We start from the raw sequence: 115,343 nt of genomic DNA on the forward strand, positions 1-115,343 counted from the left end.
TCGGCGTCCGTGTAGTGGTACATGCCCTTCTTGAACTCGCCGGTCTTGGCCAGTTCGGCGTTGGTCGCCTCACGCTGGGCGACGCTCAGGTAGCCCTGACCGCTCGCGCCGCCGCACTGGAGGACCATGGTCCGCAGGCCCTCGGCCCGCTCCTGAGGGCCGTAGTGGACGCTCTCGGGGAAGTACCCCACCCATCCCTGCTTGAGCACGTCGGTCTCGGTGTAGGGCAGCTCGCCCTGTATGACGTAGCGGATCTGGTCGAAGTTGTGCCGGTGGCGAGGGGTCCGCCAGCCACCACCGCCCGTGAGGCCCATGTTGAGGTCGTAGTTGTTGGGCGTGCCGTCCTCACCGAACAGCAGGTGCTTCTGGTCCAGCTTCCCCTCACGCATGCTTCCGACCTGCTCGACGTCGGTGTCGGATGCCCTGCCTACACGCATCGCTGCTCCTTCACGGAATCGCTGTCACCCCATGGCACAAACCAATGGGTTCAATTGACGATATCCCACATTGCGGGATACTGTCCAACAGTCAGTAGGGGATGCCCTCTGGTGCCCCGCAGATGACGCTCGTCTGGCGGGGTGACCAGGCGAGGCGCGAGTGCACGCGGCTGAGGCATCACCGCTGCACGCCCACCACGAAACGCGACGCCGGGAGGGCCGACCATGACGACGACACCCTTGACCCACGCCCCAAATGACTCCGGAGTGCCGGCGTCTGCGCGGGACTTCAGCGTCGAGGGCCGGGTGGTCATCGTCACCGGCGCCGCCCAGGGCATCGGCCGCGAACTGGCGCGCCAGTTCGCGGCGGCCGGAGCCCTCGCCGTGGTGGCCGACCTCGACCTCGGCAAGGCGGAGGCCGTCGTCAAGGAGATTCATGACGTCGGCGGCGTCGGGCTGGCCGTCAGAGTGGATGTGGCCGACGAGTCGTCCGTCACGGCGATGGTCGACACCGTCATCGAACGGTGGGGCCGCGTGGACGTGCTGATCAACAACGCGTCGATCTTCGCCACCATCGAGAAGGGGCCGTTCGACGAGATCCCCCTGGAGCAGTGGGAACAGGTACTGAGGGTCAACGTCACCGGGAGCTACCTGTGCGTTCGGGCGGTAGCCGCCCATATGCGCGCGGCGGGCTTCGGCCGCGTCATCAACATCTCTTCCGATGCGGTGACCCGTGGCACCGTCAACTACCTGCACTACGTCACCTCGAAGTCGGCACTGATCGGCATGACCAACTCTCTGGCGCGCGAGCTGGGCGGCTATGGGATCACCGTCAACTGCGTGCGACCGGGCAGCGTCGCCACGGAGGTCGACCGTGCCGTCAATCCCACCGTCGAGGTGCGGGAGCGCGCGGCCTCACTGCAATGCATCCCGCGGGGGATGGTCCCCACCGACCTCGTCGGAATCATGTTCTTCCTGGCCACCCCGGCGTCCGCGTTCGTCACCGGCCAGACGATCGCCTGCGACGGCGGTTACACCCACAGCAGCTGACCCGTCGGACAAACCACGCGGTCCGAGGAGGACTTCACTCATGAGGCAGTACCCGCACCTCTATATCGACGGTCAGTGGACTGAACCGACCGATGCCCGCGAACTGGAACTCATCGATCCCACCCGCGAGGAGGCCTTCGCCCGCGTGGCTCTGGGGAGCGCCGCCGACGCGGACCGCGCGGTCGCCGCGGCCCAGAGGGCGTTCGAAAGCTTCTCCACCACCTCGGTGGACGAGCGGATCGCTTTGATCGACCGCATCATCGACGCCTACGAGTCGCGCATCGACGACTTCTCCGAGTTGATCGCGCGCGAGGTCGGCATTCCCGTCGCCAACCGTGCTCAGGTCACGGGCCCGGCTCAGCACATGAGGGTGGCCCGCGACCTCCTACGCGAGTACCCCTTCGAGTCGCGTGTGGGCGGCGCCATCGTCCGACGCGAGCCGATCGGCGTGTGCGCGCTGGTCTCACCGTGGAACTGGCCGGTCCAGACCGGCGTGATCAAGCTGATCTACGCGCTGGCCGCCGGATGCACGACGGTCGTCAAGCCCAGTGTCAACTCCGCCGCGAGCGGCGTCCTCCTGGCCCAGGTGCTGCACGAGGCCGAGGTGCCGCCTGGCGTGTTCAACCTGGTCAACGGCGCCGGCCGGGACGTGGGCGACAGGCTGTCCCGCCACCCGGGCGTGGACATGATCTCCTTCACCGGATCCACCGGCGCCGGCCGGCAGGTGGGAGCCGCCGCCGCGGAGACCGTGAAGCGGGTCTGCCTCGAACTGGGCGGGAAGTCGGCGAACATCGTGCTGCCCGACGCCGACCTCGAAAAGGCCGCGCGCTGGAACATCCAGCGCTGCTTCTTCAACGCCGGTCAGTCCTGCCACGCCCCCAGCCGCATGCTGGTGCACGAGAGCCAGGTGGAGCAGGTGGTGCCCTTCCTGGTCGACGAGGCACGCCGCTTCCGCCTGGGTGATCCGCTGGAGAGCTCGACGACCATGGGCCCGGTCGTCAGCGCCGCCCAGTTCAAGTCGATCAGGGATCTCATCCAGGGCGCCGTCGATGCGGGCGCCCGTCTCGTCACCGGTGGTGTCGAGCGCCCTGAAGGTCTCGGGCAAGGCTATTTCGTGCAGCCCACGGTGTTCACCGGAGTCACACCCGACATGACGATCGCCCGGGAGGAGGTCTTCGGCCCCGTCCTGACCGTCCTGTCCTACCGGGACGAGGACGAGGCCCTGCGCATCGCCAACGACTCGATCTACGGGCTCGGAGGCTATGTCTTCGGCGGCGACCGGACCAACGCCCGCCGCGTGGTGAACGGCCTGCGGGCCGGCCGTGTCAGCTACAACGGCGCGGCCACGGACTCGTACACGCCCATGGGCGGATACAAGCAGTCCGGCATCGGCCGCTCGATGGGCAGGTTCGGGTTCGAGGAATACCTCGAGGTCAAGTCCGTGTACGGGTTCGAGGACGAGGCGCAGGCACTGCCGCCTCTCTTCGGCTGAGACACCCCGAACCAGGCAGGAGCCTTCCGAACATGACCAGCGAATCCATCCCTCTGCTGCGCAATCCCGCCAAGGAGAAGATGTCCAGAGGCGAGACGGTGTACTCGATGACCGTCCGGCTGGTGCGGACCGTCGACATCGCCGCCATCGCCCACACGGCAGGTTTCGACTCCGTCTACATCGACATGGAGCACAGCCCGTTTCCCCTGGACGCCGCGGCTCAGATCTGCATGGCCTGCAATCACCTGGGCGTCACCCCCCTCGTCCGGGTCCCCGGTCTGGACCCGCACTACATCGCCAGGGTCATGGACTCCGGCGCCATGGGGATCATCGTGCCCGGCGTGCAGTCCGCCGACGAGGCGCGCACCGCCGTCCGTGCCGTCAAGCACGCCCCCGTGGGCGAGCGTTCCCTGGCGGGTTCACCGCCCCAGCTGCACTTCCGGTCCTTCCCCGCCGACCAGACCATTCGAGCACTCGATGAGGCCTCCATGGTGGTGGCACAGATCGAGACCCGGTCCGGTCTGGACGCGGTGGAGGAGATCGCCGCGGTGGATGGCGTCGACGTGCTCCTCGTGGGCGCGAACGACCTCACCCTCGAGCTGGGCATCGCGGGGCAGATGGACCACCCCGAGCTGCACAAGGCATACCTGCGCGTCATCGAAGCCTGCCGCGTGAACGGAAAGACCGCGGGCGTCGGCGGACTGGGAGGGCGCCCGGACCTGATCCGTCAGTACTTGGCCCTCGGCGCCGGCTACGTCTCCACCGGCAACGACATCTCCTTCCTCAGCGCCGCCGCAGCCCAGAAGCGTCAGCAGTTCGACTGATCGACAGATCGCGGAACAGGAAGCACACATGAAAATCTGCGTATACGGCGCAGGGGCCGTCGGCGGCCACATCGCCGGACGCCTTGCCGCGGGCCGGACCCAGGTCTCACTGATCGCTCGCGGTGAGCAGCTGGCCGCGATCCAGCAGCACGGGCTGCGCGTGGAAACCCGTGACGGCGAGCTGATCTCCCGCCCGGTGGCCACCGACCGGCCCGGCGATCTGGAGCCGCAGGACATCGTCATCGTCGCGGTCAAGGCCCCGGCCCTGCCGGCCATCGCCGAGCACATAGGGTCTCTGCTCCATCCGGACAGCTTGGTGCTCTTCGTCAACAACGGCATTCCCTGGTGGTACTTCCACTCGCATGGTGGTCCCTTGGACGGAACGCACCTTCGACGGCTCGATCCCGAGCGGGCGCTGTGGGACGGCATCGGGCCCGGCCGCGCCGTGGGCGCAGTGGCCTACACCGCCTGCACCGTGGTCGAGCCCGGGGTCATCCGCGCGGCGAACCCGCGCAACCGCCTCATCGTCGGACGCCCCGACGGCCGGTCCGACAAGAGGCTCGACGCGCTGGCGTCCCTCCTGAACCCCACCGGTCTGGAAGCCACCGTCACACCGAGGATCCGCGACGCTGTCTGGGCGAAACTGCTGATGAACCTCATCGGAGGCTCGCTGGCCGTGCTCACCGCATCGGCCATGAAGGACGTCCTCGACAAGCCCGCCGTCGCCGGTGTCGCCAAGGCGATGGCGGCCGAAGGCATAGCCATCGCCCGTGCCCTGGGCTGCGATCCGGGCGACCCCGAGGAGGGCCTGAGCAAGCTGGGGACCTCCGGTCATCTCCAGAGCATCGCGCAGGACCTGCGGGCCGGCCGGCCCATGGAGATCGACGCCATGTTCCGTGTTCCCCTCGACCTGGCCGACATGGTGCAGATCCCGACCCCCAACCTTGAGCTGGTGATCGAACTGGCCATCCAGCGAGCCCGTGCGGCGGGGCAGTACCACGACACCAGTCGATGACATCGCTTCCCACCCGAAAGGAGCACGTCGCGTGCTGCGACCGTTTCCGCGACTGGTGATCGTCACCATCGTGGCGCAGACGGTTGTCTCCGGGTCACGTCCGCTGTTGTCCTGCAAGGCACTGGCGTTCGATGCGTCATGGCTGGTGGTATGTCTGAGCCTGCTCGCACCCCAGTGCCTCACGAGCCTGGTGGCGGGCAGTGCCCTGCTCGGTCTGGGCCACTTGTGCTCGATGCTCGGCATCCAGACGCTCATCGCGCGGACCGAGGACGGCGCACAACGCGATCGCCGGTTTTCGGTCTTCACGATCGTCAACTCGACCGGCCAGATGCTCGCGCCGGCCGCGGTCAGCCTGTCGGCCGGCCAACGTCGGGTCCGCGGACGCCGCCGCGGGCTCGTTCTCCGGGAGCCGGGCGTTCGCCGCGGCCTCCGTTGCCGCCGCCGTGGGCCGGGCGGCCTCTGTCGGCCTCGACCGTTCCCCACGGAGCCGGGGCGGCAGGGCGGGCCAAGCGGTACGACTCCCGCGAGGCGGCTTTCGTACGGAGCTGAAGGTGCGGCGCAGCGCGCGGCTGTCGGTGCGGACCGTAGGCCTGCTCCTGGCCGTGCAGAGAGCCGCATCCCTGATGGCGCGTGTCGGGATGCTCCGGCTGATCCGTCTGCTGACCCGGCGCCGTTTGCTCTTCCTCAGCATGCTGGTCGCCGCGGGCGGCCTCGCCGCGTTGCCGTTGGCCGACCGGCTGCTGGGGCTCTGTCTGCTGATGGTCGTCATCGGCTTCCGTCTTGGCCTCGGCCAGCCGATCACTCTCGGCTGGGTGGCCGAACACGTGCCGGACGGTGATCAGGGCACCGCGATGAGCATGCGGCTGGGCGGCAATCTGCTGGGCCAGACCATCGTGCCGGTGACGGTCGGTGCGGTGCGGGGGCGGCCGGCTCGCGGCGGCCTTCCTCTCGCCCGCTGCGTTCTTGGTGACAGCGGGCTTCGTCGTCTTCCGCTCGCGACTGCGGGAGTGAGGGCAGGCAGGTCCGCACGGCGTTCCGGAGTGATGACAGGGTGGACACCCAAGTCGTTGACTTAATCTCACAATGCAGGATACCTTCAAAATCAGCTGCGAAAGCCGTGCCCCGTCGCTACTGAACCGCCCCGCGCCGCAACAGCGTGTGACGGCGGAGTCGCAGGTTCAGCTTGATCGAGACGGTCTCATTCCCCCGCGAGTAAGAGCGGTTCACCAACACGCCCTCGTGTTCGCGCCGTTGAGCGCCGAGCACCGAGCCAAAGGTTGTAAGACGCATGATCGGACAACGTCGATCGAACCCATGCGGAACTCGTCATCCCGGTCTGGCCCGCGCCAGTTCCTGCCTTGTCCCGGGCTTGGCTCGGCAGGGAGGCGTCGGCCGATGAACACTCACGTCAATGCGGGCCGACGGCTCGACAATCTGTCGGTCGGCAGGTTCCACCGACGCCTGGCGGTGCTCGTCGGCGTCGGCATGTTCTGCGACTCGTTCGACAACACGCTGTCGGCCGGGGTACTGGCGTCGGTCCTGGACACCGGCTTCTCGACGCTGAAGCTGAACTCGCTCTTCCTGTCGGTCACGTTCGCCGGCCTCGCGATCGGAGCGTCCTTCGCGGGCTGGCTCAGCGACCGGTTCGGACGAGCCTTCGCCTTCCAGTTCAGCCTGGCGCTGTTCGGGATCCTCGCTCTGTGCGCGGCGATGGCGCCGTCGATGGAGGTGCTCATCGCCCTGCGAGGCGCGATGAGCATCGGCATGGGCGCCGAGTACGTCATCTGTTACGGCATGATCACCGAGTTCATTCCGCCAGGCCGCCGCGGTCGATACCTGGGTTTGCTCGGGATCTTCGGCGGGATCGGTGTCTCGCTGTCCTCGATCCTCGGCTGGGTCGTCATACCCGTCTGGTCCTGGCGCGGGATGTTCGTCATCGGCGGCGTGGGCGCGCTGATCGCCTGGTGGCTGCGTCGGGGCATGCCGGAGTCGCCGCAGTGGCTGGAGTCGCGCGGCCGGTACGAGGAGGCCGAGGCCGTCATCCGGAGGATCGAGCGGGAGTCCGGTGTCGCGAGCGGGGAGATCAACTCGACGCCGGTCGCGTACGAGAAGGACGAGGAGGCCGAGTGGGTGCCGATCACGGTGCTGTTCTCGCGGCCTGTCATCCGGCGGACGATGATGGCCCTGATCCTGACCGTCACCTGTCTGTTCGGTTCCTACGTCGTCACCGGCTGGATCCCCACGTTCTTCGTGGAGCAGGGGATGACGGTGTCGAAGTCCCTGGGATTCAACGCGGCCATCATGTCCGGCTATGTCGCGGGACCGCTGCTGTGTCTGTTCATCGTCGACCGCCTCGGACGGCGCCGCAGCATCATGATGTTCGGGACCCTCGCCGCGGTCTTCGCCGGCATCTATCCGTTCATGACCGTGTCCGCGCTGGTCATCGCCGTCGGATTCATCCTGGTCGCCACGGTCGCGTCCTTCCTGACTCTGGGCCTGGGCACGACCCCGGAGTTCTTCCCCACGGCCTTCCGCTTCCGCGGGGGCGGTTTCTCCCAGACTGTCGGTCGCGTCGGCCTGATCGCCTCCCCCTTCGTCGTCCTGTGGCTGTTCTCCCGCTTCGGTGTCCTCGGGGTCATCCTGGCCGTCTCGGGCATGTACGTCGTCGTGACCCTGCTCAACGCCGTCGCCGGTGTCGACACCTCCCGCGAGGCCCTGGAGCAGATCGCCCCGGAGAGCCATCTCGACGATGTGCCGGAGGAACCGGGCACTCCGCACGACCCGAAGTCGCTCTCGGAATCATCCGTCGCGGCCCGGTCGCCCAGCTCGAACGGGTGAACCCATCGCCGACAGCGGGCTGCGGCCGGTTGCCGGCCATCACGCGAACGGCGTCATCGACGCAATCCACCTCCTGACCATCGAGGATGGTAGACATGAAGGCTGTTCTCTTCCTGGGCGAAGGAAAGCTCGATCTCCGCGAGATTCCCGTCCCGGCGCCTGGGCCGGACGAAGTCGTCATCCGCATGAAGGCCTCCGGTATGTGTGGGAGCGACCTCCATCACCTCCACGGCCCGATGCGCACCGGATCCGAGCTGGTGATCGAAGGCCATGAGCCGTGCGGAGTGGTCGAGCTCGTGGGCGACGCCGTGCGGCCCAGCGAGGCCAAGGCCGGAGACCGGGTGATGGTCCACCACTATGACGGGTGCCGCACCTGTCGATACTGCCGTTCCGGCTGGACGCAGTACTGCCCGAACGCGCGCACGGTGTACGGCGGGCTGGACGGCGACGGGGGACACGCGGACTTCATGAAGGTTCCCGCGCACACACTCATCGCCCTGCCCGACTCCCTGTCGTTCAAGACCGGCGCGGCCATCTCGTGCGGCACCGGGACGGCCTTCGCGGCGATCAAGAGGGTCGGCCTGTCCGCCGACGAGACCGTCGCGGTCTTCGGCCAGGGGCCCGTGGGACTGAGCTGCACCATGCTGGCCAAGGCCTTCGGGGCGCGGGTCATCGCCGTCGACGTCGAGCCCTCCCGGCTGGCGATGGCCGAACAGTTCGGCGCCGACCACGTCGTCGACGCACGGGAGCAGGACCCTGTGGCCGCTGTCCGGGAACTGACGCGCGACGGCGAAGGCGCGGACAAGTCCCTCGAATGCAGCGCCAACGCCACTGTGCGCCGTCAAGCGGTCCAGGCGCTGCGACGCTGGGGAACCGCCTGCATGGTCGGGGTCTTCGGCACCATCGAGCTGGACAGCGAGGAACTCATCCAGCTGCAGAAGACCGTCGTGGGCTCGCTCACCTTCAGCAAGAACCTCCAGGAGGAGTGCGCCCTGTTCGTCGCCGAGCGCGGTCTGGACGTGGAGTCGCTGTTCACCGACGAGTTCCGGCTGGACGAGGCGGAAAAGGCCTACGAGCTGTTCGACCGACGCCAGATCGGCAAGGGCGTCTTCATCTTCGACTGACGCGGTATCGCGGCTCAGGTGAGAGGTAAGGAAAGTGACCACATCCCAGCAGAACCTCGCTCCGGGTGAGCAGGCCCAGGCCTTCTTGTCCCGCGAGGTGCACCATCACTTCATCGACGGCGAGAGCGTCCCGGCTGCGTCCGAGCAGATCCTGACCACGCTGAATCCGTCGACCGGAGCGGTCCTGGCGCGGATCGCCGCCGGCGACGAGGCCGACATCGATCGCGCGGTCGTCGCCGCGCGCAAGGCGTTCCAAGGCCAGTGGAGCACCTGGACCCCCTATGGGCGCCAAGCGCTGCTGACGCGCGTCGCGCAGGTCCTCGACGAGAGGTTCGAGGAACTGATCCAGATCGAGGCCATGGACATGGGCGCCCCGGTCTCGAGGCTGCGCAACAGCAAGCCCGCCTTGATGAAGATGCTGTCGTTCTTCGCCTCGCAGGCGGCGAACATCTCGGGTGAGACGCTGATGAACGGCATCCCCGGCAAGGTCAGCACGATGACGTTGAAGGCCCCGGTCGGGATCGTCGGCGGAATCATTCCCTGGAACGGTCCGCTCAACGGCCAGTTCTGGATCATCGGCGCGGTTCTGGCCAGCGGGTGCACCGCCGTGCTGAAGCCGTCCGAGGACGCCTCCTTGTCCGTGCTGCGGGTGGCCGAGATCCTCTACGAAGCCGGAGTGCCGGCGGGGGTCGTCAATGTCGTCACAGGCCTGGGCAAGGAAGCCGGTCATGCGCTGGCGGCCCACCCCGACGTCGACCGCATCGCCTTCACCGGATCGACGCAGACCGGACGCAGCATCATCGAGGCGTCCACCGTGAACATCAAGAAGCTGCAGCTGGAACTGGGCGGCAAGTCGGCGGACATCGTGTGCGCGGACGCAGACCTGGACAAGGCGGTGCCGGGTGCCGCGATGGGGGTTTTCGCCAACTCCGGGCAGATCTGTTTCGCCGGCACCCGGGTCCTCGTCCAGCGGGCCGTCGTCGACGAGTTCACTGAGCGGCTGCTGACGTTCATGGACACCCTAAGGGTCGGGCACAGCCTGGATGCCGCAGCCACGTTGGGCCCGGTCATCTCCCAGCCCCAGTTGGACAAGGTGCTGTCCTACATCGACGTCGGACGCGGCGAAGGGGCCGAACTGCTCCGCGGCGGCGGGCGGCTCGGGGGGGAGTTCGAGAACGGGTACTTCATGCAGCCGAGCGTCTTCGCCGGCGTGACCAACGAGATGCGCATCGCCCGCGAGGAGATCTTCGGCCCGGTCCTGTCGATCCTGCCGTTCGACGACGTGGACGAGGCCGTCGCCATCGCCAATGACAGCGAATTCGGCCTCGGGGGAGCGGTCTGGTCCCAGAGCCTGTCCACCGCCCTTCGGGTGGCCCATGGCGTTCATACCGGCACGATGTGGGTGAACTGCTACGGCTACATCGATCCGATGGTCGGGTTCGGCGGAACGAAGATGAGCGGCTACGGCTCCAAGGGAAGCGCCGCTCACATGGACAACTACCTGTACACCAAGAGCGTTTACATCGAGCTCTGAGGGCCGGATGCCCTCCGGGGTCGTGCATCAGCCATGTCCTGCCGGCTCCATCGATCTGCCGGTGTCTGAGATCTCGCGGTAGCCGCGGGTGTGGTCGTGAGTCAACGGCCCAATGGCTCGAAGGAGGGTGATGGCGCAATGGATGCAGGGGTGATCGCCGAAGTCTCCGGGTGCGATCGGGGCAGACCCGCCGCCTCGAGTCCCATCGGCTGACCGACCTGCAATACCGCTTTCCCCGGTCGGCGAGGGCTACGCGCTGACGTGCATCGCCACCGTCTTGTCCTCGCTGGTCAAGTCACCCCGCTCCTCAACGTCCCCTCGGCGACACGGCAGACCCTCCACGGCGCCATCCTGTTGGCCGCCGTGGTCACCTATGCGACCGTCCAGCACGACGCGCTCACACCGCGGACTCGGCTGAAGTCACGAGCCGCTACGACCGGCTCTTCATCAACCGTGATTCCTTCCCTGTCATGATCGTTCCGACATCGAGGCGCCATATGCCCCTTCCCCCCGCCGATCTGGTCCATCACCTCGCCGATGCCATCGTCGGCACGCGGTACGCACAACTCCCGGCCGACGCCGTGGAAGCAGCGAAAAAGAGCATCCTGGACACGCTGGGAGTGATTCTGGCGGCCGGCGGCACAGAGCCCGCCGTGCAAGGCGTCGTCGACCTGGTGCGGGAGAGCGGAGGCCGGCCCGAGGCTTCCGTACTGGCCTTCGGCGGCAAGGCCCCGGCGATCATGGCGGCCTTCGCGAACGGAGCCATGGCGCACTGCCTGGACTACGACGATCAAACGCCCTGGGGACAACACGCGTCCAGTTCCGTCATCCCGGCGGCGTTCGCTGTCGCGGAGCGGAAAGGTGGGGTCTCGGGCAGGGAAATGATCGTGGCGGTCGCCGCGGGACAGGACATCTTCGCTCGCCTGCGGTGCAACGTCGGCTGGCGCAAGGACTGGAACCTGTCGTCCGTGATGGGCGTGTTCGCCGCCACCGCGGCGGCGGGCCGGGTTCTCGGCCTTACGCGCGAACAGATGACCAACGCATTCGGAATTGCCAGTATGCAGTCCTGCGGAGTCATGGAAATGGTGTGCGGGACCGGCAGCGATCTGCGCGGAATGTACGCGGGATTTTCCGCGAAGGGTGCGGTCACGGCGGCTCTGCTGGCCGAAAAGGGAACAACGGGAGTCGAGTCCCTCTTCGAGGGCGAGTATGGATTCTTCGCAACGTATTTCGGCGGCAGGTACGACCGGGACAGGATTCTGGAAGACCTTGGCGTCGACTACCAGGGCGGCGGGACCCTTTACAAGCTGTGGCCGTCGGTCGGTACCGCGCACAGCCACATTCACGCGACCGTCGAACTGATAACGCGTCATGACCTGAGCGTGGACGACATCGACGAGATCAGGGTCTACGTCGGCGATTACCACGACCTGATGTGCAGGCCCCTGGAGGTCCGGCGCGCGCCCACGACACTCGTGGACGCGAGGTTCAGTCTCCCCTTCCTGGTGGCCGTCGCGGCCGTCCGTCGCGGAATGGGCGTCTCGGACTTCACCGCGCAGGCACTGAAGGACCCTCGGGTACTGGCTGCCGCGCGGAAGGTGGTGCCCGTACAAGACCAAGCCCTGGACTGGAAGTTGGAACTCCCGCCGGGACGGGTCGAGATCATCATGCGCGACGGTCGCAGGTTCGACAGGGTAGGCACCAACGTGCCGGGCAGCTCGGAGACACCTATGACATGGGACGACATCGCCCGGAAATTCGGTGACTGTGCGTCCGCCGCCACGATGCCCCCGTCGTTGGACCAAGTCAGAAGGGTGCAGCAGATGACCCGGGACCTCGAGTCGCTGAACGACGCCACCGAACTGCTGCGCGTGCTTGCGTGAGCGATCAGTCCGCACCGGGATCAGGGTCATCTCCTGCTCGCGCGGCCGCCCCCAGATCGACGCTGACGATGCGATCATCCTCCGAACGCGGTTCGGCATGTCCGTCGGTGTTGTTGGTGACGAACCAGAGGTCACCGTCCGGGGCGAGAGCAACGGCGCGGATACGCCCGTACTCACCCTTGCAGTGATCGGTCGAGGCCGAGAGGTCCGAGACCGGTACGGCGCGCAGAACCTGGCCGCGGAGGCTGGCGATGAACAGCGTTCGGGACGAACCGGGCCGAGCGGATGAACACGGTGATCCGCAAAGCCGATGTGCTGTCCGACCCGGCGCTTCTCGCAGGAACCGGTCGAACAGACCTGTTCGTGTTGGTACGCAGGCAATCTCAGTGACCTTCGTGACGTACGGCGATCCATGCAGCCCGACCGGTCGCCGGGGTGACGGTGACCCTGCTGCCACGGAGACGGGTCGGATTGCGTTTGACGGCAGTTGGAGACGGCGAGCTGGGTAGGGAGGCCGAGGCCGCGCCCTGTTGTCCCACCCCGTGGAGTGATCCTCCATCGTCCAGTCGCGCCGGTCAGCTTGCCCGGGTGCTGTGCGTCGACCAGGGTGCGGTCCTCGGTGAGGTTCGGGTCGTAGGTCTCGGCGCCCTTGGCCACGGTCAGGAACTGCTTTACGTGGCCGCGCTCGGAGCCCCTGACGGGGCTGGAGAGCGGGCTGATATTCAGCAAGGGAGAAAACCCTCCCCCTCACAGAACGGATATCCGGTGCGAGGCTGAGCGCATCCGCACCGCTCGCGGGTCCTCGCACTCCGCTCCGGAAGAGAACGCCACCACATGCCACCTTTGCCCCGCGACCGATCCAGCAAGCTTCCTTTTGTCGTCCTGGTGTTGGCCGCCGGAACCTTTCTGATGGGCACCACAGAATTCGTCATCGCGGGCCTGCTGCCAGAGATCTCGGAAGACCTGAACGTCAGCGTCTCCCAAGCGGGTCTGCTGATCACGGCGTTCGCGGCGGGCATGATCGTCGGGGCGCCGGCGATGGCGATCGCGACGCTGCGCCTGCCGCGGCGGTCCACGCTGGTTCTCGCGCTCGTCGTCTTCGCCCTCGGCCATGTGGTCGCCGCGCTCAGTTCGTCGTTCGCGGCCGTGCTCGCGGCCCGAGTGGTGACCGCGCTGGCCACAGGTGCCTTCTGGTGTGTCGGGGCCGTGGTGGCGACGACCGCGGCAGGGCCGGCGGCGACCTCGCGGGCCCTGGGCCTGCTGCTCGGGGGCATGAACCTGGCCAATGTCGCCGGCGTACCGCTTGGCTCGTGGCTGGGCCAGGTGTCGGACTGGCGAGGGCCGTTCTGGGTGCTGGCTGCCCTGTCGGCCGGTGCCGCGGCGGTCATCGGCCGCTTCGTTCCTGACGAGGAGCGGCGCGAGACGCGCTCCGTGCGGGCTGAGTTCACCGCGCTGCGCCAGGGGCGGGTCTGGCTGGCGCTGAGCGCCATCGCCCTGCTCCTGGGGGGTGTCCTGGCTACCTACACCTACATCTCGCCCCTGCTCACCGAGCGCGCCGGGCTCCCCGCCTGGGCGGTGCCCCTGGTGCTGACCGGTTACGGTCTGGGCGCCCTGCTGGGCACCACGGTCGGCGGGCGAATGGGTGACCGTCGGCCGCTCGCCACCCTCGTCACGACCGCCGCCGCCAGCACGCTGGTCCTGTTCTTGCTGGTGTTTCTCTCCACGAGCCCGGTGGCTAGCGTGGTGCTGGTGACGGTCATGGGGGTGACCGGTTTCGCCGCGACGCCGGTGCTCGGCGCGCTGGTCATGCGCTTCGCCGGTTCCGCGCCCACGCTGGCCTCCGCCCTGAGCAGTTCGGCGTCCAACGTGGGTATCGCCATCGGCTCCGGAGTGGCGGGCATCGCCCTGGGCTCATCACTGCGGCAGGCAGGGCCGCCACTGGTCGGCACGGTGGCTGCCGCGCTCACCCTCGTACCGTTGACGGCACTCGTTCTTATGCGCGCCACGCGTTCCGGCGCAACGCCAGCCAGGTCGGGAGCAGTCGCAGACCAGTCGGTAGATGCCCGTCATAGGGACAGGGCCTGAAGGCATCGGAGGGGGCTCTCTCCTCAGCTTTCCCGCGTCCGGACAGATGCACCGTCTGGTGCCGAGGACGGCAGCCATGGCACAGCCTGCCTCTGGGCACCGGTACGGTCCACCGGCCGCCTCATGGTGGCGGCCCGTCGCGGTCAGCGAAGGGGGGAGGAGGCCGGCAGGTTCTGGTCGGCGGCCCAGGAGGCGAGGATGCGGAGCCGGTCGTGGGTGGGGGAGCCGGGTGCGGCGGTCCAGACGGTGAGGTGCTGGTCGGGGTCGGTGTTGGCGGTGAGGGTGTCCCAGTCGAGGACGAGTTCGCCGACGACGGGATGGTTGAGGGTCTTCGTGCCGACGGTGCGGGCGGCGACATGGTGGTCGCCCCACCACCGGGCGAACTGCTTTTCCCGCAGGGATAGTTCACCGACCAGCTCGATCAGACGGGGGTCCTCGGGGTACTTCGCGGCCTCCATCCGCAGCTGGGCCACGGCGATCTGCGCGGAGGTCTCCCAGTCGGCGTACAGGTTGCGCATCGCGGGAGTGGTGAAGATGATCCGCGGATAGTTGCGGTGCTTTTCCGGGACGCGGGAGAAGTCGGTGACCAGCGCGGCGGCCAGCGCGTTCCAGGCCAGGATGTCGCCGCGCCGGCCCTGCACGATGGCCGGGGTGGCGGTGAGGTCGTCCAGGACACGCTGGAGCTGCGGCTGGACCTTCTGCCGGCCTCGGCGCCGGGCGCGGGTGGTGGTTTTACCCGCGAGCTGGAACAGGTAGCCGCGCTCGTCGTCATCCAGATGGAGTACCCGGGCCAGGACGTCCAGCACGGGCGCCGATGCCTGCATGCGGCCCTGTTCGAGTCTGGTGTAGTAGTCGGTGCTGATGCTGGCGAGCTGGGCGACCTCCTCGCGGCGCAGCCCGGCAACCCGGCGGGGCTTGCCAGTATCAGGCAGTCCGACCGTGCGCGGGCTCAGCTCGGAGCGGCGCTTCTTGAGGAATTCTCCCAGCTCATTGAGGGGGACGTTGGCGGTCATGCTTCCCAGCATGACACCGATTCCACCCGGGGAAGGGGGGAGAAATTCCTCCCAGGATGTTTCCGTCCCAGGATAGATTTCTCCACTTTTCGCGCCTGCCCTCGCGTGTGAGGCTCGTTATCGAGCAGCCGATCCCGATCCCGACCCCGGCTGCGTGCTCACCGATCCCCGCACCGAAGGAAGCCCCCCATGCGCGGAGCAGTCATCTACGCCCCCGGCGACGTGCGCTTCGAGAACCTCGACGACCCGAAGATCCTCAATCCGACCGACGCGGTGATTCGCACGGTCGCCACCTGTGTGTGCGGCTCGGACCTGTGGCCCTACCGCGGCGCGGAACCCATCGGCGACCCGCACCCGATGGGGCACGAGTACGTCGGCATCGTCGAGGAGGTCGGCAGCGAGGTCGCCAACGTCAAGCCCGGCCAGTTCGTGGTCGGCTCCTTTGCCACCTCGGACAACACCTGCGTGAACTGCCGTAACGGCTGGCAGTCGTCCTGTCTGCACCGTGAGTTCATGAGCACCTGCCAGGCCGACTACGTGCGCATCCCCAACGCCCACGGCACCCTCGTCGCCACCGACGAGCACCCGGACGCCGAGTTCGTGCCGAGCCTGCTCGCCGTGTCCGACGTGCTGGGCACCGGCTGGTACGCCGCCCTCGCCGCCGAGGTGAAGCCCGGCTCGACGGCCGTGGTCGTCGGTGACGGAGCGGTCGGCCTGTGCGGCGTCATCGCCGCCAAGGAACTCGGCGCCGAGCGGATCATCGCCATGAGCCGGCACGAGTCCCGGCAGAAGCTCGCCCTGGAGTTCGGTGCCACCGACATCGTCAGCGAACGCGGCGACGAAGGCATCGCCCGCGTCAAGGACCTCACCGGCGGCATCGGCGCGGACTCCGTGCTGGAGTGCGTCGGCACCGCCGAGTCGATGCGGCAGGCCCTGCACTCCGCCCGGCCCGGCGGCAACGTCGGCTTCGTCGGCGTCCCGCACGACGTGTCGGTTGACGGCGAGGAGCTGTTCTTCTCCCACGTCGGCCTGCGCGGCGGCCCCGCCCCGGTCCGCCGTTACCTGCCCGACCTGATCGACCGCGTCCTGTCCGGCCGGATCAACCCGGGCAAGGTCTTCGACCTCACCCTGCCCCTGGACCAGGTCGCCGAGGGCTACAACGCCATGGACGAGCGCCGCGCCATCAAGGCCCTCCTCAAGCCCTGACCTCCGGCCCGGTGACCGGCTGCCTCTGTCAAGCGCCACAGAAATGAGACACGGAAATGCCTGTAGCAGACAACTACATCTTCGACCTGGACGAGAACGTCACCCGCAAGCCGGTGTCGTACGAGAACAGGTACGGCATCAGCATCTCCGCGGACCTCTACCAGCCGAAGGGCTTCGACGCCTCCCAGGAACACCCCGCGATCATCGTCGGCGCACCGTACGGCGGAGTGAAGGAGCAGGGCCCGGGCATCTACGCCCAGAACCTGGCCCGGCGCGGCTTCGTGGCCCTCGCCTTCGACCCCTCCTACAACGGCTACAGCGGCGGCGACCCGCGACACGTCTCCTCCGCCGACGTCTTCACCGAGGACTTCCATGCGGCCGTCGACTACCTGGGCACCCGTGACTTCGTGAACCGGGACCGCATCGGCGTCGTCGGCATGTGCGGCAGCGGCGGCTTCGCGCTCAGCGCGGCCCAGGTCGACCGGCGTATCAAGGCGGTCGCCACGGTCGTCATGTACGACATCGCCCGGATCGCCTCGGAGGGCTGGCAGGGCTCTCTCACCGCGGAGGAGCGAGGCGCCATGCTCGACGCGATCGCCGAGCAGCGGTACGCGGACTTCGAGGCCCACGCCCCTGCCTTGACCCCGCGGGGCGCGCCCATCGGGTTCGACGAGAACACCAACCCGGTCGGCCGGGAGTTCGGTGAGTTCTACTCCACTCCTCGGGGCTACCACCCGAACTCCATCACCCAGTTCACGCTGACGAGCGGCATGTCGCTGATGAACTTTCCGCTGCTGTCGAAGATCGAGTGGATCTCGCCGCGACCCATCCTGTTCGTCGTCGGCGAGAACGCCCACTCGCGGTACTTCAGCGAGGACGCCTACGAACTCGCGGCCGAGCCCAAGGAGTTCTACGCCGTCCCGAACGCCGGCCACGTCGATCTGTACGACAGGACGGACCTGATCCCGTTCGACAAGCTGGAGGAGTTCTTCAGCAAGAACCTCGCCTGATCGCACGCCGCCCTCGCGTACGGCCGCACCGGACGGCGCCGGGCACACATTGTCCCTGCCTCGGCCCCCTCCCGCCCAGCATCCAGACCGTCGGGCCCGCATCACGGTAGCGCGAATGCGGGCGGGAGCCACCGCCTCACACAAGGAACGACGAACCCCATGACGACCTTCGCTCTCATCGGCGCCGGCCCGGGACTCGGGCTGGCCACCGCCCGCCGCTTCGGCAGCGCCGGCCACGCCGTCGCCCTCATCGCCCGCAACGCCGAGCGACTGGAGGAGATGACCGCCGAGCTGGCCCGTGACGGTGTTCAGGCGCGCGGTTTCACCGCCGACGTCCTCGACATCGAGTCACTGGACGCGGCCCTGTACGCGGCCGCCAAGGACCTTGGCCCTATCGAGATCCTCCAGTACAGCCCGGTGCCGCGCGCCGACTTCATGAAGCCGGTCCTCGACACCGGCGCCGACGACCTCGACGCGCCGCTCGCCTTCTCCGTCAAGGGCCCCGTCGCCGCCGTGAACGCCGTTCTGCCCGGCATGCGCGAACTCGGCCGCGGCACGCTGCTGTTCGTCAACGGCTCCAGCGCCGTACGCCCCAACCCGAAGGTCGCCGGCACCTCGATCGCCTTCGCCGCCGAGAGCGCCTACGCCCGCATGCTCCACGACACGCTGGCCGCGGAGAACATCCACGCCGCCCAGCTGATCATCCCCGGAGCCATCCGGCCCGACGCCGAGCACAGCAGCCCCGACGCCCTGGCACAGCGGCTGTACGACATCCACCAGCAGCGGGACGGCTTCCGCCACTACGCCGAGCCCCTGCCCGACTAGCCACAGGACGACCTCGTGAACCCGGCACCCCTTCGCGCTCTCGCGCGCGTGGTCCCGGCCGCCGCTCTGCTGCTGGTCGCGACCGCCTGCACCAACGATTCCTCCTCCTCCTCTTCCTCCTCTTCTCCTTCCGAGCCCGCGTCGCCGCAGGCTTCGACAGCCCCGGCCGCTACCACACCGACCGGCAGGAGCACCGCCATGAACATCCGGCTCACGCTCAACGGCCACCACATCGCCGCCACCCTGAACGACAGCCCCACCGCCCGCGACTTCGCCGCCCAGCTCCCGCTCACCCTGTCGCTGCGCGACCTCAACCAGGCCGAGAAGATCGCGGATCTGCCGCGCAAGCTGTCCACCTCCGGCGCCCCGGAAGGCGCCGACCCCGAGGTCGGTGACCTGGCGTACTACGCGCCCTGGAACCAGCTCGCCACCTACTACCGCGACGCCCCCTACGCGGCCGGCCTGGTCCCCCTCGGGCACATGGCCGACGGCGGTACCGAGCAGCTCGCCACAGCCGACGAGATCACCATCGAAGCCGCGCCCTAACTCACCCCACCTCTCGCCCGTCACGGAGAGCAGCCGAAAGATGGGGGGAGGAGATCTTCCCCTTTTCGCCCGTTCCGTTCCATGGAACCGTCGAAGACCTGGCTGCGCCGTCCGGCCACCGCAGTGACGACTTCAGCCGCCACCGATCCGCCGAATTCCACGCAAGGAGAGACCACACGTATGCCTTCCGCGTCCGGGACCACCCCCGGCAAGCTTCCCTTCGTCGTCTGGGTGCTCGCCGCCGGCACGTTCCTGATGGGAACCACCGAGTTCGTCGTCGCCGGCCTGCTGCCGGAGCTGGCCGGCGACCTCGGAGTCAGCGTCTCCCACGCCGGCCTGCTGATCACCGCCTTCGCCATCGGCATGATCATTGGCGCGCCCACCATGGCCATGGCGACCCTGCGGCTGCCTCAGCGCCAGACGCTGGTCCTGGCCCTGTCCGTGTTCTGCCTCGGACATCTGGTCGCCGCCCTCAGCTCGTCCTTCACGATCGTCCTCCTCGCCCGCGTCGTTACCGCCCTGGCCACCGGAGCGTTCTGGTCTGTGGGCTTCGTCGTCGCCACCACCGCTGCGGGACCGCGCAACGCCACCCGGGCCACGGGCGTCATGATCGGCGGCCTGACCCTGGCCAACGTCGTGGGCGTGCCGATCGGCTCCTTCGCCGGCCAGTTCACCGGCTGGCGCGGACCTTTTTGGGCCCTGGCCGTCCTGTCCGGGCTCGCCGCCGTGTTCATCGGGCGCTTCATCCCGGCCCAGGGGCAGCGCGCCGAGGTGTCCCTGCGGGCCGAGGTCCGGGCCCTGCGGCAGGGCCGGCTGTGGCTGGCGCTCGGCGCCGCCATGCTGATCATGGGCGGCGTGCTGGCGACGTACACCTATGTCACCCCGCTGCTGACCGACCGCGCGGGTATCCCGGCAGGCGCCGTACCACTCGTCCTGATCGCCTTCGGTATCGGCGCGCTGGGCGGCACCACCACAGGCGGCCGCCTGGGCGACCGACGTCCGATGGTCACCACCATCACAGCCGCCGCGGCCACCGCTCTGGTCCTCCTCCTGATGATCCCGCTGTCCGGCAATCCGGTGACGGCCATCCTCCTGGTCTTCCTCATGGGCCTGACCGGCTTCACGGTCAACCCGGTCGTCACCTCCCTCGCCATGCGCTTCGCAGGCGACGCCCCCACCCTCACCTCGGCGCTGACCACCTCCGCCTTCAACACCGGCGTCGCCGCCGGTTCACTGATCGCCGGTACGGCCCTGGACTCCGCCCTCGGCCTGACCGGCCCGCCCCTGGTCGGCACCGTCATCGCCACCCTCACACTGCTGCCCCTGATTGCCCTCGCCGTCCACGGCACTTCCCACAAGGGCCGGATCGTGGCCCGGAGCAGCGCTCCCACGCACACGCGACACGACGAGCCCGCGCAGGTGTCGTCGCGGCGCTGACTCAAGAGCCGATCCGTGTCCTGCCGATACGAACCCGACGACGTACCAGCAAGTGAGAGGAATCCGCACATGACTGTGAACAACCCGGACTTCACCGGCAAGGTGGCCTTCGTGACCGGAGCCGGCTCCGGCATCGGCCGCACCACCGCCGTCGCCTTCGCCCGCGCGGGCGCCCGCGTCGCACTCGCCGACCGGTCCGAGGACGGCCTGCGGGAGACCGCACGGCTCATCGAGAAAGCGGGCGGCCAGGCTCTGGCCCTCACCTGTGACGTCACCAGCGAAGACGACGTGAAGTCCGCACTGGACGACACCATTCAGGCGTTTGGACGACTGGACGCCGCCTTCAACAACGCCGGCGTCGAGCAGCCGGTCAAGCCGGCCGTGGACATCGCGAAGGACGAGTGGGACCGCGTCATCGGCGTCAGCCTGACCGGGATGTTCCTCTGTATGAAGCACCAGATCCCCCTGCTGCTCCAGCAGGGAGGCGGCGCGATCGTCAACGCCTCGTCGGGCGCCGGCGTCAAGGGCTTCAAGGGACAGGCGGCCTACGCCGCGGCCAAGCACGGCGTCATCGGCCTGACCCGTTCGACCGCCCTCGACTATGCGGCGTCCAACGTCCGCGTCAACGCTGTCTGCCCCGGCATCATCGACACCGAGATGATCCAGCGCTTCGCCGAAAGCACACCCGGAGGGCGCGACGCCCTGATTGCGGACGAGCCAATCGGACGGCTGGGCACGCCGGAAGAGATCGCAGCCGCCGTGCTCTGGCTCTGCTCGGACGCTGCCTCCTTCGCTACCGGCCACGCCCTGGTCGTCGACGGCGGCCAGACCGTCTGACGGCGGTTCATGGCGGGGCGTCGTGCCGCCGCAGTCCATCCGGGCAGTCCCGACGCCACTCGGGCCACCACACCTCTGCGCTTGAACGGAGACCACGACGTGAATCCCACCTACGACTTCACGGGCCAGGTCGCCCTCGTCACCGGGGCAGGCGCCGGCATGGGCCTGGCGACCGCCCGCGCGTTCGCCGCGTCCGGAGCCGCCGTCGCCCTCACCGACATCGACGAAGCGGCCCTGAACGCGGCCGCGAAGGAACTCACCGACGCCGGCCACCAAGTTCTCGCCCTCCCCTGCGACGTCAGCGACGAGGACCAGGTCGCCGCAGCGGTCGACCGCACCGTCGAGACCTTCGGCCGCCTCGACATGGCCTACAACAACGCCGGCATCCAGATCCCGCCCAGCGACGCCGCCGACGAACCCGCCGAGCGCTTCGACCGCGTCAACGGAATCAACCTCCGTGGCATCTGGGCCTGCATGAAGCACGAACTTCGGCACATGCGCGCCCAAGGCAGCGGAGCCATCGTCAACTGCTCCTCCCTCGGCGGCTTGGTCGGCCTCCCCGGCCGAGCCTCGTACCACGCCTCCAAGCACGGCGTGATCGGTCTGACGAGCAGCGCGGCACTCGAATACGCCCCGCGCGGCATCCGCATCAACGCCATCTGCCCCGGCACCATCGACACCCCCATGGTCAGCGACATGATCGCCAAGGGAGAACTCGACCGCGCCGAGGCCGAGGCCAACCAGCCGATCAACCGGCTCGGCACCGCCGAGGAAATCGCACAGGCCGTCCTGTGGCTGTGCAGCCCCGGGGCGGGCTTCGTCGTCGGCGTCGCCCTCCCCGTGGACGGCGGCTACGTCGCCCGCTAGAGCCGTGGAACCGGCGCGCAACCCACGCACCGACAACACCGGAGAGACACCATGGAATTCATCAAGCAGCAGCCCAGCAGCAAGGCGCCGGCGGACTGGTTCACCGGCGACGTGTGGTGGGACGTCATCGTGGCCGGTCAGGAGCCGTCCCGGATGCGCGCCAACCTGGTCCGCTTCTCGCCGGGCGCCCGCACCAACTGGCACTCCCACGCCGTGGGCCAGACACTCCACGTAGTCTCCGGCATCGCCCTGATCGGCACCCGGGACGGCACCGTCTTCGAGGCCCACCCCGGCGAGACCGTCGCCTGCCCGCCGAACGAGGAACACTGGCACGGCGCCGTCCCCGACCGGTTCATGGAGCACGTCGCCCTGTGGGAGGGCACGGGCGACGGCACCCCCGAGACCGCTTGGGCCGAGCCGGTCACCGACCAGCAGTACAACGGCCCCCGCACCCGCGACCAGTAACCCCGGCCCATCGAGCACGCAATCCCGGCTCACCCAGGACGGCAAGGCAACCGTGGCACAGGTCCTGGTGGCGCGGAGCGCTTCCTGGGCTTCACGTTGAGCGTTCTCGACGGTGACTGTGTGGCCTACGGGGAGGTGGACGGCGCGCGGACGTGCCGGGTGGGGCCGACCAGGCCAAGGCCCTGCTGCCGGTCGGCCGCACCGCCCGCGCCGACCTCGGCGGGGGAGGGGACGGGTGCCCAGAGCACCTGTCTGTCGTCCACGTCCATGCGTCCCGGCCACGCCTGTTGGTCTTCGCCGCCGTCGGCTTCGCCGCCGCCCTCAGCCAAGCCGGCAGCTTCCTGGGCCACCACGCCCCCCTCTGCGGCGCCCCGGCCCTCTCTTCGCCACCCCTGCGTGCTTCCCGCACGCGGAAGAAGTGGCGGTCGACTGGCCCCACCACTGTCTGGAGCGTACGAGCGTGGACGAGCGCGCCGTCGTCTGTGTCCTCACGCACGACGCCAAGTTCGGCATCAACCTGCCGCGCCTGGCACTCGACCTGCCCGTCGGCTATGTGAGGACCAGCGCCCGCTCACGCCACCAGTTCGGCGGCGGTGGGCGGGTCCGACCCCTCGCGCGTGCAGGTGAGAACGGCCACCCGGGAGGCCGCCGCCAGTGCCTCGCCGAGGACCGCGGGCAGCCGGTCGGTGTCGGTCGTCGCGCGAAGGGCCGCGCGTCCGTCGCGGCCTCGGCTCCGGGTCCGCCGCCCAGCGGTCCGGCGTGCAGCAGCCGGCTCATCAGCCCGGCCATGAACGCGTCATCCGCCCCCACGGGGTCCATGACTTGGACGGGCACCGGCGCGATGTCCTGGCAGCCGCGCCGCCACCACACCCGGGCTCCGTCTGCTCCCAGAGTGAGGACGACGAACGCTGGGCCGCTTGCCGCCCAGCGAGCCGCCGTATCGTCGGGGCTCGCGCCTGGGTACAGCCAGGCCAGGTCTTCTTCGCTCGCCTTCACCACGTTGCTGGGGCGACGAGTTGTTCCACCCGTTCACGCTCTTGCTCCGCTGGTCGGAGCAGTGCGCGCCTCAGGTCGGGGTCGTAGGAGATGGTGGCCGAGGGCACACGCCGTCGCCCATTACCACCCTCTTTCCGCGGTCCTGACCTCGATTCCGGGGGTCGCGGTCAGGACCGCCGCCACTGTGCTGGTCACCGTCGGCGACGGCACCAGCTTCCCCACCGCCGCCCACCTCGCCTCCTACGTCGGCCTCGCCCCCACGACGAAGTCGTCGGGCACCTCGATCCACGGCGAACACGCGCCACGAGGCGGCAACCGGCAGCTCAAACGCGCGATGTTCCTCTCCGCGTTCGCGGCCCTGCACGATCCCGCCTCCCGCACCTACTACGACAAATGCCGGGCCCGAGGGAAAACCCACACACAGGCACTTCTGCGCCTGGCCCGACAACGGATCAACGTGCTGTTCGCGATGCTCCGAGACGGCACCTTCTACGAACCCGAACCCCCGAAACAAGCCCCGCATGACCAGCTCGGGCTTGACGAGGGACATAGGTGCGCCGTGAAGCGCGAGTTGTTCGAGTGGCGGTGAAAGGACGCCACCGCCGTCCTGTCGCAGCAGGGCGGTTGAAGCTGAGGGCAGCCCGACCCGGGAGGTGCCGGGGAGGGTGGCAAGCGGCCCTGACAAAGCCGGGACGTACCAGCACTGCCAGATGGTGCGGGTCCGGCAAGCGAGACGGAAAGGAGCTCGACGACGACGTTCTCAACTACTGCTCAAGTAATCGTCAATCCGATTCGACCCCGATTCGACCCAGCCCCCGGTAAGTGGCATGAGCAAGGCCTCTGACCTGCGTAAATGAGAGCCGTAGAGAGAAATGGCTACAACCGCCAGTAGTCCGCAGCCGGTCGGACATCGAACAGCCCGACGAAGGCCGCCCGTGCCACCCGCGTCACCTCAGCCTTCAGCCAGCCCTCACCGCAAGGCACGACGGCACCGGTCACCACAGCGCAAGCTCATAGCCTCAGCATCCTTGGACCCACAGTGTCACGCGAACGCGATGTGGGTCTTCTCGGCCGATCTGGATGGGGTATTGGACGACTTCGATCCAGCCGTATGGTCACTGCCTCAGACGCCATCCGCTTATCGATCACGGGGCTGGCCTGGTCGAACAGGGTTCCTGATCGGGTGATCGCGTGAGGGCCGGTGCATGGCAGCAGGGCCTCTTGGTAGTTCGGGGGTGCGATCCCAACCGAGTACCAGGAGGCCCTGTTGCCGCAGTCTTTCGCGTCCGCGTGCGTGGAGTCCAACTCGCTGCCACCGTCGTGTGACTGCCTCGCGCACAGGTTCGGCAACGCGGCGGACGGGCCGGACCGCACCCCGAGTTATGGCTCCGACATGACGGAGGCGGAGTGGCGGGTGGTGCGGCCGTTGCTGCCTGTTCCGGCCTGGCTGGAGGGGCGGGGCGGGCGGCCGGAGGGCTATTGCCACCGCGTGATGCTCGACGCGGTGCGCTATGTCGTGGACAACGGCGTGAAGTGGGCCAACCTGCCGGCGGACTTCCCGCCGTATCGCCGCGTGCATGCCTTCGCCCGCCGCTGGCAGGTCACGGGGCTGCTCGCCGAGCTCCACGACCGGCTGCGCGACCAGGTCCGTCAGAAAGAGGGCCGCCTGCCGGACCCGACGGCCGCGATCGTGGACTCCCAGTCGGTGCGGGCAGCGGTGAACATCCCGCGCTCGACCTCCGGCTGGGACGGCGGCAAGAAGGTGGGCGGCCGCAAACGGCACCTGGTGGTGGACTGCCTCGGCCTGGTCCTGGCCGTCGCGGTGAGTGCGGCAAGCGTTCAGGACCGCGACGCCGCCGTCCCGCTGTTTCAGCGGCTGCGACGGCAGTACTTCTCCATCCGGCTGGTATGGGCGGACGGCGGCTATGCCGGCCGGCTCGTCGACTGGGCCCGAGAGAAGCCCCGGCTCACCCTTCAGATCGTCAAACGCACCGATGACACAGCGGGGTTCGTGGTGCTGCCGCGCAGGTGGGTGGTGGAAAGGACGCTCAGCTGGCTGATGCGCTCGCGTCGCCTGGTGCGCGACTACGAGACGCTGCCGGCCATGCACGAAGCCATGGTGCTGTGGTCGATGACCATGCTCATGAGCGGTCGCCTGGCCGGACGCCGCCCGGCAGGCTTCAGACGGCCGGCACCGCGAGAGCGGTGAACACTCCCGGCTGCACCTGGAGTGCCCACCCCCGCTCCACCAGGCGTTTCGCCTTCGACCGCAGTCCCTCGACATTCGCCGGCACCGCATCCAGCCCCAGGGCTGTGGCCAGTTGCTGGCAGCGCATGCCCTGCCGGCCCGCTTCAGACTCCAGCACCGACAGGATCCGCTGGTAGTCCGGCGCGAGGGCTGTCGCTGCCATGCCCGTCTCCCGCCGGGGCACCGTCGAACCCGCCACCGCGCTTCCCGTCGGCTCCGTGACCACCGAAGGCGGCCCGGCCAGTACCTCGGTCACTGTCACCCGAGCGTCCACCAGCCGCTGAAGCCCGCGTTCCGCGTCACCGAGCGCGGCCTGCACCCGCTCGGCCTCCTCCCGCAACCGTGCGATCTCCTCCCGGACCCTCTTCTCCCTGGCCTCCAGCAGACCGAGCACCGACACCACCAGCCACCTCCACGAGCAAGACGAGCGGACGAACCACGCCCATCTCTCCCGCCACGAAAAGGAGTTCATGCCCACCCACCCCGAACTAAACGATCACGTTCGGAAAGCGGATGACGTCTTAGGTATGGCGGCCGGACCGCAGGCGATGGCCGCCGGCCAGCCTGTCGTTCCGGTCGCGAAGACAGCCGATGCGGCCACTCGGGCCATCGCCAGGGCCGACCCGCAAGCCGCGGCAGCGGCGGCCACCGTGTGCGGGACCGGGTACAGCCTGTTCCATGCTGTACCGCTTCCGGAGGGGACGGACCCCAACCAGCGGTTCGCCACGTTGTTCTCCTACGAGAACAACGGCAAGGGCTGCGTCATTCTCGACAACAACGTCGGGGTGTCGCGTTACATGTACGTGCACGTGTGCAAGGTGGACAACACCGGCTGCTCCACGGACTCGGGGAACTTCAGCGAATACGCCGGCCCGCTCTTCGTAGCCAGCGCTGTCTGCGCACCCGTGACTGCGAAGATGGGCGCGACTTCGAGCAGCTTGTACATCAACTACACGACCGAGTACATGTTCTCCTGTGACTGAGAACCTGCCCGGCAGAACCCGGGCCTCCGCGCGCTTCCTGTTAGTGGCGATAGCCGCATTGCCGCTTGCTCTGACCGCCTGCGGCAACCAGGGAAGCCACCAGGCCGACACGTCGTCCACACCGCACTCCTCGGCCACTGCCGCGGCCGCGGCCAAGCCGTCAGGCACGGCTGGCGCCCCCAACAAGGCAGCGCAGAACGCGGCCGCCCAACGCGCGGCCGCCGCCGCCAGTGGAGATCCCGTCCAGCCGACGAACACCGCTGTCCCTGATCCCAAGGACTACGGATTCGGGAAGGCCGCGGCCACGGCAGCGCACGGTGAGGTCGTCGCGTACATGCCTCGCCTGGTGTCGGGACGGGTCGTGGTACCGCTGACCTTCCACAACAGCAGTGACAAACGCGTGGCTTACACCGTCACCGTGACGGTCGTGGGTGGCAAGCAGAAGTCCCCGTTCTCGGTCGTCGAGAAGGCCGGCAATGTCTGGCCGGGCACCACGTGGCCGACCCAGGCAGACATCACGGTCTCCGGCGCCACGGCGGGGACGAGCGGCGCGAAGATCAGCTTGAAAGTCGTCCAGTACGACCCGTTCGCCGGCACCCATTGACCTGTCACTCTCACCTCTCAGCGTCACCCACGCCTCGCACGTCGTGCGTAGGAACCGGCTCAACTCTTAGGTTCCCGTCCGCCCTTCAGGCCGTTTCCGGCCGGGGCGGGCGGCCCCACTGGTGCCCGGTCGGAGGCCCCTGAGGTCATCGTCTGTGCGGCCCTCGGCACCACCACCGGCAAGCCCGCCAATTGCGACATCGATGTCAGTGATGGTGTGGACTGGGTCGCCTCAAACAAGTTCCGCATCGAAGGCGTGCCGGCCTACGGCGTGAAGAGCCAGGCCGGCACCGTAGACGGACCGCACCTCGGATCCATTCCGCAGCAACCGAAGATCTGCATCGATGCGCTGGAAACGTACTGAAGGTGCGGGCGAGAGCTTCGTCGGTCCGGATCGACACCGTGGCAGTGGACGCACGGTGCTGTGACTACTGACCCATTCCGCAGAAGCCGACAACTGCCTTGGCGGGCTGGCCACTTACTGGAAGGACAACCAGCACATCATGCGCTATCCAACACGGGCAAGAAGGAGGAGACAGTCATCTGCACTGGTTATCACCGCAGCAACCGCGTTGATCGCTTCCACCTTCACCACGAGCACCGCACAAGCAGCGATACCGAACCCGCCGAAGAAGTCGGCGCAGAAGCAGGCCGTCACATCGGAGGAGAAGTCCGCGTCGGCGGTCCCGCTGAAGGATCGTGACACCGTTCTCGGTAAACGCTGGAAGACCTCTGCCGACCGGGCCGTGACGGCGGCAGCCGACAGCGACGGACTGCACCTCCTGGTCGCGGACAGCAAAGACGGCTACGCCTGGAGGACGGCTGCCGTCCTGAGTGAGCCTCAGCTTCCGGCCGACACCTGGATCGGCAACAGCTGTGTCATGGACGACCATCACGCGGCCGTCGTCTACGCTCCACGCACTTTCACCAACAAGCCCGACCTCAGGGCCCTTGAGAAGTTTTGAGGTGGGCGGTTCGCCTGCCGAGCACCGGATGTGACGTCTTGTCAGATCCTGTCGGCAGCGACCCTGGACGCAGAACAGGCATGGATGCTGGTGATCATGTGGGTGTCGAGTCCGTATGACCACCGAGCGAGTCCATGCCTGCGCACCCATCTTCCCGCATGCCGTCATGTCTCCAGCAACTGGGGGACGCCTCCGGGCCTGCCCCGCTGAAAACGGTCGCTGACCTGCGGAATTATCTGGCCACGGTGCCTGACCCACGGGCCCGTCGAGGTATCCGTCACCCATGGACGGCCCTGCTCACCGCTGCGGCCGCCGCCGTTCTGGCCGGCGCTGCCTCGATCACAGCGATCGGCGAGTGGGTCGCCGACGCCCCGCAGCGCGTCCTGGCCCTGCTCGGATTCCGGCCCGATCCGCTGACCGGCCTGATCCGCCCGCCCCATGCCACGACCATCCGCCTCGTCCTGGCCGCCGCGGACGGTGACGCACTGGACCGCGCCATCGGACACTTCCTCCAGGAACGCAAGGCACCAGCCTCGGGACGGAAGATCATCGCCGTCGACGGCAAGACTCTCCGCGGTTCCCGCACCGTGAAACGGCCGGCCGTCGCCCTGATCGCAGCGATGACGCACAGCGGCCAGGTCCTCGCCCAACGACAGATCGACGGGAAGAGCAACGAGATCCCGGCCTTCGCTCCACTCCTGGACAGCATCGATCTGACCGGCGCCGTCATCACCGCCGACGCCCTGCACACCCAGCACGACCACGCCACCTACCTGCACAAACGCGGAGCCCACTACCTCGCCGTGGTGAAAAGGAACCACCCCGCTCTCCACGAGAGCGTCCGGTGCCTGCCCTGGCGCGACGTCCGCCTGGACCACTACGAACGCGGACGGGCCCACCACCGCGACGAGATCCGCCGTCTGAAGACCGCCACGTTCGCCCACCTCGACTACCCCCACGCCCGCCAAGCCCTCCAAGTCGTGCGCCGGAGACGCGATCTGGGCACAGGCAAGCTGACGATCGAACGGATCTACCTGGTCACGAGCCTGCCACCCGGCGCGGCCACGGGCAGCGAACTCGCCACCTGGATCCGTGGCCACTGGCGCATCGAGAACCAGCTCCACCACGTCCGCGACCGCACCTTCCACGAGGACGCCTCCAAGACCCGCACCCGCCGCCTGCCCCGCGTCATGGCCGGCCTGCGCAACCTCGCCATCGGTATCCACCGCCAGGACGGACACACCAACATCGCAGCCGCCCTCCGCCACACCGCCCGTGACCACCAACGGCCCCTCACCGCCCTCGGGCTGGCATGACGAACCCGGACACAAGACCACTTCTCAAAGACCCTGAGCCCGACCTGATGATGGGCGGCGCGTTCACCGCGATCGTGAACCTGGACGACGGAAGCGTCACCAAGCTCCCGTTCACCGCGTCCCTGGCCTACTTCGACCCTACGTGCAGCCCGGCCACGCGCACCGCTGTCTTCACCGCGCTGCGTGACACCAAGACGCGCCTGATCACGGTGGACGGCAAGGGCACCACGGTCGCCGACACCACCGCCGAGGGTGAGATCACCTCGGCCGTCTCCACCAAGGACGGTGTGATCGGTGCCGCCGGAAACCGGCTTGTCCACGTCGACCACAAGGGCAGGACAACCAAGCTCGCCTCCACGAAGCACGCCCCGTACGGCATCCGCGTGACCGACGACGGAACAGTCGGCTACATCGACCGCACCGGCAACACAGAAGCCAACGTGCAGACCTACGCACATGGCAGGAAAGCCACCGTCGCGAGCGGCAAGCTCACCGAGATGAACCTGCGCCAGGGCACCGACGGCACCGTCTACCTCACTGGAAAGGCCAGCCGCAGCAAGGGCTTTGCGGCCAGCGGCATCAAGGCGTTGGCCGTCTCCCCCGACGCGGACCTGTCCACGCGTGGCCGCCTGGCGATCGACCCGGTCGTCTCGCCGGCGGTGCAGTCGGGCATCGCCACCATCAAGGATGCCGGTCGCGGTTTCACCAGTACCGCTACCAAGGAGCCGGCGGCGGAGACGACCGCTGGCCGCACCAGCCATGCCCTGACCATCACCGGGTCGGTACCGGGCACGGGCAAGCACACAAGCCAGAAGGCCGCCGAGCCCGGCACCACCGCGGGCGGCAAGCCGTCGCCGGCGCTGACCGGTTCCTCGAAGCCGCAGATATCGACGATGAGGACGGCGACCACGGCAGACGCGGACCCCAGGGCCAACGACCCCGTGGACACGGACCGTTGGTGTTCCGTGCCCCGCAACGACGTCGCCACCCAGGCTCTTCAGCCGACGCCGAACCAGGTGGAATGGGCGGTGGACATGGCCGTCCAGGGCAAGCTGCGCTCCAACTACCTCACGCAGGGCGGCTGGCGATCCCAGACCGGGATCTCCACCATCGACCCACAGGGCATGTTCCCCAAACCCCCTCTGAACGGTGGTGGAAGCATTCCCGCACAGGTTCAACTGGGCATCCTCGCCCAGGAATCCAATCTGTGGCAGGCCGAATCCGGCTCCATCCCCGGCCAGATGGGCAACCCGCTCGCGGCCGTCGACGGCTTCTACGGACACCAGACCGGGGGCACCCTCAACGACTTCTGGACCATCCGCTGGGACAAGTCCGACTGCGGCTACGGCGTCGGGCAGGTCACCGACGGCATGCGCCTGGCCGGACACGAGAAGGAGGGCGAAACCTCCCGCGACGTCCCCATACAGCGTGCGATCGCCCTCGACTACACCACCAACATCGCCGCCTCGCTCTACATCCTCGCCGACAAGTGGAACGAGGTGCACTCGTCTGGCCAGACGATCGCCGTGAACAACGACGACGCGGCCAAGCCGGAGAACTGGTTCACCGCCGTGTGGAACTACAACCTCGGCTTCAACAAGAAGGCGGATGCGGGCACCAACGGCAACTGGGGGCTCGGCTGGTTCAACAACCCCGCCAACCCCGTCTACCCCGCGTCCCGGCTGGCGTTCATGAACACCGACCTCGACCCACAGGCCAACAAGGACGCCGCTCATCCCCAGAACTGGCCGTACGAGGAGAAAGTGATGGGCTGGGCCGCCTGGTCCCAGGACACAGGCCACTCCTACGCCACCTCCGGCCGGCAGGACTGGCCGGGCGAGTCCGGCTTCTCCTCCGCCGGCTTCTACCCCGCCTCCTGGAACGGCACCGCCGGGAGCGTCATCGACCCGGCCAGCGGAAAGTACCGCCGGGCGCATGTCTCGCCGCCGCTCGACGCATTCTGCAACACCAAGAACAACTGCGACACCGCCAACCCGCCCGACTGCCCCACAGCCGGCTGCTACACCCAGTACTGGTGGCACGAATCGAACACCACCTGGAAGTCCGACTGCTCCGCCAGCTGCGGCATCGAGCACATCAAGTACGTGACGGCGATCAATGAGCCCGGCCGCGGCTACCGCCTGCAGTACGGCACCCCTGTCTGCTCCGGCGCACCCTCGGGCGCGAAGGTCGTCGAGTCCGTCCCCGCAGGCACCAACACCTGGAGCGACTGCGGCACAACTACGACAGACGGCTCGTTCCAGTTCACCTTCTACCCCGACCCGAACGCGACCGGGCCAGGGCTCGGGCAGTACGACGCGAAGGCCGACCTGCACCAGATCGGCGGCGGCTACAACGGCCACTTCTGGTTCACCCACGCACGCGACACCGACCACCTCGGCGGCGACGGCGGACGCATGACCATCCTCGGCGACTGGAAGCTGAACGCCGCCATCTCCGGCAGCCAAGCCAAGGTCTACGTGCACATCCCGGACACCGGCGCGCAGGTCTCCAACACCACCTACAAGGTCATCACACCCTTCGGCGCGGTCACCAAGACCATCAACCAGAACACACAGAACAACAGCTGGGTCTCACTCGGCGCCTACAACTTCGAGAACCAGGCACCGGAAGTACAGCTCACCAACACCACTTCCGACGGCGCCGCCGACAAGGACGTGGCCTACGACGCCGTCGCGTTCGTGCCCGGCGACTACTCCGGCATCCCCTCTGACCTGACCTTCGGCGACCCGGACGTCAACGCTCCGGATCCCACGCCAGTCGAGACACCGGAAACCATCGCGGGTTCGTTCTTCCCCGGGGGCATCTCGCTGAGCGGCAGAGCAAAGGCGTCGTCCGTGTCCATTACGACCTCTCCGAGAAGCAGGACAAAGGCGCTGTCGTCCGTGTCCGCCGGCGAAACCGCGGCGTGCTCGGTCGTAGAGAAATCAATGACGTACATCCGCACCGACGCGTGCATTCACGACGATCTGAATGTCATACACTATGACGATGACGATCCGGATGGTCTGGCAATTTTCGACTACAGGAACGCGATCGACACTGACGTAGACAGCGATACGTTTACGCAGAGAACAACGATTCAGCTGGACTCCATGAGTGGTGTGATGACCGAGGTAAACCTCGACCTCGGTTTCCAATGTCGGGGATATTGCTCCGTCATCAGTTCAACGTGGAGCGGATCTAGCATATGGACATTCGGGGATGCTCACACCGCGACCATAACCACAAAAATAAAATGGACTCCATCGGGAGATCAAAGTAACTCTATCCTCCCCTACTGGACCTTCGACGGTGTCGCAAACGGTACTCCCGCCGACAACCCCACTACCGTCGAGAAGGATGCCCTCAATGTCCGATGCGACGTCGAGGTAAAGAACACTCCTGGATGTGTGTTCAGCTGGTACAAGCCGACGTACACACTCAACGAGAAAAAGTTTCCGGCAGCTGCGGCACACGCATGGCTAGTACAGCATATGCTGCCAGGACACTACGGGCTGAAAGGCCAAGGAGAACCACTGAACTTTCTCTCCGAGGACGTGCTCGCTCCGGGAAAGAATTATTCGATCATCGACTACAATCGTGACGTAGTCATTTGTCCGCAGGCGTGGCTGCGGAACCCGGACACCACATTGTCGCCGGAACTTTCATCCAGCGGTGACGACAAACCGAGCTGTGACGAATTTCCGTTCGCGGCTAGCTGGCAGTCCGCCGGAACTCCGAAGTCGTGGGGAGGGAAGAACCTCAACCCCGTCTCCTCGGGTGACGAGTGCCTAGCCACCTATGCCAAGAGAGACAGTAGCGGCGTATGGCACATGCTGCCCGACCTGCGTTCCCCTCTCCCCACCTGGAATGAGTCCTGCGGCCGATCCAGTATATCCAACAACCAGAATACCCAGTCCATGGCTGCCTTCCCCGGCTTCAGGAAGAAAAACAGAGTTATCGAAGGGGACGAGTACTGGCTGGAAGCCCGTAAACCCTAAAGTTCGAACTATTGACCGGAACGGCTGGGGGTACATGTTCTCCTCCCAGCCGTTCCGGCCTTTAAATCCATGTAATTCGTCCGTCGGCAGCAGTGGCAGCCGCACCGGACAAAGAAAACGCTGAACCTGCCCCATGGCTAATAGCACTGGACAATGCATCCAGAACATGCGCCAGTGAGGGCGCATAAGGGCGCGGATATGAGCCTTCGGCGAAGGAGAGAATGGGAAAACCCTCGCCTTCACTTTTCATTTCAAGGAGGAATCCATAGGGGGCATCCGGCATCTCGATGACCGGAATCCAGGAAGGCTTCCAGTAGTGTTCATCGCCGATATCGGCAGCAATGTGCAGATAATCGGCGCGATGTGCGGCCATCTCCTGGGAGCTGAGAAACGCCTTCCCGAATGGAAAAATATTCGAATCCGGATGATTCACCACCCTGAAGCCGCCTGGAATAGACTCTCTCCGGTTCTTTGCTGTACTCCCGTTGTTCATGCGAAGCCACGTTTCCAGCACGTCAGGAATATCGTCGTCAAAGACGGCTCGCAGCTGAGCTATGTCTTCATCGCCAGCCGGAGGGTTAAGTGCCTCTGCACTCAAAGGCGCATTTTCCTCCATCCAACCCACTATGCTCCACCACGCTTGCCTCACGCGTTCCGCATCGCTTCCAGACGTCCCGTTCACGCCAGCCTCCAGTCCTGAAAAGTGCATGAAGAGAGCGAGCCAGCCACGCCACATGACCGGCCCAGCATTGACCGAACCAGGGTACCGGGTTGGGTAATTCGCTGGAGGGGCAGGGCTCGATCAAGTTTCGTAGGCGTCCGAATTGTTGGTGATGCCCAGGATAGGGAATTCACAGTGGTGCTCGTCGCGGGACGCGAGGAGCTATGCCACCCGCCTGGGGAACTTCATCAAGTGCATGACCACGTTGGCGCCGGGCAGCGGGAGCAGCATGTCGATCGTGTCCACCGGCCGCAGGACTCGGATGTTCCCGACCGCGCACCAGCCGTCCTTCGCGGCACAGGTCGACCTGGACGCCGCGCGCGCCGCAGCGCCCTCCTTCGACAAATTCTGCCGTGCCGTGAAATTCCTCGTCACCGCAGAACGCGAACGGCACGACTGACCTCGCCAGACGGGTGGGTGTTGATCCAGGAGAGGCCGCCGAGGTCGAGGTGTTGTCGGGCGCGGGTGACGGCGACGTAGGCGAGGCGGGCGTCGGTGTCGTTGACGGGTTCGGGGATGGGGCGTCCTTGGCCGTCGTGCTGGTCGGTGTCTTTGGGCGGTGGGAAGTCGTTGCCGATTTGGACGGTGGGCCATTCGCGGCCTCTGGCGGTGTGGGCGGTGGAGACGGTCGCATCGGCGTGGGACTCGTCGGTGAGTTGGTCGACGGCGGTGAGGATGGCGTCGGGCCCGTGGGTGTCGACGAGGTCGACGAAGGGCTGCAGGTCACGCCCGGCGGGATCGTGTGCGGCGTAGTCCTGGACTTCGCCCCAGGAGGGGAAGAGGACGAGTTCGGGGTGGGTGGTGCGGCGGCCGTCTTTGAGGTCGCTGGCTGCGAGGGCCAGCGCGGCGAGCTGCTGTCCGCCTCGGGTGAGGGCGACGCGGTGGCCGGTGGTGAGCAGGCGCATGACTTCGGCCATGGCGCCGATGTTGGTGCGGCACAGCACAGCACAGCACGGCGTCCGGCCGGTCGAGGCTGCCGACTTCGGTCGCGATGGGCGGTGATGACGTCGCCACCGGCGAGGTCATCACCGCCCTGCACCGCCGCCACCGGGCCGTGGAGTTCAAGAAGTTCCTGATCCGTATCGACAAGGAGGTGCCGACGCACCTGCAGGTCCACCTGATCGTCGACAACTACGGCACCCACAAAACACCGGCGATCAGGGCCTGGCTGGCCAGACACCCGCGGTTCGAGCTGCACTTCACCCCGACCGGCTCCTCCTGGATCAACCAGGTCGAGCGCTGGTTCGGCTACCTCGCCCACCAGATGATCCGCCGCGGCGCACACAAGAACATCATCGCCGCCGAACTCGGCGTCTCGCACGGAACGGTGAACCGCTGGCGGTCGAGATTCATCCGCTTGCGGCTGGACGGGCTGACCGATGAGCCGCGCCCCGGCAGGCCGCCCGCGATCCTGCTGGACCAAGTCGAAAACGTGCTCACGGCGACACTGGAGTCCACCCCCGGCAAGGACACCCACTGGTCGCGGGCCTCGATGGCCAAGCACTCCGGACTGTCGAGGTCCACCATCGGACGGATCTGGAAGAAGTTCGACCTCAAGCCCCATCTCCAGGACGCGTTCAAGCTCTCCACCGACCCGCAGTTCATCGCGAAGGTCGTCGATGTCGTCGGCCTGTACTACCATCCGCCGGAGAAAGCGGTGGTGCTCTGCGTGGATGAGAAGAGCCAAATCCAGGCGCTTGACCGGTCCCAGCCGGTGCTCCCGATGATGCCGGGCATGCCCGAGCGGCGCACCCACGACTACTACCGGCACGGCATCACCAGCCTGTTCGCCGCCTTCAACATCGCCGATGGCAGTGTCATATCGGAACTGCACCGTCGCCACAGGGCGATTGAGTTCAAGAAGTTCCTGGTCACGATCGACAAGGCCGTGCCGGCCGGCCTCGACGTCCATCTGGTCTGTGACAACTACGCCACCCACAACACCGCCGAGATCAAGACGTGGCTCGGAAAACACCCCCGCTTCCACGTCCACTTCACCCCCACCGGCTCCTCCTGGATGAACTAGGTCGAGCGGTGGTTCGGCCTGCTGACGGACAAGCTCATCCGCCGCGGCGTACACACCTCTGTGAAGGCCCTGGAGCAAGACATCAAGGCCTGGATCGACGGATGGAACGAGAACCCCAGGCCCTTCACCTGGACCAAGACCGCCGACGAGATCCTCAACTCCCTCGCCGACTACCTCACCAAAATCAACCCGCCGACGATCGAAACCTGACACAGACTTAAGCCCGAGATTTCTGGCGCATCACACTAGCGACAGCGAGACCAGGACGTCCTGCATCTCGAGCGTGTATTCCCCCGTGGTCGACAGGCCCTTCACGTCCATGTAACGAGTGCTGGCCCGAACGTACTTGAGCAGTTGCCGGGTGTACGGGGACAGCCTGCGGCGGATCCACAGATCGAGGGAGTCGGCAGCACGCTTGACCCACCGTCCCCGCAGGTCGCGCACCACCGCGCCAACGAAGGCGGCGCCAGCGACAACCACCTCATAGACCAACAGCACGCAGAAGGCGAGCACGGGATGCTCCCGCAACTGCGCTGACCGGACGACGGCCGTGACGGGAAACCCGACCGACACCAGGACCAGCAGACCCCCCTGCCCCAGCTGGCGCAGCCACGTCGAATCGCCGCCCATGCGCCCCCACCCCCGCACTGCCCGAATGGCGCCAATGATCTCGCCGGGACCGCCCCGGCGCAGCTATTCCCGGAAATCAGCGTCCGGCCTCGAAGCGGCCCCGTGCGCACCCGATTTCTTCGACGAACTCCACAAACGACACAGGCCACCCGTGATGCCCTCGCGGCCATCGCCTCATCAGTCGGTCGTGTCCCACATCCTCGTACTGCGCTGGACGCACCCGACAGAACAAGGCACATCCAGTCAGGTCATGGAGGACTCTTCGGTGCCACTCTCACGGTCTTCGGCTCGCGTGGTCCGCCCGCCGACGGGGTCGTCGTCACGGCCGACGGCGTCCTGCCCGGATGGGGGAGAGCCGTCGAGGAGAGCTTGCAGCAGTAAGTCGTGGTGAAAGACGTATACGGGGCCGACTTGGCGCAGGACACCGCGGCATGCTGCGTCGTCGAGGAAATCCACCACGGGCCAGGGCAGCCGGCCGGTCAGAGCGAAGTACGGTCGCGTCACGAGGCAGAACCTGCCGTAGGCGGTCGACAGCACGGTGGTTGCCAGACGCACCGGGGCGGCGAAAGCGACAACCACCAGTGCCCACTGCGTCCACTGTGCGGAATGGAAGACTGCCATGGCAACGGCGCCGAGGCCGAGTGCGGTCGAGATGAGCGCGATGGCCGTATTCAGCAGAAGGCTGTTCCGTTCTGCAACGAGTGTCTCCGGCGTGCTTGGTACTGCGTCGAGCTTGAGCGGGGCTTCGAGGAACTGCCGCAGCATGTAGGTGCTGGCGATGGCCAGGCCAAGCCCCCATGTGAGCGTTGTGGCCAGCACCAGGATGCCCGTTTGCCCGGTGAAATACGCGGTGGCTTTCACGGGGAAAAGGGACGTTTTGGCGAAGAGGAAGACCACTACGGACGTTTTGAGGATCTTTGAGGTCCGGCCGCGGAACCGTAGTCGGATGTTCGCCGGTGAGGGCAGTGTTTTGTCTCGGAGGGACTGGGCCGCGAGGATCGCAGCAGCCGCGGCGACCACGGGGAGGCTCACGAGCAGCATGTTTGTGCCCGAGTCACCGGTCCAGGAGTACGCGCCCTGCGCGAGTGCCGCTGCGACCAAGCCGGTCAGCAGGTAGAACGTGCCGATAGCCAGCGTGCGGAAGCCGTGCGGGACGGTCGCGTACAACCGCCACCATGCGAGAACGCCGCCTGACCGGTCGTCTGCGGCAAGCCTGGCGAGAGTCCGGACGTACCGACGTGTCGTCTCGCGATCTTCCTGATCCCTGGTGTGCCACTCCCGAGAACTGCGGCGACGCTTCCTCTGCGGCTCGAGTAACTTCTTGGAGTAGACGGTGGGAACGAACTCGTTGAGGAGATAGTGCTTCACTGTGGCGCTGCTGCCCTCAGCGGCGACCTTCAGCAGTTTGGAGGGGGTGGAGCGGTGGACATCGCGTGCGAGCGTGATCATGAGGGGGGTGCGCAGAGCCTCACGGACGGCAGTCGCGGCCGGATTCTCGATATCGGACGGTCCGACGACGGGCGTCCAGTCGGCGTGACTCGATTGCGGCAAGTACCGTGCGAGCTCGCGGCCGTCGACTTCGCTGAGGGTGATTTCCGTGGCGCCGGGCACCGGCCCGACATCCTGCACGGCCCCCGCGTAGCCCTCTGGCGTGCTCGTCATAATCACGGGCCCGTCACTGGGCAACTGCTCGACGGCAGCGGCCCGTAACTTCAGGGGCAGTTCGTCGAGTCCGTCGAGGACCGGCAGGATCCGATCGTGAATCACTAGTTCATGGGCCAGGGTGATGTCCCCGTTCCTCTGCCTTCGCAGCGGCGGGTACCGCTCGGTGAGTGCGTCGGTCAGCCACTGACGCCAGCCGGTGGTCGGTTCTGTCCAGGTGCGCAGCGTGAAAACCACGGGGACCGGGGCGCCAGCCCTGCGATCCTCGATCAGCTTCTGCGCCAGGCGCAGCGATAGGGCGGATTTTCCGCTGCCGGGCTCACCGAGGATGACGAGCCGCCCGGATGGCGTACGGCGGTACATCCCGAGTATGTCGTCTTGGGGTGCATCTTGCCCGCACACAGGGAGAGGGTATGGGCGATTTACCTGCAGCCCGTCCAGTTCATCGCGCAGTTCGGCACGGACGAGTTCGACCCAGTTTGCGATGGCCTGGTCCAGCGGATCAGTCTCGGTTCCGGGGGGTGCGGATGCCCGCGTTCGATCGGAGTGGGCCCTGGCGCGAGTGGGCTGAGCCTCATCCAGCAAGGTCGCCCACTTGCCTCTGTCGAACTCTTCTCCGGACCACTCGCACCACAGCTTGACCACAGCCAACAGCTGGACTTCGCTCTGGGGGGCAGGTGTCGTCGCCGTGGGCCAGTCATCCGCGAGCCACTTGTTGAGGAGGTTGCCCAACGTCTTGACGTTACCCCCGGCGTCCTTGACGGCCTTCTCGGCGATGTCGCGGCGCGTGTACCGCTTTCCCTTCGCGTTCTGCGCAGTCTTGGCCCTCACTTCCAGCGCGCGTAGCGCGTCGTACAGCGCACGGGCCTTGGGTGGCTTCTCCATCCACACCCCCCTGTTTCCCGGTGCCCGCTGCGCCCGGCTGCCCACTGCGGGCGCGACGGGCACCCTCGATGACCAGGAGGGTAGGGAATTTTTGCCCGCCCTGCCCACCCTTTCGGACAACTCCTTCTTCTACCCGGCACGGTCGTGCTGCCCGGCCGCTGGTGCCGGGCGGACACCCAGGAGGGGAACCATGGACAAGCCCACACCGATCACCCGTCGGCTCACCCGTGCCGCGCTCGTCAGCCTCGTCAACGGGGCTGCCTGGGCGGCGGGTTCGGAATGCGTGGCATGCCTGGTGTGGTGGGTGCAGCACCGGTAGCCGCCCGGGGCGGACGGGCCCGGATCCGCTCCGGGCCCGTCCCCGCTAACTTCATGCGCATGGGTGTGGACGAGCGTGTGATGGCGGGAACAGAGCGCGCGGTCATCGACGTCATGCGGCGCGAGGGCATCGGGCGGCGTATGACGGACGGGCAGCTGCTTGCCGTCCTGCAGCACCACGGCATTCCTACCCGGCTCATCGATGTCTCCGAGTCGCCGATGGAGGCGCTGTTCTTCGCGGTCGACCAGCAGCATGGCGTCGACGGACGTCTGTTCATGCTTCACCTGCACTGCGATGCCACACAGCGGGTGGACACGATCGACTTCTCCCAGCAGACGCTGGAGTGGGCGGATGCTACGCACGGATGGCGTCGCGCCAAGGGGGAGTGGACGCAGCAGGTCGCCGTGGTCGACCAGGCGCCGCTCGATCCCCGGATGCGAGCGCAGCGCGGACGGTTTCTCGTCGGAGGCCTCAACCGGCGCTACGGCGGGCAGTCCTACCGGACCGACGGACTCAACGTTCCGGGAGATCAGTATCCCGACATCTCGACCCTGGGCGTCAACTTCCTCAACAGCGTCAAGGGGAAGCCGCACATGAACTGGTCCGCGACGGGCTGGACGCTGCGTGTCAGCTCCGCGTGGGAGCCCGAACTCCTGAAGTGCCTGGCAGGGGAGGGGATCGATCACGACTCCATGTATCCGCCGTTCGGCGAGGTCCGCCGGCTCGGGCTGCAAGCGGCCCGTGACGCGGCAAGGAGTCTCACCGAGGCAACTGCGTCCTGACCCTGCAGCCCGGCCCCGCCGTGGCCGCGGCGCCGGCTGTCTCTGCGGGGGCGGGGGAGGGGTTCGCGGCCGTGGAGGCTGAACTCCTCGACGCGGCGCTGTCGTTCATCTCCGGCGCCCGCCACGGCTTGTCGGCCCGTCTGGCCGGCGCGCTCGCGGCCATACGGGAGGCCTCTGCTATGTGCAGCCCGCTGCGCTGACCGGTCACCACCCCCGCGGCACGCCGTTCGGGGAGTACCAGCTGTCGCCGGTCAGAACACAGTTGGGGCCCTGGACCGGGGGGCGGTGACCCCTCATCCGGTGCGGTGGGGGAGGCCCCGCACCGCACCGATCGCGCCCGGCACCATCGCCGGACAGAAGCCTAAAAGCGTTTCACCCCATACCCGTGCAACAGGTGCACAGCTGTGGCAGGGTGACGACCAGTATCGGCCCGCCGCATTCCCCCGTTGCGGCGGGCCGGACCTCTGTCCCACCGCAACGGCCGCCGTTGCCGAGCACGACGCGGTCGACGAGGGACCGCCTGTCGACAGAGCTGTCCGACGAGCTGCCTGGCAAGCTGGACGACGAGAACAGGCACGTCAGGAGCACAACATGGCCAACCAGGACCCCGCCCGGGACGCGGTGGCGCAGCGGGCAGCACACGTCCTGGAACAGTGCGTCATCGGACCGGTGGAAGTCCCCGAGCACATGCGCCCCTTCATGGAAGACCTGGTGGCGGCGCTCCTGAGGGTGGGGCTGCCCGTCCGAATTCCGGCACCGGCTCCTTGCATCCGGCAGCCACCCGGGCCCGGGCCGAGGAAACCCGCCAAGGCCGGCTAAAACCCCGGCCTCATTGCGGCCCCGGACTCCAACGCCGGTAAGCGCCCGCACGGTCCCTGCAGATCACTTCTACTCCTGGATGTGCCTTCAGCCAGGCCGCCAGCGGTGCGGCTTCGCGTCCGGGCAGCACATCGATGGGGTTGTGCCGTTCACCGTCCGTGATCACGGTGGCGTACGAGTGGCCGCGGCGGGTGGCGAAGTCGTCGACCCCAAGGACCCGCGGCGTGTTGAACTGCGGGTCCGGCAGGGCCATCACCCGGCGCAGGAGCGTCATCCGCCCGGCACCGAGGCCCAGTTGGGCCGCCAGCTTCGCGCCGGCCCGTCCGGCCAGTGCGAGCCCAATACGCTCCAAGACGCGGTCGAGCCGGGTGGTGAAACGCCCGTATGGGCAGGTCAGCCGTGTGAAGGGCTCGACGAACGTGCGTCGAAGACAGGCCCTCGTGTCACAGACGAAGCGCCTGACCTTCAGCAGGATCACGACACTCCGCTCGCCGAGCGGGAGATCCCGCAGTCTGCGCTGATAGGAGCCGTGCACTCGCTCGGAATAGTGGCCGCAGTCCGGGCAGGCCGCACCGGCCTTGCTGCCTCTGGCCACGATCTCGACCATCCCGAAGGCGGTGGCTACCTGCTCGACATCCACCTCGTCGATCCCGTCGAACACGAGCGCTTTCCAGAACGGTGCGTCGGCTTGCATGAACGGAACCGTCACTGACGACCGCACCAAAGTGCGGAGCTCCGCACCTACTTGATGGAGCGTCAGCAACCACTGTTCGGCGGCACGGCGCACGCCGTCTCACGCATGAGCAGCCCACCGCAATCGAGTTGCGGGGTGAGCGGATGATGGATACAGCTACCGAGGGCGAGATGGCGGATCAGCACGGGCCCGGTGAGGTCGTGGCCGTGGTCCAGGCGGGCGACGAGCCACTCCTGATTCTCGGACACTCACGCCCGGCTGGAGAGAGGAGCTCGAAGCTCCACGCGCAGTCGGATCGAGGTGTCGATGGTCAGTCCCATGCTGGAATAGCGAAGATCTTTCGAGTAGTTGGCGATGAGGTCGAGGTCCCGCAGCTGCCGCTGCAACTCAGAGGTCAGCGCTTCGTCCGAATCAGGGACGAGGTCGTCCTCTTCCTGCTCGGCCAGGAACTCAAGGTGTTGATCAACGGCCTCCACTGCCCGGCGACTGGTCCAGCTGGCGAAGTCGTGGCAGCCGAACAGATAGGCGTGCGCGGCATACAGCGTCGCCGCTGCGGCAGACTCGTCTGCATCATCGGGCCCGTCCTGGCCGTCGTTGTGGCAGTACTCGCTGAGCATGTACTCGGCGACACCCCGTTTCACCGCCGAGAAGGCCGCCGAGTCACCGAGAACGCCCTCCCACACGGAGTTCAACAGGGGACGAAGGCCCACGGTGAACGGCGCCTGCTCGTCCGCGGGCACTCCCTCGTGCCAGCTCATGAGCCGTTCCGCGACACCAGCAGCAAACACGCCGCGTTCCCCAGACGAGATGGCCTTCAGCCGCTCCTCCACCAGCGCTGAAAGCTCCTGCCACGTGTCCATATGAGCCATCCCCGAGTCGTGAAACCAGCGTGCTCACGCCAGCAACGGCGATCATTGCATCCACCAGCGACAACGCATCGGGCGAGGCTCCCTGGCTCTGAGCGCGGGGATACAGCCGACGCAGCTTCCCCGCCCCGGGATCAGATCGCTTGAGACGGGAGACCTGGTGACGCTCCGCGACCGCTCCCCAAGATCTGTGCCAGAGCCCACGTCGGAGCGTTAATGCCAGAGGTCGAAGCGACGGTCGCGTTCGACGCGGTCCGCGGCCTCGTGCAGGGTGAAGGTGACGTCGACGATCCGGTCGGCGAGCGCCAGGACCCGCACGTCGTCGGTCAGCAGTTGGAGCTCGGTCAGGGCCTCGCCCGCGACGGTGCGCGCCTCCAGCGCGGCCGTCTTCGCGGCCTTCTGCTCCGCCTCGGACGCGCCATCCTCCTGGGCCGTGGATGGGCTTTCCGGGCCGTGCCTCGTCTATCAGGTGTCGTCGGGACTGCCCGCGAGTGATCCGCCTATCCAGAAGGGCAGCGCCTTTTGATCTTTGCTCAGTGAGCGTCGTATGGAGTTGACCAACCGCACCTGTGCTTGGGCGGGCGCCCTGTTGGCTCGGGCGAACTCCTCCTTGGTCAACGGGGCACGCGTCGGGTCGCGTGCCGGGTCACGGGCCGCCTGGTCGAGGAATTCCCCGATGGCCTTGCCGAAGTTGTCGATCTCCACCGCGACAGCCGCGGGGGCAACCAGACTGGCACGGGTCAGGGCCGCGCTCCACTCGCTCCAGTCGTAGTCCCAACCCCGGCGGTCGGCGTGGGCTCGGCTGATGACCATCGTGAACTTCGCGTAGTGGCTGATCAGTTCCTGGTAGGCGAGCAACTGCTTGTCCCGCAGCCACTGACGGTCCTGGGCCCGGTGCGTGACGATGCCCCCGACCAGGACGCCGATCGTGGCGGACAGCGCCCCGGCGCCCGTTGTCACCAGCGTGTCCAGCAGTGCCACCCCGGGCCCCGTATTCCCCATCGCTCGAACATTGATTGCTCGAAGCTACTGGTGACCAACCTTCGGTGACAATGCTCAACTCCAAAAGGCGCATTTCGTCGGTTCGTCTCTCCGCGGGACAGGCGCCCTTGTACGGAACCCTGCCCCAAGGGCCGAGCCGTGCGTCACCCAACGGGTCCGATACGGAGGACGGCGGCGGTGTCGAGGATCTCGACGACCTTCAGGCTCATGGCATTGTTGATGGTCGCGGCGGGTCCCTCTCCGCAGCTGAGCCCGACGCCGCCGCTGCCCTCCGAGGACACGCCGCCGCCACCGGAACAGCCCGAAACGCTGAAGCCCGACCCCGTCAGCGGCGCGACCATCTCCACCTCGCCGCTAGTGATCGCAGTCACCTTGATCGGCCCAAGGCCGTACTTTTCCGGCACTGTCACGACGTCCCCCACGGCGACCTTGATCTCACAAGCCCCGTCAGCGCACGGCCCGGTCGGCGAGGGCGACGGCGTGGCAGTCTCCGTGGGAGTCGGCCTGGGGTCCGGTGCCGGTGTCCCGGAGCCGGACCCACTGGGCCGCCCCTCGGCGGATGGCCGGTCCGAAGAATCCGAAGAACACGACGTGAGAGCGGCGAACACGACAGCGACGACAACGGCGACGGCGGTGGATGACGTTCTACGCATCATGGCCGCCATTGAACCGCGCGGTGGCCGACCTCCGACAGCTCCTCACGCAGCCCCCGCTCGAGAGCATTCTGTTGTGCTCTCCCGCCCATTTCCCGATCTCAACCATCGCGCGAATCCGGGCAGCAACGAGGCAGGGATCAAGCCTCGCAGGGCGCATTGCTGATCCGCGCCCGTTCGGGGCTCCTCGTAACTCAGGACGGGGGACGGTGGGGGCCGAAGACGACCGGCGCGTCACCGGTGTCGTCGCTCATCCAGTAACCCTGCGCGGTGAGGATCGTGCGGAGCGCGGTGTGCATCGCGCCCTGCTGCGTGCGCCACACCTCGCCCACCCCGCCGGTGGAGTGGTGCTGGCGCCAGATGACCCGCACGGCAGCACCCGCCGGCCCCGGTGCCCAGCGCGAGCATGACGCCGGTCGCCGCCTCGCCGTCGTCTTCACTCGGGTCGCGAACAGGGACCCCCACCCTCAGCAGCGCCGGGCGCATGTGCTCGGGGACATCCACCGGTCCGATGACACACCGGTCCAGGACGCGTGCGGCCCGCTGCGCCACCGAGTCGTGGGGCTGAGCGGCGTGCTGCTCGGGCATGGTGTCCTCCTGACGTGCTGGTTCGCCGTTCAGTCTGCCAGGCCGGCTGCCATCGGACCGCTTGTGCCCGGGCCCGGCGCGCTTGTGTGACTTACCGTCTGAGCGGGTGAGCCGGGACAAAACACCGGGCGCGGCGGCCGGCACCGCCACGAAGATCACGACCTGTTTGTGATCTTCGAGAGGGAATCTGGTGCGCCCCATCCGCACGGCACGTACCGTGGCCGCCGTCCTGTCCTGACATCGATCTTGGCTTTCCGATGCCGGATGGTGCTGGGCTCACAGCGTGGTGACGACGCGATCACGATGGTGGAGTGGAGCGTTGCCGGTGGTGGTGCGGGTCGTTGAGCGCGGCATGAAGACGCGCGATGACGACGCGACACCGGTGGTCTTCGCCCGGCTGACGGACATGTACTGGCCGGCCGGCGACGAAGACTGCCGAGGGTGTCATGAGCTTCTCGGTGGCGCCTGCGGCGTGACGAAGACGGGCCGCAACCACCGAGCTGCCCACCCGGCCCGCGTCGCCCGCACGGGTTCGGGCCGACCGCGGACCCGGCCCAACCGGGTCCGCGCCGACAAGGCATACGCCTCCCGAAAGAACCGCGCCTACCTGCGCAAACGCGGCATTCGCTGCACCATCCCGGACAAGGCCGACCAGGTCCGCAACCGCAAGAAGCTCGGCTTTCGCGGCGGCCGGCCGCCCAAGTTCGATACCGAGGACTACAAGGCTCGGCACACGGTCGAGTGCGGCATTAATCGCCTCAAAAGGCACCGTGCCGTGGCTACCCGCTACGACAAGCTCGCGGTCCGCTATGAGGCAACCGTCCTCGTCGCGGCCATCAACGAGTGGCTGTGACCACACGCTCACACCGGCCTTTCATTAACCCTTTGCCGAGGACCCGACGGACCAGCTAGGTTCGCCCCGCCGTCCACGTTGTTTGGACCGGCGCTGTCGACAAGGAGGTGTGGAGTACATGCGCAGGAGTGTCCAGCAGTTGAGCCCGCGTACTGACTGAAGCTTCCCCTTGATCGTGGACACCTGGAGACTGGGACCTGAGGTTCCAGAGGAAGTAGCACCAGGTGGGAAGCAAGTACACGAAGCGGTACACAGAGGAGTTCAAGCGGGACGCGATCGCGCTCGTCGACTCCTCGGGCAAGACGGTCACCGCCATCGCCCGGGAACTCGGCATCAGCTCGGAGTCCCTGCGCGGCTGGTACCGCAAGGCCAAGGCAGACCAGGGCGGGGGCCGCCCTGGCGAACTCACCACGCAGGAGCGCGAGGAGCTCAGGCGGCTGCGCAGGCAGAACGCCGAGCAGGCAAAGACGATCGAGGTCCTGCGAAAAGCCGCGGTCTTCTTCGCGAAAGAGAGCGATCGGTGAACGATACGTACGCGTTCATCGAGGCGGAGAAGACCACCCACGGCGTCGCTTTCCTCTGCAGGCTGCTGAAGGTGGCCCGCTCCTCTTTCTACGCCTGGCTCGCCGCGCAGAAGACCCGCGCCGCCCGCCAGGCCGCCGACGCGGCCCTGACCCACGAGATCACCGTCATCCACCTCGCCTCCCGTGGAACCTACGGCGTCCCGCGCGTCCATGCCGAACTGCGGCGTCTGGGACGGCCTGTGAACCACAAGCGCGTCGCCCGCCTGATGCGTGAGCACGGCATCCAGGGCGCCCACCGTCGCCGTCGCCGGTCGCTGACACGGCCGGACAAGAAGGCCAGGCCGGCTCCGGACCTGATCGGCCGCGACTTCCACGCCGGCATCCCCGGCACGAAGCTGGTCGGAGACATCACTTTCCTTCCGACGGCCGAGGGCTGGCTCTACCTCGCCTGCTGGCTGGACCTGGCCACCCGCGAGGTCGTCGGCTATGCCATGGCCGACCATCACCGGGCCGAACTCGTCGTGGATGCCCTCAACATGGCCCACGGCCGAGCCGGTCTGAAACCCGGCTGCGTCATACACAGTGATCGCGGAAGCGAGTACACATCGGCCCAATTCCGTGACCACATCCGCGAGTTGGGGCTGCGGCAGAGCTGCGGACGCACCGGATCATGCTTCGACAACGCCGCCGCGGAAAGTTTCTGGGCCCTACTCAAAGAGGAAATCGGCACGAGAATCTGGCCCGACCGGGCCACCGCCCGCGCCGAGGTCTTCAACTTCGTCGAGACTTTCTACAACCGCCGCCGCCTGCGCAAGCACAAGACCTTCGGCTACCTCACCCCAGCCGAGACCAGACAGCGGCATCAACACACCCTCGCGGCATAACCATCGAGTGTCCGAGATCACGGGCAAACTTCAGTTGCCGAGGTAGCCCGCAGCGGCTGATTCGAGCAGGGCCAGTGGAAGGGCGGGGCCATGGCCGAGGCGGCGGGCGTCCATGGCGGCCTCGACCAGCGCCCGTGCGCCGTCTGGTGCGGTGCGGTATCGCTCCAGGAGAGCCGGAGCCCCTGCCAAGTACTGAGTGATGGCGCCGTTCTCGGCGTGGGCGGCGGCGTAAGCCAGGCGCGGATCCTCCCCCGCGCGGCGGGCCAGGGCACGGAGGTCGGTTTCACTGAAGGCCAGCGGGACAGGCAGGTCGTGGCCAGCCAGCAATGCGCGGCTCTGGGCGTGCGGGTCCTCGCAGCCGGGTTCAGGCTGAAGTGTGAGGGTGCGCCAGTATTCGGGCCATACGGTGCCCAAGACCAGGACGGGTGCGCGGCCCGGGTCGGCCAGCAGGGTGCGCAGCTTCGCCGCAAGGCGTTCACCGAGGTCGGAGGTGGTCAGCAGGTAGTGCTGTGCTTCGTTGAGCCAGACCACTGTGTGGGGCGCGAGCTGTTCGATCGCCGCAAGGGCGGCTTCCGGACGGGTGGGGTCAAACGGGTGCCATACCCTCCACCCGTCAGGGAGATGGCGCAACGCTTCCCAGCAGGCGCGGGTCTTACCGGTGGAGGACCCGCCCGTCAGCATGACGAGCCGGCTCCCCCCGCTTCTGGCCTCCTCGACGAGGGCACGCAGTCGGGCGTCGTGATCCCGCTCCACGTAGACCGGCAAGAGGGGCAGCCCCGGGCCGGTACTCAGCGACTCGGTGTTGATGGCGTGGTGGACCTCCAGCGCGAAAGGGTCGGTCATCTCGGCCAGCGGCTCACCCGGCTGTACCACTAACCGGGCCTTGACCCACAGTTCGGCGACCCGGCAGGCAATGCCGTCGGCATCCCAGCCTGCTCGGCCCGCGAGAACAACGGCGACAGCCACGGCGTCGCTCTGCCGGGCGGGAACACCTGGCTCGCTGATGCACCGCCGGATCGTGTCCCGCCCCGGGGACCCGATCAGAGTGTCGTCTCTTCCTATGGCCGCGGCGATCTCATCCAGACTCGGCTCATCGGCCGCCGTGTAGACCTCGAAGAGCAGATCTTTCAACTCACGTAATGGGCCCGGTCCGACCACGGCCCGAGTCAGCCTCTTTAGACGTCTGCCCGGACCGCACCCCGCGTCGCCGCTCATCGCACCATCATCTCCGGACCTCGGCCGGCAGAGAGCATGAACAGCACAAACGCCGCTGCCCGTTGAGAGCTTGTCGCAACTCGGAGTGGATCTTCGAGGGGCCTTGAAGGTGGACAACAAGCCGGCCGGCTGCCCACCCATCCAGCCCACGTATCCGCGGAGGCTCCCATGCCCACCAACCACCTGACACACCGCGAGCGACTGGCCCTGGCCCGCACCGCTCTTAACGGCACCGTCTCCGGGATTGCCCGGGCCGTCACCACTTGGCTCCTGGACCAACTGCGCTAGCAGCCAGGACCAACAGCTGCATCCATGTCCCGGAGGCGTGCCTCCGGGACACCTGGCGGAACATGCAGAACCGACTATGCGTGCGTCCCAGCCGATTCCGGATGGAGGCCCAGAACCGTGGAAATGACGCACCGGCGAGGCGAAGCTGCTGAAATCGTCCGCAGACAGCGAAAGAGGCACAGTTCAGCGAGCGCTGCCTGTGCCATGGGCGGCCAGATCCTACATATCCAATCGGGGTGTTTGGCAACGAACTAAGCCGTTTCGGCTTTTGTGACAGTGAACCTAGTCGTGCGGGGTGAGCACGCTGGAGGTTGTTGTATGGCCATACCGGCTGGAGCGGACTGGGCGGTACCGTACGACGATGTGTCGTGCGGGGATGCCGCAGGCACGCGTCGGCGGCGTCCCCAGCTGAACTGTGCGACGGCCAGGTTCGAGGAGGCGGTTCCGATACGGCCGTTATCCGCCATCACCCTTTCGTGTCCAGTCGCGCTGACCGGTGTGGGGATCACATCCCATCGGAGTGGGATTACTGCGTTCAGTGCGCGCAGGGCGGCACTGTATTGATGACAGTCGAACTGGAAATGCAGTGATCTACGTCATTGGCATGGCGGTTGGTAGGGGCGGTCAGGCAGGTATTTCTTCCAGTCCTGCTTGGAGATGGGGTCGCCGACCGCGTTGCAGAGGTCGGTGATGACGCGCTGCGGGTCGGCATCCCACAGGTCGATGCCTGCGGAGTCGCGGGCAACGGCGAGGGTCTTGCCGTCGGGAGTGAATGCCAGGGAGGAGAAGCCCGATGCGGTCGGCATGTTGAACTGTCGGGTGGGTGAATCCGGGTCGCTCACGTCCCAGATCTCGGGGCGCGCCTCGTTGTCCGCGTTGGTCGCTATCAGCGCGAGGCGGGTCCCGTCGGTGCTGAAGGCCAGCGGGCCGTCGGACTGGCCGAGGGACACCTTGACCGGAGTACCGACAAGGTGGTCGCGGCGGACGTGTTGCAACTGGAGGGTTCCGGTCCCGTCGTAGAGCGCGAAGAGTTTCCCGTCCGGCCGGAACGCGAAATAGGTGTAGTTGGTGCCGGTGGGCAGGCGCATCGACCATGACGCGGACGGGTGCGTGGGATCGGTGACGTCCCAACTGTGCACCAGTGGGCCTGCGGTCGGACGGGGCGCGTTTGTGGAGGCTTCGGCAGGCCCGCTGATGACCAGTGATTTGCTGTCCGGGGAGAAGGCGACTTCGTACCCGGTCGTCTCGATCGTGGAGAGGCGCCGCGGATGCCGGGGGTCGGCGATGTCGTAGAGCCGGACGACCTGGGGCTTGGTGTTGCTGGCCACATTGCCGTTGGAGTCGGAGACGGCGAGGAGGGGCTTGGTCGGGCTGAAGGCCAGTGCCCCGACACCGTTGTTCACCTCGATCATGCCCAGCTTCTCTTTCGGGCTGGCGGTACTGCGCAGAAAGAGATCGGCGTGCGTCTCCTTGCCCTGCTTGTATGCCTCGGTGTCGGCGAGGAGCTTGCCGTCCGGGCTGAGGGCGATGTCCTGTCCCGTGAACATGTCTGGGGCTTTCGTCGACGTCAACAGGGTGGACTGCAGGTGTCGGACATCGAGATCCCGCAGCCAGTTCGTGCCCGCGCCCTGGTAGGCGAGGAGCACCTTCTTCCCGGACATCGCGACGGACAGCTGGCCTCCGGTGCCGGGTGTCGGCGCTAGGAATCCCACCGCCCCAGGCTGGGCGCCGTTGGAGAGGTCCCAGACCTGGACACCTCGGTCGGTGGCCTTGAGTAGTTGTTCGGCGTTGCCGGGGACGAAGAGGGCCACTCCGCCGTCCAAGTCGGAGACGGTGTTCTGGGCAGCTGGCAGGATCGCGTCGGCTCCGTACGTGTAGATCCAGGTCTTCCAGCTGGCGCCGCAGCTCGCGACGATCCGTTTACTCTTCGAGGCGAACGACATCGAGGTCACACCTTCGTCGCATCTGCTGGAGCTGCTCGACACACCTTTGTCCGCCGCCACGACCTGCCGGGGAGCCCGTGGGTCGTCGAGCGTCCACAGGGCCAGGTCGTCACTGAACGCGAGGACGTCCTTCTTCTTCGGTTCCTCGGCCGGTGCGGCCAGTAGCCCGCCCGTACTGTCGAAGGCGAGTCGGTGCAGAGGGTGTATGGGTCCGAACGAGGGGGACGTGTAGGGCGCCGCACGGAGCGTGGCGACGGGTGTGGTGCCGGTCGTCTTCCACAGCCGTACCCGCCCGTCGGTGCTCGCGCTGGCGAGCAGCCCACGCTTGGGGGAAAAGGTCAGGGAGTCGACCTGCTTGCTGTGGCCCTGCAGCGCGGACAGGGCGTGCGGTGCCGTCGGATCACCGGTGTCCCAGCGGAGGATCGCGCCCGCCGACGTACCTGCGAAGAGGGTGTGCCCGTCCGCACCGAAGACCAGCGCGGTGACCGTGTACGACGTCGTGGGCGCGGCCATCCTCTGCGGGTGGTCGGGGTGGGAGATGTCCCACAACCGTACGGTCGCCGAGTTGGAGCCTTCATGGTCGTAGGTGGCCGCGGCGAGCACGGTGCCGTCGGCGGTCACCGCGATCGGGCCGACCAGGATGCCGCCAATCCTTCCGTCGCCGTTCCGGGTGCGCAGCACGATCGAGTCGCCGGTAGAGATGGCGAGTACCCGGCCGTCCGCGCTGTAGGAGAGGTCGTAGGCCGGATCGTCGCCGTTGATCACTCCGGGGGAGCGCTGGCTGTTGAGGAGGGCGCTGCGCCCGGCTTGGGGGTTGATCCGGTAGGAGAGCAGGCTGAGTTGCTTGGCCAGGCCGGGGTGGAGTGCGCGCTGGCCCTCGGCCTCGGCGGCCAGGTACCGGGCGAGGTCGCGCTGTTGGGCCTGGTTGGCCCGCCGCCAGTAGATCCCGGCGCCGACCAGTCCGGTCGTCGCCAGCAGGGCCAGGACGACGAAGAAGGTGAACGCGGCACGGCGTCGGCGGCCGTCGCGCGTGCGTTGGCGCCAGGAGCTCTCCATGAACTCGGCGGACTCCGAGCTGAGTGGTGGGGCGCCTGGGGCAGCCGTGCGCTCCCGCATCGCGAGGAGCCGGTTCCCTCGGTACAACAGGGAGGGGTCCCGTTCGGACTCCGTCCAGGACGCCGCGTCGGAGGCGAGCTGCTGACGGGCGCGCAGCAAGTCGCGATCCTCGTCGACCCATTGCTTCAGCTGGGGCCAGGCGCCCAGCAGTGCCTCGTGGCTGATCCGGACCGTGTCCCGGTCGAGGGTGAGCAGGCGAGCGTCGCCGAACCGCTTGAGCGCTCCCTGTGCGACCACGTTGTCGGACACCCCGTGCAGGAGCACGGGCCATTCGACGGGCTGCGCGGTGTCGGCGGTGTCCGCGCTCACCTTGACCAGCCGGGGCAACATGAGTCGCACGGCCTCCTGACCCGCCGTGCTGAGCCGACCGTAGACGTTGTCGGCGGTGGTCGCTACGGCCTTCGTGATACCGCCGGTGGCGAGGTAACCGGAGACTGTGAGCCGTAGGCCCTCGCGCTCCTTCCACGTCTCCTGCAGCACGTGGGACAGGAGGGGCAGCGCCTCTGCGGGGGCCCGTCCGCCGATCGCTCTGCCCAGCTCCTTCAGGATGAGGGGGGTCAGCTTGTCATCGAGTTTCAACTGCGCGGTGGCCGCCGGTTCCTCGATCGAGGCGCGGAGTTCGTCGGCGTCCATCGGATCGACGAGCAGTTGACTCTCGCTCAGGACGGTCCGCAGTTCGGGGTGCGCGACTGCCTGGGCGTAGAAATCGGCCCGCAGTGCGAAGACGACCAGGGCTCGCGGCTCGCGGCCTTCTCCGGGCCGTGCCAGTGCGGTCACCGCCCGCAGGAACGCCGTCTGTTCCTCCGGGTCCGCACCGAGGGTGAACAGCTCCTCCAGCTGGTCGACGACCATGACCAGCCGTTGTCCCGGGCGGTCCAGCAGCGGGTCCACGAGTTCGGCCGCGTGGCCGTCCGCGAGCAGCGACCGTGCGGTGTCGGACGACTCGGGCGCGAGGGCGTCGGCGAGATTCCGGAGCGGGTTCCTGCCGGGGGTCAGACGCCGACTGGGCCAGCCGGTCGACCCGGGCAGGCCGGGTAATCCGTGGGTGCGCAGTCCGGCCAGCAGACCGGCGTTGAGCAGGGAGGTCTTTCCGGAGCCTGACGCCCCGACGAGAATCAGGAGACCGCTTCCGCCGGAGGCCGCCGCCGTCGCTTTCACCAAGCGGTCGGTCATCGTGGTTCGCCCGGCGAAGACATCGGCCCGGTCCACCGTGAAGGGGCCGAGCCCCGGGTAGGGGCAGACGCTGTCGGCGGGCGGCTGCCGTTCCGGTGCGGAGGCGCGGGTCCCGAAAGCCGGGTTCGGCGCGATGACGAGATTGCCGGAGAGATCTCCGCTCACCCGCCGGGGTACGGGTTGCTGTCCGTCCCTCAGCTTCCGGTCCAGGGCGTAGTAGACCGCGTCCAGAGTCAGCGACTGCCGCCCTTCGGCGTCACCGCGCTCCAACAGGTCCAGGAACGCTCCGGTGAACGTGGTGTGTTCGGTGTCCTCCGGAGCACGGGCCAGCAGCTCCGCCGACCCGAGGAGATACATCCCGTTCCCCGGTGCCGCGTTGAAAGCGGTGACCATGGAGGTGCCGCCGAGGGACGCCCGCCCGGAGAAACAGCAGTCGAGCACGACGACTTTGGACGTCGCCCGGCTCGCCAGCACCGCCTCCCGCAGCGCGGCGAAGGAGTACGCCTGGTACTCGGCCATGCCGGGAGAGAGCTCCGCGGTGTTGCCGGCGGCCAGATAGAGATCCTCGCTCGGGGTGAGCAGACCGTGCCCGATGAAGTAGATCAGCAGAACGGTGTCGGCCCGCTCCGTCACCCCGGCCACGGCAAGGGCCATGCTCTGGGCGTCAGTCGGGTCGAGCACCGCCGTCACCTGTTCCGGGCGCACCCCGCACCGCTCAACCAGAGCCGTCCGCAGATCTCTGAAGCTGCCGGCGACCGAGGGTACTGAGGGCAGCCCGCCGTCCTGATGCGTCGCAGTGGCGATCAGTAGAACCTGTACGCCCGCGCCGCCCAGATCGGTCATGGGTCCTCTCGGCGCTCGGGCGGGGCGATCTCCAAGGTCGCCTCTCCCTGCCGGTCCTGCCCACCGAGCAGGTCCGCGACGTCGGCCACCTGTTGTCGCAGGGCTGCCGCGTCGAGATCGGCCACGTTCTTGGCGGAGAGTTCCAGCGAACGGCGGTCCGGGAGCGTCACCTTGATGCGTATCTCACTGCGCCGGGTACGCAACCAGGCGATGACGGTCGTGGCCAGCGCGGTCGCCGCGGCACCGGGACCGAGCGCCACCGTCAGCGCCTCCAGCAAAGGACCGAGCGTGCCCTTCTCAGGCGGGCGCTCCTTGCAGCCGACTCGGCCTCTCAACTCGTCGGCATCCGTCAACCAGGCGTGCAGCGAACGAAGCTGGTCAGCCGCCGTCGGGCCGTCGGTATTCAGCGTCACTTCTCACAAGCCCCCGTCGCCGCCGCGTCTAACCCACTGCCTTCACGGCCGCAACGAGATTAGCGGCTGCTTCCGGGACTGACCAGAGCCCCTGTTCTCCGCGGAACCAACGTGACTCCACCCCGCAGCGGTGAGGCAGGACAAGAACGGGTAAGCCGCACCCGGCGACCCCGTGGGTGTCCGCAGCAGACCGAAGCGTCACCAAGGTCGCCTTCACGCGCGGCTTCACCGCCGTGGCCTCGCGAGCCGCACCCCGCGCGAGGTGCGTAGCACGGTCGGCCGCCCCGGTGGGCGGGGCAGTTGCCCTTGGAGGGAGCAAGGAGCCATCGGTGGCGTCACCGTAGCCACTCGAACGGCATCAGCACGAGCAGACTCGTCGACATCCAACCTAGTCGGCCCAGGTCAGCGAGCTGCACACGACTAACTTCGTTGTCGAAGGACAACTGCGATGCGCCCGCTGTGGAGCGCCTCTTTCCCCGTGTCGAAATCTCGCGGGCAGTGTCGGACGGATGTCGGATACGACATCGCCGTGAGACTGGCTGGGCGGCAGGTTCTGTCCGGGAACCCTGAGCAGCAGCACGGCCCGGTTAGAGCTCTGGGGCAGCTTGCCGGTGCGAGAGGGTGATACGACGTCGCATCGGGTCGATGTCCAGGATCCTGACTGGTAGGGCGTCACCAACCTGGATGCTGTCTGAGTAACCGGCAGCCAGTTCGGAGTTGTGCACCAGCCCTTCGAGTCCGTTCTCCACTTCTTCAATGCGTACGAAGGCGCCGATGGGTACGAGTTTGGTGACGCGGCCGACGATCGTCTGGCCGATCTGCCGGGTCAGTAGCGGCATCGGATCATCGTGCAGGGCCTTCAGGGACAGTGATACGCGTTCACGGATGAGGTCGACGTCGAGAATTTCGGCAGTGATCTCCTGACCGACGGAGACGACATCGGAGGGGTGGCCGACAGGTCGCCATGACAGCTCGGGGACATTGATCATCGCTTCGACGCCGCCGATGTCCACGAAGGTGACGCCGAAGTCGGCGATGTGGGTCACCGTGCCAGTGACGATGTCACCTCGGTGGAGAGCCTTGAGGGAGGACCAGTTCAGGTCGCTCGGCGTCGGCTCGGTCCGCCAGCGGGCCCGTACCACTCCGTCGTTGTCAGGCATGACAGCGGTGAACAGAGGCGCACGTTCCTCGGCGTACACGGACAGGGGTGCCGCAGCATCGGCAGCGGATATCCGGGCGGCCAGTTCCGGGAACTCGTCCTCGTCGACGACGGCGCTGTCGATCCGGCCGTCCTTCTCCTGCCAGACGCCTTCGACGAGCCCCTCGGCAGGAAGTGAGCCGAGGACGACGTCGATGTCGGAGGACAGGGCCGGCCACACCGCCAGTCGGGCACGCGGAGCGAGCCCCGCGAGAACCGTGTCGACGGTGTCGCGGTCGAGGCGGTGCCAGCGTGAGGAGCCTTCGACGTAGGTCTCTTCCAGAAGTCCGGCGCGGCCGACGGCGACGGCCCAGTGCAGGCCGGCCCAGAAATCGTCGTCGCCGGGCCGCTGAACGTCGTCGTCGTTCACCATGTCGTACGGAGAGGCTTCCAGGCGTTCCGGGAACAACCCCAGCACGCGCGCTCGGGCCAGCGCCTCCTCGCAGGGCCGACAACTGCCGATGTAGAGGTACTGGTCCCATCCCACGTGGACCGCGAAAGTGTCCTCTGCCTCCAGCCGGCACCAAGCGCCGTTGCCGCGCAGCATGACCCGCACCAGCTCCAGCCCGACATCGAGCGACACCTCAGCCCCGTCGTGGAAGCCGGACGCACCGACTGGGAAGAGTCCGTCCAACCCAAAGCCGTCCGCCGGCGGGTCAACGCCGAGGTACGTGAGCGACGGAACCTGCGGTTCACGTATCGCCAGTTGACTGATGCCGGTGTCCCCGGCGAAAGAGGCGACCGCCTGAAGATAGGCCGCCTCGATCCCGCCGTGATCGCTGACGGTGTCCTCGGTGCCGGTGTAGTACCCGTGTTCGTCACGGTCGGCGGGGTCGTACTTGGTGACGCGGTAGACGTAGGGGAGCTGCACGTCGCTAGCTTCCAGCACAGCCCCGACACCGCCCTGAGGAAATGGCATAAGAGTTGAGACAAGGGTGTCGGGACTCACTCTGGGACAAATCCGGAACCTGCTGGTCAGGGCGATGTTCTACGACACGAGCGGCCAGAACCTACACCAGCCTATGAGCCGTCCCGCCGCCCGGCATGAGGAAGACCCGCGTACGGTCTGCCGCTACGCTCCGGCTTCCTGGCGAATGTCCAGGAAGAGCCGCAGGCGTACCCCGGGTTCGCCGGGCTCCCGTGTGGTACGGTCCGCCTCCGCGGTCGCCCACCGCCCGGCGAGCAGTTCCTGGACTGCGAACGCGGTCTGGTCATCGGCGGCGATGACGTCGACAACGGCCAGCCCGGGCTCCGCGACGTGTGTGCTCAGGATCGGCCTCATGCCCTGGATGACGGCCCGGCACGGGCCGGGGTTGCGCCCTGGCGGGGACGTCACCCGACCGGGTACACGCCATGACGGAGTCGGCCGTGTGCCCGGTCGGGGGTCAGGTGCGGGTGGTGGGGGTGGCGGGTAGGAGTGCGGCGGCCGCGCGGACCGTGGCGTGGAGGGAGTCGTGGACGCTCACCTCGGGGCGGGCCAGCCGCAGTTGCTCCAGGACGTCCCGGCGGCGCGGGTAGCCGGGGTGTGTGCCGACGGCGAGGCGGGTGCCGCGGGCGGCGTGGGCTCCGAGTTCGTACAGGGCGATCGGCTGGACGGCTTCCGCGCAGAACCAGAACAGGATCACGTCGGCGAGGCGGAGGTGGTGGTACTCCCAGGTGGTCTGTTCGCGGGTCGCGTCCGGCTGCCCGAGGGGGAAGGAGGCGCGGCGGGGGTTGAGGGCGACGGCGGGGGAGCCGATCGCGTCGAGTTGGAGTACGGCGCGCCGCTGCCAGTCGGGGCAGCCGGTGATGCCGCCGCCCAGGAACACCGACGGAGCACTTCCGTCGTACGGGGCGGGGGCTTCGATGTAGCGCAGCGGGCGGGGCGGGAGCAGCGGGAAACCGGTGACGGCGATCGCGTCCAGCAGGTCGCGCACGAGTGCCTGGGCTTCGGGGCTGCCGTCCGGGTAGGCGCGCAGGACCGGGGCCAGCCGCCAGGAGCCGAGCTCCGGATGCGGGCGCAGCATCTGCTCGATGGACGCGGCTGTCAGCACGCCGCCGGCGGCGAGGCCGTCCAGGCCGCCGGCGGTGCTCGCCTGTGCGGACAGGATGCGGGCGCGGTGGTCCTCGGTGGCCTCCGGGCGCCACCGGCCGTGTACGTAGTCGTCCGCCAGCTCACCGGCCAGGCCCTGCAGTTGATCCGTCACACGGGTCAGCCTACGAAGCCACGGCGGCATCCGGACGGCCGCACGCACGATGACATGACAGGGGCAGCGTTCGTGACAGCCTGAGCGCCGCGCCGTCGGTGTGCACCGGCTAGCCGGCCGGTGCCTCCACCTGGTGCTCGTGGTGGTGCTTGAGGGCGTCACGGGCCGCGAGGATCTCGGCTGGGGAGACCTCGCTCCAGTGCGTGTGCGTGACGATCACTCCGGCGAGCTCGACTTCCCGCGCCCGCAGCCGGGCTACCTCCGCGGCGTCATCGGGACTCCAGCCGGGGGGAAGCGGGGCGCGAGGCGGGCCGCCAGGCGTTCTCGTGCCTCTCCCACGCGTCCAGCGGTTCGGCCGACCACGGCACCTTCTGGAAGAGCGCCTGCAGATCGGCGCGGACCTGACGGAGTTCGTCCTGCGCGTCGATCAGGTCCTGGGGAAAGTCGTACGAGGCTGCCACAGCCCGACGGTACTGCTGTTCGAGCAGAGCCCCGGGATGCCTCGCGGCATCATCTCCTGCCCGCTCCCGGCGGTGTCGCGCCGGTGTAGGCCCGCAATCGGAATGTCCTGTTCCATCGTGACGAAATGGGCTTTATTCGCCGTCTCATTCGAGGGACACGGCACTTCTGTCTCACGATCTTGTCCTTTTGCACTGCCCGGCCCACGCCCCGGAGGGGTCCGCCCCGATCCGAGCCAAGTCATAGAGCTGTGCGGAGAAAGACCCGCGTCACATCTTCCCCTGTGATGGTCTTGGCCTGAGCGTCCGCAGTGACGTCGACCAAGTGCAACGGAGCACCGAGAAGCCCTGTTGGCCGGCTCGGAACAGCTGCCCGCAGTGGTGGCCGAGGTCGTTCTCGCGGCCGACGAGGCCGCCTCCCCGTTGGCCCCTGCGCTCCAAGCCCTCGCCGGTGTCGGTGCACCAGGTGGTCGAGCGCATTGACCGCGCCGCTGAGTCAGAGCTGCGCTGCCTCGGCGAGTTGACGCGCGTGCAATCGAGTTTCGTCGTTCATCGGGAAGAAGCACTCGATGCGCAACTCCTGCAGCGTCACGTCCTGCGGTGTCCCGAGCGTCGTCACGGTGGAGAAGAAGTCGAACCGCCGGCCACCGTGCACGTACCGGATCGGCACGATCGGCAGCACCGGCGTGGCCGCGTCGAGCGACCGCAGCGAGGCCGGCACCCCTGGGTAGTCCAGCACCTCGTCGAGGATCCGCTGGGCGCGCTCGTCGGCGACACCCCCGATCGCCTCCCGCCGCGCGCGCCGGACCAGCGCCTCGGCAACGTCCGGCCAGTTCGCCACGTGCCGGCGGACGCCGTCGGGGTGGAACATCCGGCGCAGCACGTTCGCCGGTCCAGGAGCTGTCTTCGCCTGCCCGTCCTGGAGGAAAGCGAAGAAGCGGCGGGCGGCAGCGTTCGTGTGCCGGATGTCCCAGCTCCGGTCCATCACCAGGGCTGGGAAGGGCTCCTGCTGCGTCAGGATGGTGTCGAGCGCGTCGCGGACGGCGGCGAGCGACGGCGCGTCCAGTTCGGACTCCGGGTATTCGGGCGCGAACCCGGCCTTGAGCAGCAGGGTGTTGCGTTCGCGCAGGGGTACGTCGAGCACCTCGGCGAGCTTCAGGACCATGGCCCGGCTGGGGTTCGCGCGGCCGGTCTCGAGGAAACACAGATGACGGATCGACACCGCGGCCTCGGCGGCCAGAGCCAGCTGGCTCAACCGCCGGGCGCTCCTCCAGTGTTTCAACAGCGGACCGACCTCAGACACCACTCGAGTATCCCGCAGTCCACGCGTGCGGCTGCACCGCCGCCTCCAGCGGTGGCCGGGCGACGTTGGCGGTGTAATTCGTCATCGCGGAGATCGCCACCCCGGTGATCACTTCGAACAGTTGCTCCTCGGTGAAGCCGGCCGCCGTGAACGCGGCCACGTCCGCCTCAACGAGCCAGCCCCGCTTGTCGATGAACGCGCGGGTGAGCGCCGACAGCGCCGCCATCCGCGAGTCGGTGGGAAGATCGCCGCGGCGCAGGGCCTCGACCACGGCCGGTTCGACCCCGTCCGCGAGCGCCTCCAGCGTGTGGAACGCGACCGCCCATTCGCTGCCGTTGGCGACCGCGTTGGACAGCAGCAGGACCTGCCGTTCCTCCGGCCGGAACGTTCCGCGACCCCGGAAGTGCCCGAACGCGGAGAAGAAGGTGTTCAACAACGCCGGCGAGTTCGCCATGAGCCCGGCCGCGGCCGGAACGAACCCGAATGCCCCTGCAAGACCGTCAGCGGCTCCTTCGCGGCTTCGGACGCAGTGTCGGCGGTGTGGATCTGGTAACTGGTCATGACTCGGAGTCTGCGGCAGCCACGACGTCGAACCAATTCTCTCGGAGGTAAATACGCGATACCGCTCGCGCGCGGTCACCGCAGCAGTTCGACGAGGCCGGCAGCTGATCCCGCGTTGTGCTCCGCGTCGAACGCGGGCTCACCCAGCACCTCGACGACCTTTGGCCGGGTCTCACGCTCTTCGGTCACGTCGTCCGGGTCCAGGACACGACTCGCGACCGGGATCAGCACTACGACGAGTGAACGATCAGACGGGAGCTCGTCTCACCGCGGCGTCCCTTGGACCGGACAAGGCCCACGGTCAATGAAAAAGGGACACTGGAAATGCGAACCTACAGCCGGACTGAGGGTGTGGTGGCGGGGGCCTGGGGGAGAGGCGGTGTCGGCTACGCGATGATGTGCAGCTGGGTGTCGGGGTGGCAGAACGGGCACGCGGGCACTCCGTCCGTGGTGAGGAGCCGGCGGGCTTCGTCGCGGCTGATTGCGCGGTGCCGTTTGCCCTTCATGCCGCACTCGCCGTCGTGGACCTGGAGTGGCTCGCCGGTGGCTCTGCTGAGTTCGACGCCCCAGTCCGGCGGCTGCGGCCGGCTGCGGCGTCCGCGTTCTTCTTCGGTCCGCCGCTTCTGGATGTAGGCGATCCTGCGGTCGATGCGGTCCAGACACCTGGCGTGCCAGGTGCGCAGAGTGGTCAGACGTTCCAGGTCGGGAGGCAGGTCGTCGGACATCTCGTGATCCAGATTCGTGGGTCGGGGTGCGCGCACTCGCTTGCTCGAATACTAGTTCGATAACGTGGGGTGGTGCGTGGGAGGTGGGTGTGATGACCGCAGGTGCCGTATCGCGGCCGGCAGGGTCGTGCGTGATGCATGTGCGCTGTCCGGACCGGATGGCCGGGGACACCTACCGGGAGGTGCTGGAGCTGCTCGGGGAGCTGTTCTCGGTCGTCCAGGCGCTGCCCCCGTCCGCGGCGCTGGTGGAGCTGCGGGGTGCGCTGCGCTACCACGGCGCCACCGCGGCCCACCTCGGGGACGTGCTGCGGCTGCGGACGGTTTCCCACCTCGGTATCGACGTGCGCGTCGGCATAGGCCCGACCGTCACCGTCGCCACGACCGCCTCCGCACAGGTCCCGCACCCGGGCGGCGTCCTCGCCATCGATGCGGCCGATGTCACCGACTGGCTCGCTCTGCTCCCGGTGGAGGAACTGCACGGGATCGGCCCCCGCCACGCGGCCACCTTGAAGCGCTACGGCATCGACCGCGTCGGCCTGCTCGCCGCGCTCCCGCCGGCCACGGTCCAGCGGATGCTGGGGGGGAAGACCGGCCGCATGGCCGTCGACCGGGCACGCGGTATCGATCCCCGCACCGTCACCCCACGCCTCCAGCCCGCCTCAGCGGCCGTTCGCCACCGCTTCCCCCGCGACGTCCACGACGGCGCCGCTGCCCGTGCGGCTCTGCTCGGTCTGGTCGTGCAGCTGGGTGCCGAGCTGCGCTGCCGCGGGCAGGCTGCCCGCGCCCTCACGCTCACGTTGTCGTTCGCCGGCGGACCGAGGTGGGAGAAGACGCGCCGTCTGACCGAGCCGTCCGCGCACGAGGACGATCTGCGTCTGCTCGCCTACCAGGTGATGGACGCGGCGGGGCTCCAGCGGGGCCGGCTGACCGGACTCGGGCTGCGCGGCGAGGACCTGGTCGACGCCGGCCTGGTCGCCGAGCAGCTCAGCCTCGATGCCGCGCGGCAGGCGCGTCTGGTGGCGGAGTCGGCCGCCGACCGGATCCGGAAGCGATTCGGGCCGGGCGTGATCGGCCCGGCCGCCACCTCGGGCCGACGCCTAGATGATGAAGCGGTGGATGGCCTCGTTGGCGTGGTCCTGAAACGACGGGTTGGCCAGGTCGGGGAAGATGTCCGCTTGGTCGACCAGGGGGCCCTTCAGCTTGTTGGCCGCGCTTGCGTAGAACACGCCGCTGGACAGGTTCGGGTCGGTGACGCCGTCGACCAGTCGTTTCGCGCCGACCTCAAGCTTGTGGGAGATCCCCAGGGCGGGGAGGACGTACTTGGACGCCATGCGCAGCGGTAGGGCGATGTCGTTGGAGGCTTGGGTGCCGGTGGTGGCGCCGGGGCTCACGGTGATGAAGCGGCGGTCCGGGTGCTGGCGGGCGAGGTAGGCCATCCACAGGGCCCCGATGTACTTGGCCTGCCCGAAAGCGAGGTTGAAGTCGGTCTTTCCGTCGGCGAAGTACCTGCCGTCGATGACGGTGGCCAGTTCGTCGGCAGAGGTTGAGGCGAAGGACGGCCGCTTCATCCGCAGCATCGGAAGCCCCCTGGCCGCTTCACTTCCGGCGAGGACCGCGACCTCGCCGAGTTGCCCCTCGGCCAGGAGTCCTTCGAGGAGGACGACGTGGCCAAGAACATTCGTCGCGAAGACGTTGGTGACCCCGTCACCGGTCAACTCCATCGACCGCGGGCCGATGACGCCGGCGTTCATGACCAGTGTGTCGACGGTTCCGTCGACGGCGGCAAGGCCGGCTCGCACCGAACTCAGATCGGCGACGTCCATGACGGCGATGTCGAAGATGCGCCGGCCGGTGACGGCTTCGAGTTCGGCCTTTGCCGCTGTCGCCCGGTCTCGGTTGCGGCAGGCCAAGTAGATGCGGCCCGTCTCCGGTCGCAGAGCCAGTTGCCGGGCCACGTCCTTGCCGATCCCGACGTTGGCGCCCGTGATCATCACGGTCTTTCCCAGGGGTGTGCTCATCGGGATTCCCTCTCATCTTCTGCGGGCTGATCAGGTTGAACGGCTCATGCCGCTTCCCGGGGGCCGGTGCTGCGTTGACGAGTCACGAGGCCTTGAAAGTGGGTTGTATAACTCAGTCTGACTCGGCCCAGACTGGGCTGTCAAACTCAGAATCGCTACCATGGGTGCATGGCAAACAAGACGAACGACCGGCCGCGGCTCACCGCGAAGGGCGAGCGCGTCCGGGGCCGAATCGTGGAGGGGGCTGCGGCCTTGATCCACGAGCGCGGAGTAGCGGGTACCACCCTGGAAGACGTCAAGGGAGCAGCGGAGGTCAGCGGCTCGCAGCTCTACCACTACTTTCCCGACAAGAACGAGCTCCTGCAGGCGGTCATCGACTACCAAGCCGACACCCTCGTTAATCACAATCGGCAGGCGCTCAACAGTGAAGACGGAGTCGAAGCCTGGCGGAACATGCTGATCGCCGGGGTGAAGCACGGCCAGGCCAAGGGAGGCTGCCCACTCGGTTCGCTCGGCGGCCAACTCGCCGAGAGCGACCCCGAGGCCCGAGCCCTCATCGCCGCCGGATTCGAGCGATGGTCAGCTGCCATCAACGAAGGGCTCAGGTCGCTTCACGCCGACGGGAAGCTCGCACCCGGCATCGACCTTGACGACCTCGCCACCACTATGCTCGCCACCCTGCAAGGCGGACTGCTACTCGCCCAGGTACAACGGAGTACGCGCCCCTTCCAAGTCGCGGTCGACACCGTCCTCGCCCTTGCCATCCAGACTTGAGACCCTGATGGGGCTCCTTGCCTAAGGACCTGGTCGCGGACGGGCGCACTTGCGCTGCGCGCCGAGGATTTGGTCGGCGCCGGCCAGGTCGCCGAATAACGCAGTCTTGATGCCGTGCGGCAGGTGCGTCTGGTGGCAGAGTCGGCCGGCCGGATTCGGGAGAGGTTCAGGCCCGGCATGATCGGCCCGGCCGCCGAGCGGTGCCTCAGCAGGTCACCGTACGCTCCCTCAGCAACGCGCTGACGATGGAAGCTGCCTGGACGGCAAGACACTGGAGGCGTTCCTCAGGCTCGTTCCGCCCCGCAAAACGCCTCCTGGCGGAACGTCAGAGGTTTGGCGTTCGGAGCCACTCGCGATGGCTCCGGGCGCCCGGAACTGTACGCCGTTCCAGGCGTACCCCTACCGTGCGGAACCGCGAAGAAGATGACAGGAGGCGCACAGAGAAGAGGAACGAAGACAGACCCCCCCCGCGCACCACGGTGGCTGGCCGACCGGGACAGGGCATCGAATGGCGCTGGCCTGCACCGTGAGAAAGCGGCCCTCGCCCGTCGTGGCGGGACCGCACGCGACCCGGGCATCTGCGGCCCGGGGTCTGTCTGTGCTCTGGGATGTTCGACCAGTTCAACGACCCGTCGACGGGAGTGTCACGGCTCCTCCTGGCGAAGCTCTCCCGAGCGTGTCCAACTGGCTCTGGGTAAGCTCGGCGATGGGCGTGTCGGGATCGGTCGTGGCCCGGACCGGCGGGCGCAGTTGCTCGCTGCGCTGCCAGGTCCTGGGCGCCTCGCCGTGGTGGCGGCGGAAGGCGGCGGCGAAGGCGTAGGGCGAGCTGTAGCCGACGCTGCGGGCGATGGCGGGCAAGCCGGCATCGCTGGTGCGCAGCATTTCGCGGGCGAGGGCCATGCGCCAGTCGGTCACGTACTGCATCGGGGTCTGGCCGAGGGTGTCGCGGAAGACGCGGGCGAAGGCCGCTCGGGACAAACCGCTGAGCGCGGCGAGTTCGGGGACCGACCAGGGATGGTCAGGGCTCTCGTGCAGGGCCTGGAGTGCGGTGCTCAGCCGGGGATCGGTCGAGGCCCGGTACCAGCGTGGGGCGGTCGGGCTGTGCCGGAAGTCGGCGCGGAGGGCGTGCACCAGCAGGACATCGAGCAGGCGGTCCAGCACCGTGGGCTGGCCGGGCTCGGGGAAGGCCAGTTCGTGGGAGAGCAGGGTGATCACGTCCCGCAGCGGGTCGCCGGCCGCGGTGGACAGGGTCTGCACCTGCGGCAGTGCCTCCAGGAGGCCGTTGCCTATGTCGCCCGAGAACCGGTAGGCGCCGCAGAAGAAGACCGTTGCGCGGGGGGCCGCGGCGTTGCCGTCCTGCCGCTGCCGGGCCCGGAACTCCTCCGGTTCCAGGCAGTCGGCGCCCGGCTCGTGCCCTATGCAGTGGTCGGGGCCTCCGCGCACCAGTGTCACCTCGCCGGGCACGAGTTCCACCGCGCTGGTGGGGTGGTCGAGCCATAGCCACCCACGTCCGCGGACGACTGCGTGCACCGACAGCTGGATCGTCCCGCTCAGCCGTACCCCCCATGGCGGGTCGGCCTCCGTGCGGGCAAAGCTGGCACCAGCAGCCCGCGCCCGCATCAGGTTGTCGTGTAGTACATCCATACGCTCAGTATCCGCGAGCGTTCTGCGGCGGGCCGCGGCGCAAGAGTTTGGCGCAACAGGGTGAGCGCACGGCGCATTGATTCCTTTCCGGCCGGCTCCCATGATCGAATCGCGGCGGTTACGCAGCTGATCGGTGCGCCAGTGCGGCGGCGCGCTCATGGTGCGAGAACTCTCCTGCCGTGTGGCTGTGGCCTTCCCGCAGGCTGACCGTATCGGCTGCGCGGCGCCTGTCCTCCGCGGTTTGGGCACGGGTTGCGGAACGGGCGGGAGGCGGGCCACCGGGATTGAATATCGCTTATTTCTATAAATTTCTGTTTCATGATGAATGTGCGAAAGGGGTGGCCTCATGCCGTCCGGTCTGTCCTACAAGGTGCATACCGCTGGTGAGCTCGGTATGCACAAGACGTCGGTCCTGGTGATGGGCGAGAGCGAGGCTCTCCTGATCGACGGCCAGTTCACACTGGCCGATCAGCACCGGGTGGTGGCGGATGTCATCGACTCCGGCAAGAGTTTGACGACGGTGTTCGTCAGCGCCGCCGACCCGGACTACTACTTCGGCCTGCAGGTCGTTCTCCAGGCGTTTCCGGACGTCAAGATCATCTGCACGCCCGCAACGCTGGCCAAGATCGAGGCGACCTGGAAGCAGAAGCTCCGGACCTGGGAGTCCCATTTGGGGCGGAACCTGGCCACCGAGGTCGTCATTCCCACCCTGGTGGGGACGGACCACTTCACCTTGGAGGGCCACGTCTTCGAGATCCGCGGCGGCCATCCCGACATGGTGTGGCGCACGGAGTACGTGTGGCAGGGCGAGGACCGGGCCGTGCTCGGCGGGGCGCTGCTGTGGGACGGGCTGCATGCGTGGACCGCGGACTCGCCCACCGCCGCCGAGCGGGTCGCCTGGGACACGGTGCTGGCCCAGGTCGCAGCACTGGATCCGCAGTTGGTGGTGGCCGGGCACGCCGCCGTGGGTGCGAGCCAGGACGCCACGGTGATCGCCGCGAACCGCGCCTACCTCGCGGCGTTCGAACAGGAACTGGCCGGTGCCGCCGACGCCGCCGCCGTGCAGGCCGCGATGCTGCGACGCTACCCGGACCTGGGGCTCGGGGTGGCGCTGGACCACGGCAGCAAAGTCGCCACCGGCGAGATGACATGGGGTTGAACGAGCCGCTGACCGACGCCGAACAGCACCGGACTCCCGCCCCGGTACCCGGGCCCGCCGGCGTGCCGTGGCGGTCGGCGGGGTGGGAAGGCGTCCTGACTGCCGCCTTGCTGTTCGTCGTGGTGACGGCAGTGCGCTGGCTCATGGACCCGGCCTCACCGCTCTTCGTCGCCGATCTGCACGAGGCCCTGGCACTCATGGGCGCCCTGGTCGCGGTCGTCCTGCTGGGATTGATTCTGAGCCCGCCGGGACGCCGGTCCGGCGCCCACCTCAACCCGGCCGTCAGCCTCGCACTGTGGCTGATGCGTGCCTTCCCCGGTCGCGCCGTGGCTCCGTACATCGGGGCGCAACTGCTCGGTGCGCTCGCGGGGACTGCCGCTGCCCGCCTGGTGTGGGGCCCGGTGCTCGACACAGCGGCGTTGAGCACCGGGCTGGCCCAGCCTGCCCCCGGGCTGGCGACGACCTGGGTCTTCGCCATCGAGGCGGCCAACTTCGCGGCGGTGACCCTGCTCGTCGGCTTCTTCCTGGTGCACCCCGAGTACGTCCGGCTCATGCCCTATGCCGTCGCCTTGGCCGTCGGCCTGATCATTGCGCTGCTGGGCCCCGTCAGCGGTGGCGCGGCCAATCCCGCGCGCCAGCTGGGACCGGCTCTGGTCTCGGGGAACACCGTGGACCTGTGGGCCTACCTGAGCGCTCCACTGCTCGGTGCTGCCGCGGGCGCCCTCGCCCACCGCTACCTCGTCCCCAAATGCGCGCCCCCGTCGACGTACTGCCTCAGCGGCCGGCCCGCCGGCCGCTGATCCTCCCCTGCTGAAAAGAGAACCCTCACCATGCGTGTCATCGAGGTGTCCGTTTACGGTGCCCCGGATGTTCTGCGGCTTGCGGAGCGCCCGGATCCCCAGGTTGTTGCTGGCCTGGTCCGGGTGCGGATGGCCGCGACCACCGTCAACCAGGCAGACGTGAAGATCCGCTCCGGGCAGGCCGCCAGCCGGCTCGGCACCCTGGCCCCGCCGTTCGTCCTCGGGTTCGACTTCGTCGGCACCCTGATCGACGCGGCTCCCGGGCTGCCCGCCGGCACCGTGGTCGCCGGGTTCCTGCCGTGGTTCGAGCTCGGCACCGGCCAGGGCACCTACGCGGAGATCGTGCACGCCGACCCGGCCTGGCTGGCCCCGGTCCCCACCGGAGTCGTCCTGACCGCCGCCGCCACCGTGCCGCTCAGCGCCCAGACCGCCCAGCAGGCCATCGATCTGCTCGGCCTGTCCGGCGGTGCGATTGTGTTCATCTCTGGCGCCGGCGGGGTGGTAGGCCGCTTCGCTGTCCAGCACGCGGTCGCACAGGGCCTGCACGTCATCGCCCTGGCCGGCCCCGGCGAAGAGGACGACCTGCGCGCACTCGGCGCCCAGCACACCGTGCCGCGCGGCACCCCCGATGACGCCGCCGCCGGTGTCTTGCGCCTGGTCCCCGGTGGCGTGGACGGCATCTTCGACGCCGCCCTGCTCGCCAGCCCCCTGCTGCCGGCTCTGCGCACCGGCGGGTCCTTCGTCTCCGCCAGCCAGGCCCGTCTCGCCACCCCCGAGCGCGGCATCCGTGTGACGGCCGTCCACGGCGCCCCTGACGGCACCCAACTCCAGGAGATCCTGCAGCGGCTGGCGACCGGGAAGCTCACCACCCGCGTCGCCGGGACGCTGCCTCTGGAAGAATCCGCCGAGGCCCACCGCCGAACTGAAGCGGGCGGCCTGCCGGGCCGCCTCGTCCTCACCTTCTGACCCACGCGTGCCGACGGCGGGACACCTTTTGCCGGCTCGCCGGCCGGAGCGTGGAACTGGATCCGATGTAGACGATCGAGCCACCGCTGTCGACCATGCCTCCTGCCTTCTGCAGTGTGAAGAACGCGCCTTTGGCATTGACGTTGAACATGCGGTCGTATTCGGCTTCGGTGACGTCCAGCACCGGGCCGAGGCCCTCGTCGAGGCCGGCGTTGGCCACGACGATGTCAAGCTGGCCGAACCTGCTGCGCACCGTGTCGAGGAGCGCCTCGATCTCGTCCGGCTTCGACACGTCCGCGCGGACGTCGATGGCGCGGGATCCTTCGGCTTCGATCGCCGCGACCGTTGCGGCGGCGCCGGGTGCGTCCTGCGAGTAGTTGACCACGACGTTTGCGCCAAGTCGGCCCAGGCGGATCGCGACCGCCTGTCCGATGCCCCGGCTGGCGCCGGTGACGACGGCTGTCTTGCCCGTGAGATCCGTCATGACTGATTCCCCTTTGTTCCTCTCTTTTCGGCGTCCCGCAGCTTCCGTGCGGGTCCGGGACCGACACCGAGCGCGTCGCCGGTGATTGAGATGCTGTCGCCGTTCATGTACGGGGTCGTGAAGGAGCGGCCCGGAGCGCGGGCCGCTCTTTTTCAGGCGCCGGCGCCGCCGTCGACCGGGACGATCGCGCCGGTCACGTACGAGGCGCGGTCGCTGAGCAGCCAGGCGGCTGCCTCGGCGATCTCCCGGGGCTCGCCCATCCGGCCCATCGGGATCTTTGCGCTCATTCCCTCGATGAGGCCGGGAGTGGCCGCTTCCCATTCGTCGATCATTTCGGTGGCGGTGCCGCCGGGGGTGATGCCGTTCACCCGGATGTTGGCGGGGGCCAGGTCGACCGCGGCGGTCTCGGTGAGGCTGTTGAGCGCGCGCTTCATGGCCCCGTAGGCGGGCAGGCCGGGATTGGCGCGGCGGCTGCCGATGCTGGAGGTGTTGACGATGGCCCCGCCGCCGCCCTGCCGCATGAGGGCGACCTCGGCGTTCATGGCGGTCCAGTGGGAGCGGAAGTTCACGGTGAACTGCTCGTCGATGTCCTCATCGGTGGTGGCGTCGACCGGGCCGGGCTGCTGGATCACTGCGCCGTTGTTGAAGGCACCGTCCAGGCGTCCGTGCAGCTCCTCGACGCGGTCGACGGCGGCGCGGATGCTCGCGGGGTCGGCGAGGTCCAAGGTGACGGCGTCGGCGACGCCGCCGTCGGCACGGATTTCCTTCACGATGCGGTCCAGGGCATCGGTGCTGCGGGCGGCGAGCACGACGGCGGCGCCCTCGGCGGCGAAGAGCCGGGCCGCGGCCGCCCCGATGCCGCGGCTGGCGCCGGTGATGAAGATGATCTTGCCAGTGAGCAGGCCAATGGGTGCGCTGTCGGTGGTGTTCGTGTGGTTCGTCATGGCAACAGCGTCCGGCCGGCTGCCGGCCGGATACAGGCACAGGCTGTACCAGGATCCGCCGCCGCGCCGCGCGCACACTGGGCGTATGGACAAACAGGAACTCGGGGCGTTCCTCCGCAGCCGCCGCGAGCGGCTCCGCCCGCAGGACGTCGGCATCCCCTCCGGCCCGCGACGCCGCACACCAGGTCTGCGCCGCGAGGCCTCGGCGAGGGTGACCGCGCGCTGATCGCGGACCTCTTCGGCGGTCCCGAAGCGGACGGAGGCGGGTGTGTGCCAGCCGATCCCCGAGTGCCGGTGCTCATGGTTGTAGTACGCGATGAACGTGTCGAACCACTCGCGGGCGTGAGCCAGCGAGTCGAACTACATCGTCGAGACAGAGCAGTGATAGCGCCCGGCATCCAGCTTACGGGCCCAGATCTGCGCGGGCGGCAGCTCCGCGTACTCGGCGCTGTTCATCAACTCCAGTACCGCAGCACGCTCTTCGGCCGTCACGGCCGACGGCTGCACTTGCGGGGCACGTGCTTTGCATGGTGGCACCGGCCGCAGCCGGGGGTAGTGGGTGGCCCGAGAGCGCCCGGTCAGCCGACAGGCGGCCATGATGCCCAGCTGAGCCTCAACACCGGTGAACGCCTCGTCCACGACAGGGCCGGCGGCAGGATTCAGTCCGCACTCTCGGAGATCATTTCCGGTTTCAGGAGTTCCTTGCGGTGCCGCCGGACGTGTAGTGCCTGATCGGCTTGGTGGTGGTGCGTGCGAAGGCGCGCAGCTCGATGCCGTTGTGCAGGATTGACAAGATGCTGTCCTCGACGATCACGGTGACGTGCTTGCCGATGCGGGGTGTTCCGACGTGCAGGCGCTGGCCGGTGACCTGCGTGCCGCCGTCGGTTGAGATCTTGCGCATGACCTGGGTGGGGCCGGGCGGGGGCGGCGGGAGCTGCTTCGTGGTGGCCCTGGCCCCGCTCAACTTCGCGGCCTGCGGGGGTGAGATGCGGGTCGGCATGGGGGCAGCCACATGTCCGTGGGGAACCGTTCCCGGGACACGCCACAGGGGCGCCCGATCTTCATCCAGGGCACGGTGCTACCCCTCCGAGGGGCAAGGAGGTCCACGGCGGGTCGTGCGGAGCAGCACGCCTCCCGCACCGGGCAAAGGCCCGAGGCTCTCGGGGAGGCGTGCGTACTCCTCGGGGTGGGGCTCAGCCCACCGCGTTCGCCCGCTCGGCCGTGCTCAGCGACGAGAGGGGTTCGGCGACAGACTTGGCGTGGACTGGGTTCGCGTGGGTGGCCGCAACCGGGTTCGCGTGGGTGGCCGCAACGGGGTTGGCGTGGGTGGCGGCGACCGGGTCCGCGTGGGTGGCCGGGACCGGGTTGGCGTGGGTGGCGGCGACCGGGTCCGCCTGCGTGGCCGGGACCGGGTTCGCGTGAGTGGCCGGGGTCGCGGCGCTGGCGACGCTGACCATCCCCGCGGCGGCCAGAACGGTTCCGGCGGCCACGCTGAACATCGCGCGGCGGTTATGCGAGAACTTGCGGTGCTTCGACAACGGTGTGCCTCTTCCTCGGATCACCGGACTCCCACCTGTGTGTGGAAGCCCTTTCGGGAGAGAGGTACGGAGTCGGGCGGTGGTCGGGTTGCACGGTGCGGCGGGAGAATTCTCCTGCCCGCACCGTGCAACCCCACAGGGCCGCTCCCCGTATGTATGACCGATGGAGTGGTGTGCAAGGGAGAGGCCGGCAAAGAGTGAGGGACACGGCCCGGGAACGAGAGTTCCGGGAATTTGCCGAGGCGCGGCAGGCGCAGCTCCGACGCAGCGCCTACCTGCTCTGCGGTGACTGGCACCAGGCACAGGACCTGACCCAGACGACTTTGATGAAGTTGTACGCGGCCTGGGGACGGGTCAGCCGGGACGGCAATGCGGATGCCTACGCTCGCACCATCCTCACCCGCACCTTCATCGACCAGTGGCGCAAGAGAGGCTGGCGTGAGGAGCCGGTGAGCGAGCCACCCGATCTCCCCTCGGACGTGTCCGGCGCACCGGAGTTGCGATTGATGATGCAAGAAGCCCTGATGGACCTGGCGCCCCGCTACCGGGCCGTGCTGGTCCTGCGGTTCTGGGAGGACTGGTCCGTCGAGCAGACCGCGCACGCACTGCGGGTGAGTCCGGGAACGGTGAAGAGCCAGAGCGCCCGCGGACTCGCCCGGCTGCGCGAGATCGTCGAAGGCCTTGACAGTGAAGGGACCAGGAGGTGAAACCGGCCATGAATGAGCACAACAACGACGCTCTGCACGCCGCCTTCCAGGCAGTCCTCAGCGCCGAGCCGGAGCCTGCACTGCCCAGCGTTGTCGACGCGGCCGTCGTCGGCGGCTTCCGGATCCGCCGCCGACGAGTCGCGCTCGCCACAGCCGGCGCACTGATCGTCGTGGCCTCCATGGCCGCCGTGGCCGTCAACCTGTCCTGGCTGGGCGGCGAACGGGCTCCAGTACCCCTGGCCCCCGCCAGCACCGCCCACCCCACACCGCACACACCCGAACCCGCTCGCACGGCAGCAGAGCCCCTTCCCTCCGGACACTGACAGCCACCGCCGCCGCCCCGGCATCAGGCTGTGCAGTCCAGGCAGATCCACACGGCCTCCGAGGTCCGCTTCCGCACACGACGGGGACCTGTACCAGGTGACCGCCACAGCCTCAAGATCATCTCTGTTGCGGTTTCTGGGAGTTGTCCGTGCCGCTGCTGATGCTGTCGATCGGCGAGCAGAGCACCCCGCTGGAGGACGTCGCCCGGATCATCCACCACGCGGTCACCCACTACAGCGACCATGAGCTGAACATCGCCGTGTCCTCGCTCGCCGACCCGGAGAGCCGGGATCACCGGATGGACGCACTGCTCGCGGCGTACGAGGCGGCGTACGGGGTGTTCCCGCACGAGCGGGTGCACTCCACGATGCGCGTCTACCTGGCCAACGAGCGACTGGAGGACCAGGCGGCCGTCCACCGCCCACGGCTGACACCGGTGGCGAAGTGGATGATCGTGTCCCTTGTCGTGGTGTTGGGGATCAACTGACTGTGGTGTTGGTGGTGTTGGGTAGCGCGGGCGCGCTTTCAGGGGGTTCGGGATAGAGCGCGTCCATGCTGCCTTCGGGGAGGTAGCGGCGGGACGAGTCGACACCGTCACCGAAGTGATCATGGTGTCCGACGCGGCAGTGATTCGTTTCTTTTCCTGTGGCGGTCGTGGGGATCGCCGATCATGGAAAGAGCACTCCTCGATGACGCAGCCCGTTCGTATCGTGTTCCGCTCCGCACTGCGTGACACGCCCGCCGTCGGCGAGGGTCTGCGGGTGGCGTTGTACCAGGGCCAAGGCCCGGTCGGCAGCCGGGAGGCGGTGCAGCGGAACATGGACCGGCTGGCCGAGGTCTCCGCTCTGGCCGCGGCCTACGACTGCCAGGTGGTGGTCTTCCCGGAGAAGTACACCACCGGCTACGCCATCGACCCCGGCCAGTGCCGGGAACTGGCAGAGCACCGCGAGGGCCCTTCCATCGACCGGGCCCGCCTGGCCGCCAAGGAGAACAGCCTCGCCCTGGTCCTGCCCTACCCCGAACGCGACGGGGGCGACTTCTACGACTCCATCAGCGTGATCTCCGCCGACGGACAGGTGGCCGCCAACTACCGCAAGACCCACCTCTACGGAGCGGCGGAGCGACGCAACTACTCCTTCGGCCAGGAACTGCCGCCCCTCGTGACGATCAACGGCATCACGGTAGGCGTGCTGAACTGCTACGAGTGCGAGTTCCCGCCGCTGTACCAGTACCTGGCCGAGCATGGCGCACAGATCGTGCTGGGCCCCACCGCGGCCGACGGCCACTTCCGTCTGGCCGACGGCACCATGAGCCGCGTTCCGTACCAGGACGCCACCTGCCACATCATCCCCGCCATGGCCAGCATCTGGCGCCTGTTCGTCGCCTACGCCAACCGCCGCGGCTGGGAACAGGTCCCCGCCGGCGCCTGGCAGTACCAGGGAAACTCCGGCATCTGGGGACCAGACGGCGAACCCCTGGTGGCGGCCACCGCTGAAGACCGCCACCAGGACTGCCTCCTGATCGCCGACTGTCTGCCGGCGGCCATCCCGCCCTTCAGCCCCGAAGGCCACCACCCCACCGACAACCGCCTCGCCCTTCAACCCCTCCTACGTCCCGCTCGCTGACAATAGAAGCCGGCCACCTGGCGATCCACACAGCGTCACCATCCACGGCCAGACAGCTCCCCGCTGACTGGCCGTCAATGGGGAGATCCAACTGGCCACTACCAGACATGGGAACCTCACCATGGGCATCCCGCGGTGCCCTACGACTCCGAGGACACGCTGGAATCCTGGTATGTCACGGTCACCTACGGGATGGCGAGTGACGAGGAGTGGGAAGACGAAGAGGACGGGGACGATGGTGCCCCGGCTGCGGGATCCGAGATCGGGCATCTGATCCTGTGGAGGCTGCGTGACTGCACCGGCGACAACCGGTGGGAGGCGGCGGACGCCGAGTCTGGCGATCTTGAGGTCATTGTCTCCGCGGTCTTTGGCCGTTCCCAACGCACCGGCTACAGCGCCGCGTTCGAGAAAGCTGTCACCCACCCCGTCGGTGATCTGCTGATCCTCGACCGCGTCAGCCTCGACAAGGAATGGAGAGGTTTCGGACTGGGTCCGGCCCTCGCTGGTGAGGCGGTCCGTCGCCTGTCCGGGGGCTGTTGCGCGGTGGCGGTATTTCCCGCGATGGGCGAGTACCCCGAAGGCCGTGAGCAGGTCACCGAGGCCCACCGGCGCCAGGCGAGGAAGAAGATCGCCGCGCTGTGGGAGAGCATCGGCTTCCAGCCGTTCCGCCGCGGGGTGTGGCTTCTGGACACCGCCTTGCGCCAGCCGGAGGAACTCATGAAGGCCCGGCGCGCTGAACTGCGCGCGCTCGGCACGGCCTTCCAACGTCGCCCGTCCGCCTGAGAGCGGGCCTGCGGACCCCACGGCTACGGCAGATGACGGTACCCAGGGTTGGCGGCGGAGCCCGCGTACGATCGCGGCTTCCTGGGCGCCGGGCACCCCGAAGATCAATCCCCCCAGCCCCCGTGAATGCCACATCACCATCGCGAGTGGCACATCCGGCCCTCCACATCCCCATCCTGAGTGGCAATCAACAGCCCGGCGGCCGGATCGGAGTCCACTCCCCGCGGCTGAACTTCCGGCCCGTCTCGCTCGCCACCATGCCCGTCTGGTGGGCGGCTGAGACCACGTGGCTGGTTGCCACCTGGCGGCCGCCGACTTCTGGGGTGGGTCAGAACGGGCCGGGCTCGATGATCGCCTCGTCGCGATCTGGCCGGAACCTCGGGGGCGAGCACCGGGGGCGGCGGCCAGGGCGAGCAGCGTGCGCCGGCGCTGGGCGGGGTCGAGTTCGTCGTGGCCGAAGCGGTGCGGTGACGGCCACTGCCGCGGTGGGTGCTGTCGAAAGACCGGCCCCGCGCTCCGGGCCAGCTTCACCAGTAAAGGATGACGCTCCGATCCTACGTGTGTCGTAGTATCAATGCATGCTGTTCACGACACCTTCCTTGACCTCGGACGACCGCCGTGTCATTGAGGAGATCGAGGCGCTGCGTACGGAGTTCCGTCACCGGCTGGCCCAGCCCCGGCGGTGGGAAGGACAACTGCGCCGCTCGCTCACAGCTGCCGCCGTTCGGGGCTCGACGCACATCGAGGGCTACACGATCAGCGCCGAGGACGCCGAGAGCCTGGTGGCCGGCGGAGACCTCTCTCCCGACACCGACGAAGCCACCCGCGACGCCGTCACCGGATACCGCGACGCCCTCACCTACATTCAGCGCGCGTCGGGATTCCGGATCTTCTCCTGGGACCACACCCTGCTCTCGGCCCTGCACTTCATGATGGCCAGGACTGCCGATGAGGAGATACACCCTGGCGAGTACCGAACCAGCGGCGTATGGGTGTCAGGGGGCCCCAACCGCTCGCCGGTCTATACCGCTCCGGACCCGGAGCACGTACCCGCCCTGATGGACGAACTCCTCCACTGGCTTGCCGAGGAAGACGTGGACGCCCCGGCCCTCGTGCGAGCCTCCATGGCACACCTCAACCTCGTCTCCATCCATCCCTGGCGCGACGGCAACGGCCGCATGTCCCGTGCCGTCCACACCCTCGTCCTCGCGCGCGAGGGCATCCTCGCCCCGGAGTTCTCCAGCATCGAGGAGTGGCTGGGGACGGACGACTTCAACACCCGCGAGTACTACGCAGCCCTGCGTACTGTCCAGGCGGGCTCCTGGCAGCCGAAGCGTGATGCCGCCTCTTGGATCAGGTTCTGCCTCACTGCCCACCACCTCCAGGCCCAGGAAGTGCAGCGCCGTTTCGAAGCGGCGTCCCGGCTCTGGTTCCGCCTGGAGCGCCTCGCCGAGCAGCACCGGCTCGACGAACGCACCGTCTCCGCCCTCTACGCCGCGGCCCAGGGGTACCTGCGCCGCACCACCTACCAGGCCGAGGAAGCCCTCACCCGCGACCAGGCTCTGGCTGATCTCCGTACTCTGCGACGCCTGGACCTCATCGAGTCTGTCGGCCACGCCCGCACCCAGCGGTACATCGCCGCCTCCGTTCTCCGAAAGATCCGCGCCGAGGTACATGCAGAGGTCCACGCTGACCTGTACCGCGAGCCCTACCAGCAGCGGTGAGCGTACAGACCCGCGGACCGGTCAGGGCATTCCTTGACGGGTGAGGCCTTGCCAGCGGTGTTCGAAGGTGTGGTGGTGTTTTTTGAGGTCGGTCGTGTGGATGGGTTGGTTGTATTGGGCGGTGATGCCGTGTTGTGCAAGGTCTTTGGTGACGTGGTCAGGGTCGGGGTGGTCGTCGATGGCCCGGTGGTGGGCCCAGACGGTGTAGATCCGGAACTGAAGGAAGTAGCGGGCGAGTGTCTTGGGCCTGATCGGCTGGTTGTCGCGGTCGAGGATTCCCTGCCGGGCGAGGTATGCGGACAGTTGGGCCGCGTCGGGCTCCGTATCCAGTTGTTGGTGGAGGTCCTGCCAGGCCAGGTAGTAGCGGTCGACCGGGGTGAGGCCGTGCCGAGGGGGCGTCGTCGGTTCGCCGGACGTCAACTGGTTGGACGTCAGCTTGTTGGACAGGGCAGGCGTGGTGGGTCCTGCTTCCTCGCCGGAATGTGGGGTCTGCGTGTGTCGTAGAGGGGCTCCTACGTGTTCGGATGCGGATGGGGAGTGTCCGGGCTGCTGTGTTTCTGAGGCCATGTGGGTTGGGGGACTGGAGTTGGAGGCCGTTTCGTCCGGAGTGGTGTGCAGGGCAGGCGGTTGTTCATCCCGTTCCCGCTCCTGTTCCTCGTCGTTGTGGGTGTGCTCCTTCAGGTCGTACTCGGGGTTGTAGCCGTCCTTGTAGGCGGCCTCTTGCAGCGTGCCGTTGAACCACGCACTCGTGTTCTGTTCGGGTTGCGGGATGTGCTGGGGCTGTTGGGAAGGCGTGTTGTCCTCGTCCTCGGGCCCGGGGTGTGGGATGTGTTCCGGTTGTTCGGGGGGCTTGTTGTTCTCAAGATTGGGGCCAGGAACTTGTTCTCTTCGCAGTGCCGTCGCCTCTGTTCGGGTTGTCCGAGTGACGGACCTGTCCGGGGCCGGGCCGGGTGGTGCCGGGGTGTGCTGGACGGTGGGTGCCGTCGGCTGTTCCGGCTCGCGGGCCGGCTCCGACTGTGGTGTGGGGGGGTGGAGTTCGGGTTCGATGTCGGTGGCGGTGAGGCCGGTGGGGGTGGTCTGGGTGAGGGGTATGCCGTAGCGGGTCAGGCGCAGTGGCATGATCGATTCCACCGGGGCTTTGTGGCGCCAGGCGTGGCCGTAGCGGGTGTGGAGGCGGGCCTGGTAGACGAGGCGGTCCTGCTCCCGTTTGATGGCCTGTTCGTAGGAACGGAGTTCCCAGAGCTTCATGCGGCGCCAGAGCAGGAACGTGGGGATGGGGGAGAGCAGCCAGCGGGTGAGGCGGACGCCCTCCATGTGCTTGTCGGCCGTGATGTCGGCGATGCGGCCGATCGCGTGCCGGGCCGCCTCCACCGAGACCACGAACAGGATCGGGATGACCGCGTGCATGCCGACGCCGAGCGGGTCGGGCCAGGCCGCGGCGCCGTTGAACGCGATGGTGGCGGCGGTCAGCAGCCATGCCGTCTGGCGCAGCAGGGGGAAGGGGATGCGGATCCAGGTCAGGAGCAGGTCGAGGGCGAGCAGGACACAGATGCCCGCGTCGATGCCGATCGGGAAGACATACGCGAAGGTGCCGAAGCCCTTCTTCAGGGCGAGCTCGCGCACGGCGGCGTACGAACCGGCGAAGCCGATACCGGCGATGACCATCGCACCGGAGACGACCACGCCGATGAGTCCTCGCTGGGTGCGGCTGAGGGCGGCCGGGGCACGGTGCGGCCCGGGTGGGAGGGCGTCGGTCTGCGCTGCATCGTGGTCCGCTCCCGGTCCCGCTCCCGGTTCTGGTCCTGCGCCTGCGCCCGCTCCCGCTCCCGCTCCCGCTCCCGCTCCCGCTCCCGCTCCTGCGCCCGCTCCCGCTCCCGCTCCCGGTCCCGGTCCCGGTCCCGGTTTGGGGTTGGGGTTGGGTTTGATGGGAGGGGTGGGTGTGGGGGTTGGTGGTGAGGGTGGTGGTGAGGGTTGGGTTGTGGTCATGGCTGCTGTGTCCGGTGGGGGTGTGGTGCGCCGAGGAGGTCGTTGATGAGTTGTTCGGTGTCCGGCTCCAGTGAGCAGTCCAGTGCCCGGTTCACCTGCTGGACACGGGCGATGGCTGTCCCGGTCCTCTTTTGCTGAGCAGATCCTTGAGCGCTGACCTGTGGATTGCTCAGTTCGGAGAGCGGGATGCATCCGGGGTTGACCAATGGCCAGTGCTGACCTGGTCGGTTCCTTTGTGTCTGTGACCTGCGGCTTCGTAAGTGGTTAAGCTGGTCTGCTCTCCGTGAGCGTTGATTGCTCAGTGTGGGAGGGGCGCCGGTAGTAGCGGACGGGTGGCTGGTTGGAGTGGTGGTCGGGCGATCTTGCTTGGTCGGTTCAACCGCTGCTGGTTGGTGGGTTGTTCGCGGAGATCGAGACGCTTGAAGTCGGTCGGAGGAGCCGGGCTGCCGCGCCGTGTCGGTTGGTGCGGCGAACGTGGTGAGTAGGTCGCCGGCCACAGGACCTGCATTGGTCAGGCGGACAGCTCTAACGCCCCTGCATCTCACGCGGCCGCGCTGCCGGTTCGGCAGCGCGGCGAAACCTCCGGTCTCATCCTCGAGGGCGTTACGTTCCCTAGACATCCCATATATAGGCTATATAGAGTACGGCTATGGGTAGTCCGCGTATGACCCTGCAGACCCAACTGGTGCTGCGGGCTTTGCTGGTGGATCCCGCCAAGCAGTGGTACGGCCTCGAGCTGTCCGCACTGGCGGGACTGGCGCCGGGCACGATCTATCCGATCCTCGTCCGGCTGGAAGAGGCCGGCTGGGCGGAGAGCACCTGGGAAGACCCGGCCATACACGAGAAAGCCGGACGGCCGCGCCGCCGCTTCTACCGGATCACCGAGTACGGAGCCGAAGAGGCCCGCCTGGCCCTCGCGCGCGTCTACCGTGCCCGCAAAAAGCCGCTGCCGGGCTGGGTGGCAGTGCACCCGGTCGGCGATGGGGGAGTGTCATGAGGGCGTGGCACCGGTTAGCTGCCCGGCCGGGCAGCCGGCATGACAACAGTTCTTCCCTTGAAGGCCTATTGGGTGTCGTGAGGGCGCACCACCCCGCCGCCGATCTCGCTTCCATCGAGCTCGCCCACGAGGAGGCCGCCCGCTGGCACGAGGGGCAGACCCGCCGCAGCGGCGACCCGTACCTGACCCACTGTCTTGCCGTTGCCCGGATCGTCGCCGATGTGGGTATGCCGCCGACCGTGGTTTGCGCCGCCCTGTTGCACGACGTCATCGAGGACACACTCTGTCCGCCGAGTCGTCTGGCCGGGCAATTCGGCCTGTGCGTCGCCCAATTGGTGGCAGATGTCAGCACCGTCGACCTGCGTGCCATCCCGCCGGACGCCGCGCCGCGGTCTGTCCAGCGGCCGCACAGCGAGGCGGTGCTGGTCATTCGCCTTGCCGACCGACTCCACAACATGCGCACCATAGAGTTCGTCGCCGCGGCCAAGCAGTACGGCAAAGCCCGCGAGACCATCGAAGTCTTCGCCCCCCTGGCCCGCGCGGCGGGCTTGGCCGACGTCAGCCGTGAACTGCACGATCTTTCCGCGGCCGTGCTCCAGCCAGCACCGAACCCCTACGCCGTCACCACACGCCTGCTGGCCCTGCTCACTCTGTTGCTGCCCGGTGCGCAGCGAGCCCGATGGCGACAGGAATGGCAAGCGGAACTGGCCGCCCTGCCCACCCGCCGCACCCGTGCCTGTTTCACCTTCCGGGTGCTGCTCAGCACGCCCCACCTGTCCATGACCCTGCGCCGCCCCGTCTGCCGGGAGCCACGACGATGAGGTGGACAGCCCGCATCGGCGGCCTGCTCGGGGCGGCGGCCGCCTTCGCGGCAGCCATGGTGAACGCAGGCCCACCCGGCTGGGTGGCCGCAGGACTCACCGCAGGCGCCTTCATCCTGCTCGTGCTCGTCCTGTTCCTCCCGAGCGAGACACCCGCCCGCCGCCTGGGGCAGCTCATCCTGGCCTGGCGAAACCCCACCGGAGCCACCGCCGGACCAAACCCCCGCCCGCTCTCCAGCGCGCCCTCCCCGACCACCCGAAACGGCGGCATCTGACCTCGCAGGCGGCAAGTCCCCTCAGTAACGCGGGCTCTGACGTTGCCTGTGATCAAACCGAATGATTCGGCGGTCAGTCGGCCACGGCCGGTCCGGGAGTCCGCGTCGTGGGTCCGCAACTGGCGCAGGGCCCCGACCGGCCGGTCCCTTCCCCTTCCGGCAGTGGCGGTCTTCGGTGCTCCGGTGCGTCCGGGGCCTGGCAGGATGGAGCAGTTCACACGGCTTGGGGGAGAGCCGCGCAGTTAAGGGGGCATCGTGGGGATGGAACGTGAGGTGTCGGAGGAACTGTGCCGGCACTGCGGTGAGCCGATCGTTTTCGTCAACGACCGCTGGAGCCACGGTCGTTACGGGTTCGGGGGATGGGGAACGGTTGGCTGCAGCGCTTACAGCTACACCGCGCACGGTGACTGGGACCGGCGCCTGACCAAGTCGGAGAAGGCGGCACCCCGAACGCGCGGACAGCGCATGGGGCGTGAGGAGTTCCCCGACTGGCCGGGACTGCAGCAGCAGCGCCGTGAAGCCGAGCGCAAGGAACGGGAAGCGGCCGAGCTGGCGGCGACACGCTTCGCACCGCCCCTGGCCCGGGCCGTGAAAGCAGCCGAAGAGATCATCGCGGATCCGGCCAGCACCACGTTCCGGGCCCTGGAGCGGCGCCGTCAGGCGGTGTGTGTGGCGATGGAGCGGCAGGCCTCCCGGACCGCCGCTGCGCGCCTTAAGTCCGGCAGTATGCCGGGGTATCCCGCTGCTGGGGATGAACTCGACCGGCTTCTTCAGCTCACTCAAGAGCTGTTTCGAGCACTGCGTGCCGCAGAGGGGCTCCTGCCTCCTGCAGAGGCGGTCAAGGCCGCCACGAGCCGCTACGCTGCGCGCATCGACCAGGTCGCGACGGAGCGCTACAGCCGTCTTCCCGTCAGCGCCGATGGGGCCTTCGAGGAACGTCGTGCGCTGGATGCGGCCCGGCAGCGGGTTCAACAGCCGTAGCGGTGCTGGGGCGCCTCATCACAACGGCGAGGCGAGGGCCTCAAACCTTACCCGGGCCGGGCCGTTCCGGCGTTGTCGTTGCTGGGGTGTGGGCTCGCTACCGCCTGCGCCGCTGAGGGGTGCCGCGGTCGGCACGGAACGAGTAGCCCGGGTGCGGAGGCGTCCTCCTGCCTGACGTGCCCGCTACGCCATGGGACCGGTGACGCGACCGAACCGGTCCGGAAGCGGGGCCAAGGCGCCCAGCTCAAACGAGACCAGCCCACGTCCAGGGTCCTGTTCGAACCGTTTCCCGGTGGGATGTCAGTGCCTGCTCCTAGTCTCTTTGCCATGACGTTAGCGATGCCCAGACGGCCGGTCAGTGAACTCCCGGGTGATCCTGCCCGTCTTCACTTCCATTACGGCTATGGGCATCCCGCGGTGCCCTACGACTCCGAGGACACCCTGGAATCCTGGTATGTCACGGTCACCTACGGGATGGCGAGTGACGAGGAGTGGGAAGACGAAGAGGACGGGGGCGATGGTGCCCCGGCTGCGGGATCCGAGATCGGGCATCTGATCCTATGGAGGCTGCGTGACTACACCGGCGACAACCGGTGGGAGGTGGCGGACGCCGAGTCTGGCGATCTTGAGGTCATTGTCTCCGCGGTCCTTGGCCGTTCCCAACGCGACGGCTACAGCGCCGCGTTCGAGAAAGCTGTCACCCACCCCGTCGGTGATCTGCTGATCCTCGACCGCGTCAGCCTCGACAAGGAATGGAGAGGTTTCGGGCTGGGGCCGGCCCTGGCCGGCGAGGCGGTCCGCCGCCTGTCCGGGGGCTGTTGCGCGGTGGCGGTATTTCCCGCTATGGGGGAGTACCCCGAAGGCCGTGAGCAGGTCACCGAGGCCTACCGGCGCCAGGCGAAGAAGAAGATTGCCGCGCTGTGGGAGAGCATCGGCTTCCAGCCGTTCCGCCGCGGGGTGTGGCTTCTGGACACCGCCCTGTGCCAGCCGGAGGAACTCATGCAGGCCCGGCGCGCTGAACTGCGCGCGCTCGGCACGGCCTTCCAACGCCGCCCGTCCGCCTGAGAGCGGGCCTGCCGGACCCCACGGCTACGGCAGATGACGGCACCGAGGGTTGGCGGCGGAGCCCGCGTACGATCGCGTCTTCCGGGGGCGTAGTGGCGCGGATGACGCGAACGCCGCGAAGAAGAGGAGGAGTTGGCGAGTCATGGGGGAGAGCGGAGCGGTGGACGAGGATATTCAGGATGCGCTGGGCTGGGCACGGCAGCGTCTTGAGGAGATGGGCGTCTTTGCGGCACAGGACGGACTGCGGTGGGCGGCGGCTCACGGCCTCGTCATGTCCGTGTGGCGCAACGGTCCGATCGAGAACGCGCATGCTTCCCGGCCGACCAGTCGGCGCAAGGCGTTGCGCGACGGGACGATGTTCGCCCGCAACACCTGGCTCATCCGGCAGGCGTTCGACGTCCTGGGCTCCGACGACGAGTTCCGTCTCTATGAGCTGGAGGACCTGATCCTGGACCGGGACATGATCTGGCCGGGATGCGAGGGGACCCTGACGGACTTCGGCTGGGGGTTCCTCGGGGAGATCAAGAAGCAGGTGAAACAGCGCATCGACATGTTCGGGCACTTCGAGAAGGTCCTGCCGCCTGACGACTTCCTCGTCTTCGCCGGCGCTCCCCGGATCGGGACCCACGACGACCATTACGGCATGCCGAAGTGGCCTGCCTGCGTGGACGCGGCGATACGCCGACTGCGCGGCGAGGACGAGGAGTTCTGGCGCGCACGGGGGGATTTGATGACCCGTATCGGTCCCGCTCCTGCTTCCGTCACCGCGGACCTTGAAGCAACCCGGAATCTGCTGCTGGGGGCCCCATGGGAACTGGGCGCCGAAAGCCTGGGCTGGTTCGCCTGGAATCCGGTCCTGCGATCACCGCGCACGACGCCCTAGGCCCAGGCAGGAACAACGGCCGCGCCTCGCAGTACGCACCGCCGCCCGTGGCACCTAAACACCGCGGCCTGGCGCCGGCCCGCCCTCCCAGGGGGCGGGGCCGTGTGGCCAACAACAGGCGGCAGTCCGGGAGTTGTCACCGCGACGGTGCGTTGCCTTCGTGCGGAGCGCCGCCGTGCCGGATGCCGGGAGGACCGGCGTTCGCACGAGAGGGCAGCCGCCCGATGCAGGGGTGGTGTCAGCCCTCGCGAGGCGCTGCGGGACGGTGCGGGCCCCGTCCGGAATACCGGACAGCACCGTTGGCGATCATGATCTCGTGGGCGGGGACCATGCGCGGTGGCAGCCGGCGCACACCGCCGTGGCCCACCCGGCCGGCGTGTCACCGCGCGCCCCGTGCCCGCGCCGAGCGCGGCAGCCTCCGCCGCGGCGGCCCTGACGAACCGGGCGGCCGCCGCGCGGGCGGCCTGCTCACCCGTGTCGGTCTGCACCCGCGGGCCTTCGAACTTCGCCTTCACCCCAACAGCACGGTAGCCGGGCCGTCGGGCGGCCAACTGCTCGTGCAAACGGTGCAGTACGGTGTGCCGGCCCGGGCCGAGGCCGTTGGCAGGCGAGGAATCTGCATCACCGGCAGATCCAGTGCGGGGCCCTTCTCGTGCACGGCCTCCTCCTCGCCCGTTCTCCTGTCTTCAGGGCACGTCGAGGTCGAACTGCTCCAGCCAGTCGGCGTTGCCTGCCCCGGCGACAGCCACGACACCGCACGTCAGCCAGATCATCGCCGGCAGCAGATCGTCGCCCAGGTCCTCGGTCACCTCCGCCACGGTCACATCGCCGGCCCCGGGAACTCCGATCAGCCCCGACATCCGGGAGGCCGTCTCGCCTGCCCGGCCGCCGAGGTACTCATCGACCCACGCCGTGGCCGCCTTGGCCTGCGCCGGCGACAGGCCCGACTCCCGCGCCCCGGCCAGCCATCCCGCCAGCACCCCGAACGACACGCCTCCCGCCAGCCCGGCGGCCTCGTCCCCGGACTCCTCCGCCAGCCGCTCCAGCCCGATCACAACCCGCAGCGCGATGCGCGGATCGCGCCGCGCCAGGATCGTGGCCACCACGTTGCGCAGACTGGCGACCGCCGCCGTCCGGCCGTCACCGGGAAGATCCTCGCCCGCGACGGCTTCGGCCCCGGCGGCTTCCTGTTCGCCGAGTGCCGCCGACTGGTAGGCGTGCACGGCATCGCTGAAGGCCATCACCTCGGCGGCGGAGAAGGTGTGCCGGTTGTCCTCCGTCACCAGATACCCGCACTCGCGCCAGGCGTGCACGAACGCGGGATCCACGCCCGAACGGTCCGCCGCCTCCAGCAACTTGTCCATCACCGGGCCGATGCCCTCCTGCGTCAAAGGGCGCGGCTCGTCAGCGTCGGGATCGAAGAAGACCGGATCGTGCGGGCCGGGCGGCCGTCCGAACTTCTCTTCGAAAGCGGCCCGTTGCCCCTCCATCGCCTGCCGCATGTGCACATCCACCTCCGAGCCGGCAGCCCAGGACACCTCGACCGAACCATCCGCCCCCCTGCGCCGCTGCACAAACCGCGGATCGCCCTGACGCTGCGCCACCACCCGGGCATGCTCCTCGGTGAACTCCTCCACCGCCGCCGTGCGCCGCTGCTGCTCCGCGCGGCCACGCGCCCGCGCGTTGTCCCGCTGACGCTGCGCCTTCGACTTCTTTCCCAACGATCTGCCTTCCTCCTGCGGCCCGGACATGTCGACCCTAAGCAGTCCGCCGCTTCACGGACGCCCTTTGCACACAAGATGAAAGACCCGTCGGCCACCCCTGCAAAATGCCCGGGCCCCAAGAGCCCGTCCTGCCGCCGTCCGAGGAGCGCTGCGGTGGCAGGACAAGCCGGGACAGGCCCCCGCCCTGCACCACCGCTGCCGGTTCGAAGGGAGAATCCGGCAGCGGTGGTGCACGAGGACCCGAAACCCGCGATCCCGGCACGAGTCACACCTGCGGCCGCCCATTGCACGGGCGCCGCCCGGCGTCTGCCAGGTAGGGTGCTGGGGTGGATCAGCACGGCACTCAGGGAGAACGCGGGCGTTCCGCTCCCGACGGGCAGCCCACGCTGTGGCAGGTCCCCGATGACTCCGCCACCGGCATGCCCTTCGCGGTCGCGCTCCTCGCCCTCGGTTCCGCCCACGGCCTGGGACACAAGGGACTGCACGCGCTGGTACGGGAACACCGGGAACAACTCGGCCGGCTATGGGACGTTCCCGACAGCCGCCTGGCCGACGAGCTCGCCCGCGTCAAAGTCCCCACCGCCCGCAAGGTCGCAGACGAGATCAGCACCCATCGTGCCGACCTGCTGGCAACGGCCCGGGCCAAGGCCGACGAACTCGCCCAGCACAACATCAGCATCATCGGCCCCTCCGCGCTGCCGGCCCGGCTCGCTGCGCTCCCGGGCGCACCGTTGTGGCTGTTCGTCGAGGGCGACCCCAGTGCCCTGTACGAGGGCCCGCACGTCGCGGTCGTCGGCACCCGGGACGTGACACCTGACGGCGTGCGCGCCACCGAAGCCGCCGTGCGCACCCTGGCCGCCTACCCGGTCACCCTGGTGTCCGGTCTCGCCAACGGCGTCGACGCGGTCGCGCACCGGGCCGCCCTGCGCGACGGAGTACGCAACGTCGCCTTCCTCGGCCACGGCATCGACATCATCTTCCCGGCCGAGACCGCGGACATCCGCGCCCGCATCGTCCGCACCGGCGGGGCCGTCGCCAGTGAGTACCTGCCCGGCGAGTACTACCGCAAGGCCCAGTTCGTCCAGCGCAACCGCCTCCAGGCCGGTCTCGCGGATCTCGTCGTCGCCGCCGAGGGACGGCGCACCGGCGGCACCGCCCATACCGTGCGCTTTGCCGCCACCTACCGCCGCCCGGTCATCGGCTTCACCTGGCCCGGCGCTGGCGATCTGGCCGACCTGATCGGCACCGAGCCCACCGGGCGGCTCATCGACATCTTCACCACGGCCGGCCGCCGCACCCTCGACGCTCTGTGCCGCAGCGCGGCCGACTCCTACGGACACACCACCTTCGGCCTGAGCCTGGTCGAGCGCCAGCTCGGCCGCGAGGCGGAACTGCGTGCCCTGCCCCCCGAAGACCTCGTACGGCTACGGCAGTTCCTGGATGATCTGCTGGGCCAGGAAGACGGTGGTCATGCCCGCTAAGGCAGTCATCTTCGACTACAAGACCCTCCTTCTGAAGCCCGGTAATGCCGCGGCCGCCGAGACGGCCGCGCTGCTGCACAGCCTTGCCGCGCGGGGACTGCAGTGGTGCATCCTGTCCACTGACCCGCTCTCGCCGGCGCAGAAAGAGCGGATACAGCAGCTCGGCTATCCCGCCCCGAGCCTGCTGGTCGACCGGTCCCACATAGCCGGCGGCAAGAACCGCGGCTCACCGGCCTGGATCGATGCCGTCACCACCGCCCTGCACCTGCAGCGGTATGAGCTGCTGTATGTCGGCTGCACGGCCCTGGACTGGCGCACCGCCATCAACTCCGGCGTCATGTACCAGCACGCCGCCTGGGCCGCCCCGATGCCCGGCGGCACCACCTCGCTCGTCGCCCACGCTCCCGGCGACGTGGACAGGTTCCTGGAGATGTTCCTTTCGGGCGACCCGAGTTGGTCGCACCGCACCGATCAGGACAACTGGTCACTGCGCTCGCTGCTGCCGGCTTCCGCGCGGCTGCCCTCGACCTCGCCCGGCACCACCTTCAGGCTCCAGGACGTCTTCACCTACAAAAGGCCGGTGGAGATCGGGGATGCGGACGCCCGGAGCGTCCTCATGCTGTTCGTCCTCGCCTACGCCTATCTGGAAGACCTGATCCCTGCCAGTCCCTACTTCTGCATCTACCCCAGCAGCACGAGCGGTCAGGTCAGCGAACGGCTGAAGACCTATCTGGACAAGGCAGCCGCACTCTTTCACGGCTACTACCGCGAGGACCTCCTCGTCCGCGCCGTCGACGCCCCGGACACCAGCCTGGAGCGCTGGAAGGCCAGCCAGGGCCAGGCGGCTAAGGACGTCTCCATCGCCACGCAGGCCCAGACGGTGCACTTGGGCCCCGGCTACCGCGGCAAGCTCGGCGCGAAAACCGTCGTCGTCGTCGACGACTTCACCACCCACGGCATGTCCCTGGAATGGGCGCGCCTCCTGCTGACCGCAGCCGGAACCCGGCGGATCGTCATGCTCACCGTCGGCAAGTACGGCAGCCGGCACACCCGCTACGACCTCAAAGACCCCAGTACGCTCGCCCCGTACCGGATCAACACCCTTACCGCTGACAGCTTCACCACGACCTCACTGACCCCCGTCTTCGACCCCCAGGCCGAAGGCCGCCTCTACCAGCGCCTCGCCGCAGCTCTGGACTCCTCCCAGGACTGACAACACCACCGGCCGGCCCCGTACAGGCCGACAAGGCCGCCGGGTCTGCTCGCGGCCCGGTCAGATCAGCCGGTCCCGGTCGCGGGCCGCGGTGTCGCGGACGAGCCGGGCAAAGTGTTCGCGGCTGCGGTCCTGGTGCTGCTCGGTCTGCTCGTCGTCCCATTCCTCCACGTCGTCTGTGCCGGATTCCCCCTCGTGCTCAAGACCCTCGTACTCGTCATAGAGGAGCCAGCAGCCGTGGATGCCCGTAAGAAGGTCTTCGAGGAGGTCACGTGCGGGGCGCTGAGGGTCGAGAGGAGTCAGGCGCAGGGGCATGCGGGTGAGGTCGGCCTCCGTTGTGCCCTTGTATTGGGCAAGCGTTCCCTCCAGATCGTCGAGTTGCTCCCGCAGCGCGGCAGCGTCGGGCAGCAGGCCGACGGCGACGTGCATGGCGTGGCGCACCAGGCCGGTGACAGCCTGATGGGGGCTGGCGCCCTGGCCGATGAGATCGAGGACCAGCGTGGGCGTCTCGTGGGGGAGAGCCTCGATGTTGTCGGCCTCGAGAACCACCTCGGCGGGGTTGAGCCCGGCCGCTTCGGCGGCGACGTCGGCCGCCGCGGCGAGCCAGTGCGCCGCTGCGACGGCGGCCGCAGTCGGGTCGACACCGACGAAGAGCTCGGCAGGGCCGAAGGGGTCTTCCTGCAGAAGATGGTTCGAGGCGGCGACCTGGACGGGAGAGGCGTCCTCACGGCTGAGGAGAACCGCCTGCTGGGCGCGGCCGCTGAGGTCGCCGAGTTCGGCGCTCTCCACGGCAGCGAGTTCGGCGGCCACGGCCTTCACCAGCTGCGGATCGTCCAGGCGGTGCAATGCCCGTCCGACCCGGTGCGCGGATTCAAGGAGCCTGCTGTAGGAGACGGTCATCGAACCGCCGCTGGGCAGGTTCGGGCGGGTGATTGCGTCGGCGACCTCGCTGAAGTGTTTGCGCTCCTGTTCTCGACGCCATCCCTCGCTGTTGGCCTCCAGGGAGCCCGCAGCGCTGGCGGGATGCGTGTAGGTGCGCCACGCGGCACTGGAGAACTGGGTCAGAGCGCGGGCCAGACTCAGGAGCCCGGTGGTGCCGGCGCCGGACGGCAAGGCGGCGGCACTAGCGGCCAGGTCGCCTTCACCGGTTCCCCAGGCGGCTATCAGCTCGTGCCGGTCGAACACGACACAGTAGCGGGTCATGAAACTGCTCCTCCGCGGACAGGCGATGCCATGGTGCTGAGCTGAGCCTATGGGGACGGTCGGCAGAACCGGCACGGGATGACCTGTGAGGCACGGCCACCGCTGTGGTCGGGTGCCTCTCCGTGCGGCACTCTGATACCAACTCCTCGTTGAGCCTGCGGTGACGACAGGTCAGCTGTCGTCCTGCGGCGTTCTGCCACCTCATGCCCGAAGGCTCTGCACTCCGGTAACACGTTGCCCAGCTGGCAGCGTGCACCGCATCATCAGCCCATGACTGATCCTTCCCATCACCCCAATCCCGGTACAGGCCTGCTCGGCCCGAACTATGCACGCCACAACCAGCCCAGTGCCACCACGGACACTGAGGAAGGGGGACGGTGGGTGGCTGTCGACGAATCGGGATGGGACGGGGACCAACTGCACGGTGAGGAGCGCAGCCGTTACCTGTCGATCGGATCGGTCGCCATCAGCGACGCCGACGCGGCGCCCATCGTCGACGAGATCCGCACCGCCATCCGCCTGCAGGCACCCGAGCTGAAGTTCTCCAAGGCCTTCGCCGGCCCGAAGAACGGCCAGCGGCGCCTGGTTCTGTCCGAGCTGCTTTCACCGGGAGGCGCCCTGTATGGGAGGGCATCGGTCTATCTGATCGACAAGCACTACTTTGTCGTGGGCAAGCTGATCGACCTGTTCGTTGAGGAACAAGCCCACAGGCAGGGCCGTAACCTCTACAGGGCCGACCGCGCACGCAAGATGGCCCGCAGCCTGTTCGGTGAGGGGCCGCGTGCCCTGGGACCGGTGCTCTTCGACCGGCTGCTGTCGTCCACCGTTGCCTTCACCTCCCACAAGAACCGGGAGCAGCAGGTGACCGTCGACGATTTCTATGAGGTCGTGGAGGAAGCCTGGGCCCGTTCGCGCCGGCGCAATGTCACCGAAGCCCTGGCGCTGCTGCGCACCACCCGGCAGGAAGCCACCGAATACCTTCGGGACGCACACGGGCCGGACGCCTTTCTTCCGCAGGCGTTGGAGCCCCTGATTCCGGCCGTTGCCGCGATCACCGCGAACTGGTCCCGGAAACTGGGGCGGGTGAACATGCTGGTAGACGACCAAAGAGCCCTGTCCGATGCGAACTTCGACGACATCGAGACGGAAGCACATGGCCGTGGACATCCCGAGTTCCGCCACCTCTCCAGGGGAGTACACCTGGGACACCTGCGGCGCGGGCAGTCCACACACCACCCCTCGCTGCAGCTCGCAGACCTGATCTCGGGCGCCGGATTTTCCGTGGCACAGCGTCACAGCGGGCTCGTCAACCCTGCCGGGGAAGACCTCTACCGCGTTGTCGTACCGCTCATCGATGAAGCAGGCATGCTGCCCCACGACGAGCCTGCCCGCGTGGCCGTATCTTCTCCTTGAGCAGTCTGGCCTTTCGATACCCCGGGATCGACAACGACCCGGAGGCGGAGTGGGGTGCCCTGGTTGCGGTACGCCGTGTCGGCGAGTTGTCTGATTGGCCGGAAGCGATACACCGGGGTTGAACTGCATGTTCCCGTAACGGTTCTGCCCGGGCTGACACGGGCCGCCCATGCCAGGGGGCGGACGGCCTCGGACCAGTCGGTGCCCTCCAGCAGGCGGGCGCCAGCTCCGGCGGCTTCGCGCATGGGCCGACGGACCGTCAGGCCCATGCGGTCGGCATCATGACTGATCATTGTCCGTGCGATCGCGATGCGAAGCGTGCCGCGCCTTCTCGTCGGCGAATGCGCCTGCCAGCCACCCGTCCCTGAACTTGCAGGCCGCTGTCCCGGAGTTGCATCCCCGGATGTCCTTACAGCGGCCTGACCGTTGTTTTCCGCTCACCCCGGACCCTGGCCGGATGGCGGCCAGGCACTGCGGGAAGACGACGTCCTGGCCGGCGCCCCGCTTCAGTGGATCTGCTGAAGGGCCGCCGCCGCAAGCGCAGCAGCGAGCAAACCCTTCTGTATGACACCGAGTTGGGTAGATCGCCAGTTTGAGGGCCGGATGTCCGAGCCCTGGTGCAGGATGACAGCACCGGGCTTCGTCTCTGTGCGGAAAGCCAGGACCGGGGATGGGACCTGCTGCGTCGATGGGGGCGTTCGTGTTTCAGCGTCATCTTCACCGTCACGGTGACATCGATCTGGTGATGTCCGCGCTGGGGAGTGATCCTCAGTGCCTGCCGGTCCTGATTACATGGGGTGCGGCGTTGCGGCGGGACGTGGCTTCGGCCTTGCGGGAGGTCATCGCGACCAGAGCGTGGCAGAGCGACTCCCGTGTGCACAGGGCCGCGGTGAACTGGCGTGAGGAACCCCGCTTTCAGGTCTTCCTCGACCAGGGGCTCGAAAAGCGCCGCAACCGCGGCCCCAAATACGAGCACCTGGACATCGCTCTGCTGACGTTCCCCGAAACCCGCGCCGCTCTCTACCGGGTGAACGCGGCGGAATGCCCGCAGCACTGCCGAACGGAGACCGGCACCTTTGCCGAGGACCGTCATGCGGACGACTACCGCGAGGCACTGTTCGGCTGGTACGCCGCCATCCAGCACGCGCACGCCTGCGTCGTGCGGGCAGCGCGCTGGTTTACGGCAGCGCAACCGTCCGACCCCCGCCGGCCTGAGACCTTCACCGACTGGATGAGCGGAACCCGGCACCGCCACAGCAGCGGTAGCGCACAGGAGACGGACCCGGCCGCCCAGCATGCCGTGCGGGAAATCATCCTGATGATGCACGCCTGGAGCCCGCACACCTTCGAAGCCATCGACGTGGCCTTCCAGAAGGCGGAGGGACAAGACGCCTCCCACGCCTGGGGCGGCGGCTTCGAGCCCGCGGGACGGCCTGAGGCCCAGGCGGCCGCGGAAGTACTCGCGAGCGTCCTGACCCCACAAGAACGCCAGCAGGTCCGGGACGTCATCGGCAGTATCGAAGCCGACGACGAGGACCGCGACATGGACCTCGCCAAGGACAGCACACGGGCCTGCACCAGCGACCGCCACCGCACCACCGGCGCCGAATCCGGCGAGCGTGAGGCTTGCGCCACGGCCCGGGCCCGCGTGTACGAGGAGGCCTCCCAGCCCTGGAGCGAAGGCGTCGACCGCACGGCTGGCGCAGCCCGCCTCGCCCGGTTCCTGCTCGGACCCCGCAACGACCGGATCAGCACCGCCCTCGCCGTAGCCCGCGCGGCCGTCGCCCGGGACACCACCGACACCACACCGCAGCTCTGGCACGACAACGCCCCACTCCTGAGGCAAGCCCGTGAAGCCGCGGGACTCGACCTCCACGACGCCGCCCGGCACCTGGGCATCAAGTCCGCCACGCTCGAGCGCTTCGAACAGGCAGCGGGCAAGCTCCCCGGACGCCCGGTCTCCCTCGGCTACCTCCAACTCCTCACCCTGACCTGCACCCAGACGGGCCGCACCGTCCCCGACTGCATCCCGCAGGCCATCTCCCAGCCGGTTACCTCCCTGCCGACCACCCTGTAGTACGCCACCGCCACACACTGTGCGAGGAACCCCGTGTTCGAAGAGGTACATCACCGGCCCTGCGGACGACCCACCAAGTCCGGCGCTCCCTGCCGTGCGCAGTTCTCGGGTCCGGGCTTCGCCTGCAAACTGCACACCACCGACCACGAAAAAGCCCTTGTAGAGGCATACGAGCAAGGCCTTGAGACCGGCCGTGCTCAAGAAAGAGAGTGGGGACAACGCGTAGAGGCCGCACAGGTCGAACGCCTTGAGCGCCAGATACGCAGCCTGCGGGAAGAACTCGACGCCAAGAACCGCCGCTTCGAGGTCGGCGGCGACCAGGCTGTCACCGTCGACGGCTACGGATACCGCTGGAGCGGCTCCGGCACGCTCGAAGTCGGCGACCGTGTGCTCTTGCCCGAGAACTACGTCAGCGCCATGCGCCACGGTCCCGGGCCCCTTCCCCGGGACCGTAACTGAACTAGGCACCACCTATACCGGAACTCTCAGCAGAGTCATCTCCCGAGCACCCGCCAACCCACGGCAGACCGGCTGAAAACCACAAGCCCAAAGCCGTCATCCGAACCGACCAGCGGAGGCTTTCCGTGAAACGCGAGCGCGCCACCACGCTCCTCAACGACATGCTCAACCGGCTGGAAGGGGGAGGCTGGCCGCTGGACCTTGTCGACGAGATCCTCGTCTTCGGCTCCTACGCACGCGGCGCACTGAACCCCTCGGACGTCGACCTGGTCGTGGAGCACCGCAGGGACGACCGTCTCGTCTCCGAGTTCCTTCACTCCCTGTCCTACGGCGGCGACCCCTCCGCCTCGATGAAGCGCGCCCTGAAGGGCAACAGCCGCGGCCTGCAGATCCACTTCGGTGAACGCAAGAGCCTCGAAGCGGAAGGGTTCGAACTGACCTTGCTGTGGACCCGGGGCGAACCCGTCGATGCCGCCCGCACCCGGCTCGCCGCCATCACCCCCGACCCCGAGGCAGGCCGCGCCCCACGCGACCACATGATCGAAGCCTTCGACGGCATCGACCGCTGGGTCCCGCGCCCGGTCCGCATCGATCTCACCGACCTCGTCGACCGCAAGGCCGCGACCATCCGCCAACTCCAGCTCCCCGACACTGAACCCGCCCACCCTGCAGCCCTCGAAGCTCTCACCCGCTGGAGCGAGACGAGCCCGCTGCGCCGCGCCGCGGCAGCCGTCCTCGCCCACCTCGAAGCCACCTCCCGCCCCCTCGACTCCGTCTACCTGCACGGGGAACCGGTCATCGGCAGCCGCTACAGCGACACCACCTGGCAGACCAGCATCGGCTTCGGCTGGAGTCACCACCGCAGCATCTCCCACCACCTGCAGGAGGGCACCGACTGGTTCGAGGTCGTCCGCCCCACCCGGACCCAGCCCCTGCACACCCTCCACATCACCGTCCAGGACCGCTCCGCCCTCCCCGACCTGTGACGGCCGCCCATGCCCGGGTGAGCCTGCGTCAGCCGACGGTGCCGTCCGGCAGACCGGACGGCAAGACTCCTGCCAGATGCCCTGGCCGGCGCCGCGTCGGCGAACACCCCACCACCGGATGCACACCACACTCCTGGCGCATGCGGTTACGGACCTCTTCACTCAGACGGGTCGAGGTAGGCGGCCAGCCGTTGCTGCCAGGCGGCGTCCTCTTCGGACAGGACAGCGCAGCAGATCTGCTGGAGGGTGCCGTCGTCGCTCCAGATAAGAAATCGGCGCCGGCAGGCCTGGAAGGAGCCCAGAGATGGGGGAAGCCGTGTCCACGCCTGTCCGGTGCAGGCGATGTGGACGATGCCTTCCAGGATCTGCCGTTCGCTACGGGGACGGCCCCCGGTATGAGACCGCGCGGGCAGCAGCCTGGACAGGGACTGCCAGGCGACATCACTGATCCGCGGCCGCCACACCGGCATCCCACCGGTCAGCGAAAGCAGTTCATCAACCAGACGCCGCTGCTCTGGCAACAACAGTGTCCGTCGCGCACTCTGCTCCCGCAGCCAGGCGGTGATGTGCTCGTCGTTCGGGGCATCGGGCCACCACTCGACACCGTCCGGGAGCCCGGTCAGGTGGTAGCGGGAGGCCCACCACATGCGCTGCCAGGCCACCGGCCAGGGCGGGTTCCACCATGCATCGAGGTCCGTCAGGCGGTGTCCCAGCCGGGTGAGCCGGCCGAGGCTGCGCTGCCGCTGGCGTTGATTTCTGAGCCAGGTCCCCAGCGCGAAACCGTCAACGACGGTGGGCTGAGACACGGCGAGGTGGCCGTGGCGAGCAGTGTAGGCATGAGCGACAGCCAGGCCATCGGCGACCGGACGCCGCTGCCCGGACCACGTGTGGAACAGCTCGACCTCGCCCGTGGACAACCCGATCTCAGCCAGCAGCGCCCGCTGGCCATCGTGTAACTGCCCGTAGCTGGCGATCTGGTGGCGCAGCCACCGCTGAAGCCAGCCGGGCAGCCCGGCCAGGTTGTCGCCGCCGTGCACCGGCCCCTGCTCGTGCACATGGGCGCGGGCGCGGTACCAGGCACGCTGCCAGTCGACGGGCCAGGGCGGGTTCCACCATGCATCCAGGCGTCGAAGCTGTTCCGTCTGTTCCACGGTCAGTGACGTCGCGTCGGCACGCCTGTTGGCCAGCCATCGCCCCAGATCGAACTCTTCCCGCGCTCGGCCGCCGGTGTGCGCGATGGCCAGATGCCCGAACCGCTCCACATGAAGACGGGCCTGCTCAAGTCCTTCGGTAAACAACTGTGCATGCCGCTGTTCCAGGCCCCGGCCGTGTCCGGTCCGCCGCGGCACCGCCAATTCCACCCGCCACCCTCGAGCCGCCGGTCCGCCACGTCCTGCTGCACCCGAACCCTCACGGGCGCCTGGGCCTGCGCCCAGAGGGTCTGACAGCCGGCGCAGCCCCGTTCCTACTTCCGTCGGCCGGTGCGCGCTGTGTACCCACCACAGCCCATACCGCCCCTGCTGCGGCGGCGATCCCGCCGGACGGCGCTGCTCGCGTACCGCCGCGCGAGCCCAGGACGCCAACGGGCCGCCATGGCCGTCCGCTTCCAGTTCGCCCAGCCACACCCGTCCCAGACGCTCGCCCAACGCGGCAGTAAACCGCTCACCGCCACCCCGGCCGCGCACCAGGGCACCCGCACCGCTTCCGGCAGCCAGCTGCTGCATCCGCGGATCCACCAGAGCTTCCGCGACCGCGACGACCTCCGGGAACACCACCACGTCCCGTACCAGCAGCCGCCACTGCTCAACGCCCCAGCCCGCCGGATCCGGACACCACCGGCGCGTAGCCGCCACCAGCTGCTCTAGGCGCGGCCCCCATACCGTCTCCCGCTCCCAGAAATCCTCCCGCCCCCACCACCCGCACACCACCGCGCGCGCTAGCCCGAACACCTGACGAGGCGCCGCGTCGGCCGCCTGCCCTATCCGCTCCACCCGGTCCCACTGACGCTGCGCCCGGATCAACTCCATCACCAGATTCCCGGCATCAACGAATTCCACCGGATGGCCTTCGCCCACCTCCAGCAGCCACCGGCCATGCCGCGCACACAGCCGCCGCCACTGCGGCCAGTACGCCCAGACCGGCGCCACGCCGCTGCCACGCCGGGCCGCGCACAACCTGCAGCCGAACACCACCGGCCCCCACTCCGAAGCCCCCGACTGCCACCTCGCCCACCCCTGCCCGTCCTCGCCACGGCCAGCCAGCTCCGTCGGCCCTGCCGTCCAGGACGGCAACGCCCGCGCGAGATGGCCTGCCGGCACACGGCACCAACCGGCCAACTGCCCCTGCGCCACTACATTGAGGAGCACCTCACCGTCGGGACGCACACCATGCCTTTGATGCACGGGATTTGCCCACTGCCACCACGCCGTCAGGTCGGTTACCTGCAGCCGGTAGGCGGACGCCACCCGGTGCAGAAAAGACCACGTCGTTTCCCCTGGAAGGGGTGTCACCCGCAGGACCGCCTCCACAGCATCGATTTCCGCCCAATTCGCTCTTGCTTCCTGGCCGCTGCGGTGCAACCCGGCGACCCTGGAACCGACTGGTCAAGACGGCACGGTGCGTGACCGGTATGAAGAGCGCACCGGCTCTGCTTGGAGACCCCCGGCGCGGGGTAGCCGCCCGGCCGGGGAAGCGTAGGAACCAGAGGAGCAGAGCGACTGTGACAGGACGTCAGGCGGAGTCCTGGTCAGGAGTATCGGTCTCGGCTGCCAGAGTCTTGTCCACGAACTCACTCACCAGGAGCCTGACTTGGGAAGCGGGCACGGCCTGTTCCCATCGGTAGGGGGACGTATGGTGCCAGCAATGGAGACGGAAGCGGATGGACCCATCTCCCTCCACCGCACCCCACGGATATCGAGGCGGCTGCGTACACGAGTCGTGAGGGTCGAACACGAATGTGCGGAGCACGACGTCGGGTTGGTGCCGCGGCGGCACCATACCTTCACGACGGCAGCCGTCGCACCGCAAGAGGTGCTGTACCGCGCCCGGGCGGTTGATGAACTGGTAGCCGCCGCCTTCGTACGTATTGCAGCTGGCGCACACCGGACCACGGACGAATCCGTGCTCGTGGCAGTGGTCCCAGCACATGGCCTGCCGCGGGCTGGGGCACAAGACGCACAGGAATGCGTCCGGTTGCGAGTTCTTCGGAAGCGACTTGTACTGCCTGCCCCGCAGATGGCCTTTGTACTGGCGGGCGGCGGCGCTGGTGCATGAGGGACACAGGGTGGTGTAGCCGGCAGTGCTGGAGGAACGCCATTCCCAGATGTCTCCTTGGGCCCCGCACCGGCTGCAGCGGGCGGCCTTTTCGGCGAACTCGGTGGCGATTTGCTCCGCCCGGTCGAGAAGGGCGGCGTAGGCACGCGGGACCATCCAGATCGCGCCGGACCACGTCAATAGCGGCAGTGGGCGCGTGGAGGCGATACTCTGCTGGCCGTAGCGTGCTTCGACCTGTTCCCGGGTCGCCCCGCACCCTAGTCCGTGCTGGTTCGGCCGGGTGCGGTCGCATGGTTGTTGACCTTCGCAGTGGCAGCCGTTGGCCGTCTGGTCCTCGTAGGCAACTTGGTCGAACCAGTTCATGATCTGCAAACGCCACGTGCGTCCGCGGTCGGTGGGTTGAGGACGGGCGTCGACCAGATCGTCGAGATCGATCGCGAGCGAGGCCAGCCGTTCACCGGCTTTGCGGATGTCCCGTTCGTCCAGCCGCCACCGGTTCTTGTGTTTGTAGCCGCGGACGGCGACATCTCCGATGAGCACGTGGTCACTGGTCTGGAAAGCGTAGCGGGCCATGTTTGCCGGGGCTGCAGGAACGGCGCAGCCTTTCGTCAGTTCCTTCAGTAACTGGCCCGCGTATTCGGGGCTGATGAGCGGCATGATGTATCTCCTTGCACGCGTTGAGGAAAAGGCGGGGGACCGCGGGGAAAGAGCCGCCCGTGGCGGTCCACGGCTGGCGATGCTGCGCGGCATGCGCCGACCTGGTAGCGGATGAATCCGCCGTGATCCAGGGGGAGTCACAGGTACGGTGCTCTCCCTGGTCGTAGCGAGGGAAGCGGTTCCCACCCGCTGGTCAAGAAGGCTGCTCTGGCCTGCTCCGACAAGGCGCGAGTACGACCGTCGTCGAGGAGAGCGGCGCGGTCGCTGTACTCGGCGGGCCGTGCCACGGACTGGTCCACCATCCACAAGCGGTCATCGCTGGTGCCGTCTGCCACGGTGAGCAGCCACTGCCGAAGCGGATCCGCTCGTGCGGCCTCCCAGCCACGGGCGCGGCTACAGGCACCCAGCCAGTCCGCGAGCCACGGCCTGCCGATGCGGAGGCCAACCTCCTGGAGAAACAACCTCTCGGCGGCAGCAGCGCCTGCAGCTGCGACGCTCAAGCGCAGGCGCTGCTGCCAGCGGCCGTCCCCGAGTAGCCGGGCGACGGCAATCGTTTCCGGATAGGCCAGCAGGGCATGAGGCACGATGGCCGCCGGGGGGCACCTCGTGACCGCGGCGAGTCGGCGCACCCGGTCCTGCCAGATGGTCTCCGATCTCCATCGCTGCACCTGCCACGACCACACCACCGCCGCGGCGAAGGCCACCACGTCCCTGCCGCGCGGATGCGTCCGTACGAGAGCGACATGGCGCTGGTGAGCCGCAAGGATCTCGGGCAGGCTCTGCAGTGCAATGCCCGCTGGTTTCCCGGCGCGCGCGAGAAGCCAGCGCCGGTGGCGACGGCAGATATGCCCGGCAGCTCCCGGGTACACCTGCACGCCCGGCCCCGCCAACCAGGCCCGTCCGGTACATGGTGGGCAGGCCGCCACCCACGCCATGCCGGGTGTGTACCAGGCGGCCCGCCGGAGCGGGGCATCTTCGAGACGGCTGTGGCAAACGGCGAGGCTGGGCAGCATGGCGGTGAGTTGGGACAGGGGCGTGCCGGTGAACTGGGCCATAGCTGCCTGTGCGGGTACGTTGAGAAACAGTTCCAGTCCGGTTTTGGGTGTGCCCGTCACGTGAACACCGTGCGGACCGTCCAGGACTGCCCGCAGCAAGTCCTGTGCCGACAGCCCGAATCCGGCGGTCATCCTGCGAATCCAGGAGCCGGTCAGCTCCCGGCTGACTGGTGCATGGAGAGAGGGCACAGGTGCTGGATGGGGGGAATGCACAGGCGTGGTCCTTTGCGGCAGATAGGATCGAGAGCCCCGAAACAGGGGCCGCAGTTGGGGTCCTTTGAACATGACCGGCCCGCGATGGTGCGGCGCCAAGGCCGCGGCACCGCGCTAGGTGGCTAGTCCGCCCTTGCGCTGCCTGCGCGTGGCACGTGCCGCGTTCGTAGCCTGAACGTCGAGCACCACCTGCGACAACAGCTTCTTCGTGACCGCGTGGCTTTCGTCGACGATGGAGCGGATCGCGGCCTCCCGCACCAGAAGGGAGAGACTGGACATCACACCGCCGGTGAGCAGATGGATGTAGTCGGCGTGACGGACCAACGTTCCGGGCCGGTGCCGGGCCAGCCGCAGCGCCCCGTCCATTCTCTGCAGAAGCTCCCGCCACGCCGCCTTCTGCACGGGGGTGCCGTTGAGCAGTGGAGGAGTGCGCAGGATCTTGCAGCGGGCGGCGAGCTGAGCGCCGCGCGGGCCGGCTAGCAGCGGTGAGTGCTCCACATCGACACCGGCCAGCACGAACGTTGCAGGTACCCGCTCCGCAAGGGTTTTGACCTGGTCGGAGGTGTCAGCCCCGGGCCGGGTGCGGGTGTTGAGTAGATGGACGTCGTCGAAGAAAACCAGCCGGGTGCGCCGCTCGCACAGCACGTGGCACACGGCGTTGGTGATGGCGTTCTCAGTCATCCGCTCGTGGACCGGGATACCGGCGAACCGGGCCAGGACCTGGACCAGGCTCTTGGGCGTGCAGGTGGGCGGGATGGAAGCGAACGCCACGGGCATGTAGCCTTCCCGGCCCCCGAGGCGGCGTCGTTCGCTCAGCTCGAAGGACCGGCCAAGTTCGGCAAGCGTGGTCGACTTTCCCGCCCCGGGAGGCCCGGACACGATCAGGCCACGCCGGGCGGTGCCCCGCTGCCGGTTGTTCACCAGCAGCGTCAGCCTGAGCTGGGTCAGCGCTTGTTCCATGAACGGGGTCTTGAGAGTGACGAACTCGGAGTGGTAGTCCAGCAGCCGCTTGCGGTTCCAGGACGGATCGCCCACTGGGGGCGCGGGCACACGCGGGCGGGATACCTCGGCTTGCCAGAGGAGGCCGTTCGTGACCGCACCAGGAGCAACCTCGTCGTCGAAGAAGTCGTCGTCTGCGGCGCTGGTTACGGCAGCCACGGGTCCTCCTCCGCTTCCGTGTCACCCAGGATGTGACAGCCGCCAGCGGACCGGCCGGCCTCCAACTCATCGTCACGGGGGCCGAAGATGTCTTCGCCCTCGTCACCGCCGTCGTATGCGTCGGGCACGGTGTCGTCGTCGAGGTCGGGCACGGCGTACACGCCGGCCAGCCCGAACGACGGTGCGGGCACGTCCAGCACGTTGAGCTCTCCTGCGGGCACCGGCACCGCACCCGAGGCACGGGACTTCGCTACCACCCGCCGCTCCGCGGTGGACAGCTTCTCCTTGCGAGCGGCCCGCTTGAGGAAGCCATCCAGGGCCAAGACCAGTGCGGCTTCGTGCTCCTCCCGCGAGCCGGTGCGTTCGACCACCTTGCAGATGTGCTCCCACACGTGGTGAGTGAACGGCAGGCCGACCGAGGTGGCGTGGATCCACGCCACCTCGCGAAACCCTTCCGGCAACCGGACCCAGATCCGGACGGGGTCGTAGGGGTTGTAGTGCACCTCCCACAGACCCTTTTCCGAGGCCACCCCGGAGTCCTGCCCGCGATGGCCGTTGAGGCAAGGGTCGTCGTAGGTGCGGTAGTCGAAGCGGACACCGGCGTCCGTGATCGGCTGCCAGCGCACTGGCAGCAACTCCACGAAGTCGTCCGCCGACAGCGGCACCGGCACATAGCCCGCCACCGGAAGCAGCGCCGCCCACATCTGATTGGGCGTGAGGGCCTTCTTCGGCATCAACGGGTGTCGCAAACCCTCGCGCGGGCGGTGGTGCCAGTGCACGAGGAACTCCTCCCACAGCACCTGGAGCTCGGACACGGTCCACAGCCGCTCCTGCTCCACACGTGAGCCGCGCTCACTCACACGCGAGCCGGTAAAGCCAGGCAGCCACTGACAAAACTCAGTGCCGATCGAGCCGAAGCCCCTCTCTACATGCCCCTTGGCTGGTCCATTGGCCGGAGGCACCGGCTGCAGGGAGATCCCTAGGCTCTCGCACGCGGCCCGCGTGGCGGGGGAGATGAACACCTTGCCCTGGTCGACCACCACTGTCTCGGGCACGATCACCGGCCGTGCTGCTGCATCCTTCAGCCGCTCATCCACAGCGGTCAGCCGCTCGTGCGGCACCACCGACGCGGCCATCGACAGCGCCGCGTCCCACCCCGGACGCATCACCACCGGCGTCATCATCTGCGCCAGCAACACCGCTACATCCGTCAGCTTGGTCCCAGTCGGCCGCAGCACCCCCCACAGCCCGCGCACGGCCACATCCACAGCGGTGGTCAGCTCCAGCCGCCCCACCACCCCGTCGTCCAGGACCACCAGCGCATCCAGCGGCGAGCTGTCCATCATCACGATTTCGCCGGGCCGCAGCGCCAGGGTCGGCTTGAACGGCGGTGTCGGGCGCGCGGCGCGGGCACGCCGCTGCGCCACCGTCCCCTGCAACCCGAGGGACTTCTCCACAGCGTCGAGGAGTTTGTTGAACGTGGACATGGCCGGCACCTCGACCGATTGCTCACCATGCCGTGTATCCAGCCACCACTGCGTCTCCCGCCGCATCCGCTTCTTCCACCCTCGCGAGCGCGAACGCAAAGCTTCCTCAGGCAGCAGGGCACGCAGCGCGTCGACCACCCGGGGATCGGCCCGCTCCAGCCGCGTCGAGCCACGCCGCCTGACGACCAGCCCCCACACTCCGTCCGCGTGGTAGCGTGCCCGCCACCTGCGCACCGTCGCCCGGCTCACGCGCGGCCAGCCCTGTGCGGCCAGTTCATCGGCCTTCGCCTGCTCACGCTGAGCCAGCGTCGTAACTGCGGGGTCGTATTGAGGCTTCACCAGCCCCTTGCCGCTTGGCGTCGGGTATCCGGTCTCCACCTCGCGGACGTGCCGCTCCAGATCGAGCGCACGCAGCTGCTGATCCTCAGGTACCGTCGCCAACAGGCCGACCTGCGGCACTCGAAGACGCGGGCCGGCCATCGGGCCGAAGCCGGGATCCCTCAGCAGCTCGGACAGAGCGAACACGGCCAAGGAGCCGTCCCCGTTCTTGTCGGCCAGCCAGATCCGCGCCCCGGACGCCATGGCCCCCTCGATCCCGGCCACGGTCCACTCCCGGCCGCCGTGCCGTAGGGCGTCACCTAGCGCAAGGATCGGTCGGCTCATCGTGCTGCCCCCGTCCGCGTAGCAACCGCGACCATGCGCTCGTGCAGTACACGCTCCAGCGGCACGCTCAGCACGCCAGTCCACAGCGCATGGAACACGACCGGCCACACCGCGATCGGATCGCCCAGCAGATGCACTCCCTCCATCAGGGACAACGGGGCGCGGAAGCATGCGATTACCTCAGGCAACCGGCCCCCGGCGCACCGCGGATGCCGGTAGCCGGCCAGCCAACGCACGTTGGCCTCCACCACACGCGGCGGCGGCCCCACTAACCGGTACCGCCAACCTGCCGCCGTGGCCGCAGCCTCGAGGTGTGCAGCACGCCGGACGAGCCGCCGCCCGGCTCCGAACGTGCCTGCACAATCAACCAGAAGCCCACTGCCGTCTGCTAAGGCTTGTCCCGTAACTGCTGGTCACAGGTGAGATGATCTTGGCGTGGCTGGTGTGATCACGGCGTCGGAGCCGTCTTGGATAGCCCCGTTCACCGGGCTGAGCCCGCGTTGTTTCGGGAAGCTGGTGAGCGTGCTGCGGCGTGAAGGTGCGGACGCGGTCCGCAAGGGCCGGCCGTGGAGCCTTCCGTTGGAGGACCGGACTCTGCTGGTCGCGGCGTACTGGCGGACGAACTTGACGATGCGCCAGCTCGCCCCGCTGTTCGGGGTGTCGAAGTCGGCGGCGGACCGCATCATCGACCACCTCGGGCCGATGCTCGCGCTCCAGCCCCGAAAGCGGTTCGCCAAGGACACCGTGCTCATCGTGGACGGCACCCTGGTCCCCACCCGCGACCACTCCATCGCCGCGCAGTCCAAGAACTACCGGTACTCCACCAACCACCAGGTCGTCATCGACGCCGACACCCGCCTGGTCGTCCTGGTCGGCCGCCCGCTCGCCGGAAACCGCAACGACTGCAAGGCATGGGAAGAATCCGGCGCCAAAGCCGCCGTCGGCAAGACACTCACGATCGCCGACGGCGGCTACCCCGGCACTGGACTCGTCATGCCCCACCGCCGGCGTAAAGGCGAAGACCTGCCCGACTGGAAGCAGGCACACAACAAGTCCCACAAGCAGGTCCGAGCCCGCGTCGAGCACGTCTTCGCCCGTATGAAGACCTGGAAGATCCTCCGCGACTGTCGCCTCAAAGGCGCCGGCGTCCACCACGCCATGCTCGGCATCGCCCGACTGCACAACCTCGCCCTCACCGGATAGGCAAGCGGACCGCCACGCGGCCAACCACGCCCGAGACGACCCGAAGATCATTTACGGGACAAGCCTTAGACGTGCCATCAGATGCGGCGCATGCGAGATGGTTTTCCCGCCCCGGCCATGCCACAGGAGCTCCACCGGCCGACAGGCCAGGGCCACTACCCTCGGGTCGTGGTCCAGCATCATGACCTGCGTGCGCATGGCCTTGAATCCATAGGGCACCAAACACCGGTCAGTCGCTGACCACCACCAACCCGGTGCCGTACGGCGGCCCTTGAGTACTGGAAACTGCCGTATCGGCAGACACTCTTCCAGTGCCTGCTCTTCGGCAGCTTCCAGCCACGGCACCTCACGCTTGACTCCGAGCGGATCCACGAACCGAGCCATCATGCGCGCCGGGTTAGCGGAATGACGGCCAGCGCTCAGGAGCGGTGCGAGGGCAGACTGCTCCTGCACCGAGAAAGGCAGGGAGGTCACGAACAACTCTCCAGTTTGCAAGGGAAACAGGACGGAAGGCACCGCTTGGACTCAAGACAGGTGCCTGGAACACGTGTTGAGCAAGGACCGGCCTGGCCTACGACGACTAGTCGGGCCGTCATGACGCGCTCAGGCCGCGAAAGTAGGCGAGGTCGGGAGAAGACCTGACACCGCAACCTCCGAACAGATCACCGCGATGTTTGCGGCATCCGGCCGGACATATCCAAGCGCTCGATGCTGCCAGGCAGAAGTAGGGCATGGACGCGCGGCATCGCCGCCGCCTGTTCCCTGCAAGACGAAGGGTGACTCATGAGCGCATCCTGACGCACCGTCTGGCCGCGCCTGAGGCGTCCAATCTCAGTACCAGGCGGTAGCCGAGACTTCGCGCCATTTCCGTTGCGTCGGTTGCGGATGCATTGTCAGACCCCCGCTCTACACTGCCCCGCCTTCTGCTCCAAGACGAGGTACTCCACCACGCACTGTGCCCGCAGGCGCGACGCTCCAAGCTGCGCATAGTCGTTGCGAACAGTAAGACGCGGCCGACCTTCAGCTCGCAGCTGACGACAAGGAAGGAGAGGAAGACGGCCGCGCGCTACACGCGTTGCATCCCGGCCACGGCATGGGAACAAATGACCGAAAAAATCTTGCTGAGCGTGAGCCCGCTCTAAGTTCGAAATGTGTTCGACGCGCCGTCTGCGGCAGGGACATCAGCCGCAGCACGCCTGACGGCTGAACCCGGCCCTGCTCGAGTCGTGGTGCCTCCGCCGGTGGCCTCCGCGTGCATCAACCCGATCCGGTGCCCGGCACCGTCAACTGGAACCACTCGGCACCGACGGCGCTGTGGATCAGGGGGCTTCTGCCTCGTCGCACGCAGCGATGTCATGACGGGTCAGCAACGGTTGCCGAGGTCAAGCCAACTGCCCTTGTGATGAACCTAGTTGTCAGTGCCTCTTTCTACGCTGCTAAAAGCGCATCACATGGGGAGCGGATATGGCGGACGAGACGGTGGTCGTGCAGGAGCTGTGGCCGCAGGTGCTGGAAGCAGTGAAGAAACGGCGGCGGTTCACCTGGATTCTGTTGAGTCAGAACGCGAACGTGTCCTTCTACGACGGGGCCACGCTGACACTGGCCTGGGTCAACCAGGGCGCGGTGGACAACTTCGTCAGTTCGGACTCCGTGCCCGTGCTCGAGGCGGTGCTTGAGGAAGTTCTCAGCCGTCCAGCCGCCGTTGAGTCGGTCCTCGAGCAAACACCACCTGCGCCCCTGTATTCCATGCCGGCAAGCACGGCGGTGCCAGCGCATGCACCTGCCGCCACTGCTGCCCTGCCACCCCGGCCAGCCGCGTCAGCGGTATCCACTCTGCATCGCGTGCTGGGTCAAACGGCGTTCTTGATGTATGAGCAGGGCAATAGCGAGGCTGCTGCCCTGCTGGCGGATGTAGGAAACGTGGAACTGATACCGGGCAACTGCTCCGGGGGGTGGGCAGCCGTTCTCATTGTGTCGCCCTATCTCGTTCCCCGGTTCACCGACGAGGTCCTCGCAGCCATTCAGCCGGTGTTCGTACACGTGGCGGGACGGCATGGCCTGCAGGTCGATGGCGTCAGTGCCGCTCTTGCGCTTCCCGAGATCGGTGACGACTGGCGGCAAATCCTGCAGGCAGAGCTGGACAAGGAGGCAGCCTCCGAGCAGGCGTCCAAGACGCACACCAAGGAAGCATCCTCCGCCGTCGGCCGGGAGGATCTCGTCAAGGGTCAGGCATCAGAATGTACCCGGTATGGCAAGACCACTGGTCGCCGATGCCGCCGCCAGGTCGCCGAATGGCCAGCCTACGATGACCTCCCTTCTCCTGTAGCCGCGTGCGCTGGCCACCTCACGCCTGAAGAAAGGGAAGCCCTCGAGCAGGCACGCAATCGGCGTGGAAAGGAAAACAGAGCCCGCTGGGCAGAACTGGCTGCTCGCGAGGCCTCCGGCGGCGTGCCAGAACCTGCAGCGAACCCCTCCTTCGCGTCGCGGCCGTGCATCGGCCAGTGCACGTCGCAGGAACGTGCCTGGGGACACGACTCCGACGGGGCCTCGATGTCGTGCGCGAACTGCGACAACTGGGTCTGCGTCAGCTGCGGGCAAGCGCAGGTCGAGGGAGTCTTGGAGTTTTGCGCCGACTGCTCGGAACGCGAGTCACTATATGACCCGGAACCCGAGTGGGAACGACAGTATGACGGTGAAGTCGATACCGGTCCAAACCCCCACGTCCGACTGACGGCCATGGTCAACGATCTCGTCAAAGCGACAGGTGCCACACATCGGGAAGTGAACGCACGCCTTAACCGCAGGATCGGAGTGATCAGCAGGGTCGGTGCCGACGAGCAGGCTATCCGCCGTGCAGCCAGTGCCGCCCGCGCATGGCTCGACCAACTCGATTCCTCCACCTGACCAGGACCGACGAGACCAGAGAGCATCAGGTCGTGGCCGTTGCCGAACCGCAGTTCTCGGGCGGCTCTCCGACTGTCGGACGCTGTTGCGGCGGGCCGCCGAGGTGTAGCCAAAGGGCGCAGCCGATGCGGCCCGCAGGACGCCTGTGCTGCCTGGCAGCGGACGGCCTGGGTCATGGTCCGGTGTGCGCGTCCTCTGCTGGTTGGGCCGGCGCATCTGGCCACGCCATGCCATCAAGAGTTTGACGCCCTTTCGTCTTCCGAACTACACTGCATGCCGAATCAGATATCTGAGCAGGGATTAGGTGGGGATGGGGTGCTGCTGACGACCGGACAGGCCGCGGAAGAGCTCGGCTGCGCGATCACCACGTTTCGCCGCCTCATCGCTGCAGGACTGTTGCCGGGCCTGTCCCGCCGCGGCGTACGCGTCATGGTCCCGCTTGAAGTCGTCCAGGCTCTGCAGACGCGGCGGCAGGCGCCGCTCGATCGACTGCCGGTCCAGGAAATCGCCGTCCTGCGGGTCGATGCGGCCCGGCGGACGCAGGGACCGGAACGCTCCTGGCTCGGCTTCGCTGCTGCCCTCTCGCCCGATGACCTGCTCAAGGCGCTGCGCGGCTGGTGGCGGTGCGACCCGGCGAGTGTTGCGGCCGGGAGAGTGCTGCCGGTCACGCTCGCGGGCTACGTGGTGGCCGTCCTGACTGGCCTTCAGCGGTGGGAGAAGAACTCCGAGGGCCGTCACGCCTTTCCCGGCGCTCGTCTGGCCGGCTACGTCACCGACCTGGCCGCCCCACATACCTGCCTCACCTCCCAGACCGGAGGCGACCGGCAGCTTGCCGAACAGCTGCTGGGTACGCGGCTGGTCTCCCACTCGGGCGGAGCCCTCGCCTACGTTTCCACTCACGCCACCGTCGACTGAACCCGGCCCGGACAAGGAATGCTCGATGGATGCACAGAGCTACAGCGCCGCGCTCGCCGATCTGCGCACCGTGCGGGACCAGATCAAGAGGACCCGGGCCGTACTGGCGAAGCAGGAAGCGGACCGCGACAAGCTGATCATCCAACTGGCCTCCTATGCGAAGGCGAAGGCGGAACGGATCGCTCCGGCGGCCGGACTGAGCGTGGCTCACATCGTCACCCTGGCCCCTGCGCTGGCCCTCGACCGCCTCACTACGGCTGAAACCGCCCCGTCCCACCCCGAGCCGGACCTCCCAGCCACCGCAGACGCTGAGTCTCCGCCCCACCTCACCGCCCGGACAGGTGCGGTGGCGCCCGCGATGACCACCACCGCACCAGCACCGCCCATGGCCGCCGCGCTGCCGGCGGCCCCTGCCGAGGGCCCCGTCTCCGGGAAGCCTCAAGCCCCGGACGCGCCGCGTGCTCTCCCGTCGATCCCCGAGGGAGCAGCGGGCAACAGTTGGTTCACCCACACCCCGAACCTGCTCTCCACTCCGCCGAACTTCACCCAGCAGGCCCGCACCACGGTCTTCCTGGACACGGACACGGGCGTGCTGGTGCACCGCAGCCAGACCTACCGCCTCGACCTGGCCAACACTTCGGTCGCCGCCATTCTGACCGCCGTCTTCCATATCCTGCCCGAAGGTACGGAGCGCATCTACATCACCGCCGGTGACCCCTGGCACCGTGACGCCGACCGCTATCCGTATCTGCGGGATGCGGTCGCGGCCTGGCTGAACGCCCCCACGCCGGGCTGGCGCACCGACACCGGCCGAGGCAAGGACCGGATGGCCGGGCACTTCGTGCACGCCCGCCATCCTGTCGGCCGTTACCAGCGCGAGGACGGCGACAGCCACGTCGAAATCCGCTCGGTGGGGGAGTGGTTCGACACCGGCGGCGACGACCCGGCCACCGTCCGGGACGCGTTCGTGCTGCTGTGGCAGGCGCTGCGCCGCCACTGGACCGACGCCGTCGTCATGGGCTCCCCCTCCCAGACCGGCCGCGACCTGTGGACCCGCACCATCCCCACCCGCGGCCAGCACGCCGAAGGCTTTCCCGTCCTGTCCGAGGAACTGCGCGGCCTGCTGCACGCCACCGCCGGCCAGGGCCGCAACGAACTCATCCTCCCGCCCCGCGTGCCCGAACAACTGCCCCAACTCGTCGAGTACGACCGCACCTTCGCCTACGCCAAACACACCTGGAAGTCCCCGGTCGGTACCCCCCGCCGGATCACCGCCGCCACCTTCGCCTCCTGGAGCGAGAAGGAACAGACCCGGGCCCTGTACGGCTGCGGCCACTGGCAGGTGCGGGCCACCGTCCCCGACACGTGGAATCATGTCGGCATCCTGCCCGCCCCCGCACCGGGCGACCGCGCCTGGCACTACCCGGCAACCCCGGGCGCGACCTTCACCACCTGGGCCGGCGGCCCCGAAATCCACACCGCCCTGACCAACCCCCTCACCCCGTGGAAGATCGAAATCCTCGACGGCATCCTGTGGGAGGACGGCAAACCCCTCGAGGACTGGGCCAAGAAACTCAAAGAGACCTGGACCAACCTCTCCGCCCAGGCCCACTTCCAGGGTGACGCCCAGCAGGCCCGCGCCGCCCACCTCGCCTCCCGCGCGGTGCGCGCCATCCTCCTGTACGGCATCGGCTCCTTCGCCCAGCGCCCCCGCATGGTCACCGGCACCACCCCCCGCACCCTGGAGCGCGACATCCCGCCGGACGCCGAAATCATCGGCTTCGACGACGAACAGATCACCTGGCAGAAGCCCACCGGCTTCAGCCGGGACCCCAACGCCCACCCCGAATGGGCCGCCGCGATCTGGTCCGGCGCCCGCGCTGCCCTCCTTACCCAGCGCCACCGCGACGACAACACCTACGCCGGAGCCCTGCACACCGAACCCGGCAGCGTCGTCGCCTTCCGCACCGACGCCCTCTACCTCACCCAGCCGCAGGCCTGGCCGCATCACCATCAGCCCGGCGACTACCTCCTCAAGGGCCACCTCACCGGCCCCGTAGCCGCACCCACCACCGAGGCAGAACTCCTTACCCTGCGGGACGCCGGACGCACCGCCCTCACCCCCAGCGCAGGAGAGGCCTGATGCCACCCCGCCCCCGCCGCAACCGCCCCACCGGGCAACGCGAATTGAACGAGGCCGCCCAGCTGGCCGACCAACTGCAGTCAGCCGGCTACACCAAGCGCGACATCGCCCGCATCATCAACCGCGACGCCTCCCTGGTGTCCCAGTTCTACACAAAGAACAAAGGCGCAGCCTTCGTCCCTGCCTTGCGCCAGGTCCTGGCCGCCGTCCAGACAGGCGGCATCACCGACCTCCCCGACCTCGCCTCCATCGCAAGCCGGCACATCACCCGCCGCACCACCACCTCCGGTGCCACAGCCCGGGTACGCGGCAAAGCCGTCCTGATCACTCCCACCGGCTCCGGCACCGGTCGCGTCGGCGCCCAGGCGATCGCCTCCGGCTCCTCCCGGCTGCGCCCTCTGATCGCCGAAGCCGCCCGCCACGGCCTGCGCCTGGCCTTCACCGTCCGTCTGGCCAAGACCGGCTACGTGCACCCCTCCGGCAGCCGCACCGACTCACCCGGCATCCGCCGCGACGTCATCCAGCGCACCGACCACACCGAGGAGCGCTCCTACGGCTCCTCCCAGACTGGCGGGCACGACGCCGCCGGCTTTGCCCAACGCGTCGACGCCGCGGGCGGAGACGTCACCGCAGCCGTTCATCAATGGCTGGTGGAGACCGGCCGCATCCGTCCGGATGTGCACATCATCCACCTGGAGATCCGCACCTGGCGCCCGCGCTGATGCGTCTGGGCGGTATCGCTGGGATCGCAGGTGCCTACATCCCGCCGCCGCTGGGTGACTGTCCGCCTGGCCACAGCAGTACGGAAATTACGGGTCGGGACCCCAGGCAATCCCTGTCACCCGACTGCTCGTACTGCCTGCTGCGTACTGAGGCACGCCCGTTGTGCCCCGCCTGGGGCATTCGGTGCCGGGGCCACGGGTTGCGGGACGGAGGAGTGCGCGGCGGCCCGAGGATGCTCAGCCGGCCGCTGCCTCCGGCTGCGGCTCGACCACAGTGGGCTCCGGGGCGGACGCGGCGGTATAGAACACGGATGAGCCCTGCTTGGCGCGGTGAGCGTGACTCTTGGCAACGAGTCCTTCGAGGGTGGTGCGCACGACGGTGGTCTTGATGTTGCGCTCGGGATGGGCTTGTCCCAGCGCGGAGGAGATTTCTGCAGCGGAGCGCGGCTCGCCCTGCTCCACCAGGTGAGTGCGGATCAGTTCGACGAGGGTCGGTGCGGAGGCTGCCGCAGGCGAGGCTTTGGCAGCGGGCTTCTTGGAGGCAGTCTTCTTTGCGCCTGTGGCGCCTGCCTTCTTGGGCTTGGCCGGCTTTGGTGTGGCAGAGGTCCGCTCAGGTGCGGACTGCGAGGTGCTGGTGTCCGGCCGGGCCGGGCTTGCGACGCCGAGCGCCTGCTGCATGCTCACCAGCACACTGTGGTCGTGCTGCAGGGCACTCAACTGCTCCTGCAGTGCCTCGATCTCGGCGGCGATACGTTCCTGTTCCTTGGTGTTGCGATCGAGATCGCCTGCCACCTGGGCGCTGTACTGCGATGTCAGTTCGGTGGCGGGCGCCCGGTTTTCAGACATGACATGGGCCTTTCTTCGATGTGCGGCTGTGGCGGTGAAAGTAGCAGGTGCCGAGCCCGCGAAGAGCTGTGGAGTGTGTCCGTCCACGACAACTGAGCCGTTCGCAGACCGCGACAGTCTAGAAACATGTATGCACGAGAGGAGCGAGATGCTCCTGTCGAGTGATGTCTCATTCTCTCCCGCCGAGCGCGGCACGGCGGGAGAGGGGAGCGCGATCACTGCCGCACATCTGTGCGGCCCACTTCGGCAGGGGACGGAAAGTGCCAGGAGACTTCATCACTCTCCTGGCAGTACTGCCAGGAAGCCAGCATGCGCGCGGCGACCAGCCGGTCGAGGAGTTCCTCGATCTGGTGTGGTGAGTGCCCGCATAGGCGAGCGAGTACTTCCATGTCGGTCCTGCCTCCCTCGTCCGACGTGCAGGAGGCCACGGCCAGGGCAGTCAGTCGCACGGACGGCGGCCACCCGTCAGGCAAAGCCCTTGGGGCGGGGCTCAGTGCCCACTGGGCGGCGCGGGCCCGCGTACGGCGTCCGGCTCGCTGAGCGAGGACCGCGGCGTCGAGTAGTTGGGCCTCCATGTGCGGATGCCCGCCGGCTCTGCAGCTCAGCCAGCCGGCATGCTCCAGCTCTTCCCACAGTTCCCCGCGGCCGCGCAGCCGCATGCCGCGCAGCAGTCCGCCCGGCAGCCGGACATAAGCGCTGGCGTCGGCACGCAGGGCGCACTGCAGAGCAAGCAGGCGGGCGGCGGGGGAGGTGAAGCGGGGCAGCGCGGCACCGAGGTAGGTGAGCATCTCCCGCACCCTTGTGCGCTCACCCGGCCCGTGGAGCGGCCTGGGCGGAGCAGATCGGGCTCGGGACGCCGGGCATCTGGGCCCGGGCCTGAGCGACGTGTCGGGTACGACGGCCGTGTCGCTCATCACCGCGGCACAGGCGGAGCAGGCGTCGGCCAGACGCCAGGTGCGGCCACTGCGATCCCGGGTCAACGCGAGCAGGACCGGTCCGGCGCACCCGCGGTGGCGACGGTGCCAGACACACCCCCGCGCCCGGCACTGGCAGGTCCGCAGGTGCGAGGGCAGTACGTCCGCTCGGGCATGACGAGCCAGGTGTGTCAGCGCGGCGGACCGTGCGGAGGAGGCCGACAGAGGAGTGGCTGCCGCACAGCGGGGATGAGGGCAGGCCAGCAGCGGGCCGCCTGTCTGCGGACGCAGCTCCACGGTCCAGATGCGCCGCACTGGCGCATGCGCCCGGGCAAGCCTCATCGGCTGGTCGTCCTCCCCTCTGTTCCTGCCGCGGTGGTCGGTGCCCGGCTGTTGGAGGCCGGAACGAACGCACGGTAGTGCAGATCTCTGCACTGTGAATGTCACTCCCGCCTCGCCAGATAGTGCAGAGGTCTGCACTGACAGGGCAGGGTCCTGCACCGTCGGATGGTGGAGTGACGATCTTGCCGCCCGACCCCGACCTCACCGCGCTGCGCGTCACGCTGGCGCGCCTGCGGGGCGAACGCGGCTGGACCTTCGACGAACTCGCCGAGCGCAGCGGCCTGGCCCGCCGCACCCTCATCGACCTCGAACACGGCCGCACCACCGGCAGCGTCACCACCTGGCACGCCCTCGCCCACGCCTTCGACGTACCCATCGAGCACCTGCTGGCCCCCCTCTGCGACGACCACACCCCGCCCGGCGCACAAGGCTCCTGACCTGCTGGCGCGCCCTTCACGGACCCCGCCGCAAATCACCCGAACCGGTGAGCAGGTATAGAACACAAGACCGTTAGCCCGCACGCCCGTTCCCTCCGGCTGGGCCGACCGGAGGACATACCGGCCGCCGCGGCACCCCGGGCCGCGTGTCGCCTGGCACGGTCCTCGCCATGTGCCCCACTCCCACCCCCGCCGGCCGCCACTGGGACGGCAGCCCCCGCGTCACCCGCCGCCCCCGACCCCTGCGGGTGGCCGGCACCAGTCCCAGCCGCCTACTACGCGTCGGCCAGAGCCGCTGCTGCCGCCAGTGCGGCAACCGCATCGACCTCTACCAGCGCACCGACCAGCGGCCCATCGCCCTCCACCCGGCCGAACTGGCCGCCGCCGACGTCCCCGAATCCTCCCGCTGGCACCTGAGCGGCGGCATCGCCCACCCGCACGGCGACGGCAGCGCCTGGTGCCGCATCCCGCACACCCTGCTCTGCCCCCGTCGCACCCCCACCTGCAACACCGCCCCGGGCCTCGAAGCGATCCGACGCCAACTCGCCGTCCGCACCCGCCGCATGATCGACACCGGCAACTTCACCCCCGCCCCGGCCACCAGCACACAACCCACCACCGCCACCGATACCGACACCGGTGAACCCGACCGCCCCGTCGTACAGATCCTGCTCTGCCGCTACCTCGCCGAACACCCCCTCAACGATCTCCGCTGCGTAGCCCAAACCCGCCACCGCCACCGCTGCACCCACACCGTCCCTGCCCCCAACGGCCCGACCGGGACCTGGAGACTGCTGCCGGCCACAACACAGCACGGCCAACTCGCCCTCCCCGACGGCCTGATGGCCGTCTACGACCTCGGCAAGCTCCCCTACAGCGAACAACTGCGCTGGCGCGCCCAACGCTGCCCCACACACGCCGCAGCCCCCGGTGCCGCCGAACTCGCCCTGGCCGGATGGCAGCCCTTCGACCCCCTCCTGCACGCGACACACATCCACACCCGACTGCCCCACCCCCAGACCCGCCGACAGGGGAGGGGATGACGATGCCGCACCACGCCCTGGAAATCGTGCTCACCCGCCCCCTGGCCCAGGCCGAACTCCGCGGCGCCGCCCGCGTACTGTCGCTCGCCGCCAACCACGACACCACCCGCCTCATGACCCTCGTCCACGCCAAGACCCCTCACCAGGCCGCCCGCCGACTACGCCACCAGCTCGGGGCACGGCTGCCCATCGACGTGATCACCACGCACTACCCGGACACCGACCACAAGGTGCTCCTCAACATCGACTTACCGGCCGCCACCCACACCGCCCTCACAGCCGAAGCCTGCCGCGCGCACCAGAGCCCCGAGCGCTTCGTGGAACTGGCCCTGCACCGCGCCCTGGCCCAGCACGCCGACCAGGAGACCGACCGCCTCGACCGCGCGGTACGCGAACTCCTGGCCCACACCACCCCCGCGCACCTGCTGTCCGCCGTCGGGCATGCACTCACCCGGCTTCCCGAGAGGCCCACACGATGAAACCGACCGACGAGCAGGTGGCAGCAGCCGACGCCTTCCAGGCCGGCGACCACCTTGCCCTGCAGGCCGGTGCCGGCACTGGCAAGACCACCACCCTCGCTCTCCTCGCCCACGCCACCCGGCGTCGAGGCCGCTATCTCGCCTTCAACCGGCCCGTCGCCCAGGCCGCAGGCGCCCGCTTCCCGAACACCGTCCAGTGCAAGACCGCGCACGCCTTGGCTTACGGGGCCGTCGGCCACCGCTACACCCGCCGCCTGAACGCGCCGCGCCGTCCGGCCTGGCAGACCGGACAGGCCCTCGACATCACCAAAGCCATCCGCATCGGTGACTGCGAGGTGACCCAAAAGGCTCTCTCCAACGCCACGCTGCGCACCGTCACCCGCTTCTGCCACACCGCGGACGAAGCCATCACCCGCCACCACGTGCCCCCACTACGCGGTCTGGAACACACCGACCTGCACGCCCAACTCGCCGCTCACATCGTGCTGTTCGCCCACAAGGCCTGGGCCGACCTGCAGCACCCCTACGACGGCGCGGTCCGCTTCGAGCACGACCACTACCTGAAGATCTGGGCCCTCACCCGGCCGAGAATCGACGCAGACTTCCTGCTCCTCGACGAGGCCCAGGACACCAACCCCGTCGTTGAACAGGTCTTCCTCAGCCAGCGCGACCACGCCCAGCTCGTCATGGTCGGCGATTCTGCCCAGGCCATCTACCACTGGCGCGGCGCCAAAGACGTCATGACCGGCTTCGACGGCACCCAGCTGGCCCTGTCCCAGTCCTTCCGTTTCGGCCCCCTACTCGCCGAGGAGGCCAACCGCTGGCTGCATCTGGCCGACGCCCCCCTCCGCCTGACCGGCACCCCTGACGTGCCCACCGAACTCGGCCCCCTCGCCCGGCCT

General features: G+C 68.2%; 108 protein-coding genes and 9 pseudogenes (2 of these 117 running past the window's edge). 70 read left to right on the forward strand and 47 right to left on the reverse strand.

What is annotated here, in order from left to right:
- On the reverse strand, positions 1-437 hold the 5' portion of the coding sequence (locus OG226_RS50695) for a hypothetical protein (RefSeq protein ID WP_329353170.1). Its footprint begins 400 nt before the window's first position; the window shows 437 of its 837 coding nt (coding positions 1-437); its start codon is at positions 435-437; the stop codon falls past the left edge of the window.
- A gap of 225 nt (positions 438-662) precedes the next feature.
- Between OG226_RS50695 and OG226_RS50700 the strand changes: the two genes are divergently transcribed.
- The 10 genes from OG226_RS50700 to OG226_RS50745 all read left to right on the forward strand — a co-directional run bounded on the left by OG226_RS50700 (position 663) and on the right by OG226_RS50745 (position 14,282).
- On the forward strand, positions 663-1,487 hold the full coding sequence (locus OG226_RS50700; RefSeq protein WP_329353172.1) for an SDR family NAD(P)-dependent oxidoreductase: 825 nt from the start codon (positions 663-665) through the stop codon (positions 1,485-1,487).
- Between the two features lie 40 nt (positions 1,488-1,527).
- A complete protein-coding gene (locus OG226_RS50705; protein ID WP_329353174.1) occupies positions 1,528-2,979 on the forward strand; it encodes an aldehyde dehydrogenase family protein in 1,452 nt (483 codons plus the stop codon).
- Positions 2,980-3,011: 32 nt separating this feature from the next.
- Complete coding sequence (locus OG226_RS50710; RefSeq protein ID WP_329353176.1) at positions 3,012-3,803, forward strand: HpcH/HpaI aldolase family protein; 792 nt, start codon at positions 3,012-3,014, stop codon at positions 3,801-3,803.
- Positions 3,804-3,831: 28 nt separating this feature from the next.
- Positions 3,832-4,818, forward strand: coding sequence for a ketopantoate reductase family protein (locus OG226_RS50715; protein ID WP_329353178.1), 987 nt, complete (start codon positions 3,832-3,834; stop codon positions 4,816-4,818).
- Positions 4,819-5,369: 551 nt separating this feature from the next.
- The gene (locus OG226_RS50720; RefSeq protein ID WP_329353179.1) at positions 5,370-5,894 is read left to right on the forward strand and encodes an MFS transporter; all 525 of its coding nucleotides are present in this window, start codon (positions 5,370-5,372) and stop codon (positions 5,892-5,894) included.
- A gap of 319 nt (positions 5,895-6,213) precedes the next feature.
- Positions 6,214-7,656, forward strand: a complete 1,443-nt coding sequence (locus OG226_RS50725; protein ID WP_329353180.1) for an MFS transporter — start codon at positions 6,214-6,216, stop codon at positions 7,654-7,656.
- 95 nt (positions 7,657-7,751) lie between these two features.
- Positions 7,752-8,780, forward strand: coding sequence for a zinc-dependent alcohol dehydrogenase family protein (locus OG226_RS50730; protein ID WP_329353182.1), 1,029 nt, complete (start codon positions 7,752-7,754; stop codon positions 8,778-8,780).
- Positions 8,781-8,814: 34 nt separating this feature from the next.
- A complete protein-coding gene (locus tag OG226_RS50735; RefSeq protein ID WP_329353184.1) occupies positions 8,815-10,314 on the forward strand; it encodes an aldehyde dehydrogenase family protein in 1,500 nt (499 codons plus the stop codon).
- A 497-nt stretch (positions 10,315-10,811) separates the two neighbouring features.
- Positions 10,812-12,197, forward strand: a complete 1,386-nt coding sequence (locus OG226_RS50740) for an MmgE/PrpD family protein (RefSeq protein WP_329353186.1) — start codon at positions 10,812-10,814, stop codon at positions 12,195-12,197.
- A gap of 834 nt (positions 12,198-13,031) precedes the next feature.
- Entirely contained in the window at positions 13,032-14,282 is a 1,251-nt protein-coding gene (locus OG226_RS50745) for an MFS transporter (protein ID WP_329353187.1), read from the forward strand.
- Between the two features lie 143 nt (positions 14,283-14,425).
- On the opposite strand, the gene OG226_RS50750 is transcribed toward OG226_RS50745, so the two are convergent.
- Entirely contained in the window at positions 14,426-15,307 is an 882-nt protein-coding gene (locus OG226_RS50750; protein WP_329353188.1) for a helix-turn-helix domain-containing protein, read from the reverse strand.
- 177 nt (positions 15,308-15,484) lie between these two features.
- Here OG226_RS50750 and OG226_RS50755 point away from each other — a divergent pair, with 177 nt between their 5' ends.
- The 8 genes from OG226_RS50755 to OG226_RS50790 all read left to right on the forward strand — a co-directional run bounded on the left by OG226_RS50755 (position 15,485) and on the right by OG226_RS50790 (position 22,488).
- On the forward strand, positions 15,485-16,501 hold the full coding sequence (locus OG226_RS50755; protein WP_329353189.1) for a zinc-dependent alcohol dehydrogenase family protein: 1,017 nt from the start codon (positions 15,485-15,487) through the stop codon (positions 16,499-16,501).
- A 56-nt stretch (positions 16,502-16,557) separates the two neighbouring features.
- Positions 16,558-17,511: an alpha/beta hydrolase gene (locus OG226_RS50760; RefSeq protein ID WP_329353190.1), complete on the forward strand. Its 954-nt coding sequence runs from the start codon at positions 16,558-16,560 to the stop codon at positions 17,509-17,511.
- A gap of 159 nt (positions 17,512-17,670) precedes the next feature.
- Positions 17,671-18,336: an SDR family NAD(P)-dependent oxidoreductase gene (locus OG226_RS50765; RefSeq protein WP_329353191.1), complete on the forward strand. Its 666-nt coding sequence runs from the start codon at positions 17,671-17,673 to the stop codon at positions 18,334-18,336.
- A gap of 198 nt (positions 18,337-18,534) precedes the next feature.
- A complete protein-coding gene (locus tag OG226_RS50770; protein WP_329353192.1) occupies positions 18,535-18,882 on the forward strand; it encodes a cyclophilin-like fold protein in 348 nt (115 codons plus the stop codon).
- 180 nt (positions 18,883-19,062) lie between these two features.
- Positions 19,063-20,319 carry an MFS transporter gene (locus OG226_RS50775; RefSeq protein ID WP_329353194.1) on the forward strand — a complete coding sequence of 419 codons (1,257 nt, stop codon included), beginning with the start codon at positions 19,063-19,065 and terminating at the stop codon, positions 20,317-20,319.
- Positions 20,320-20,388: 69 nt separating this feature from the next.
- The gene (locus OG226_RS50780) at positions 20,389-21,156 is read left to right on the forward strand and encodes an SDR family oxidoreductase (RefSeq protein WP_329353196.1); all 768 of its coding nucleotides are present in this window, start codon (positions 20,389-20,391) and stop codon (positions 21,154-21,156) included.
- Between the two features lie 99 nt (positions 21,157-21,255).
- Positions 21,256-22,023, forward strand: a complete 768-nt coding sequence (locus OG226_RS50785) for a glucose 1-dehydrogenase (RefSeq protein ID WP_329353197.1) — start codon at positions 21,256-21,258, stop codon at positions 22,021-22,023.
- Between the two features lie 51 nt (positions 22,024-22,074).
- A complete protein-coding gene (locus OG226_RS50790; protein ID WP_329353198.1) occupies positions 22,075-22,488 on the forward strand; it encodes a (R)-mandelonitrile lyase in 414 nt (137 codons plus the stop codon).
- A 125-nt stretch (positions 22,489-22,613) separates the two neighbouring features.
- Here OG226_RS50790 and OG226_RS50795 read toward each other — a convergent pair whose 3' ends face one another.
- Complete coding sequence (locus tag OG226_RS50795) at positions 22,614-22,838, reverse strand: hypothetical protein (protein ID WP_329353200.1); 225 nt, start codon at positions 22,836-22,838, stop codon at positions 22,614-22,616.
- Between the two features lie 199 nt (positions 22,839-23,037).
- Complete coding sequence (locus tag OG226_RS51800) at positions 23,038-23,487, reverse strand: carbohydrate kinase family protein (protein WP_443066973.1); 450 nt, start codon at positions 23,485-23,487, stop codon at positions 23,038-23,040.
- Between the two features lie 118 nt (positions 23,488-23,605).
- Between OG226_RS51800 and OG226_RS50800 the strand changes: the two are divergent.
- Together OG226_RS50800 and OG226_RS50805 are read left to right on the forward strand one after the other, a co-directional pair.
- Positions 23,606-24,001: pseudogene (locus tag OG226_RS50800) on the forward strand (transposase); the annotation flags it as partial.
- Positions 24,002-24,751: 750 nt separating this feature from the next.
- Positions 24,752-25,693 (forward strand): IS5 family transposase, encoded by a 942-nt coding sequence (locus OG226_RS50805; RefSeq protein WP_329353201.1) that lies wholly within the window; start codon positions 24,752-24,754, stop codon positions 25,691-25,693.
- Here OG226_RS50805 and OG226_RS50810 read toward each other — a convergent pair.
- Positions 25,665-26,132 carry a hypothetical protein gene (locus tag OG226_RS50810; RefSeq protein WP_329353203.1) on the reverse strand — a complete coding sequence of 156 codons (468 nt, stop codon included), beginning with the start codon at positions 26,130-26,132 and terminating at the stop codon, positions 25,665-25,667. The two genes, OG226_RS50805 and OG226_RS50810, sit on opposite strands and share 29 nt — an antisense overlap.
- Before the next feature lie 70 nt (positions 26,133-26,202).
- Here OG226_RS50810 and OG226_RS50815 point away from each other — a divergent pair, with 70 nt between their 5' ends.
- From OG226_RS50815 to OG226_RS50840, 6 genes are all read left to right on the forward strand, one after another.
- A complete protein-coding gene (locus OG226_RS50815; RefSeq protein WP_329353204.1) occupies positions 26,203-26,715 on the forward strand; it encodes a hypothetical protein in 513 nt (170 codons plus the stop codon).
- Positions 26,708-27,319 carry a hypothetical protein gene (locus OG226_RS50820; protein ID WP_328675003.1) on the forward strand — a complete coding sequence of 204 codons (612 nt, stop codon included), beginning with the start codon at positions 26,708-26,710 and terminating at the stop codon, positions 27,317-27,319. The genes OG226_RS50815 and OG226_RS50820 overlap by 8 nt, the downstream gene beginning before the upstream one ends.
- 216 nt (positions 27,320-27,535) lie before the next feature.
- A complete protein-coding gene (locus OG226_RS50825) occupies positions 27,536-27,682 on the forward strand; it encodes a hypothetical protein (protein ID WP_328675002.1) in 147 nt (48 codons plus the stop codon).
- A 139-nt stretch (positions 27,683-27,821) separates the two neighbouring features.
- Positions 27,822-28,283, forward strand: coding sequence for a hypothetical protein (locus OG226_RS50830; protein ID WP_329353205.1), 462 nt, complete (start codon positions 27,822-27,824; stop codon positions 28,281-28,283).
- Positions 28,284-28,441: 158 nt separating this feature from the next.
- Positions 28,442-29,599 carry an ISAs1 family transposase gene (locus OG226_RS50835; protein ID WP_443066974.1) on the forward strand — a complete coding sequence of 386 codons (1,158 nt, stop codon included), beginning with the start codon at positions 28,442-28,444 and terminating at the stop codon, positions 29,597-29,599.
- A complete protein-coding gene (locus OG226_RS50840) occupies positions 29,596-33,603 on the forward strand; it encodes a golvesin C-terminal-like domain-containing protein (RefSeq protein ID WP_329353207.1) in 4,008 nt (1,335 codons plus the stop codon). Before OG226_RS50835 ends, OG226_RS50840 begins: the two co-directional genes overlap by 4 nt.
- A 61-nt stretch (positions 33,604-33,664) precedes the next feature.
- Here OG226_RS50840 and OG226_RS50845 read toward each other — a convergent pair whose 3' ends face one another.
- Complete coding sequence (locus OG226_RS50845; RefSeq protein ID WP_329353209.1) at positions 33,665-34,219, reverse strand: SMI1/KNR4 family protein; 555 nt, start codon at positions 34,217-34,219, stop codon at positions 33,665-33,667.
- Positions 34,220-34,520: 301 nt separating this feature from the next.
- Between OG226_RS50845 and OG226_RS50850 the strand changes: the two genes are divergently transcribed.
- On the forward strand, positions 34,521-34,724 hold the full coding sequence (locus tag OG226_RS50850; RefSeq protein ID WP_329353211.1) for a hypothetical protein: 204 nt from the start codon (positions 34,521-34,523) through the stop codon (positions 34,722-34,724).
- Here the strand turns inward: OG226_RS50850 and OG226_RS50855 are convergent.
- Positions 34,696-35,314, reverse strand: a pseudogene (locus OG226_RS50855) (DNA helicase); the annotation flags it as partial. The gene OG226_RS50850 and the pseudogene OG226_RS50855 sit on opposite strands and share 29 nt — an antisense overlap.
- Position 35,315: 1 nt before the next feature.
- On the opposite strand from OG226_RS50855, the pseudogene OG226_RS50860 reads away from it, so the two are divergent.
- Together OG226_RS50860 and OG226_RS50865 are read left to right on the forward strand one after the other, a co-directional pair.
- Positions 35,316-35,555 (forward strand): annotated as a pseudogene (locus OG226_RS50860) (transposase); the annotation flags it as partial.
- 45 nt (positions 35,556-35,600) lie between these two features.
- A pseudogene (locus OG226_RS50865) lies at positions 35,601-36,560 on the forward strand (IS630 family transposase); the annotation flags it as partial.
- A gap of 30 nt (positions 36,561-36,590) precedes the next feature.
- Here OG226_RS50865 and OG226_RS50870 read toward each other — a convergent pair.
- Positions 36,591-36,980, reverse strand: a complete 390-nt coding sequence (locus OG226_RS50870; RefSeq protein WP_328674998.1) for a hypothetical protein — start codon at positions 36,978-36,980, stop codon at positions 36,591-36,593.
- A 243-nt stretch (positions 36,981-37,223) separates the two neighbouring features.
- The gene (locus OG226_RS50875; protein WP_328674997.1) at positions 37,224-39,527 is read right to left on the reverse strand and encodes an NACHT domain-containing protein; all 2,304 of its coding nucleotides are present in this window, start codon (positions 39,525-39,527) and stop codon (positions 37,224-37,226) included.
- A 190-nt stretch (positions 39,528-39,717) separates the two neighbouring features.
- Between OG226_RS50875 and OG226_RS50880 the strand changes: the two genes are divergently transcribed.
- From OG226_RS50880 to OG226_RS50895, 4 genes are all read left to right on the forward strand, one after another.
- Positions 39,718-39,846, forward strand: coding sequence for a hypothetical protein (locus OG226_RS50880; RefSeq protein ID WP_328674996.1), 129 nt, complete (start codon positions 39,718-39,720; stop codon positions 39,844-39,846).
- A 59-nt stretch (positions 39,847-39,905) separates the two neighbouring features.
- Positions 39,906-40,628 carry an FRG domain-containing protein gene (locus OG226_RS50885; RefSeq protein WP_329353212.1) on the forward strand — a complete coding sequence of 241 codons (723 nt, stop codon included), beginning with the start codon at positions 39,906-39,908 and terminating at the stop codon, positions 40,626-40,628.
- A 71-nt stretch (positions 40,629-40,699) separates the two neighbouring features.
- Positions 40,700-40,828, forward strand: a complete 129-nt coding sequence (locus OG226_RS50890; protein WP_328674994.1) for a hypothetical protein — start codon at positions 40,700-40,702, stop codon at positions 40,826-40,828.
- A 391-nt stretch (positions 40,829-41,219) separates the two neighbouring features.
- Positions 41,220-41,447: a hypothetical protein gene (locus tag OG226_RS50895; RefSeq protein WP_328674993.1), complete on the forward strand. Its 228-nt coding sequence runs from the start codon at positions 41,220-41,222 to the stop codon at positions 41,445-41,447.
- 10 nt (positions 41,448-41,457) lie between these two features.
- On the opposite strand, the gene OG226_RS50900 is transcribed toward OG226_RS50895, so the two are convergent.
- Genes OG226_RS50900 through OG226_RS50910 form a run of 3 tightly spaced genes read right to left on the reverse strand, consistent with a single transcriptional unit; the run spans position 41,458 to position 43,001 of the window.
- The gene (locus OG226_RS50900) at positions 41,458-42,156 is read right to left on the reverse strand and encodes an ISL3 family transposase (protein ID WP_329353213.1); all 699 of its coding nucleotides are present in this window, start codon (positions 42,154-42,156) and stop codon (positions 41,458-41,460) included.
- Positions 42,157-42,203: 47 nt separating this feature from the next.
- On the reverse strand, positions 42,204-42,389 hold the full coding sequence (locus tag OG226_RS50905; protein WP_328674991.1) for a hypothetical protein: 186 nt from the start codon (positions 42,387-42,389) through the stop codon (positions 42,204-42,206).
- Complete coding sequence (locus OG226_RS50910) at positions 42,390-43,001, reverse strand: hypothetical protein (RefSeq protein ID WP_328674990.1); 612 nt, start codon at positions 42,999-43,001, stop codon at positions 42,390-42,392.
- Positions 43,002-43,223: 222 nt separating this feature from the next.
- Here OG226_RS50910 and OG226_RS50915 point away from each other — a divergent pair, with 222 nt between their 5' ends.
- Positions 43,224-43,502, forward strand: a complete 279-nt coding sequence (locus OG226_RS50915) for a hypothetical protein (protein WP_329353214.1) — start codon at positions 43,224-43,226, stop codon at positions 43,500-43,502.
- Here OG226_RS50915 and OG226_RS50920 read toward each other — a convergent pair.
- The 4 genes from OG226_RS50920 to OG226_RS50935 form a co-directional block, all read right to left on the reverse strand.
- Positions 43,473-44,009 (reverse strand): hypothetical protein, encoded by a 537-nt coding sequence (locus tag OG226_RS50920; RefSeq protein WP_328674989.1) that lies wholly within the window; start codon positions 44,007-44,009, stop codon positions 43,473-43,475. The genes OG226_RS50915 and OG226_RS50920 overlap by 30 nt on opposite strands.
- Positions 44,010-44,152: 143 nt before the next feature.
- The gene (locus OG226_RS50925) at positions 44,153-44,431 is read right to left on the reverse strand and encodes a hypothetical protein (protein WP_328674988.1); all 279 of its coding nucleotides are present in this window, start codon (positions 44,429-44,431) and stop codon (positions 44,153-44,155) included.
- A 25-nt stretch (positions 44,432-44,456) separates the two neighbouring features.
- The gene (locus tag OG226_RS50930) at positions 44,457-44,597 is read right to left on the reverse strand and encodes a hypothetical protein (RefSeq protein WP_328674987.1); all 141 of its coding nucleotides are present in this window, start codon (positions 44,595-44,597) and stop codon (positions 44,457-44,459) included.
- Between the two features lie 259 nt (positions 44,598-44,856).
- Positions 44,857-45,033, reverse strand: coding sequence for a hypothetical protein (locus OG226_RS50935; protein WP_328674986.1), 177 nt, complete (start codon positions 45,031-45,033; stop codon positions 44,857-44,859).
- Between the two features lie 731 nt (positions 45,034-45,764).
- Between OG226_RS50935 and OG226_RS50940 the strand changes: the two are divergent.
- The 3 genes and pseudogenes from OG226_RS50940 to OG226_RS50950 all read left to right on the forward strand — a co-directional run.
- Positions 45,765-46,103 (forward strand): annotated as a pseudogene (locus tag OG226_RS50940) (transposase); the annotation flags it as partial.
- A gap of 224 nt (positions 46,104-46,327) precedes the next feature.
- Entirely contained in the window at positions 46,328-46,627 is a 300-nt protein-coding gene (locus tag OG226_RS50945; protein ID WP_328674980.1) for a transposase, read from the forward strand.
- Complete coding sequence (locus tag OG226_RS50950; protein WP_328674979.1) at positions 46,624-47,511, forward strand: IS3 family transposase; 888 nt, start codon at positions 46,624-46,626, stop codon at positions 47,509-47,511. The genes OG226_RS50945 and OG226_RS50950 overlap by 4 nt, the downstream gene beginning before the upstream one ends.
- 30 nt (positions 47,512-47,541) lie before the next feature.
- Here OG226_RS50950 and OG226_RS50955 read toward each other — a convergent pair whose 3' ends face one another.
- The 11 genes from OG226_RS50955 to OG226_RS51005 form a co-directional block, all read right to left on the reverse strand.
- Positions 47,542-48,642, reverse strand: a complete 1,101-nt coding sequence (locus OG226_RS50955; RefSeq protein WP_329353217.1) for an ATP-binding protein — start codon at positions 48,640-48,642, stop codon at positions 47,542-47,544.
- 968 nt (positions 48,643-49,610) lie between these two features.
- Positions 49,611-54,089: a WD40 repeat domain-containing protein gene (locus OG226_RS50960; protein ID WP_329353219.1), complete on the reverse strand. Its 4,479-nt coding sequence runs from the start codon at positions 54,087-54,089 to the stop codon at positions 49,611-49,613.
- Entirely contained in the window at positions 54,086-54,502 is a 417-nt protein-coding gene (locus tag OG226_RS50965) for an effector-associated constant component EACC1 (RefSeq protein ID WP_329353221.1), read from the reverse strand. The genes OG226_RS50960 and OG226_RS50965 overlap by 4 nt, the downstream gene beginning before the upstream one ends.
- A 587-nt stretch (positions 54,503-55,089) precedes the next feature.
- The gene (locus OG226_RS50970; protein ID WP_329353222.1) at positions 55,090-56,649 is read right to left on the reverse strand and encodes a S1 RNA-binding domain-containing protein; all 1,560 of its coding nucleotides are present in this window, start codon (positions 56,647-56,649) and stop codon (positions 55,090-55,092) included.
- Positions 56,650-56,772: 123 nt separating this feature from the next.
- Positions 56,773-56,982: a DUF6207 family protein gene (locus tag OG226_RS50975; RefSeq protein WP_329353223.1), complete on the reverse strand. Its 210-nt coding sequence runs from the start codon at positions 56,980-56,982 to the stop codon at positions 56,773-56,775.
- 103 nt (positions 56,983-57,085) lie between these two features.
- Positions 57,086-57,886: a nucleoside 2-deoxyribosyltransferase domain-containing protein gene (locus OG226_RS50980; RefSeq protein WP_329353225.1), complete on the reverse strand. Its 801-nt coding sequence runs from the start codon at positions 57,884-57,886 to the stop codon at positions 57,086-57,088.
- Positions 57,887-58,155: 269 nt separating this feature from the next.
- A complete protein-coding gene (locus OG226_RS51805; protein ID WP_443066975.1) occupies positions 58,156-58,347 on the reverse strand; it encodes a hypothetical protein in 192 nt (63 codons plus the stop codon).
- Positions 58,348-58,840: 493 nt separating this feature from the next.
- On the reverse strand, positions 58,841-59,650 hold the full coding sequence (locus OG226_RS50990; RefSeq protein ID WP_329353227.1) for a helix-turn-helix transcriptional regulator: 810 nt from the start codon (positions 59,648-59,650) through the stop codon (positions 58,841-58,843).
- The gene (locus OG226_RS50995; RefSeq protein WP_329353228.1) at positions 59,640-60,101 is read right to left on the reverse strand and encodes a carboxymuconolactone decarboxylase family protein; all 462 of its coding nucleotides are present in this window, start codon (positions 60,099-60,101) and stop codon (positions 59,640-59,642) included. Before OG226_RS50995 ends, OG226_RS50990 begins: the two co-directional genes overlap by 11 nt.
- A gap of 182 nt (positions 60,102-60,283) precedes the next feature.
- Positions 60,284-60,439, reverse strand: coding sequence for a hypothetical protein (locus OG226_RS51000; protein WP_329353229.1), 156 nt, complete (start codon positions 60,437-60,439; stop codon positions 60,284-60,286).
- Positions 60,440-60,594: 155 nt separating this feature from the next.
- Positions 60,595-60,933 (reverse strand): DUF6233 domain-containing protein, encoded by a 339-nt coding sequence (locus OG226_RS51005; RefSeq protein ID WP_329353231.1) that lies wholly within the window; start codon positions 60,931-60,933, stop codon positions 60,595-60,597.
- A 134-nt stretch (positions 60,934-61,067) separates the two neighbouring features.
- Here OG226_RS51005 and OG226_RS51010 point away from each other — a divergent pair, with 134 nt between their 5' ends.
- On the forward strand, positions 61,068-62,276 hold the full coding sequence (locus OG226_RS51010) for a DNA polymerase Y family protein (protein WP_329353233.1): 1,209 nt from the start codon (positions 61,068-61,070) through the stop codon (positions 62,274-62,276).
- A gap of 294 nt (positions 62,277-62,570) precedes the next feature.
- Here OG226_RS51010 and OG226_RS51015 read toward each other — a convergent pair.
- A pseudogene (locus tag OG226_RS51015) lies at positions 62,571-62,951 on the reverse strand (SDR family NAD(P)-dependent oxidoreductase); the annotation flags it as partial.
- A gap of 168 nt (positions 62,952-63,119) precedes the next feature.
- Between OG226_RS51015 and OG226_RS51020 the strand changes: the two are divergent.
- Complete coding sequence (locus OG226_RS51020) at positions 63,120-63,725, forward strand: TetR/AcrR family transcriptional regulator (protein WP_329353234.1); 606 nt, start codon at positions 63,120-63,122, stop codon at positions 63,723-63,725.
- A gap of 621 nt (positions 63,726-64,346) precedes the next feature.
- Here OG226_RS51020 and OG226_RS51025 read toward each other — a convergent pair.
- A complete protein-coding gene (locus tag OG226_RS51025; RefSeq protein WP_329353235.1) occupies positions 64,347-65,369 on the reverse strand; it encodes an AraC family transcriptional regulator in 1,023 nt (340 codons plus the stop codon).
- Between the two features lie 346 nt (positions 65,370-65,715).
- Here OG226_RS51025 and OG226_RS51030 point away from each other — a divergent pair, with 346 nt between their 5' ends.
- Genes OG226_RS51030 through OG226_RS51040 form a run of 3 tightly spaced genes read left to right on the forward strand, consistent with a single transcriptional unit; the run spans position 65,716 to position 68,294 of the window.
- The gene (locus tag OG226_RS51030) at positions 65,716-66,528 is read left to right on the forward strand and encodes an MBL fold metallo-hydrolase (protein ID WP_329353237.1); all 813 of its coding nucleotides are present in this window, start codon (positions 65,716-65,718) and stop codon (positions 66,526-66,528) included.
- Positions 66,519-67,328 (forward strand): aquaporin, encoded by an 810-nt coding sequence (locus tag OG226_RS51035; RefSeq protein ID WP_329353238.1) that lies wholly within the window; start codon positions 66,519-66,521, stop codon positions 67,326-67,328. Before OG226_RS51030 ends, OG226_RS51035 begins: the two co-directional genes overlap by 10 nt.
- A 30-nt stretch (positions 67,329-67,358) precedes the next feature.
- A complete protein-coding gene (locus tag OG226_RS51040; protein WP_329353240.1) occupies positions 67,359-68,294 on the forward strand; it encodes an NADP-dependent oxidoreductase in 936 nt (311 codons plus the stop codon).
- On the opposite strand, the gene OG226_RS51045 is transcribed toward OG226_RS51040, so the two are convergent.
- Both OG226_RS51045 and OG226_RS51050 read right to left on the reverse strand, forming a co-directional pair.
- Positions 68,284-68,778, reverse strand: a complete 495-nt coding sequence (locus OG226_RS51045; RefSeq protein ID WP_329353242.1) for an SDR family NAD(P)-dependent oxidoreductase — start codon at positions 68,776-68,778, stop codon at positions 68,284-68,286. The genes OG226_RS51040 and OG226_RS51045 overlap by 11 nt on opposite strands.
- Before the next feature lie 152 nt (positions 68,779-68,930).
- Positions 68,931-69,722 carry an SDR family NAD(P)-dependent oxidoreductase gene (locus OG226_RS51050; RefSeq protein ID WP_329353243.1) on the reverse strand — a complete coding sequence of 264 codons (792 nt, stop codon included), beginning with the start codon at positions 69,720-69,722 and terminating at the stop codon, positions 68,931-68,933.
- 85 nt (positions 69,723-69,807) lie between these two features.
- Here OG226_RS51050 and OG226_RS51055 point away from each other — a divergent pair.
- Positions 69,808-69,930, forward strand: a pseudogene (locus tag OG226_RS51055) (transcriptional regulator); the annotation flags it as partial.
- A 68-nt stretch (positions 69,931-69,998) separates the two neighbouring features.
- Here the strand turns inward: OG226_RS51055 and OG226_RS51060 are convergent.
- The 4 genes and pseudogenes from OG226_RS51060 to OG226_RS51075 form a co-directional block, all read right to left on the reverse strand.
- Positions 69,999-70,073: pseudogene (locus OG226_RS51060) on the reverse strand (hypothetical protein); the annotation flags it as partial.
- Positions 70,074-70,082: 9 nt separating this feature from the next.
- Positions 70,083-70,361, reverse strand: a complete 279-nt coding sequence (locus tag OG226_RS51065) for a hypothetical protein (protein ID WP_329353244.1) — start codon at positions 70,359-70,361, stop codon at positions 70,083-70,085.
- 52 nt (positions 70,362-70,413) lie between these two features.
- Complete coding sequence (locus OG226_RS51070) at positions 70,414-70,722, reverse strand: hypothetical protein (RefSeq protein ID WP_329353246.1); 309 nt, start codon at positions 70,720-70,722, stop codon at positions 70,414-70,416.
- A 193-nt stretch (positions 70,723-70,915) separates the two neighbouring features.
- Complete coding sequence (locus OG226_RS51075; protein ID WP_329353248.1) at positions 70,916-71,284, reverse strand: hypothetical protein; 369 nt, start codon at positions 71,282-71,284, stop codon at positions 70,916-70,918.
- 173 nt (positions 71,285-71,457) lie between these two features.
- On the opposite strand from OG226_RS51075, the gene OG226_RS51080 reads away from it, so the two are divergent.
- From OG226_RS51080 to OG226_RS51105, 6 genes are all read left to right on the forward strand, one after another.
- Positions 71,458-71,967 carry a SigE family RNA polymerase sigma factor gene (locus tag OG226_RS51080; RefSeq protein WP_329353250.1) on the forward strand — a complete coding sequence of 170 codons (510 nt, stop codon included), beginning with the start codon at positions 71,458-71,460 and terminating at the stop codon, positions 71,965-71,967.
- A gap of 8 nt (positions 71,968-71,975) precedes the next feature.
- Positions 71,976-72,290, forward strand: coding sequence for a hypothetical protein (locus tag OG226_RS51085; RefSeq protein ID WP_329353252.1), 315 nt, complete (start codon positions 71,976-71,978; stop codon positions 72,288-72,290).
- Positions 72,291-72,439: 149 nt separating this feature from the next.
- Positions 72,440-72,778, forward strand: a complete 339-nt coding sequence (locus OG226_RS51090; RefSeq protein WP_329353254.1) for a hypothetical protein — start codon at positions 72,440-72,442, stop codon at positions 72,776-72,778.
- A 202-nt stretch (positions 72,779-72,980) separates the two neighbouring features.
- Positions 72,981-73,916 (forward strand): nitrilase-related carbon-nitrogen hydrolase, encoded by a 936-nt coding sequence (locus OG226_RS51095; RefSeq protein ID WP_329353255.1) that lies wholly within the window; start codon positions 72,981-72,983, stop codon positions 73,914-73,916.
- 135 nt (positions 73,917-74,051) lie between these two features.
- Positions 74,052-74,699 carry a hypothetical protein gene (locus OG226_RS51100; protein WP_329353256.1) on the forward strand — a complete coding sequence of 216 codons (648 nt, stop codon included), beginning with the start codon at positions 74,052-74,054 and terminating at the stop codon, positions 74,697-74,699.
- Between the two features lie 578 nt (positions 74,700-75,277).
- Positions 75,278-76,423: a Fic family protein gene (locus tag OG226_RS51105; RefSeq protein WP_329353258.1), complete on the forward strand. Its 1,146-nt coding sequence runs from the start codon at positions 75,278-75,280 to the stop codon at positions 76,421-76,423.
- Positions 76,424-76,444: 21 nt separating this feature from the next.
- Here OG226_RS51105 and OG226_RS51110 read toward each other — a convergent pair whose 3' ends face one another.
- The gene (locus tag OG226_RS51110; protein WP_443067032.1) at positions 76,445-78,088 is read right to left on the reverse strand and encodes a DUF2637 domain-containing protein; all 1,644 of its coding nucleotides are present in this window, start codon (positions 78,086-78,088) and stop codon (positions 76,445-76,447) included.
- 985 nt (positions 78,089-79,073) lie between these two features.
- On the opposite strand from OG226_RS51110, the gene OG226_RS51115 reads away from it, so the two are divergent.
- From OG226_RS51115 to OG226_RS51140, 6 genes are all read left to right on the forward strand, one after another.
- Positions 79,074-79,406: a PadR family transcriptional regulator gene (locus OG226_RS51115; protein WP_329347215.1), complete on the forward strand. Its 333-nt coding sequence runs from the start codon at positions 79,074-79,076 to the stop codon at positions 79,404-79,406.
- Positions 79,407-79,483: 77 nt separating this feature from the next.
- Positions 79,484-80,227 (forward strand): HD domain-containing protein, encoded by a 744-nt coding sequence (locus tag OG226_RS51120; protein WP_329347214.1) that lies wholly within the window; start codon positions 79,484-79,486, stop codon positions 80,225-80,227.
- Positions 80,224-80,502 (forward strand): hypothetical protein, encoded by a 279-nt coding sequence (locus tag OG226_RS51125; RefSeq protein ID WP_329347213.1) that lies wholly within the window; start codon positions 80,224-80,226, stop codon positions 80,500-80,502. The genes OG226_RS51120 and OG226_RS51125 overlap by 4 nt, the downstream gene beginning before the upstream one ends.
- Positions 80,503-80,763: 261 nt before the next feature.
- Entirely contained in the window at positions 80,764-81,483 is a 720-nt protein-coding gene (locus OG226_RS51130) for a hypothetical protein (protein ID WP_329347210.1), read from the forward strand.
- 327 nt (positions 81,484-81,810) lie between these two features.
- Positions 81,811-82,548, forward strand: a complete 738-nt coding sequence (locus OG226_RS51135; protein WP_329347209.1) for a hypothetical protein — start codon at positions 81,811-81,813, stop codon at positions 82,546-82,548.
- Positions 82,549-82,690: 142 nt separating this feature from the next.
- A complete protein-coding gene (locus OG226_RS51140) occupies positions 82,691-83,431 on the forward strand; it encodes a hypothetical protein (RefSeq protein ID WP_329347208.1) in 741 nt (246 codons plus the stop codon).
- 686 nt (positions 83,432-84,117) lie between these two features.
- Here OG226_RS51140 and OG226_RS51145 read toward each other — a convergent pair.
- Complete coding sequence (locus OG226_RS51145) at positions 84,118-85,152, reverse strand: hypothetical protein (RefSeq protein WP_329347207.1); 1,035 nt, start codon at positions 85,150-85,152, stop codon at positions 84,118-84,120.
- A gap of 329 nt (positions 85,153-85,481) precedes the next feature.
- Here OG226_RS51145 and OG226_RS51150 point away from each other — a divergent pair, with 329 nt between their 5' ends.
- Together OG226_RS51150 and OG226_RS51155 are read left to right on the forward strand one after the other, a co-directional pair.
- Positions 85,482-86,636 carry a DNA-processing protein DprA gene (locus OG226_RS51150; protein WP_329347206.1) on the forward strand — a complete coding sequence of 385 codons (1,155 nt, stop codon included), beginning with the start codon at positions 85,482-85,484 and terminating at the stop codon, positions 86,634-86,636.
- Positions 86,551-87,849, forward strand: a complete 1,299-nt coding sequence (locus tag OG226_RS51155) for a hypothetical protein (protein ID WP_329347204.1) — start codon at positions 86,551-86,553, stop codon at positions 87,847-87,849. Before OG226_RS51150 ends, OG226_RS51155 begins: the two co-directional genes overlap by 86 nt.
- A 60-nt stretch (positions 87,850-87,909) precedes the next feature.
- Here the strand turns inward: OG226_RS51155 and OG226_RS51160 are convergent, their stop codons facing one another.
- Positions 87,910-89,052, reverse strand: coding sequence for a hypothetical protein (locus OG226_RS51160; RefSeq protein WP_329347203.1), 1,143 nt, complete (start codon positions 89,050-89,052; stop codon positions 87,910-87,912).
- A gap of 270 nt (positions 89,053-89,322) precedes the next feature.
- On the opposite strand from OG226_RS51160, the gene OG226_RS51165 reads away from it, so the two are divergent.
- From OG226_RS51165 to OG226_RS51180, 4 genes are all read left to right on the forward strand, one after another.
- Positions 89,323-90,465: a hypothetical protein gene (locus OG226_RS51165; protein ID WP_329347202.1), complete on the forward strand. Its 1,143-nt coding sequence runs from the start codon at positions 89,323-89,325 to the stop codon at positions 90,463-90,465.
- 889 nt (positions 90,466-91,354) lie between these two features.
- Positions 91,355-92,542, forward strand: a complete 1,188-nt coding sequence (locus OG226_RS51170) for a helix-turn-helix domain-containing protein (RefSeq protein ID WP_329347201.1) — start codon at positions 91,355-91,357, stop codon at positions 92,540-92,542.
- A gap of 33 nt (positions 92,543-92,575) precedes the next feature.
- A complete protein-coding gene (locus OG226_RS51175; RefSeq protein ID WP_329347200.1) occupies positions 92,576-93,001 on the forward strand; it encodes a hypothetical protein in 426 nt (141 codons plus the stop codon).
- Positions 93,002-93,126: 125 nt separating this feature from the next.
- On the forward strand, positions 93,127-93,987 hold the full coding sequence (locus OG226_RS51180) for a nucleotidyltransferase domain-containing protein (RefSeq protein ID WP_329347199.1): 861 nt from the start codon (positions 93,127-93,129) through the stop codon (positions 93,985-93,987).
- Positions 93,988-94,145: 158 nt separating this feature from the next.
- Here OG226_RS51180 and OG226_RS51185 read toward each other — a convergent pair whose 3' ends face one another.
- From OG226_RS51185 to OG226_RS51210, 6 genes and pseudogenes are all read right to left on the reverse strand, one after another.
- A complete protein-coding gene (locus tag OG226_RS51185) occupies positions 94,146-96,452 on the reverse strand; it encodes a transposase (RefSeq protein ID WP_329347198.1) in 2,307 nt (768 codons plus the stop codon).
- 265 nt (positions 96,453-96,717) lie between these two features.
- Entirely contained in the window at positions 96,718-97,917 is a 1,200-nt protein-coding gene (locus OG226_RS51190) for an endonuclease domain-containing protein (protein WP_329347197.1), read from the reverse strand.
- A 137-nt stretch (positions 97,918-98,054) separates the two neighbouring features.
- Positions 98,055-99,104, reverse strand: coding sequence for a hypothetical protein (locus tag OG226_RS51195; protein WP_329347196.1), 1,050 nt, complete (start codon positions 99,102-99,104; stop codon positions 98,055-98,057).
- 195 nt (positions 99,105-99,299) lie between these two features.
- Positions 99,300-100,343 (reverse strand): ATP-binding protein, encoded by a 1,044-nt coding sequence (locus OG226_RS51200; protein ID WP_329347195.1) that lies wholly within the window; start codon positions 100,341-100,343, stop codon positions 99,300-99,302.
- On the reverse strand, positions 100,331-102,433 hold the full coding sequence (locus OG226_RS51205; protein WP_329347194.1) for a transposase: 2,103 nt from the start codon (positions 102,431-102,433) through the stop codon (positions 100,331-100,333). Before OG226_RS51205 ends, OG226_RS51200 begins: the two co-directional genes overlap by 13 nt.
- 56 nt (positions 102,434-102,489) lie before the next feature.
- Positions 102,490-102,873 (reverse strand): annotated as a pseudogene (locus tag OG226_RS51210) (TnsA-like heteromeric transposase endonuclease subunit); the annotation flags it as partial.
- A 55-nt stretch (positions 102,874-102,928) separates the two neighbouring features.
- Here OG226_RS51210 and OG226_RS51215 point away from each other — a divergent pair.
- The gene (locus OG226_RS51215; RefSeq protein WP_329347193.1) at positions 102,929-103,696 is read left to right on the forward strand and encodes a transposase; all 768 of its coding nucleotides are present in this window, start codon (positions 102,929-102,931) and stop codon (positions 103,694-103,696) included.
- Positions 103,697-103,747: 51 nt separating this feature from the next.
- Here OG226_RS51215 and OG226_RS51220 read toward each other — a convergent pair whose 3' ends face one another.
- Complete coding sequence (locus OG226_RS51220; protein WP_329347192.1) at positions 103,748-104,212, reverse strand: hypothetical protein; 465 nt, start codon at positions 104,210-104,212, stop codon at positions 103,748-103,750.
- Between the two features lie 948 nt (positions 104,213-105,160).
- Here OG226_RS51220 and OG226_RS51225 point away from each other — a divergent pair.
- The 4 genes from OG226_RS51225 to OG226_RS51240 all read left to right on the forward strand — a co-directional run bounded on the left by OG226_RS51225 (position 105,161) and on the right by OG226_RS51240 (position 110,380).
- Positions 105,161-106,600 carry a hypothetical protein gene (locus tag OG226_RS51225; protein WP_329347191.1) on the forward strand — a complete coding sequence of 480 codons (1,440 nt, stop codon included), beginning with the start codon at positions 105,161-105,163 and terminating at the stop codon, positions 106,598-106,600.
- Between the two features lie 315 nt (positions 106,601-106,915).
- Complete coding sequence (locus tag OG226_RS51230) at positions 106,916-107,515, forward strand: helix-turn-helix domain-containing protein (protein WP_329347190.1); 600 nt, start codon at positions 106,916-106,918, stop codon at positions 107,513-107,515.
- Between the two features lie 25 nt (positions 107,516-107,540).
- Positions 107,541-109,658: a hypothetical protein gene (locus OG226_RS51235; RefSeq protein ID WP_329347189.1), complete on the forward strand. Its 2,118-nt coding sequence runs from the start codon at positions 107,541-107,543 to the stop codon at positions 109,656-109,658.
- Complete coding sequence (locus OG226_RS51240) at positions 109,658-110,380, forward strand: helix-turn-helix domain containing protein (protein ID WP_329347188.1); 723 nt, start codon at positions 109,658-109,660, stop codon at positions 110,378-110,380. The genes OG226_RS51235 and OG226_RS51240 overlap by 1 nt, the downstream gene beginning before the upstream one ends.
- Positions 110,381-110,617: 237 nt before the next feature.
- On the opposite strand, the gene OG226_RS51245 is transcribed toward OG226_RS51240, so the two are convergent.
- Positions 110,618-111,226, reverse strand: a complete 609-nt coding sequence (locus tag OG226_RS51245; protein WP_329347187.1) for a hypothetical protein — start codon at positions 111,224-111,226, stop codon at positions 110,618-110,620.
- 215 nt (positions 111,227-111,441) lie between these two features.
- Positions 111,442-112,014, reverse strand: coding sequence for a hypothetical protein (locus OG226_RS51250; RefSeq protein WP_329347186.1), 573 nt, complete (start codon positions 112,012-112,014; stop codon positions 111,442-111,444).
- 641 nt (positions 112,015-112,655) lie between these two features.
- Between OG226_RS51250 and OG226_RS51255 the strand changes: the two genes are divergently transcribed.
- From OG226_RS51255 to OG226_RS51270, 4 genes are all read left to right on the forward strand, one after another.
- Positions 112,656-112,919, forward strand: coding sequence for a helix-turn-helix transcriptional regulator (locus tag OG226_RS51255; protein ID WP_328674909.1), 264 nt, complete (start codon positions 112,656-112,658; stop codon positions 112,917-112,919).
- Positions 112,920-113,089: 170 nt separating this feature from the next.
- Positions 113,090-113,962, forward strand: a complete 873-nt coding sequence (locus OG226_RS51260; protein WP_329347185.1) for a DUF6083 domain-containing protein — start codon at positions 113,090-113,092, stop codon at positions 113,960-113,962.
- The gene (locus OG226_RS51265; RefSeq protein ID WP_329347184.1) at positions 113,959-114,441 is read left to right on the forward strand and encodes a hypothetical protein; all 483 of its coding nucleotides are present in this window, start codon (positions 113,959-113,961) and stop codon (positions 114,439-114,441) included. Before OG226_RS51260 ends, OG226_RS51265 begins: the two co-directional genes overlap by 4 nt.
- Positions 114,438-115,343, forward strand: the 5' portion of a protein-coding gene (locus OG226_RS51270; protein WP_329347183.1) for a UvrD-helicase domain-containing protein. The gene runs 555 nt beyond the window's last position; the window shows 906 of its 1,461 coding nt (coding positions 1-906); it begins with the start codon at positions 114,438-114,440; its stop codon lies off the right edge, out of view. The genes OG226_RS51265 and OG226_RS51270 overlap by 4 nt, the downstream gene beginning before the upstream one ends.

The sequence above is a fragment of the Streptomyces sp. NBC_01261 genome (genome assembly GCF_036226385.1).
Lineage (GTDB): Bacteria > Actinomycetota > Actinomycetes > Streptomycetales > Streptomycetaceae > Streptomyces.

Coding starts and splice junctions, on each gene's coding strand:
- OG226_RS50700 (WP_329353172.1), top strand. CDS start 663: ATGACGACGACACCCTTGACCCACGCCCCAAATGACTCCGGAGTGCCG.
- OG226_RS50705 (WP_329353174.1), top strand. CDS start 1,528: ATGAGGCAGTACCCGCACCTCTATATCGACGGTCAGTGGACTGAACCG.
- OG226_RS50710 (WP_329353176.1), top strand. CDS start 3,012: ATGACCAGCGAATCCATCCCTCTGCTGCGCAATCCCGCCAAGGAGAAG.
- OG226_RS50715 (WP_329353178.1), top strand. CDS start 3,832: ATGAAAATCTGCGTATACGGCGCAGGGGCCGTCGGCGGCCACATCGCC.
- OG226_RS50725 (WP_329353180.1), top strand. CDS start 6,214: ATGAACACTCACGTCAATGCGGGCCGACGGCTCGACAATCTGTCGGTC.
- OG226_RS50730 (WP_329353182.1), top strand. CDS start 7,752: ATGAAGGCTGTTCTCTTCCTGGGCGAAGGAAAGCTCGATCTCCGCGAG.
- OG226_RS50740 (WP_329353186.1), top strand. CDS start 10,812: ATGCCCCTTCCCCCCGCCGATCTGGTCCATCACCTCGCCGATGCCATC.
- OG226_RS50745 (WP_329353187.1), top strand. CDS start 13,032: ATGCCACCTTTGCCCCGCGACCGATCCAGCAAGCTTCCTTTTGTCGTC.
- OG226_RS50750 (WP_329353188.1), bottom strand. CDS start 15,307: ATGCTGGGAAGCATGACCGCCAACGTCCCCCTCAATGAGCTGGGAGAA.
- OG226_RS50755 (WP_329353189.1), top strand. CDS start 15,485: ATGCGCGGAGCAGTCATCTACGCCCCCGGCGACGTGCGCTTCGAGAAC.
- OG226_RS50760 (WP_329353190.1), top strand. CDS start 16,558: ATGCCTGTAGCAGACAACTACATCTTCGACCTGGACGAGAACGTCACC.
- OG226_RS50765 (WP_329353191.1), top strand. CDS start 17,671: ATGACGACCTTCGCTCTCATCGGCGCCGGCCCGGGACTCGGGCTGGCC.
- OG226_RS50770 (WP_329353192.1), top strand. CDS start 18,535: ATGAACATCCGGCTCACGCTCAACGGCCACCACATCGCCGCCACCCTG.
- OG226_RS50775 (WP_329353194.1), top strand. CDS start 19,063: ATGCCTTCCGCGTCCGGGACCACCCCCGGCAAGCTTCCCTTCGTCGTC.
- OG226_RS50780 (WP_329353196.1), top strand. CDS start 20,389: ATGACTGTGAACAACCCGGACTTCACCGGCAAGGTGGCCTTCGTGACC.
- OG226_RS50790 (WP_329353198.1), top strand. CDS start 22,075: ATGGAATTCATCAAGCAGCAGCCCAGCAGCAAGGCGCCGGCGGACTGG.
- OG226_RS50815 (WP_329353204.1), top strand. CDS start 26,203: ATGCCCACCCACCCCGAACTAAACGATCACGTTCGGAAAGCGGATGAC.
- OG226_RS50830 (WP_329353205.1), top strand. CDS start 27,822: ATGCGCTATCCAACACGGGCAAGAAGGAGGAGACAGTCATCTGCACTG.
- OG226_RS50835 (WP_443066974.1), top strand. CDS start 28,442: ATGCCGTCATGTCTCCAGCAACTGGGGGACGCCTCCGGGCCTGCCCCG.
- OG226_RS50840 (WP_329353207.1), top strand. CDS start 29,596: ATGACGAACCCGGACACAAGACCACTTCTCAAAGACCCTGAGCCCGAC.
- OG226_RS50845 (WP_329353209.1), bottom strand. CDS start 34,219: ATGGAGGAAAATGCGCCTTTGAGTGCAGAGGCACTTAACCCTCCGGCT.
- OG226_RS50850 (WP_329353211.1), top strand. CDS start 34,521: ATGACCACGTTGGCGCCGGGCAGCGGGAGCAGCATGTCGATCGTGTCC.
- OG226_RS50870 (WP_328674998.1), bottom strand. CDS start 36,980: ATGGGCGGCGATTCGACGTGGCTGCGCCAGCTGGGGCAGGGGGGTCTG.
- OG226_RS50875 (WP_328674997.1), bottom strand. CDS start 39,527: ATGGAGAAGCCACCCAAGGCCCGTGCGCTGTACGACGCGCTACGCGCG.
- OG226_RS50880 (WP_328674996.1), top strand. CDS start 39,718: ATGGACAAGCCCACACCGATCACCCGTCGGCTCACCCGTGCCGCGCTC.
- OG226_RS50885 (WP_329353212.1), top strand. CDS start 39,906: ATGGGTGTGGACGAGCGTGTGATGGCGGGAACAGAGCGCGCGGTCATC.
- OG226_RS50895 (WP_328674993.1), top strand. CDS start 41,220: ATGGCCAACCAGGACCCCGCCCGGGACGCGGTGGCGCAGCGGGCAGCA.
- OG226_RS50910 (WP_328674990.1), bottom strand. CDS start 43,001: ATGGACACGTGGCAGGAGCTTTCAGCGCTGGTGGAGGAGCGGCTGAAG.
- OG226_RS50915 (WP_329353214.1), top strand. CDS start 43,224: ATGCCAGAGGTCGAAGCGACGGTCGCGTTCGACGCGGTCCGCGGCCTC.
- OG226_RS50920 (WP_328674989.1), bottom strand. CDS start 44,009: ATGGGGAATACGGGGCCCGGGGTGGCACTGCTGGACACGCTGGTGACA.
- OG226_RS50960 (WP_329353219.1), bottom strand. CDS start 54,089: ATGACCGATCTGGGCGGCGCGGGCGTACAGGTTCTACTGATCGCCACT.
- OG226_RS50975 (WP_329353223.1), bottom strand. CDS start 56,982: ATGAGGCCGATCCTGAGCACACACGTCGCGGAGCCCGGGCTGGCCGTT.
- OG226_RS50995 (WP_329353228.1), bottom strand. CDS start 60,101: ATGGCGAACTCGCCGGCGTTGTTGAACACCTTCTTCTCCGCGTTCGGG.
- OG226_RS51005 (WP_329353231.1), bottom strand. CDS start 60,933: ATGTCCGACGACCTGCCTCCCGACCTGGAACGTCTGACCACTCTGCGC.
- OG226_RS51010 (WP_329353233.1), top strand. CDS start 61,068: ATGCATGTGCGCTGTCCGGACCGGATGGCCGGGGACACCTACCGGGAG.
- OG226_RS51020 (WP_329353234.1), top strand. CDS start 63,120: ATGGCAAACAAGACGAACGACCGGCCGCGGCTCACCGCGAAGGGCGAG.
- OG226_RS51025 (WP_329353235.1), bottom strand. CDS start 65,369: ATGGATGTACTACACGACAACCTGATGCGGGCGCGGGCTGCTGGTGCC.
- OG226_RS51030 (WP_329353237.1), top strand. CDS start 65,716: ATGCCGTCCGGTCTGTCCTACAAGGTGCATACCGCTGGTGAGCTCGGT.
- OG226_RS51035 (WP_329353238.1), top strand. CDS start 66,519: ATGGGGTTGAACGAGCCGCTGACCGACGCCGAACAGCACCGGACTCCC.
- OG226_RS51040 (WP_329353240.1), top strand. CDS start 67,359: ATGCGTGTCATCGAGGTGTCCGTTTACGGTGCCCCGGATGTTCTGCGG.
- OG226_RS51045 (WP_329353242.1), bottom strand. CDS start 68,778: ATGACGGATCTCACGGGCAAGACAGCCGTCGTCACCGGCGCCAGCCGG.
- OG226_RS51050 (WP_329353243.1), bottom strand. CDS start 69,722: ATGACGAACCACACGAACACCACCGACAGCGCACCCATTGGCCTGCTC.
- OG226_RS51070 (WP_329353246.1), bottom strand. CDS start 70,722: ATGCCGACCCGCATCTCACCCCCGCAGGCCGCGAAGTTGAGCGGGGCC.
- OG226_RS51085 (WP_329353252.1), top strand. CDS start 71,976: ATGAATGAGCACAACAACGACGCTCTGCACGCCGCCTTCCAGGCAGTC.
- OG226_RS51095 (WP_329353255.1), top strand. CDS start 72,981: ATGACGCAGCCCGTTCGTATCGTGTTCCGCTCCGCACTGCGTGACACG.
- OG226_RS51105 (WP_329353258.1), top strand. CDS start 75,278: ATGCTGTTCACGACACCTTCCTTGACCTCGGACGACCGCCGTGTCATT.
- OG226_RS51110 (WP_443067032.1), bottom strand. CDS start 78,088: ATGGTCATCGCCGGTATCGGCTTCGCCGGTTCGTACGCCGCCGTGCGC.
- OG226_RS51115 (WP_329347215.1), top strand. CDS start 79,074: ATGACCCTGCAGACCCAACTGGTGCTGCGGGCTTTGCTGGTGGATCCC.
- OG226_RS51125 (WP_329347213.1), top strand. CDS start 80,224: ATGAGGTGGACAGCCCGCATCGGCGGCCTGCTCGGGGCGGCGGCCGCC.
- OG226_RS51130 (WP_329347210.1), top strand. CDS start 80,764: ATGGAACGTGAGGTGTCGGAGGAACTGTGCCGGCACTGCGGTGAGCCG.
- OG226_RS51135 (WP_329347209.1), top strand. CDS start 81,811: ATGACGTTAGCGATGCCCAGACGGCCGGTCAGTGAACTCCCGGGTGAT.
- OG226_RS51140 (WP_329347208.1), top strand. CDS start 82,691: ATGGGGGAGAGCGGAGCGGTGGACGAGGATATTCAGGATGCGCTGGGC.
- OG226_RS51160 (WP_329347203.1), bottom strand. CDS start 89,052: ATGACCCGCTACTGTGTCGTGTTCGACCGGCACGAGCTGATAGCCGCC.
- OG226_RS51165 (WP_329347202.1), top strand. CDS start 89,323: ATGACTGATCCTTCCCATCACCCCAATCCCGGTACAGGCCTGCTCGGC.
- OG226_RS51190 (WP_329347197.1), bottom strand. CDS start 97,917: ATGCCGCTCATCAGCCCCGAATACGCGGGCCAGTTACTGAAGGAACTG.
- OG226_RS51195 (WP_329347196.1), bottom strand. CDS start 99,104: ATGACCGCCGGATTCGGGCTGTCGGCACAGGACTTGCTGCGGGCAGTC.
- OG226_RS51225 (WP_329347191.1), top strand. CDS start 105,161: ATGGCGGACGAGACGGTGGTCGTGCAGGAGCTGTGGCCGCAGGTGCTG.
- OG226_RS51235 (WP_329347189.1), top strand. CDS start 107,541: ATGGATGCACAGAGCTACAGCGCCGCGCTCGCCGATCTGCGCACCGTG.
- OG226_RS51240 (WP_329347188.1), top strand. CDS start 109,658: ATGCCACCCCGCCCCCGCCGCAACCGCCCCACCGGGCAACGCGAATTG.
- OG226_RS51245 (WP_329347187.1), bottom strand. CDS start 111,226: ATGTCTGAAAACCGGGCGCCCGCCACCGAACTGACATCGCAGTACAGC.
- OG226_RS51250 (WP_329347186.1), bottom strand. CDS start 112,014: ATGCTCACCTACCTCGGTGCCGCGCTGCCCCGCTTCACCTCCCCCGCC.
- OG226_RS51260 (WP_329347185.1), top strand. CDS start 113,090: ATGTGCCCCACTCCCACCCCCGCCGGCCGCCACTGGGACGGCAGCCCC.
- OG226_RS51265 (WP_329347184.1), top strand. CDS start 113,959: ATGACGATGCCGCACCACGCCCTGGAAATCGTGCTCACCCGCCCCCTG.